The 113,377-nt window shown below is 72.1% G+C and carries 107 protein-coding genes and 1 riboswitch (2 of these 108 running past the window's edge); of the genes, 53 read left to right on the top strand and 54 right to left on the bottom strand.

The window, feature by feature from the left end; translation table 11 throughout:
- On the top strand, positions 1-230 hold the 3' portion of the coding sequence (locus NE234_RS12790; RefSeq protein ID WP_252779170.1) for a MerR family transcriptional regulator. It extends 148 nt beyond the left edge of the window; only the last 230 of its 378 coding nucleotides appear in the window; the start codon falls outside the window, past its left edge; its stop codon occupies positions 228-230.
- Here NE234_RS12790 and NE234_RS12785 read toward each other — a convergent pair whose 3' ends face one another.
- The 3 genes from NE234_RS12785 to NE234_RS12775 form a co-directional block, all read right to left on the bottom strand.
- Entirely contained in the window at positions 231-980 is a 750-nt protein-coding gene (locus tag NE234_RS12785) for an HAD family hydrolase (RefSeq protein ID WP_252779169.1), read from the bottom strand.
- A 20-nt stretch (positions 981-1,000) separates the two neighbouring features.
- The gene (locus NE234_RS12780; RefSeq protein WP_252779168.1) at positions 1,001-2,392 is read right to left on the bottom strand and encodes an RNA-guided endonuclease InsQ/TnpB family protein; all 1,392 of its coding nucleotides are present in this window, start codon (positions 2,390-2,392) and stop codon (positions 1,001-1,003) included.
- A gap of 255 nt (positions 2,393-2,647) precedes the next feature.
- The gene (locus NE234_RS12775; RefSeq protein WP_252779167.1) at positions 2,648-3,559 is read right to left on the bottom strand and encodes an SDR family oxidoreductase; all 912 of its coding nucleotides are present in this window, start codon (positions 3,557-3,559) and stop codon (positions 2,648-2,650) included.
- Between the two features lie 88 nt (positions 3,560-3,647).
- On the opposite strand from NE234_RS12775, the gene NE234_RS12770 reads away from it, so the two are divergent.
- On the top strand, positions 3,648-4,214 hold the full coding sequence (locus tag NE234_RS12770; protein WP_252779166.1) for a TetR family transcriptional regulator: 567 nt from the start codon (positions 3,648-3,650) through the stop codon (positions 4,212-4,214).
- 5 nt (positions 4,215-4,219) lie between these two features.
- On the opposite strand, the gene NE234_RS12765 is transcribed toward NE234_RS12770, so the two are convergent.
- A complete protein-coding gene (locus NE234_RS12765; RefSeq protein WP_252779165.1) occupies positions 4,220-4,882 on the bottom strand; it encodes a TetR/AcrR family transcriptional regulator in 663 nt (220 codons plus the stop codon).
- Positions 4,883-4,945: 63 nt separating this feature from the next.
- Between NE234_RS12765 and paaZ the strand changes: the two genes are divergently transcribed.
- The 6 genes from paaZ (at position 4,946) to paaE (ending at position 10,784) form a co-directional block, all read left to right on the top strand.
- Positions 4,946-6,997, top strand: a complete 2,052-nt coding sequence (gene paaZ / locus NE234_RS12760) for a phenylacetic acid degradation bifunctional protein PaaZ (RefSeq protein ID WP_252779164.1) — start codon at positions 4,946-4,948, stop codon at positions 6,995-6,997.
- Complete coding sequence (gene paaA, locus NE234_RS12755; RefSeq protein WP_252779163.1) at positions 6,994-7,932, top strand: 1,2-phenylacetyl-CoA epoxidase subunit PaaA; 939 nt, start codon at positions 6,994-6,996, stop codon at positions 7,930-7,932. Before paaZ ends, paaA begins: the two co-directional genes overlap by 4 nt.
- Positions 7,933-8,003: 71 nt before the next feature.
- Positions 8,004-8,324 (top strand): 1,2-phenylacetyl-CoA epoxidase subunit PaaB, encoded by a 321-nt coding sequence (gene paaB / locus NE234_RS12750; RefSeq protein WP_252779162.1) that lies wholly within the window; start codon positions 8,004-8,006, stop codon positions 8,322-8,324.
- Positions 8,325-8,331: 7 nt separating this feature from the next.
- Positions 8,332-9,198: a 1,2-phenylacetyl-CoA epoxidase subunit PaaC gene (paaC, locus tag NE234_RS12745; protein ID WP_252779161.1), complete on the top strand. Its 867-nt coding sequence runs from the start codon at positions 8,332-8,334 to the stop codon at positions 9,196-9,198.
- Positions 9,192-9,695 carry a 1,2-phenylacetyl-CoA epoxidase subunit PaaD gene (paaD, locus tag NE234_RS12740; RefSeq protein ID WP_308206880.1) on the top strand — a complete coding sequence of 168 codons (504 nt, stop codon included), beginning with the start codon at positions 9,192-9,194 and terminating at the stop codon, positions 9,693-9,695. The genes paaC and paaD overlap by 7 nt, the downstream gene beginning before the upstream one ends.
- Positions 9,696-10,784: a 1,2-phenylacetyl-CoA epoxidase subunit PaaE gene (gene paaE / locus NE234_RS12735; RefSeq protein ID WP_252779160.1), complete on the top strand. Its 1,089-nt coding sequence runs from the start codon at positions 9,696-9,698 to the stop codon at positions 10,782-10,784. It abuts the gene before it with no gap.
- 33 nt (positions 10,785-10,817) lie between these two features.
- On the opposite strand, the gene NE234_RS12730 is transcribed toward paaE, so the two are convergent.
- From NE234_RS12730 to NE234_RS12695, 8 genes are all read right to left on the bottom strand, one after another.
- On the bottom strand, positions 10,818-11,798 hold the full coding sequence (locus NE234_RS12730) for a cation diffusion facilitator family transporter (RefSeq protein ID WP_252779159.1): 981 nt from the start codon (positions 11,796-11,798) through the stop codon (positions 10,818-10,820).
- Positions 11,795-12,226, bottom strand: coding sequence for an ArsR/SmtB family transcription factor (locus tag NE234_RS12725; protein ID WP_252779158.1), 432 nt, complete (start codon positions 12,224-12,226; stop codon positions 11,795-11,797). Before NE234_RS12725 ends, NE234_RS12730 begins: the two co-directional genes overlap by 4 nt.
- A gap of 41 nt (positions 12,227-12,267) precedes the next feature.
- The gene (locus NE234_RS45290; protein WP_252779157.1) at positions 12,268-13,380 is read right to left on the bottom strand and encodes a PP2C family protein-serine/threonine phosphatase; all 1,113 of its coding nucleotides are present in this window, start codon (positions 13,378-13,380) and stop codon (positions 12,268-12,270) included.
- A gap of 46 nt (positions 13,381-13,426) precedes the next feature.
- Entirely contained in the window at positions 13,427-14,530 is a 1,104-nt protein-coding gene (locus tag NE234_RS12715) for a PP2C family protein-serine/threonine phosphatase (protein WP_252779156.1), read from the bottom strand.
- 54 nt (positions 14,531-14,584) lie between these two features.
- On the bottom strand, positions 14,585-15,871 hold the full coding sequence (locus NE234_RS12710) for an FAD-dependent oxidoreductase (protein ID WP_252779155.1): 1,287 nt from the start codon (positions 15,869-15,871) through the stop codon (positions 14,585-14,587).
- Positions 15,872-16,166: 295 nt separating this feature from the next.
- Entirely contained in the window at positions 16,167-17,162 is a 996-nt protein-coding gene (locus tag NE234_RS12705; protein WP_252779154.1) for an amidohydrolase family protein, read from the bottom strand.
- Positions 17,159-17,911, bottom strand: coding sequence for an SDR family NAD(P)-dependent oxidoreductase (locus NE234_RS12700; RefSeq protein ID WP_252779153.1), 753 nt, complete (start codon positions 17,909-17,911; stop codon positions 17,159-17,161). Before NE234_RS12700 ends, NE234_RS12705 begins: the two co-directional genes overlap by 4 nt.
- 64 nt (positions 17,912-17,975) lie before the next feature.
- Positions 17,976-18,293, bottom strand: a complete 318-nt coding sequence (locus NE234_RS12695; protein WP_252779152.1) for a hypothetical protein — start codon at positions 18,291-18,293, stop codon at positions 17,976-17,978.
- 170 nt (positions 18,294-18,463) lie between these two features.
- Between NE234_RS12695 and NE234_RS12690 the strand changes: the two genes are divergently transcribed.
- A complete protein-coding gene (locus NE234_RS12690; protein WP_252779151.1) occupies positions 18,464-18,604 on the top strand; it encodes a hypothetical protein in 141 nt (46 codons plus the stop codon).
- A 69-nt stretch (positions 18,605-18,673) separates the two neighbouring features.
- Here NE234_RS12690 and NE234_RS12685 read toward each other — a convergent pair whose 3' ends face one another.
- Both NE234_RS12685 and NE234_RS12680 read right to left on the bottom strand, forming a co-directional pair.
- Positions 18,674-19,441: an SDR family oxidoreductase gene (locus NE234_RS12685; RefSeq protein ID WP_252779150.1), complete on the bottom strand. Its 768-nt coding sequence runs from the start codon at positions 19,439-19,441 to the stop codon at positions 18,674-18,676.
- 222 nt (positions 19,442-19,663) lie between these two features.
- Positions 19,664-20,254, bottom strand: coding sequence for a TetR/AcrR family transcriptional regulator (locus NE234_RS12680; protein ID WP_252779149.1), 591 nt, complete (start codon positions 20,252-20,254; stop codon positions 19,664-19,666).
- Positions 20,255-20,349: 95 nt separating this feature from the next.
- Between NE234_RS12680 and NE234_RS12675 the strand changes: the two genes are divergently transcribed.
- From NE234_RS12675 to NE234_RS12660, 4 genes are all read left to right on the top strand, one after another.
- Positions 20,350-21,195, top strand: a complete 846-nt coding sequence (locus NE234_RS12675) for an SDR family NAD(P)-dependent oxidoreductase (RefSeq protein WP_252779148.1) — start codon at positions 20,350-20,352, stop codon at positions 21,193-21,195.
- Position 21,196: 1 nt separating this feature from the next.
- Entirely contained in the window at positions 21,197-21,970 is a 774-nt protein-coding gene (locus NE234_RS12670; protein WP_252779147.1) for an SDR family NAD(P)-dependent oxidoreductase, read from the top strand.
- A gap of 299 nt (positions 21,971-22,269) precedes the next feature.
- Positions 22,270-23,211 carry a LysR family transcriptional regulator gene (locus tag NE234_RS12665; RefSeq protein ID WP_252779146.1) on the top strand — a complete coding sequence of 314 codons (942 nt, stop codon included), beginning with the start codon at positions 22,270-22,272 and terminating at the stop codon, positions 23,209-23,211.
- Positions 23,212-23,418: 207 nt separating this feature from the next.
- On the top strand, positions 23,419-24,645 hold the full coding sequence (locus tag NE234_RS12660) for a serine hydrolase domain-containing protein (RefSeq protein ID WP_252779145.1): 1,227 nt from the start codon (positions 23,419-23,421) through the stop codon (positions 24,643-24,645).
- Between the two features lie 3 nt (positions 24,646-24,648).
- On the opposite strand, the gene NE234_RS12655 is transcribed toward NE234_RS12660, so the two are convergent.
- The 3 genes from NE234_RS12655 to NE234_RS12645 all read right to left on the bottom strand — a co-directional run bounded on the left by NE234_RS12655 (position 24,649) and on the right by NE234_RS12645 (position 30,330).
- A complete protein-coding gene (locus NE234_RS12655; protein ID WP_252779144.1) occupies positions 24,649-26,547 on the bottom strand; it encodes a DEAD/DEAH box helicase in 1,899 nt (632 codons plus the stop codon).
- Between the two features lie 175 nt (positions 26,548-26,722).
- A complete protein-coding gene (locus tag NE234_RS12650; protein ID WP_252779143.1) occupies positions 26,723-27,538 on the bottom strand; it encodes an SAM-dependent methyltransferase in 816 nt (271 codons plus the stop codon).
- A 77-nt stretch (positions 27,539-27,615) separates the two neighbouring features.
- Positions 27,616-30,330, bottom strand: a complete 2,715-nt coding sequence (locus NE234_RS12645; RefSeq protein WP_252779305.1) for a right-handed parallel beta-helix repeat-containing protein — start codon at positions 30,328-30,330, stop codon at positions 27,616-27,618.
- 137 nt (positions 30,331-30,467) lie between these two features.
- Between NE234_RS12645 and NE234_RS12640 the strand changes: the two genes are divergently transcribed.
- A complete protein-coding gene (locus tag NE234_RS12640) occupies positions 30,468-31,478 on the top strand; it encodes a TAXI family TRAP transporter solute-binding subunit (RefSeq protein ID WP_252779142.1) in 1,011 nt (336 codons plus the stop codon).
- Here the strand turns inward: NE234_RS12640 and NE234_RS12635 are convergent.
- The 8 genes from NE234_RS12635 to NE234_RS12600 all read right to left on the bottom strand — a co-directional run bounded on the left by NE234_RS12635 (position 31,468) and on the right by NE234_RS12600 (position 39,612).
- Positions 31,468-32,841, bottom strand: coding sequence for a sensor histidine kinase (locus tag NE234_RS12635; protein WP_252779141.1), 1,374 nt, complete (start codon positions 32,839-32,841; stop codon positions 31,468-31,470). The two genes, NE234_RS12640 and NE234_RS12635, sit on opposite strands and share 11 nt — an antisense overlap.
- A gap of 7 nt (positions 32,842-32,848) precedes the next feature.
- Positions 32,849-33,580: a response regulator transcription factor gene (locus tag NE234_RS12630; protein ID WP_252779140.1), complete on the bottom strand. Its 732-nt coding sequence runs from the start codon at positions 33,578-33,580 to the stop codon at positions 32,849-32,851.
- A gap of 126 nt (positions 33,581-33,706) precedes the next feature.
- The gene (locus NE234_RS12625; protein ID WP_252779139.1) at positions 33,707-35,338 is read right to left on the bottom strand and encodes an APC family permease; all 1,632 of its coding nucleotides are present in this window, start codon (positions 35,336-35,338) and stop codon (positions 33,707-33,709) included.
- Between the two features lie 207 nt (positions 35,339-35,545).
- Complete coding sequence (locus NE234_RS45045) at positions 35,546-36,742, bottom strand: cellulose-binding domain-containing protein (RefSeq protein WP_305886683.1); 1,197 nt, start codon at positions 36,740-36,742, stop codon at positions 35,546-35,548.
- A gap of 110 nt (positions 36,743-36,852) precedes the next feature.
- On the bottom strand, positions 36,853-37,293 hold the full coding sequence (locus tag NE234_RS12615) for a type II toxin-antitoxin system PemK/MazF family toxin (RefSeq protein WP_252779138.1): 441 nt from the start codon (positions 37,291-37,293) through the stop codon (positions 36,853-36,855).
- Positions 37,294-37,342: 49 nt separating this feature from the next.
- Complete coding sequence (locus NE234_RS12610; RefSeq protein ID WP_252779137.1) at positions 37,343-37,957, bottom strand: TetR/AcrR family transcriptional regulator C-terminal domain-containing protein; 615 nt, start codon at positions 37,955-37,957, stop codon at positions 37,343-37,345.
- Positions 37,958-38,011: 54 nt separating this feature from the next.
- Positions 38,012-38,656 (bottom strand): NAD(P)-dependent oxidoreductase, encoded by a 645-nt coding sequence (locus NE234_RS12605; protein ID WP_252779136.1) that lies wholly within the window; start codon positions 38,654-38,656, stop codon positions 38,012-38,014.
- The gene (locus NE234_RS12600) at positions 38,653-39,612 is read right to left on the bottom strand and encodes an EamA family transporter (RefSeq protein ID WP_252779135.1); all 960 of its coding nucleotides are present in this window, start codon (positions 39,610-39,612) and stop codon (positions 38,653-38,655) included. The genes NE234_RS12605 and NE234_RS12600 overlap by 4 nt, the downstream gene beginning before the upstream one ends.
- Before the next feature lie 107 nt (positions 39,613-39,719).
- On the opposite strand from NE234_RS12600, the gene NE234_RS12595 reads away from it, so the two are divergent.
- Positions 39,720-40,220: a MarR family winged helix-turn-helix transcriptional regulator gene (locus NE234_RS12595; protein WP_252779134.1), complete on the top strand. Its 501-nt coding sequence runs from the start codon at positions 39,720-39,722 to the stop codon at positions 40,218-40,220.
- 48 nt (positions 40,221-40,268) lie between these two features.
- Here the strand turns inward: NE234_RS12595 and NE234_RS12590 are convergent, their stop codons facing one another.
- A complete protein-coding gene (locus NE234_RS12590; protein ID WP_252779133.1) occupies positions 40,269-41,159 on the bottom strand; it encodes an MBL fold metallo-hydrolase in 891 nt (296 codons plus the stop codon).
- Here NE234_RS12590 and NE234_RS12585 point away from each other — a divergent pair.
- The gene (locus NE234_RS12585) at positions 41,158-41,349 is read left to right on the top strand and encodes a hypothetical protein (protein ID WP_252779132.1); all 192 of its coding nucleotides are present in this window, start codon (positions 41,158-41,160) and stop codon (positions 41,347-41,349) included. The genes NE234_RS12590 and NE234_RS12585 overlap by 2 nt on opposite strands.
- 162 nt (positions 41,350-41,511) lie before the next feature.
- Here the strand turns inward: NE234_RS12585 and NE234_RS12580 are convergent, their stop codons facing one another.
- Positions 41,512-43,917 carry an ABC transporter permease gene (locus tag NE234_RS12580; protein ID WP_252779131.1) on the bottom strand — a complete coding sequence of 802 codons (2,406 nt, stop codon included), beginning with the start codon at positions 43,915-43,917 and terminating at the stop codon, positions 41,512-41,514.
- 82 nt (positions 43,918-43,999) lie between these two features.
- The gene (locus NE234_RS12575) at positions 44,000-44,746 is read right to left on the bottom strand and encodes an ABC transporter ATP-binding protein (protein WP_256528677.1); all 747 of its coding nucleotides are present in this window, start codon (positions 44,744-44,746) and stop codon (positions 44,000-44,002) included.
- Positions 44,747-44,938: 192 nt separating this feature from the next.
- Here NE234_RS12575 and NE234_RS12570 point away from each other — a divergent pair, with 192 nt between their 5' ends.
- Together NE234_RS12570 and NE234_RS12565 are read left to right on the top strand one after the other, a co-directional pair.
- Positions 44,939-46,087 carry a sensor histidine kinase gene (locus tag NE234_RS12570; protein WP_252779129.1) on the top strand — a complete coding sequence of 383 codons (1,149 nt, stop codon included), beginning with the start codon at positions 44,939-44,941 and terminating at the stop codon, positions 46,085-46,087.
- Complete coding sequence (locus tag NE234_RS12565; protein WP_252779128.1) at positions 46,084-46,764, top strand: response regulator; 681 nt, start codon at positions 46,084-46,086, stop codon at positions 46,762-46,764. The genes NE234_RS12570 and NE234_RS12565 overlap by 4 nt, the downstream gene beginning before the upstream one ends.
- Before the next feature lie 288 nt (positions 46,765-47,052).
- Here the strand turns inward: NE234_RS12565 and NE234_RS12560 are convergent, their stop codons facing one another.
- From NE234_RS12560 to NE234_RS12550, 3 genes are all read right to left on the bottom strand, one after another.
- Complete coding sequence (locus tag NE234_RS12560) at positions 47,053-48,948, bottom strand: Vgb family protein (RefSeq protein ID WP_252779127.1); 1,896 nt, start codon at positions 48,946-48,948, stop codon at positions 47,053-47,055.
- Between the two features lie 168 nt (positions 48,949-49,116).
- Positions 49,117-49,710 (bottom strand): hypothetical protein, encoded by a 594-nt coding sequence (locus NE234_RS12555; RefSeq protein ID WP_252779126.1) that lies wholly within the window; start codon positions 49,708-49,710, stop codon positions 49,117-49,119.
- 122 nt (positions 49,711-49,832) lie between these two features.
- Positions 49,833-51,581 (bottom strand): Vgb family protein, encoded by a 1,749-nt coding sequence (locus tag NE234_RS12550; RefSeq protein ID WP_252779125.1) that lies wholly within the window; start codon positions 51,579-51,581, stop codon positions 49,833-49,835.
- Positions 51,582-51,812: 231 nt separating this feature from the next.
- Between NE234_RS12550 and NE234_RS12545 the strand changes: the two genes are divergently transcribed.
- Positions 51,813-52,733 (top strand): TetR/AcrR family transcriptional regulator, encoded by a 921-nt coding sequence (locus NE234_RS12545; protein ID WP_252779124.1) that lies wholly within the window; start codon positions 51,813-51,815, stop codon positions 52,731-52,733.
- On the opposite strand, the gene NE234_RS12540 is transcribed toward NE234_RS12545, so the two are convergent.
- Positions 52,658-53,473 (bottom strand): TetR/AcrR family transcriptional regulator, encoded by an 816-nt coding sequence (locus NE234_RS12540; RefSeq protein WP_252779123.1) that lies wholly within the window; start codon positions 53,471-53,473, stop codon positions 52,658-52,660. The two genes, NE234_RS12545 and NE234_RS12540, sit on opposite strands and share 76 nt — an antisense overlap.
- Before the next feature lie 429 nt (positions 53,474-53,902).
- Here NE234_RS12540 and NE234_RS12535 point away from each other — a divergent pair, with 429 nt between their 5' ends.
- The 4 genes from NE234_RS12535 (at position 53,903) to NE234_RS12520 (ending at position 59,157) form a co-directional block, all read left to right on the top strand.
- Positions 53,903-54,592 carry a glycoside hydrolase family 12 protein gene (locus tag NE234_RS12535; RefSeq protein ID WP_252779122.1) on the top strand — a complete coding sequence of 230 codons (690 nt, stop codon included), beginning with the start codon at positions 53,903-53,905 and terminating at the stop codon, positions 54,590-54,592.
- 96 nt (positions 54,593-54,688) lie between these two features.
- Positions 54,689-56,167: an MFS transporter gene (locus NE234_RS12530; RefSeq protein ID WP_252779121.1), complete on the top strand. Its 1,479-nt coding sequence runs from the start codon at positions 54,689-54,691 to the stop codon at positions 56,165-56,167.
- Positions 56,168-56,264: 97 nt separating this feature from the next.
- Entirely contained in the window at positions 56,265-56,522 is a 258-nt protein-coding gene (locus NE234_RS12525; RefSeq protein ID WP_252779120.1) for a hypothetical protein, read from the top strand.
- A gap of 88 nt (positions 56,523-56,610) precedes the next feature.
- Complete coding sequence (locus tag NE234_RS12520; RefSeq protein WP_252779119.1) at positions 56,611-59,157, top strand: ATP-dependent Clp protease ATP-binding subunit; 2,547 nt, start codon at positions 56,611-56,613, stop codon at positions 59,155-59,157.
- A gap of 76 nt (positions 59,158-59,233) precedes the next feature.
- Here NE234_RS12520 and NE234_RS12515 read toward each other — a convergent pair whose 3' ends face one another.
- Together NE234_RS12515 and NE234_RS12510 are read right to left on the bottom strand one after the other, a co-directional pair.
- Positions 59,234-60,514: an RNA polymerase sigma factor gene (locus NE234_RS12515; protein ID WP_406566985.1), complete on the bottom strand. Its 1,281-nt coding sequence runs from the start codon at positions 60,512-60,514 to the stop codon at positions 59,234-59,236.
- Positions 60,515-60,782: 268 nt separating this feature from the next.
- Positions 60,783-61,871, bottom strand: coding sequence for a transcriptional regulator (locus tag NE234_RS12510; protein ID WP_252779118.1), 1,089 nt, complete (start codon positions 61,869-61,871; stop codon positions 60,783-60,785).
- A gap of 143 nt (positions 61,872-62,014) precedes the next feature.
- Between NE234_RS12510 and NE234_RS12505 the strand changes: the two genes are divergently transcribed.
- From NE234_RS12505 to NE234_RS12490, 4 genes are all read left to right on the top strand, one after another.
- Positions 62,015-62,341 carry a hypothetical protein gene (locus tag NE234_RS12505; protein WP_252779117.1) on the top strand — a complete coding sequence of 109 codons (327 nt, stop codon included), beginning with the start codon at positions 62,015-62,017 and terminating at the stop codon, positions 62,339-62,341.
- A complete protein-coding gene (locus NE234_RS12500; RefSeq protein ID WP_252779116.1) occupies positions 62,338-62,631 on the top strand; it encodes a hypothetical protein in 294 nt (97 codons plus the stop codon). The genes NE234_RS12505 and NE234_RS12500 overlap by 4 nt, the downstream gene beginning before the upstream one ends.
- A 283-nt stretch (positions 62,632-62,914) precedes the next feature.
- Complete coding sequence (locus NE234_RS12495; protein ID WP_252779115.1) at positions 62,915-63,394, top strand: glycine-rich domain-containing protein; 480 nt, start codon at positions 62,915-62,917, stop codon at positions 63,392-63,394.
- 73 nt (positions 63,395-63,467) lie between these two features.
- A complete protein-coding gene (locus tag NE234_RS12490; RefSeq protein ID WP_252779114.1) occupies positions 63,468-64,355 on the top strand; it encodes an aminoglycoside phosphotransferase family protein in 888 nt (295 codons plus the stop codon).
- Positions 64,356-64,478: 123 nt separating this feature from the next.
- On the opposite strand, the gene NE234_RS12485 is transcribed toward NE234_RS12490, so the two are convergent.
- On the bottom strand, positions 64,479-64,817 hold the full coding sequence (locus NE234_RS12485; protein ID WP_252779113.1) for a YciI family protein: 339 nt from the start codon (positions 64,815-64,817) through the stop codon (positions 64,479-64,481).
- A 294-nt stretch (positions 64,818-65,111) separates the two neighbouring features.
- Here NE234_RS12485 and NE234_RS12480 point away from each other — a divergent pair, with 294 nt between their 5' ends.
- Positions 65,112-65,576 carry a DoxX family protein gene (locus NE234_RS12480; RefSeq protein WP_252779112.1) on the top strand — a complete coding sequence of 155 codons (465 nt, stop codon included), beginning with the start codon at positions 65,112-65,114 and terminating at the stop codon, positions 65,574-65,576.
- Positions 65,577-65,640: 64 nt separating this feature from the next.
- Here the strand turns inward: NE234_RS12480 and NE234_RS12475 are convergent, their stop codons facing one another.
- A complete protein-coding gene (locus NE234_RS12475; RefSeq protein WP_252779111.1) occupies positions 65,641-65,928 on the bottom strand; it encodes a WhiB family transcriptional regulator in 288 nt (95 codons plus the stop codon).
- A 220-nt stretch (positions 65,929-66,148) separates the two neighbouring features.
- Between NE234_RS12475 and NE234_RS12470 the strand changes: the two genes are divergently transcribed.
- A complete protein-coding gene (locus NE234_RS12470; RefSeq protein WP_252779110.1) occupies positions 66,149-67,156 on the top strand; it encodes a DUF5914 domain-containing protein in 1,008 nt (335 codons plus the stop codon).
- Positions 67,157-67,262: 106 nt separating this feature from the next.
- Here the strand turns inward: NE234_RS12470 and NE234_RS12465 are convergent, their stop codons facing one another.
- The 7 genes from NE234_RS12465 to NE234_RS12435 form a co-directional block, all read right to left on the bottom strand.
- Positions 67,263-68,783, bottom strand: coding sequence for an FAD-dependent oxidoreductase (locus NE234_RS12465; RefSeq protein ID WP_252779109.1), 1,521 nt, complete (start codon positions 68,781-68,783; stop codon positions 67,263-67,265).
- A gap of 13 nt (positions 68,784-68,796) precedes the next feature.
- On the bottom strand, positions 68,797-69,543 hold the full coding sequence (locus NE234_RS12460) for a class I SAM-dependent methyltransferase (protein ID WP_252779108.1): 747 nt from the start codon (positions 69,541-69,543) through the stop codon (positions 68,797-68,799).
- The gene (locus tag NE234_RS12455) at positions 69,540-69,863 is read right to left on the bottom strand and encodes a lycopene cyclase domain-containing protein (RefSeq protein WP_252779107.1); all 324 of its coding nucleotides are present in this window, start codon (positions 69,861-69,863) and stop codon (positions 69,540-69,542) included. Before NE234_RS12455 ends, NE234_RS12460 begins: the two co-directional genes overlap by 4 nt.
- Before the next feature lie 64 nt (positions 69,864-69,927).
- Positions 69,928-70,269, bottom strand: a complete 342-nt coding sequence (locus tag NE234_RS12450; RefSeq protein WP_252779106.1) for a lycopene cyclase domain-containing protein — start codon at positions 70,267-70,269, stop codon at positions 69,928-69,930.
- Position 70,270: 1 nt separating this feature from the next.
- Complete coding sequence (locus NE234_RS12445; protein WP_252779105.1) at positions 70,271-71,266, bottom strand: phytoene/squalene synthase family protein; 996 nt, start codon at positions 71,264-71,266, stop codon at positions 70,271-70,273.
- Positions 71,263-72,801: a phytoene desaturase family protein gene (crtI, locus tag NE234_RS12440; protein ID WP_252779104.1), complete on the bottom strand. Its 1,539-nt coding sequence runs from the start codon at positions 72,799-72,801 to the stop codon at positions 71,263-71,265. Before crtI ends, NE234_RS12445 begins: the two co-directional genes overlap by 4 nt.
- Before the next feature lie 164 nt (positions 72,802-72,965).
- Complete coding sequence (locus NE234_RS12435; protein ID WP_252779103.1) at positions 72,966-74,162, bottom strand: trans-sulfuration enzyme family protein; 1,197 nt, start codon at positions 74,160-74,162, stop codon at positions 72,966-72,968.
- Between the two features lie 111 nt (positions 74,163-74,273).
- Between NE234_RS12435 and NE234_RS12430 the strand changes: the two genes are divergently transcribed.
- The 6 genes from NE234_RS12430 to NE234_RS12405 all read left to right on the top strand — a co-directional run bounded on the left by NE234_RS12430 (position 74,274) and on the right by NE234_RS12405 (position 83,867).
- Positions 74,274-75,713: an extracellular solute-binding protein gene (locus tag NE234_RS12430; protein WP_252779102.1), complete on the top strand. Its 1,440-nt coding sequence runs from the start codon at positions 74,274-74,276 to the stop codon at positions 75,711-75,713.
- 133 nt (positions 75,714-75,846) lie between these two features.
- Entirely contained in the window at positions 75,847-77,193 is a 1,347-nt protein-coding gene (locus NE234_RS12425; RefSeq protein WP_252779101.1) for an extracellular solute-binding protein, read from the top strand.
- Between the two features lie 37 nt (positions 77,194-77,230).
- The gene (locus tag NE234_RS12420) at positions 77,231-78,151 is read left to right on the top strand and encodes a carbohydrate ABC transporter permease (protein WP_252779100.1); all 921 of its coding nucleotides are present in this window, start codon (positions 77,231-77,233) and stop codon (positions 78,149-78,151) included.
- 1 nt (position 78,152) lies between these two features.
- Entirely contained in the window at positions 78,153-78,995 is an 843-nt protein-coding gene (locus tag NE234_RS12415; RefSeq protein WP_252779099.1) for a carbohydrate ABC transporter permease, read from the top strand.
- Positions 78,996-79,012: 17 nt separating this feature from the next.
- Positions 79,013-83,275 (top strand): glycoside hydrolase family 38 N-terminal domain-containing protein, encoded by a 4,263-nt coding sequence (locus NE234_RS12410; RefSeq protein ID WP_252779098.1) that lies wholly within the window; start codon positions 79,013-79,015, stop codon positions 83,273-83,275.
- A 178-nt stretch (positions 83,276-83,453) separates the two neighbouring features.
- Positions 83,454-83,867, top strand: coding sequence for a hypothetical protein (locus tag NE234_RS12405; protein ID WP_252779097.1), 414 nt, complete (start codon positions 83,454-83,456; stop codon positions 83,865-83,867).
- A gap of 78 nt (positions 83,868-83,945) precedes the next feature.
- Here the strand turns inward: NE234_RS12405 and NE234_RS12400 are convergent, their stop codons facing one another.
- Entirely contained in the window at positions 83,946-84,743 is a 798-nt protein-coding gene (locus NE234_RS12400) for an SDR family NAD(P)-dependent oxidoreductase (RefSeq protein ID WP_252779096.1), read from the bottom strand.
- A complete protein-coding gene (locus NE234_RS12395; RefSeq protein WP_252779095.1) occupies positions 84,743-86,116 on the bottom strand; it encodes a cytochrome P450 in 1,374 nt (457 codons plus the stop codon). Before NE234_RS12395 ends, NE234_RS12400 begins: the two co-directional genes overlap by 1 nt.
- Before the next feature lie 198 nt (positions 86,117-86,314).
- On the opposite strand from NE234_RS12395, the gene NE234_RS12390 reads away from it, so the two are divergent.
- Together NE234_RS12390 and NE234_RS12385 are read left to right on the top strand one after the other, a co-directional pair.
- The gene (locus NE234_RS12390; protein WP_252779094.1) at positions 86,315-86,806 is read left to right on the top strand and encodes an SPW repeat protein; all 492 of its coding nucleotides are present in this window, start codon (positions 86,315-86,317) and stop codon (positions 86,804-86,806) included.
- Between the two features lie 49 nt (positions 86,807-86,855).
- A complete protein-coding gene (locus NE234_RS12385; protein WP_252779093.1) occupies positions 86,856-87,221 on the top strand; it encodes a hypothetical protein in 366 nt (121 codons plus the stop codon).
- 11 nt (positions 87,222-87,232) lie between these two features.
- On the opposite strand, the gene NE234_RS12380 is transcribed toward NE234_RS12385, so the two are convergent.
- From NE234_RS12380 to NE234_RS12365, 4 genes are all read right to left on the bottom strand, one after another.
- A complete protein-coding gene (locus NE234_RS12380; RefSeq protein WP_252779092.1) occupies positions 87,233-87,934 on the bottom strand; it encodes a class I SAM-dependent DNA methyltransferase in 702 nt (233 codons plus the stop codon).
- A 17-nt stretch (positions 87,935-87,951) separates the two neighbouring features.
- Positions 87,952-92,892: a DNA repair ATPase gene (locus NE234_RS12375; RefSeq protein ID WP_252779091.1), complete on the bottom strand. Its 4,941-nt coding sequence runs from the start codon at positions 92,890-92,892 to the stop codon at positions 87,952-87,954.
- A gap of 104 nt (positions 92,893-92,996) precedes the next feature.
- Positions 92,997-95,072 (bottom strand): flotillin family protein, encoded by a 2,076-nt coding sequence (locus tag NE234_RS12370; RefSeq protein ID WP_252779090.1) that lies wholly within the window; start codon positions 95,070-95,072, stop codon positions 92,997-92,999.
- Between the two features lie 24 nt (positions 95,073-95,096).
- Positions 95,097-95,675 (bottom strand): hypothetical protein, encoded by a 579-nt coding sequence (locus tag NE234_RS12365; RefSeq protein WP_252779089.1) that lies wholly within the window; start codon positions 95,673-95,675, stop codon positions 95,097-95,099.
- Positions 95,676-95,946: 271 nt separating this feature from the next.
- Here NE234_RS12365 and NE234_RS12360 point away from each other — a divergent pair, with 271 nt between their 5' ends.
- Positions 95,947-96,690, top strand: coding sequence for an MgtC/SapB family protein (locus NE234_RS12360; RefSeq protein ID WP_252779088.1), 744 nt, complete (start codon positions 95,947-95,949; stop codon positions 96,688-96,690).
- A 21-nt stretch (positions 96,691-96,711) separates the two neighbouring features.
- Here the strand turns inward: NE234_RS12360 and NE234_RS12355 are convergent, their stop codons facing one another.
- The gene (locus NE234_RS12355) at positions 96,712-96,921 is read right to left on the bottom strand and encodes a hypothetical protein (protein ID WP_252779087.1); all 210 of its coding nucleotides are present in this window, start codon (positions 96,919-96,921) and stop codon (positions 96,712-96,714) included.
- A gap of 105 nt (positions 96,922-97,026) precedes the next feature.
- Positions 97,027-97,201, top strand: a riboswitch (M-box (ykoK) riboswitch).
- A 309-nt stretch (positions 97,202-97,510) separates the two neighbouring features.
- Here NE234_RS12355 and NE234_RS12350 point away from each other — a divergent pair.
- From NE234_RS12350 to NE234_RS12325, 6 genes are all read left to right on the top strand, one after another.
- On the top strand, positions 97,511-98,860 hold the full coding sequence (locus NE234_RS12350; RefSeq protein ID WP_252779086.1) for a magnesium transporter MgtE N-terminal domain-containing protein: 1,350 nt from the start codon (positions 97,511-97,513) through the stop codon (positions 98,858-98,860).
- A 104-nt stretch (positions 98,861-98,964) separates the two neighbouring features.
- On the top strand, positions 98,965-100,185 hold the full coding sequence (locus NE234_RS12345; protein WP_252779085.1) for an NRAMP family divalent metal transporter: 1,221 nt from the start codon (positions 98,965-98,967) through the stop codon (positions 100,183-100,185).
- A 117-nt stretch (positions 100,186-100,302) separates the two neighbouring features.
- Entirely contained in the window at positions 100,303-100,752 is a 450-nt protein-coding gene (locus NE234_RS12340; RefSeq protein WP_252779084.1) for a PH domain-containing protein, read from the top strand.
- A 67-nt stretch (positions 100,753-100,819) separates the two neighbouring features.
- Positions 100,820-101,455, top strand: a complete 636-nt coding sequence (locus NE234_RS12335; RefSeq protein ID WP_252779083.1) for a TetR/AcrR family transcriptional regulator — start codon at positions 100,820-100,822, stop codon at positions 101,453-101,455.
- A 125-nt stretch (positions 101,456-101,580) separates the two neighbouring features.
- Positions 101,581-102,294: an alpha/beta hydrolase gene (locus tag NE234_RS12330; RefSeq protein ID WP_252779082.1), complete on the top strand. Its 714-nt coding sequence runs from the start codon at positions 101,581-101,583 to the stop codon at positions 102,292-102,294.
- 69 nt (positions 102,295-102,363) lie between these two features.
- On the top strand, positions 102,364-103,230 hold the full coding sequence (locus tag NE234_RS12325; RefSeq protein ID WP_252779081.1) for a class I SAM-dependent methyltransferase: 867 nt from the start codon (positions 102,364-102,366) through the stop codon (positions 103,228-103,230).
- Positions 103,231-103,318: 88 nt separating this feature from the next.
- Here the strand turns inward: NE234_RS12325 and NE234_RS12320 are convergent, their stop codons facing one another.
- Positions 103,319-104,905, bottom strand: coding sequence for a S53 family peptidase (locus tag NE234_RS12320; RefSeq protein ID WP_252779080.1), 1,587 nt, complete (start codon positions 104,903-104,905; stop codon positions 103,319-103,321).
- Between the two features lie 256 nt (positions 104,906-105,161).
- Here NE234_RS12320 and NE234_RS12315 point away from each other — a divergent pair, with 256 nt between their 5' ends.
- Positions 105,162-105,791 (top strand): nucleoside/nucleotide kinase family protein, encoded by a 630-nt coding sequence (locus tag NE234_RS12315; protein ID WP_252779079.1) that lies wholly within the window; start codon positions 105,162-105,164, stop codon positions 105,789-105,791.
- An 18-nt stretch (positions 105,792-105,809) separates the two neighbouring features.
- Here NE234_RS12315 and NE234_RS12310 read toward each other — a convergent pair whose 3' ends face one another.
- Positions 105,810-106,445 (bottom strand): TetR/AcrR family transcriptional regulator, encoded by a 636-nt coding sequence (locus tag NE234_RS12310; protein ID WP_252779078.1) that lies wholly within the window; start codon positions 106,443-106,445, stop codon positions 105,810-105,812.
- Positions 106,446-106,517: 72 nt separating this feature from the next.
- On the opposite strand from NE234_RS12310, the gene NE234_RS12305 reads away from it, so the two are divergent.
- The 3 genes from NE234_RS12305 to NE234_RS12295 all read left to right on the top strand — a co-directional run bounded on the left by NE234_RS12305 (position 106,518) and on the right by NE234_RS12295 (position 108,581).
- A complete protein-coding gene (locus tag NE234_RS12305; protein ID WP_252779077.1) occupies positions 106,518-107,489 on the top strand; it encodes an N-acyl homoserine lactonase family protein in 972 nt (323 codons plus the stop codon).
- A 220-nt stretch (positions 107,490-107,709) separates the two neighbouring features.
- Entirely contained in the window at positions 107,710-108,492 is a 783-nt protein-coding gene (locus NE234_RS12300; protein ID WP_252779076.1) for a helix-turn-helix domain-containing protein, read from the top strand.
- Positions 108,483-108,581: a DUF397 domain-containing protein gene (locus NE234_RS12295; RefSeq protein ID WP_252779075.1), complete on the top strand. Its 99-nt coding sequence runs from the start codon at positions 108,483-108,485 to the stop codon at positions 108,579-108,581. The genes NE234_RS12300 and NE234_RS12295 overlap by 10 nt, the downstream gene beginning before the upstream one ends.
- Here NE234_RS12295 and NE234_RS12290 read toward each other — a convergent pair.
- Positions 108,571-109,314, bottom strand: a complete 744-nt coding sequence (locus NE234_RS12290; protein ID WP_252779074.1) for an SDR family oxidoreductase — start codon at positions 109,312-109,314, stop codon at positions 108,571-108,573. The genes NE234_RS12295 and NE234_RS12290 overlap by 11 nt on opposite strands.
- Before the next feature lie 178 nt (positions 109,315-109,492).
- On the opposite strand from NE234_RS12290, the gene NE234_RS12285 reads away from it, so the two are divergent.
- Positions 109,493-110,392 carry a LysR family transcriptional regulator gene (locus tag NE234_RS12285; protein ID WP_252779073.1) on the top strand — a complete coding sequence of 300 codons (900 nt, stop codon included), beginning with the start codon at positions 109,493-109,495 and terminating at the stop codon, positions 110,390-110,392.
- 4 nt (positions 110,393-110,396) lie between these two features.
- On the opposite strand, the gene NE234_RS12280 is transcribed toward NE234_RS12285, so the two are convergent.
- Positions 110,397-110,906: a hypothetical protein gene (locus NE234_RS12280; RefSeq protein ID WP_252779072.1), complete on the bottom strand. Its 510-nt coding sequence runs from the start codon at positions 110,904-110,906 to the stop codon at positions 110,397-110,399.
- A gap of 145 nt (positions 110,907-111,051) precedes the next feature.
- On the opposite strand from NE234_RS12280, the gene NE234_RS12275 reads away from it, so the two are divergent.
- The 4 genes from NE234_RS12275 to NE234_RS12260 form a co-directional block, all read left to right on the top strand.
- Positions 111,052-112,185 carry a sensor histidine kinase gene (locus NE234_RS12275; RefSeq protein ID WP_252779071.1) on the top strand — a complete coding sequence of 378 codons (1,134 nt, stop codon included), beginning with the start codon at positions 111,052-111,054 and terminating at the stop codon, positions 112,183-112,185.
- Positions 112,182-112,835 (top strand): response regulator transcription factor, encoded by a 654-nt coding sequence (locus NE234_RS12270; protein ID WP_252779070.1) that lies wholly within the window; start codon positions 112,182-112,184, stop codon positions 112,833-112,835. Before NE234_RS12275 ends, NE234_RS12270 begins: the two co-directional genes overlap by 4 nt.
- Positions 112,836-112,910: 75 nt before the next feature.
- Complete coding sequence (locus NE234_RS12265) at positions 112,911-113,132, top strand: hypervirulence associated TUDOR domain-containing protein (RefSeq protein WP_252779069.1); 222 nt, start codon at positions 112,911-112,913, stop codon at positions 113,130-113,132.
- A gap of 4 nt (positions 113,133-113,136) precedes the next feature.
- A protein-coding gene (locus NE234_RS12260; protein WP_252779068.1) for a DUF3140 domain-containing protein crosses the window boundary here: on the top strand, positions 113,137-113,377 show its 5' portion. It continues 95 nt past the right edge of the window; the window shows 241 of its 336 coding nt (coding positions 1-241); it begins with the start codon at positions 113,137-113,139; its stop codon lies off the right edge, out of view.

Raw genomic sequence — 113,377 nt, 5'->3', positions numbered from 1 at the left:
AGCGCATGTACACCGCGGGCCTGTCCAGCCGCACCATCGCCGAGGTGCTGCCCTGCGTCGACGCGCCGAGCGAGGAGCACTCCGACGCCGCGCTGGAGCGGATGGCCCAGGAGCGTGACCGGCTGTCCGAGCACATCACCGAGCTCATCCGCGCGCGGGACGCGCTCGACAACCTGGTGGCCATCGCACGAGCGCACCGCGAAACGCTGCGCACGCCGGCGGCCCGCTGATCACTCCGGCACCGGCTGATCGATCAGCCCCGGCAACGCGCGCAGCGACGTGATCTCATGGCGGGGAGCCGGGTCCCCGGGCCGGCGCGCCGCACCGGCCCGATTGAGCCAGACACCGGCGCCCAACCGGGCGTTCCGGGCGCCGAGGACATCGGTGGCGAGGCTGTCGCCGACGTGCCACACCGACTCCGGCCCGACGCCCAACCGGCAAAGGGCCAGGTCGAAGATCGCCCGATCCGGCTTCGCGACGCCGACCTCGGCGGACACGACGATCTCGTCGAAGTGACGGTCGAGCCCCGTCGCCGTCAGCTTGTCCCGCTGGGCGTCGGCGGGGCCGTTGGTGACGACGGCCAGGGCGTCGACGCGCCCCCGGAGGGCGCCGAGGACCTCCAGGACGTCGTCGAACAGCCGGTAACCGCCCTTACGGTCGCGCACGTAGAGGTCGAGCGCGCGTTCGGCGATGCTCTCGCTCTCGCACCCGCACGCCGAGAGGGCGCGCCGCCAGAGTTCTCCCCAGATGGCGCGGGCCTCAGGGGATCCACTCGGCGAGCGCGCGATCGTCCCCTCGGTCCCTCCCAGGTGGCCGGCGTAGGCACCGGTGTACGCGTCGAACAGCCGATCGCCGTTGAGCTCCGCCGCATCGGCCGTCAGCGCCGCGCACACCCGGCGTACGGTCGCGTGCCACGCCGCCCGGTCGTAGTCGATGAGCGTCGCGTCGAGGTCGAAGAACACCGCCCGGATCGACCCCACCCGGGCATCCTAGTGCCGTGTCAATCAACGTTGGTCGTGGAATGACCGTGTTGGTTGATCCTCGCTTGGGGCGAGCGACTCCCCACCAGCGGTGGGGCGGGCCTCGGCCGGCCAGGGGACCCTTTGGCGGTGCCGTGATGGGGGCGTCGTCTCGGGTCACGCCGTGCCGGCCTGGCACCGGGCAGGTGCCGTCCGGCTCGACGGTGCGTGATCACCACCGGGAACGGGTTCTTCTTCGTGGTGGTGATGGGTCCGCCCATCGTGCGATGGGCGATGTTGGCGCCGCCGACCAGGTCGCGGTGCCCGCTGAAACCACAATGCATACAACGGAAGCGGCGGCCGGTCGGTTTGGGAACCCGCCGCCCGCACACCGGGCAGGTCGAAGACGACCCGCGCTCATCGACCAGCTCAAGACGGATCCCGGCTTGTTCGGCCTTGTCTTTCAGACAGCGGATCAAATAGCCGGGCCGCCAGTCCCGCACCCGCTGGTTGTGCCGCCGCCCCGCCTTCAACTCCAGCACACCGCGCGGATCACCGACCTGTAGCGTTCCGATCCGCCGCTGGGCCGCCCACTCGATGACCTGTTTGGCGGCCTCGTGCTGGGCCTGTTTGATCCGGCGCTTGTGCCTGGCCTCAAGCTTCCTTTGACGGGCACGGTACTTACGCCACCGCCGCGAACCCGCCTGCCCCGGTTTCGGCGCACGCCGGGCGACGGCACGCCGCCGGTACTTGGCGTCTTTCAGATGCAGGTGGGCCTCGGCGCGCAGCGCCCGCCCCGACACCAACAGGCCCTCCCCGCCGGGTCCGGCCACCGCGAACGGGTGGATCACTCCCAGGTCCACGCCCGCCACCCGCTCGGGATCGGGCTCGTGACCGGGCGGGTGAGTGGCGACGGGGACCTCGGCGGTCACCTCGACGAACAACCGCGAACCCTCGTTGAGCAACGTGACCGAGCGGACGCGTTCGGCCGGGTAGGGCAGGTCCCGGTCCAGCCGCACCCACAACGGCGGGCGGCCCCGGGCGACCGCCAGGCGCAGACGCCGGCCGTCGATGGCGAAACAGCCGTGGCGGAACCGCACCGGCATCAGACGCCGTTTACGGCGCGGGAACCCCGCCGAGGCGTCCCCGCCGGTGCGGCGTTTGGCGGCGGCGAACCACGCGTCGCTGTAGCGGCGCAGCACCCCTTCAGCACACGTGGAGTTCAGCTCACCGAACGCCCCGGGCCCGGCCTGATGCAGCTCCCGGCACAACTGCTGGAAATCGGTGATCGCAACCAGCCCACGCTGGCGCCGCCACCGGTTCATGTCCAGGACGCAGGCCCATACGTCCCCGGCCGCGACCAGCAACCTGAAACACCGCCGCCGCTGCGCCGGGGTGAGGCGCACGCCGACCCGGGCGGTGCGCACCACCACCCGGGGAGCATCCGGATCGACACGTCGAGGCACGAGGCGATTACAGCAGGTGCCTACGACAAAACCCGGACCACAGGGAACACCGAGGTACCAGGTCGCCGGACAATTCCGAACGATGACGACGCCACGAACCAGGTCATCTGACACGGCACTCACCGGGCGGTACGAACACGCCACCGAACGAATGCCTCCACACCGCCGCCACCAAGGCGAACCTTGCTTGATGCGGCACTAGGAGGGATTCGGGGACTCCGTTCAGTCCTGCTGGAAGTAGTGCCCCTGCTCCAGGTCCTCGAGGAGTCCCGGATGCGCCGGCTCCCACCCGAGCACCTTGCGCGTCACCTCGCTGGAGGTCGGGTTGTCCACTCCCACGGCGGGGCCGAGGAAGGCGAACCGCTCGGCGGCGTCCGACGCGGCGATGCTCGTCGTGGGAACGCCGACGCCGCGCCCGATGGCCGCCGCGATGTCGCGGAAGGGGATCCCCTCGTCCGCGACCGCGTGCAGCCGGCTTCCGGCCGGCGCGCTTTCCAGGGCGAGGCGGTACACCCGCGCCGCGTCGAGCGTGTGCACCGAGGGCCACCGGTTGGCCCCGTCCTCCACATATCCCGACACGCCGGACTGACGGGCGATGCCGATCAGGATGTGCACGAAGCCGTGCCGGTCGAGCGTGCTGTGCACGATCGGGGGCAGCCGGACGACGGAGGACCGTACGCCGTGCTCGGCGAGCCCGGTCACGAAGTTCTCCGCGTCGACCCGCGGACCGCTGTCGGCGAAATCGGCCTCGGTGCCCGGTCGCCCGGTGATGCCCGCCGAGATGAGCATGAGCGTTCCGGAGGTGGTGACGAGCGGCCTGCCCGTTCCTTCCAGCCCCGAGGCCAGCGCCTTGATGGCGGCGAGGTCGGCGGCGACCGCGGCGGCCATATCGCCGACCCCCATCAGGTCGTGCTTGAAAGCGAGGTGGATGACGCCGTCGGCCGTCGCGGCGGCCTCCCGCAGCCCGTCGAGATCGTCCAGGTCGCCGCGCCATACCTCGGCGCCGGCGGCCGTGAGCGCCTCGGCCGAGCCGTCCGAACGCGCCAGCCCAACGACCTGATGCCCCGCCTGCAGCAGCTCCGGCACGACCGCCGAGCCGATGTGCCCCGACGCTCCGGTCACGAATACACGCATGGTGAGCCCTCCTAGGGCGAGTGATGTCACCTGGTGCCATCACTATAGCAGGGTCATGACACCAGGTGACATCGGTTAGTCTTCTCCCATGGGGAGATGGCGGCCGGACGCGCGGGCGCGGCTGCAGGAGGCGGCCATGGCCCTCTACGGCGAGCGCGGGTACGACGAGACGACCGTCGCGGAGATCGCGGAACGCGCGGGGCTGACGAAACGCACGTTCTTCCGTTATTTCGCGGACAAGCGCGAGGTCCTGTTCTGGAACTCGGATCTCCTGGAGCAGCAGATGGTGGCCGCCATCGAGGCCGCTCCCGCGTCCGCCTCGCCTCTCGACGTGATCGGCGTGGCGCTGGACGCCGCCGCCGTCCGGTTCGAGGAGGTCCGCGAGTTCGCCGGCCTGCGGCACCGGATCGTCGCCTCGAGTTCCGAGCTTCAGGAACGCGAGTTGATCAAGACCAGGTCGATGGCCACCGCCATGACGCGGGCGCTCCGTAGCCGGGGGCTCGGCGACACCGCTGCCTCCCTTGCCGCCCTCATGTGCACGACCGTCATGCACGTCGCCTTCGAGCAGTGGATCGACGACCCGGACCGGACGCCGTTCCAGCAGTTCGCCAAGGACACCCTGGCACAGCTCCGGGAGCTCGCCACCACCGGCTGATCCCGTCAGCCGGGCGGGCGGGTGCGGAGGCCGTCGAAGGCGACCTTGGCGACGGCGTCCGCGAGGTCGGGGCCGCCGATGTGGCCCTGCGGGCGGTACCACTCGATGAGCGAGTTGACCATGCCGAACAGCAGGCGGGCGGTGGTGGCCGGGTCGACGTCGCTTCGCAGGTCGCCGTCGGCGACGGCGTCGGCGACGAGCCCGGCGACGATGCGGTCGAACTCCCGCCGCCGTTCGAGGGCGTCCCGCTCCACTTCGGTGTTGCCGCGCACCCGCAGCAGGAGCGTGACGAAGGGCAGCCGGTCGACCAGGACCGTCACACTGCCCCGTACGAGGTGCTCCAGGCGGTCGACCGCACGCCCGGGGACGGAGTCCAGCTCGTCGGCCAGCGCGAAGAGCCCGTCGAGGGCGCGGTCGACGGCCAGCCTCAGCAGCTCCTGCTTGCCCGGGACGTGGTGGTAGATCGCGGCCTTGGTGACGCCCAGCTCGCGGGCGAGGTCGTCCATGCTCGTGCCGTCGAAGCCGCGCTCATTGAACAGGCCCACCGCGACCCGCAGCAGGGACTCCCGGTCATGGCCGGGCCGGCCGCGCCTGGTCCGCCGCGCTCCGGACGGCGTGCCGGGCGGCGTGGCCGTACGGTCAGCCGGTCGTCCCCTTCCCTCCGCCATGGTTGCACGGTAGCATGAATTACCTACCATTCGGTCAGTTAATCGATCCTGGAGGCCGGCTCCATGACCGCACTGCACAGCTACGTCGGCGGCCGGTGGCAGGCGCCGACGGGCGAGGGCATCCCGCTGCACGACGCGGCGACCGGCGAGGAGATCGCCCGCGTCTCCACGGCGGGGATCGACATGGCCGCCGCCCTGGAGTACGGCCGCCGCGTCGGCGGTCCGGCGCTGCGCGAGCTCACCTTCCACCAGCGCGCCGCCCTGCTGAAGGCGCTGGCCTCGCACCTGCGCGAGCACCGCGAGGAGCTGTACGCGCTGTCGGCCCGGACCGGCGCCACGCTGAACGACTCGCGCTTCGACGTCGACGGCGGCATCGGCGTGCTGTTCGCGTACGCGAGCCGGGGCCGCCGCGAGCTGCCGAACGACACCGTCTACGTCGAGGGCCCGGTCGAGCCGCTCGGCAAGGGCGGCACCTTCGTCGGGCAGCACGTCTGCACCCCGCTGCGCGGCGTCGCCGTCCAGATCAACGCCTTCAACTTCCCGGTGTGGGGGCCGCTGGAGAAGCTCGCCCCCGCGTTCCTGGCCGGGATGCCCAGCCTGATCAAGCCGGCGGAGCAGACCGCGTACCTCACCGAGCGGCTGGTCCGACTGATCGTCGACTCCGGCCTGCTGCCGGAGGGCGCGGTGCAGCTCGTGTGCGGCCCGCCCGGCGACCTGCTCGACCACGTGACCGACCAGGACCTGGTCGCGTTCACCGGCTCGGCCGCGACCGCGCGCAAGCTCCGCGCGCACCCGGCGATCGTCCGCGAGGCGGTGCGGTTCACCGCCGAGGCCGACTCGCTGAACTGCTCGATCCTCGGGCCGGACGCCCGGCCCGGCACGCCCGAGTTCGACCTGTACGTCAAGCAGCTCGTCACCGAGATGACGGTCAAGGCCGGGCAGAAGTGCACCGCGATCCGGCGGGCCCTCGTCCCGGCCGAGCTGATGGACGACGTCGCGGCGGCGGTCCGCGAGAGGCTGGCCAAGGTCACCGTCGGCGACCCGTCGCGCGAGGACGTGCGGATGGGCGCCCTGGCGAGCCTCGACCAGCGCGAGGAGGTCCGCCGGGCGGTCAAGGCCCTGCGCGGCGCCGCGAAGCTGATCTTCGGCGACCCCGACCACGTCGAGGTGCTCGGCGCCGACGCCGACCGGGGCGCGTTCGTCTCCCCCATGCTGCTGCGCTGCGACGACCCGGACCGCGCCGAGCTGCACGAGGTGGAGGCGTTCGGGCCGGTGTCGACGCTCCTGCCGTACGACTCGGCGGAGCGGGCGATCGAGCTGGCCGCGCGCGGCCGGGGCAGCCTCGCCGGATCGGTGGTCACCGCCGACACCGGGTTCGCCCGGGAGATCGTGCTCGGCCTCGCTCCGTGGCACGGCCGGATCCTCGTCCTCGACCGGGACGACGCGAAGGAGTCGACCGGGCACGGCTCGCCGCTGCCCGGCCTCGTCCACGGCGGCCCCGGCCGCGCGGGCGGCGGCGAGGAGATGGGCGGTCTGCGGGGCGTGCTGCACCACATGCAGCGCACCGCCGTCCAGGCCGACCCTGCGACGCTGAGCGCGGTGACCGGCCGCTGGGTCGCCGGCGCGCCGCGGCGTACGCACGTGTCCGGCACCGGCGAGGGCGTGCACCCGTTCCGCAGGTCCCTGGCGGAGCTGCGGGTCGGCGACGCGGTGACCGCCGGGCCCCGCACGGTCACCCTGGAGGACATCGACCACTTCGCGGAGTTCACCGGCGACACGTTCTACGCGCACACCGACGAGGAGGCGGCGAAGGCGAACCCGCTGTTCGGCGGGATCGTCGCGCACGGCTACCTGGTGGTGTCGCTGGCCGCGGGGCTGTTCGTCTCCCCCGAGCCGGGGCCCGTCCTGGCCAACTACGGCCTGGAGAACCTCCGGTTCCTCACGCCGGTCAAACCGGGCGACGAGCTGACCGTGACGCTGACCGCCAAACAGATCACCCCACGGGCGAACGCCGACTACGGCGAGGTGCGCTGGGACGCCGACGTGACCAACCAGACCGGGGAGTCGGTGGCCAAGTACGACGTGCTGACCCTGGTCGCGAAGGAGGCCTCATGACCGTCGTGGCCGAGGAGAGCCTCGAACGGCACTTCGAGCACACGATCGAGCGGGATCAGCGGATCGAGCCGCGCGACTGGATGCCGGACGCGTACCGCGCCACGATGATCCGGCAGATCGCGCAGCACGCGCACTCGGAGATCATCGGCATGCAGCCCGAGGGCGACTGGATCACCCGGGCGCCCTCGCTGCGTCGCAAGGCGATCCTGCTCGCCAAGGTGCAGGACGAGGCGGGCCACGGCCTGTACCTCTACTCCGCCGCCGAGACCCTGGGCGTCGACCGGGCCGACCTGACGACCCGCCTGATCGAGCGGCGGCAGAAGTACTCCTCGATCTTCAACTACCCGACGCTGACGTACGCCGACGTCGGGGTGATCGGCTGGCTCGTCGACGGCGCCGCGATCTGCAACCAGGTGCCGTTGTGCCGTAGCTCGTACGGCCCGTACGCGCGCGCGATGATCCGCATCTGCAAGGAGGAGTCGTTCCACCAGCGGCAGGGTTATGAGCTGCTGATGACGATGATGCGCGGCACCGGCGCGCAGCGGGCCATGGTCCAGGACGCGGTGGACCGCTGGTGGTGGCCGAGCCTGATGATGTTCGGCCCGCCCGACGCGGACTCGCCGAACACCGCGCAGTCGATGGCCTGGAAGATCAAGCGGCACACCAACGACGAGCTGCGCCAGCGGTTCGTCGACATGACGGTGCCGCAGGCCGAGGCGCTGGGCGTCACGCTCCCCGACCCCGACCTGAGGTGGAACCCCGAGCGCGGCCACCACGACTTCGGCCCGATCGACTGGGACGAGTTCAAGCGGGTGCTGCGCGGCGACGGCCCCTGCAACGCCGAGCGCGTCGCCCGCCGCCGCCGCGCCCACGAGGAGGGCGCGTGGGTCCGCGAGGCCGCCGCCGCCCACGCCGCGAAGCGGAGGAGCGAATGAGCGAGCGCGCGTCGTCTGGACTGAGGAGCGCCGGGAGCGAAGCGACCAGAGCGACGAGGGAAGACGGCGCGTTGGGCGCTCGCTCACCGCGCTCGCGGAGCGAGCGCAATCCGGCGCAGAGCGATCTGTACGAGGTGTTCGTGCGCGGCAAGCGCGGGCTCAACCACGTCCACGTCGGCTCGCTGCACGCGCCGGACGACGAGATGGCGCTGCGCAACGCGCGGGACCTCTACACCCGCCGCAACGAGGGCGTGAGCATCTGGGTGGTGAAGGCGTCGCACATCGCGGCGTCCAGCCCGGACGAGAAGGACCCGTTCTTCGCGCCGTCGGCGGACAAGGTCTACCGGCACCCGACCTTCTACGACATCCCCGACGACGTCCCGCACATGTGAGGCCACGGTGTCCTTCGACAACGTCTACGAGGCCCTGAGCGGCGACGGCGACGCGCGGTGGGCGTTCGGCACCGGGTTCGCCGACCCCCTCGCCGGCGTCGACACCACCGTTCCGCCGGACGTCGACCCCGCCGACCTGGCCGCCTACTGCCTCATGCTCGGCGACGACACCCTGGTCATGTCGCACCGGCTGCAGGAGTGGTGCACGAACGCGCCGGACCTGGAGGAGGAGGTCGCGCTCGCCAACATCGGGCTCGACCTCCTCGGCCAGACCCGCATGCTGTACGCCCGCGCGGGCCACGCCGACGGCACCGGCCGCGGCGAGGACGCCTACGCCTATTTCCGCGACCCGGAGGAGTTCGCGAACGTACGGCTCGCCGAGACGCCGCGCGGCGACTTCGGCGACCTGATCGCCAAGCTGCTGGTGTTCGCGACCTGGCGGCTCGCGCTGCTGCAGCGCCTGATCCCCTCCCGCGACCCGGTCCTCGCCGCGATCGCCGCGAAGGGCGTCAAGGAGGTCGCCTACCACCGCGACCACGCCGCCCAGTGGGCCGTGCGCCTCGGTGACGGCACCGACGAGTCGCACCGGCGGATGCAGGCCGGGCTGGACCGGCTCTGGCCGCTGGTCGGCGAGCTGTTCACGCCGCACGAGGTCGAGGAGCGCCTGGCCCGCGCAGGCGTCGCGGCCGACCCCGCCGCCCTGCGCGCTGAATTCGACGCCGTACTCGACCAGGTGCTCACGGCGGCGACCCTGCGCCGGCCCGAAGCGCCGCCGGAGCCGGGCGGGCGGCGCGGCGCGCACACCGAGGCCCTCGCGCCACTGCTCGCCGAGCTGCAGAGCGTGGCCCGCGCGTTCCCTGAGGCGACGTGGTGACCACGGTGACGGACGCGCGGGCGGTGGCCGAGACGGTCACCGACCCGGAGCTGCCCATGCTCACGCTCGCCGACCTCGGCGTGCTGCGCGACGTGACCGAGGAGGACGGCCGGGTCGTCGTGACCATCACCCCGACCTACTCCGGCTGCCCCGCGATGGACGCCATGCGCGCCGACCTGATCGGCGCGCTGCGCGCGGCGGGCCACGAGCGGGTCGAGGTGCGCACGGTGCTGCACCCGCCGTGGAGCACCGACTGGATCAGCGCGGCGGGCCGCCGCAGGCTCGCCGAGGCCGGCATCGCGCCGCCCGGCGCCGCCCCGCGCCGCGCGGAGGGGCCGATCCCGCTCACCCTCGGCCCGACCGTGCGCACGGTCCGGTGCCCGCGCTGCGGGTCCGCCGACACCGAGGAGACCTCGGCGTTCAGCGCGACCGCGTGCCGGGCGCTGCGCCGGTGCCGTGCCTGTCTCGAACCGTTCGAGCACGTCAAGGAGATCTAGGTGACCGTCAGCACACCGGCGCCCGCGCGGGCGCGCGGAGGGTTCCACCGGCTGCGGGTCGCGTCGGTGGAGCGGCTGTGCGCCGACGCGGTGGCGGTGACGTTCGACGTCCCGCCGGAGCTCGGCGACGTGTACGCCTTCCGCGCGGGCCAGTCGCTGACACTGCGCCGCGAGGTCGGCGGCCGGGAGGAGCGGAGGTCGTACTCGATCTGCGCTCCCGAGGGCGCCGCGCCGCGCGTCGGCGTCCGCGAGGTCCCGGACGGGCTGTTCTCCTCCTGGCTCGTACGGCGGGTGCGCCCCGGTGACGAGATCGAGGTCGGCCCGCCGACCGGCGGGTTCACGCCCGGCGACGAGACGGCCGGGCACCACGTGTTCGTCGCCGCCGGATCCGGCATCACGCCGATCCTGTCGATCGCCGCCACGGTCCTGCGCGAGCCGGCGGCCACCGCGACCCTGCTGTACGCGAACCGGCGCGTGGACACCGTGATGTTCGCCGACGAGCTGGCCGACCTGAAGGACCGCCACCTCGACCGCCTGGAGCTCGTCCACGTCCTGTCGCGCGAGCCGCTGGAGACCGAGCTGTTCACCGGGCGGCTGGACGCCGCCAAGTTCACCGCGCTGCGCGCGCTGCTGCCCCCGCTCGCGGACGTCGCGCACTGGTGGCTGTGCGGCCCGTACGCGATGGTCGAGGACCTGCGGGCCGTGCTCGACCGGGAGGGCGTCCCGGCGGGCCGGGTCCACCGGGAGCTGTTCTTCGTCGACGACGTGCCGCCCGTGCCGGTCCGCCACGAGGACGCCGCGCCCGACGGCGCCACCAGCGAGGTGACGATCCTTTTGGACGGCCGCGCGACGACGGCCGCCGTGCCGCGCGACACCCCGCTGCTGGATGCGATGCAGCGGGTCCGGCCCGACCTGCCGTTCGCCTGCAAGGGCGGCGTCTGCGGCACCTGCCGGGCCAGGGTCACCGACGGCAAGGTCCACATGCGGCGCAACTTCGCCCTGGAGGAGTCGGAGGTCGACGCCGGATTCGTGCTCACCTGCCAGTCGACACCGCTGTCCGACCGTGTCGGCCTCGACTACGACGCCTAGGGCCTGTCCCCCAGCGGGGCTGTGGGACAGGCCCTAGGCGTCGGGCCGGTGGGCGGGGCCGTGGGAGTCGCCGCAGTGCTCCTCCGGCCGCCGGCCGATCGACAGCAGCGGGTCGGGGTTGTGGTCGACCTGCAACGTGGTGTGGGTGATCCCGTACTCGGCCAGGACCGCCTCCAGATCGGCGCGCACGGCGTGGCAGTCCTCCCCCGGGGCGACCAGGACGTGCGCGGAGGCCGCGGTCATCCCCGCCGTGATCTGCCAGATGTGCAGGTCGTGCACCTCGGTGACGTACGGGCGGGCGGCCAGGGCCCTGCCGACCTGCTCCGGGGAGACGCCCGCCGGCGCGGCCTCGAGGAAGATCCGCCCCGACTCGCGTACCAGCCCGAGCCCCGCCTTCACCATCAGGACGACCACGACCAGGGAGGCGATCGCGTCGGCGCGGGCGAACCCGGTCACCAGCATGACCAGTCCGGCGACGGCCGTGGCGATGAAGGCGTACGCGTCGGTGAGGATGTGCCGGAAGGCGCCCTCGACGTTGAGGCTGGTGCGGTCGGCGCGGGAGATCAGCCAGGTGGCGCCGACGTTGACGACGATGCCGACCAGCGCGGTGACGAGCACGAGGCCCCCGGTCACCTGCGGCGGGCTGATCAGCCGCCGGATCGCCTCATAGGTCAGCCAGGCCGACAGCAGCAGCAGAGAGAGCCCGTTGGCCTGGGCGGAGAGGATCTCGGCGCGCTTCAGACCGTACGTGTAACCGCCCCTCGGCGGCTTGGCGGCCAGCCGCATCGCCACCAGCGCCAGCGCGATGGACGCGGCGTCGGTCAGCATGTGCGCCGCGTCGGAGATCAGCGCCAGTGAGCCCGCCAGCACGCCGACGGCGACCTCGCCGACCATGAACGCGACGATCAGGCCGAGCGCCCCGCTCAGCAGGCGGGCGTCGGCGTCCTCGCCGATGCCGTGGGCGTGGCCCGCGTGGCCGCCGGCGGACCCGTCGTGGTCGTGCTCTTCGCTCATGTCACGTCTCCCTCGGTCTGGCGGCGCTCGGGGTGGGCGGCGGCCGGGGCGTGGCCGATGTGGGTGAGGGCGACGTCCAGCAGCATGCGCACGTGCGCGTCGGCGAGCCGGTAGTAGGCCATCCGCCCGGACCGGCGCGCCTGGACGACCCGGTGGGCGCGGAGCAACCGCAGATGGTGGGAGACGGCCGACTCGCTGGCGCCGGCGACCGCCGCCAGGTCGCAGACGCACATCTCGCCCTCCAGCAGGGCGACCAGGACCTTCAATCGGCCGGGGTCGGCGAGCAGCCCGAAGACGTCGGCGACCTCGGCGACGTCGTTCGCGGGCGGCATGGACGCGCACACGGTCGCGACGCGGCCGGGGTCAACGACGCGCACCGCGCAGGACTCGAGACCCACGACCACCTGGTCATCTGAACGATTGCTCATACGTCGCACCCTACGACGGGCGCGGAGCGTCGCCAACCCTCCTACCCCGGCACCCGCTTGACGGCGATCACCGCGACGTCGTCCTCCAGCCTCTCCGCCGCATAGGCGCACAGGTCCGCGTGCAGGCGCTCGACGAGCCGGGCGGGATCGTCCTCCTCCCACGCGAGCAGACGGTCCCGGAGGGGATAGAACACGTGGTCGGCGTCACGGGTCTCGATCACGCCGTCGGTGTACAGGAGCAGCAGGTCACCGGGCCGGAACGGGAACGAGTCGACGTGGGAGTCCGACTCGGCCAGCTCCCCCAGGCCGAGCGGCGGCGCGGTCCGCGTCGCCCGCAGCTCCCTGACCCGTCCGCGCGTCAGCAGCAGGGGCGGCGGATGCCCACGGTTCACGATGTGCACCTGGGGCTCTTCGTCGGGGATGTCCAGTACGGCGGCGGTGACGAAGTTCTCCCCCAGATCTCCTCCTCCCTCCTCCAGCGTGGTGAGCTCGACGGTGGCGGCGCCGTCGAGGAAGGCGAGCAGCTCGTGCAGCGCCGACCGCCGGTGGGCGGCCGCACAGAACGCCCCCATGACCAGGGCGGCGCTGTCGACGGCGGCCAGGCCCTTGCCCCGGACGTCCCCGATGATCAACCGTGTCCCCCGCGTTATCCGCGCCGCGCCGTACAGGTCACCGCCGATCCTGGCCTCCTCCTGGGCGGTCAGATACAGCGAGGCGATCCGCAACGGGCCGATCCGCTCGGGCAGGGGACGCATCAGCGCCCGCTGGGCCGTCTCGGCGACCGAGCGCACGATCGCGAGTTGCCGCTGATGCCGCCGGCGTACGGCGGAGAAGAACACGATCAAAGCCGACACCAGGAACAGAGAGATCACGTGCGACTCGTACTCCGGGAGTCCTCGCCAGCGGTCGTGCGCGGCCACGAGCACGTCGGCGCCGATCGCCGCCATCCCGATCAGCGCGACCTCCACCGGCCCGGCGAAGGATGCCGTGAGCGCCGGCCCCACGATCAGCAGCGGGCCCAGGTGGATCCGGGGCCCGGTGGCGATGTCCGCCACCACGATCAGCCCGATCAGCACCAGCGGCAGGAGAATCAGCGCACGGCCCCGCCACCACGCCCGCGGGCCGGCCGTACGGAGGCGTCGGATCCGTCGCACCATTCCTGCGTACCCGCTGCGGGCACGCGCCGACACCGGGACGTCGCTAGGCGGGCGTCCGCTTGATCGCGATGATCGCGACGTCATCGTTCAGCATCTCGTGGGTGTACGCGCACAGGTCGGCGTGCAGGCGCTCGACGAGCCGCCCGGGATCGTGCTCGTCCAGCATGCGCAGGCGCTCCTGGAGGGGGTAGAACGCGCCGTCGGCGGCGCGGGCCTCGATCACGCCGTCGGTGTAGAGGAACAGGACGTCACCGGGACCGAAGGGGAAGGTGTCGACCAGGGCGTCCTCCGGGGCGAGGTCGCCCAGGCCGAGCGGCGGCGCCGGCCGCGTCGCGATCAACTCCGTGACCTCTCCGTGCGCCAGGAGCAGAGGCGGCGGATGCCCGCGGTTCACCACGTGCACGCACGGCTTCTCGTCGGGGACGTCCAGCACGGCGGCGGTGACGAACCGCTCCCCCCAGCCCGGCCCACCGCCGTCCGCCGGGACGGGATCGACGGCGGCGGCGCCGTCCAGGAAGGCGAGCAGGTCGCGGAGCGCCGACCGCTGGTGGGCGGCGGCCCAGAAGGCCCCCACCACCAGAGCCGCGGTGTCGACGGCGGCCAGGCCCTTGCCCCGGACGTCCCCGATGATCAACCGCGTGCCCCGCGCGATGCGCGCCGCGCCGTACAGGTCACCGCCGATCCGCGCCTCCTGTTCGGCGGTCAGGTACAGCGAGGCGATCCGCAACGGGCCGACCCGCTCCGGAAGGGGACGCATCAGCACCCGCTGGGCCGTCTCGGCGACCGACCGCACGAGCGTCAGCTCCCGCCGGTGCCGCTGCCGCAGGGTGGAGACGAACATCATCACACCCAAGATCATGATCAGTGAGGAGAGCTGCATCTCATACTCCCCGACACCGCGCCACGTCTCCGAGACGCCGACGATCACGTAGGCCGTGACCGCCACCAGCCCGACGACGGCGACCTCGCCGGGGCCGGCGAAGCAGGCCGTCGTCGCCGTCGCCACGCTGAGCAGCGGGCCGAGATGGACCTGCGGCCCGTTGACGAGGTCGGCCGCTCCGATCACCACGACCAGGGCGAACGGCAGGAGCATCAGCGCGTGGCCCCGCCACCGGGACCGTGCCCGGCCCGAACGGTCAGCACTCAACCGTCGCACCATCCCTGCGTACCCGCTGGTCGGCGGTGAACCATCGCGGAACCGCTAATGCCGGACGCCTTCGACGACGGGCGTCCCGGTCCCGGCCCGCCGCTCAGGGGTGCGGACGTGCTCCGGCAACAGGCCGTAGATCATGATCCGGGCCATCGCCTGGGACAGCAGCCGTCTGCCCGCCGCGGTCTCGAGGACGGCGGGGAGGCGCGGCTCGGTGTCGCCGAGGGCCCGGTCGACGATCCGGCTCTGGACGACCCGCTGCACGGTCTGGGTGCCGATCGTGGGGACGGCCCGGCGGCGCTGGACGCGGCGCACCAGGCCGGGGTTGAGCGTACGTTCGAACCGCGCCGGGTCGGCCTGCGCGCGGTACAGCGGATCGGCCAGCAGGTTGGCGGCCGCGACGGCGTCCTGTACGGCGAGGTTGATGCCGACACCGCCGATCGGCGACATCGTGTGGGCGGCGTCCCCGATGGCGAGCAGACCCGGCCGGTCCCAGCGCGCGAGCCGGTCCAGGCCGACTTCGAGGAAGGCGACCTCGTCCCAGGCGTCGATCTCCCCGACCCGGTCGGCCAGGAACGGCACCAGCGCCGCCAGCCGGTCCCGCAGCGCCCGGAGCCCCTGGGCACGGACCCGCTCGTACGACCCCTTCGGGATCAGGAACGCGATCTGCCAGTAGTCCCCGCGGTCGATCGTCGCCGCCATCTGACCCCGGCCGATGTAGCCGCCGAGGCCGCTCCGGTCGCCGGGACGCCGGGAGATCCGCAGCCACAGGACGTCCATCGGCGCGCCGAGCTCGGTGGGGACCATGCAGGCCGCCTTCCGCAGGTCGGACCGGCGGCCGTCCGCCGCCACGGTGAGGACCGCCCGCAGTTCGCGCTCGCCCGAGGGGTCGCGGTAGCGGAGTCCGCGCACCGCGCCGCCCTGTTCGATCGGGCCGAGGACCTCGGCGTTCATCAGCAGGCGGAAGGCCGGGTACCGCCGCGCGTGCTCGACCAGCAGGGTCAGCAGGTCCCACTGCGGGATCATCGCGATGTGGCGGTACCGCCACCGGGTGAACCGCGTGAGGTCCGCGTCGATCAGCGGCCGCGTGTCCGTCCCGATCCGCAACGTCGTCAGCTTCCGGTGCGGGATACCCTCCAGCGCGCCGACCAGCCCGAGCTCGTCGAGCACCCGCAGCGTGGACGGATGGACCGTGTCGCCCCGGAAGTCGCGGAGGAAGTCCCCGTGTTTCTCCAGGACCGTCGTCCGCACCCCGGCACGGGCCAGGAGCAGGCCGAGCATGATCCCGGCGGGACCGCCGCCCGCGATGGCGCAGGTCGTCGTCTGAGCTTCCGGCATCTCAGGTCCCCTGCCTCGTCGGGACGATGACGTACGCGGACGCCGTCGTGGCCCATACCCGGACCCGGCACCCGTGAACCCGGACCGTCCCCCACCGGCCGGCATCCGCCCGCCTGCGGCATCGTCCGGGCACCGGCCATCGGCGCCGAGGGTTCACCTCGTTCTCACGACGAGAACCCTCGGCGTGATCACGCGAGGTCCTGCCGCGCGCGTCGCGTGCCCCGAGCTTGCGGGGCGTACCGAGAGGAGGACCGCGCCGGGACCGCCGGCGAGGCGGTCCCGGCGCGGACCCGGCCTAGGCGATGCCGAACACGCGCTCGGCCGTGCGGTGGGCGATCGCCGTCCGCTGCTCGCCGGTCAGCGGCCCGTCCCGCAGGAAGGCCACGGCGGCCGCCGGGTCCTCGTACGGGTAGTCGATCGCGAACATGATCCTGTCCGCGCCGACCGCGCGCAGGGCCAGCCCGAGCACGTCCGGATCGTCGATGCCGCTCGTGGTGATCACGAAGTTGCGCCGGAAGTACTCGCTCGGCGTGAGCGACAGGCGCGGCATCGGCGTGGCCGCCCCGGCCGTCCGCGTCGCGAACGCGTGCCGGTTGTCGATCCGCCGCAGCCAGTACGGGATGCCTTCGCCGAGGTGCCCGAGCACGACGGTCAGGCCGGGGTGGCGGTCGAGCGTGCCGCTGAGGATGAGCCGCATGGCGTGCAGCCCGGCCTCGGCCTGATAGCCCCAGATCGCTCCGGGCAGCCCGTAGTCACGGTAGGCGGCGAGCATGCTCGGCGCCCGTGGGTGCAGGTAGATCGGCGCCCGGTTCGCCTCGGCCGCCGCCAGGAGCGGCGCCAACTCCGGCTCGTCCAGGTACCGCCCACCGGTGTGCGAATTGATCATGATGCCGTTGAGTGCGAGCGGGCCCATGGCCCGCTCGATCTCGGCGGCTGCGGCGACCGGATCCTGCGGCGCCACGGTGGCCAGCCCGCCGAACCGCGTCGGACGCCGCCGTACGATCGCGGCCAGCGCGTCGTTGAACTCCCGGGCCAGGGGCACGGCGTCGGCCACCGGGTAGGGCTGGACCCCGGGCGGGTTGAGGCTGAGCACCGCCATGTCCTGTCCCAGCGCGTCCATCTCCCGCAGCCGGGCATCGAGATCGACGAGCCGGGCGCGGAACTCGGGAGGGGTCTCGATCGTGCGCATCAGGTCGATCTCGGTCTCGTCGCCCGGCACGACGTCCAGGCCGTGCGCGACGCGCAGGAACGCGTCGGTGGCCATGTGCTCCTCGACCGCGATGACCTTCATGCCCGCCGTCCGCCGTCGACCGACAGCGCGATCCCGGTGACGAAGGACGCGGCGTCCGAGCACAGCCAGACCGCCGCCGCCGCGGCCTCCTCGGAGGTGGCCAGTCGGCCGAGCGGCGTCATCGCCGCCTGCCGCGCGATCATGTCGGTGCCGGCCGCCACCTCCTCGAACCCGGGCGTGAGGGTCGGGCCGGGACAGACGGCGTTGACCCGGATGCCGTCCGGGGCGTAGTCGACCGCGGCGACCTTGGTGAGCCCGACGACGCCGTGCTTGGCGGCCACGTAGGCGGGGGCGGTCGGGATCGCGTACAGGCCGCCGTTGGAGGCGACGTTGACGATCGCGCCGCCGCCGCGCCGCCGCAGGGCGGGCAGCTCGTACCTCATGCAGAGGAACGTCCCGGCCAGGTTGACGTGGACGACGCGCTCGAACTCGTCCAGGGTCATCTCGTCGAGCCGCCGGTGGTGGGAGGCCAGGCCGGCGTTGTTCACGGCGAAGTCCAGGCCGCCGTACGCCGTGACCGTGCGCTCGACGGCCGCCTGGACGGAACGTTCGTCGGCGATGTCGACGGCGACGGCCAGCGCCTCGCCGCCGTCCTTCCTGATCATCTCGGTGGTCTCGGCCGCCGTGCTCTCGTCGATGTCGAGCACGGCGACCGTGGCGCCGTTCCTGGCGAACTCCAGCGCCGCCGCGCGGCCGATCCCACTGCCGGCGCCGGTGACCAGTCCCACCTTCCCGGACATCGCGCTCATGCGCCCTCCTTCGTCGGGGTGGTGGCCAGAGGCACCGTGTCGTTGATTCGCTCGCTCCGCTCGCTCATGCCAGCGGCTCGTGGTTCGCCCAGGCGACCTTGTACGGGTGCCGCGACTGCCAGCGGTCGATGACCTCATGCAGGCCGGGAGCGGTGAACCCCTTCGCCAGCGCGTCGAGGTCGGCCACGGTGACCTGCACGATCGCGGTGGCGATCAGTGCCGGAATCGACTCCTCTCCCGGGATGGGCAGGTGACGCCGCGTCACGACCGACTGGGCGAAACCGGCGTCGAGCATGACTCGTTCGATATCCGCGAGGTACTGATCGAGCTCGGCGTCGGGCAGGGGCTCATCGAAGGAAACGAGCATCGTGTGCTGAATCATGCTGTTGATTCTCGGGGGCCTGAGCCGCCCCTGTCCAAGACCGGCTCGATCATCGGCGATAACCCGGAGGAATGGGTTAACCGGAAACTCGCGAGCTCGAACACTTCCTCGCGGTCGCCCGACGAGCTGTGAGACGGGGAAGGGGCAGCGATGGCCAAGCTGGACCCGTCGTGGGTACCGGGGTACTCCTTCGTCCCCCAGGCCATGGGTACGGGGACACTCGGTCCGACGGCTGGACCCGGCGGAACGGCGTGGTCATGCTGATCGCCGACGACGACCCCGTACGCCTGGAGTTCGTACGCCGGCGGTGAACCGCCGCCGGCCATCGGCGCCGAGGGTCTTCGTCGTCCTCACGACGAAAACCCTCGGCGCAACGGTCCTCAGACCGCCGTGCTCAGCCAGTCCTCGAAACTCTCGGGGGCGAGGGTGGCGGCCGGGCCGGGTAGCAGTGCTCCGGCCTTCACCAGCTCACGGTCCGGGTCCGCCGGGTTCTCGACGCCTTCGACGCGCACCGGGTCGCCGCGCCGGGCGGCGAGACGGGTGGCCATGTCGACGAGCTCCTCCTCCCGGGGACCGGCGATCTCCCAGATCGGCGCCTCACCCGACGCGGCGGCCGACGGCTCGGCCTCGGTGGCCAGGTCGGCGAGAGCCTCCGCGACCGCCTCGGCGGCCACCGGCTGCACGCGCATCCGCGGCACGCGGCTCACCTCGCCCTGCCTGCCCCATTCGAGCGTCTGCCCGGCGAACTCGTGGAACTGCGCCGCGCGCAGGATCCGCACGGGGACCGGCCCCGACAGCACGGCCCGCTCCTGCGCCGCCTTGGCCGCGAAGTATCCCCCGGAGAACCGGTCGACTCCGAGGATGGACAGGACGACCAGGCGGCGCACGCCGGCCCGTTCCCCGGTCTCCTGCAGGTTCCGGGCCACAGTGGTGAAGAACTCCGTGGCCGCGGCCTGGTCGGTCGTTCCGGCGTTGGTCACGTCGATGACGCAGTCCGCACCCGCGACGGCGGCGGCCAGCCCGTCGCCGGTGACCACGTCCACCCCCGCCGAACGCGAGATCGCGACGACCTCGTGTCCCCTGGCCTCGAGCACGCCGACGAGGTGGCGGCCGACCATCCCGCTCGCCCCTGCTACCGCGATCCTCATGTCCGACTCCCTGTCCCATCGGCTCGATGTCATCCGTCGCCAGGGAGACGAGACAGGACATCGGGATGTGACGGGAGAGTACGCGGAAGATCTCCCGGCCGCCCCGTGCCCCAGACCGCCGGAGGCGGCGCCGCCCGATGCCGACCGCCGGGCCCCGCGCCGTGGCCTGCGGCAGAACCCCGGCACCTTCTCCGCTGGAGGCCGCCCCGGCGCACGGATCACTCAGGTCGGAGTGTGAAGGCCGTCGAGGATGACGGTGATGGCCCGCTGCGCCTGCTGAGGCCCGGCGGGCACATCCAGGACGCACCCTGTCGGGGTCGCGGCCTGGGCCAGGAACGGGATGTCCTGCCAGCCCACGTCGTCGCGCAGAACCCCGGCCCGGTGAGCACGTTCAGTGATGCGGTGCAGAAGGTCCAGGAGGCGACGGCGCTGTGCGGCGACGCGGGGGCCGCCCTGTTCGTCGAGGGACCCTGACAGACCGGCGTTCTCACGGGCGCGCAGCGCGAGACTGGTGAAGACGCCGGTGAAGCCCTCCCACGGGTCGGGGCACTCGAGGGCGCGTTCCGCTTCGTCGATCAACTCGTCGAGGATGTCGAGCAGTACGGCCGCCATGAGCTGATCCCGTTGAGGGAACCGTCGATAGACCGTGCCGACGCCCACGCCGGCCAGCCGTGCGATCTCGTGGTAGCTGACGCCGAGTCCGTGGACGGCGACAGCGCGCCGGGCCCCGGCCAGGACCAGTCCGGCGTTGCGTTGCGCGTCGGCACGCGGCGCTTTCACCGGTGTCTCACCGGTGGCTCCCTCGGATGGCATGCCGTCACCATACCCAGAAGTGGACAGCAGTCGTCCACTTCCGTACGCTGCCGTTAAGTGGACAGGATCTGTCCATTTAGCGAAAGGGTGTCGCCATGTCCTCACGTGTGTGGCTGGTCACGGGCGCGGCGGGTGGCCTCGGCCGCGCGGTCACCGAACGGGTCCTCGGCGCCGGGGAACGGCTGATCGCATTGACGCGCAGCCCGGAGCGCCTGGCCCTGCCGGCCGAAGGCCACCCCGGTCGGCTGCTCGCGGTCCGCGCCGACATCACCGATCCCGCCCAGGTCCGGCAGGCGGTCGAAGACACCGTCGGCGCCTTCGGCAGGCTCGACGTGGTCGTCAACAACGCCGGCTACGCCCTCCCCGGCCCGCTGGAGGAGCTCGACGAGAAGGACCTGCGCGCCCAGTTCGACATCAACGTCTTCGGCCCTGTCAACGTCCTGCGCGCGACCCTGCCCTACCTACGGGCCGCCCGCCGAGGACACGTCCTGCAGATCAGTTCCATCGCCGGGCAGAGCGCAGCGGCCGGAATGAGCGCCTACACCGGCAGCAAGCACGCCCTGGAAGGCATCTCCGTCTCCCTGGCCGCCGAACTGGCCCCTCTCGGTGTCCATCTCACCATCGTCGAACCCGGTGCGGCCCGGACCGACTTCCGCCGACGGTGGACCGACCGCGCTGCAGGGCGGGCCACCATCGCCGACTACGCCCCGGTCCATCAGGCACTCTCGGCGACCGGCGCCGACGCGGAAAGCCGGCGGGGCGACCCCGCCCGCATCGCCGACGCCCTGTACGCCGTGGCCGGAATGGACCGGCCGCCGCTACGTCTGCCATTGGGCAGCGACGCCGTGGCCGCCATCCGGCGCGCCCGCACCGCACAACTGGAAGATCTGGACAGGCACGAGGCACTGAGCCTGTCCTCCGACGAGCGTTTCGGAGGCTGACATGCCGGAGAACACGGACACCGCGATCGTCACCGGGGGCAGTGACGGCCTGGGCTACGCCATCGCCGGCGCCTTGGCGGCCCAGGGCGCCGACCTGATTCTGGTCGCACGCGACCCCGGCAGGCTGGAGGCGGCTCGCGAGTCCCTGCTACAACATGGCACCAGCGTGCACACCCTGGCCGCCGACCTGTCCGATCCCGGTGCCGTCACGGCGGTCGCCCAGGAGATCCTGACCCTGACCGACCGGGTGGGCACCCTCGTGAACAACGCCGGAACGGCGCACTTCGGATCCTTGAGCGACACCTCCGCCGAGGAGTTCGACGCCATGTGGCAGCTGAACGTCAAGGTGCCCTTCCTGCTCAGCCGGGCTCTCCTGGGCGCGCTGATCCTCGCTCGGGGCAACATCATCAACATCAGCAGTTACTGGGCGCACAAGATGGCGGCCGGCCGCTCCTCGGCGGCCTATTCCGCCACTCGCGGCGCGATCAACTCCATGACACGGGCCCTGGCCAACGAACTCGGCCCGTCCGGTGTGCGTGTCAACGCCATCGCCCCCGGCGCCGTACACACCCCCACTTACGAACACGCCTACCTGGGGCGGATGAGCCCTCAGCAACGCGAGGCGCATGACCAGCAGATCTCCATCGCCTATCCCCTGGGGCGGATCGGCCGGCCCCAGGACATCGCGGAGGCCGCGGCCTACCTCGCCTCCTCCCGGGCCCAGTGGACCACCGGTGTGATCCTCGCCGTCGACGGTGGACTGACCGTTCGCTGACTCCGCGTTCGCGACGAGGGCCGGGCCGGTCGGCCGCCGCCGGGTGAAGGCGGCGAGGGCCGGCCGGCCGGGCGGGGCGTCAGCGGGGGAAGTCGGTGCGAGCCCAGTCGGAGCCGTCGCGGCTGTCCGCGCCCGCGAGGGGGCCCAGAACGGCGAGGGCGATGAGCATCGCGAACACGATCAACATGGCGGGTTCTCCTCCGACATCAGTCTTCTTCTCTGTTGCTCCTTACATTTTCCGCCTCTCAACCATGAAGGTCCAGCGAGCTTTGCTGCATGGAATCTGTAAGCTCTCCTGAATGATCGACCTCGTCCGGTTGCGGGTGCTTCGCGAGCTTCAGCTGCGCGGTACGGTCGGCGCGGTCGCCGACGCGCTCGGCTACAGCCCCTCGGCGGTCTCCCAGCAGCTGGCCCAGCTGCAGAAGGACGTCGGAGTGCGGCTCACCGAACGGGTGGGGCGCCGCCTGCGGCTGACCGAGGCCGGCGAGACCCTGGCCCGCGCCGCCGACGGCCTGCTCGCCCAGGCCCGGCAGGCGGAGGAGGCCGCGCGGGCCGCGTGCGGGGTGGTGGCCGGGACCGTGCGGATCGTCGCCTTCCAGACCGCGCTGCTCAATCTGGTGGCGCCCGCGCTGGACGCCCTGTCGGCGCGCTACCCGGACCTCGTCGTCGAGGTCCTCGACGACGAGTTCGAGCGCGCCCTGCAGGCACTCGTACTGCAGGAGGTCGACCTGGTGATCAGCAACCAGTACGACGCCGTCCGGCGCCCGCGCACCGCCGGGCTGACCGACGAGCTGCTGCTCACCGAGCCGACCCGGCTGATCCTGCCCGCCGGGCACCGCCTGGCCGCCACGGAGGCGCCGGTACGGGTGGCCGACCTGGCGGGCGAGGTATGGGCGTCCGGGCATCCGGGGACCGCGCACGCGGAGCTGACCGAGCGGCTCTGCGTGGAGCACGGCGGTTTCCGGCCCGAGGTCCGGTACCGCTCCAACGACCTGCTCGTCATCCTCGCCCTCGCCGCCCACGGCCAGGCGATCGTGCTGCTCCCCGAACTCGTCCGGTTCACCGACCAGTCCGGCATCGCGATCCGCGACCTGGCCGACGCCGACGTACGGCGCCGCGTGCTCGTCTGGACGCGGCGCGACGGTGACGTACGGCCGTCGGTGCGCGCCGTCCTCGACGCCCTGCACTCCGCCGCCGACGGGCTGGCCTCCGTACGTCCGGGCGTCACGCGCGGAGAGTGATCCGCCCGCGAGGCCGCATCTGGCGGGCCCCGTCCCGTACGGGAGATCGGTGCCGGTGCTCTCATGACCCCCGCGCCCAGGGACGTGTGGCCTGGTCGGAGGGCTCGTCCTGCCACTCGCTCCAGGAGAGCGGTGTACCTGGCGTCACCCCGGAGACGGAAGCCCGCGCCATGGGCGTCGCACTCGCCCGTCGGTTCAATCGAGTCCATGAAGCCTTCACGGACGAGAAGATCACTGGCACTCGCCGGGGCCGTTCTGGCCGCCTCCGTCATCGGCGGCGCCGCGACGGCCTCGGCCGCTCCCCCGGTCACGGGAACGCTGCCGCCGCTGGACCCGGCGGCGCTGCGCGCGGCCATCGCCGGGCTGCCGAACGCGACGGTGACGGGCGCGATGGTGAAGATCACCGGGCCCGCCGGCCACTGGAGCGGCACCTCCGGCGTCGGGAACGTACGGACCGGGACGCCCGTTCCGGCGGACGGCCGGTTCCGGGCCGGCAGCATCTCCAAGGTGTTCACCGCGGCGGTCGTCCTGCAGCTCGCCGCCGAGCACAAGGTCGACCTCGACCGGTCCGTCCAGTCCTACCTGCCGGGCCTCCTGCCCGCGTCCTACCCCGAGGTCACCGTACGGCAGATCCTCGACCACACCAGCGGGCTGCCGCACGGCGGCAGCCTCGGCGAGCCGGAGGGCGACCCGAACCAGTGGTTCGTGGACCACCGGTTCGACAGCTGGACGCCCCAGGAGATCGTCGCCGACACGATGAAGTACCCGATGGACTTCCCGCCCGGCACCCGCCAGCGCTACAACGGGATCAACTACTTCGTCGCCGGACTGCTCATCGAGAAGGTGACCGGACGGTCCTACGCCGACGAGGTGCAGCGGCGGATCCTCCGGCCGCTGCACCTGAACGCCACGTACGTCCTCGACCGGCGCGACCCGCGCCTTCCCGGCCCCCACTCCCACGGCTACGTCGCGGTGACCACGAACGGCACGACCGTGCTGCACGACGTGTCCGAGCAGAGCCCCTACCCGTGGGCCGAAGGCGGGATCATCTCCAGCGCGGACGACCTCACCCGTTTCATCCGCGCCCTCTTCCAGGGCCGCGTGGTGCCCCGGTCCGTGCTCGGCGCGATGTTCACCGTGCCGAACGTGGAGTACGCCGACAAGGCCAACTGCAACATCGGGCCGGACGCCGGCCGCGCCTGTTACAGCGCGGGCCTGACGCGGACGACCCTGCCGAACGGCCTGACCGGCTGGGGCAAGACGGGCTCCCGCCCCGGCTACACCAGCGGGATGTTCGCCACCCGCGACCTCCGCCGCGTCCTCGTCTACTCGCTCAACCCCACGGGCAACAAGGACGGCTCGGAGCAGCCCTACGTCATGAAGATCGCCGCTGCCGCCTTCGACCCGTCACTCGACGCTCCCACCTCGGGCTGACCCTCAGCGGGGGCGGCGGGGGGCGGCGTCGCGTTCGCGGCGGACGGTGGGCTTGCGGCCCTTGATCGTGGTCCTGCGGAGGGCCTTGATGACGTCGTCCGCCGCGCCCTCGGGGATCTCGACGAGGGAGAACCGGTCGGCGATCTCGATGGTGCCGATGTCGCGCCCGGCCAGGCGGGACTCGCCGGCGATCGCGCCGACCAGGTCCTGCGGCCGGATGCCGGCGCTGCGGCCCGCTCCGACGAACAGCCGGGTCATGCCCTGCGCGGGACCGCGGCCGCGACGGTCACGGCGGCCGCCGTCCCGGCGTTCGCGGCCGTCACGGCCGTCGCGGCCTGGCTTGTAGGCGACCTCCGGGATCTCCTCCTCGTCGACCGTCGCCCCGCTGGAGTCGTACGCGAGCTTCACCGCGGCCAGCGCCACCTCCATGACGTCGAACTCCTCGGCGAGCGGCTCGACGATGGCGAGGAAGTGCTCCAGGTCGTCCTCGAGGAGGCTCTCGCGCAGCGCCGCGCGGGTCAGGTCGAACCGACGGGCCCGCAGGTCGGCGACGGTGGGGACCTTCTGCACGGTGATCCGCTGCTTCGTCTGGCGTTCGATCGCCTTGAGCATCCGGTGCTCGCGCGGCTCGGCGAGGGTGATCGCGACGCCCTCGCGGCCCGCGCGGCCGACCCGGCCGATGCGGTGCACGTACGACTCGGGCGCCGAGGGGACGTTGTAGTTCACGACGTGGGTGAGCTGCTCGATGTCGAGCCCGCGCGCGGCCACGTCGGTGGCGATGAGCAGCTCGGCGGTGCCGTTGCGCAGCCGGCTCATGACCCGGTCCCGCTGTTCCTGGCTCATCCCGCCGTGCAGCGCCTCGGCGCGGTAGCCGGAGCCGTTCAGGCTCTCGGTGAGCTGATCGACCTCCTCGCGCGTACGGCAGAAGACGATCGCGGCGGCGGGCGACTCGACGTCGAGGAGCCGGCCGAGGGCCGCGGGCTTGTGCGCGCGGGCCACGACGTACGCGTCCTGGCGCACCTTCGGCGCCTCGCCCGGCGCCGGCGCCTCCCGGCCCATCTGGATCCGGACCGGCTCGCGCAGGTAGCGCCCGGTGATGCCCTCGATGCGCGGCGGCAGCGTCGCCGAGAACAGCACGGTCTGACGGTCCTCCGGGGTCTCCTGGAGGATCGCCTCGATGTCCTCGGCGAAGCCCATGTCGAGCATCTCGTCGGCCTCGTCGAGCACGACGGCGCGGACGGTCTCCAGCTTGAGGGTGCCGCGGCCGATGTGGTCGAGGGCCCGGCCCGGCGTGGCCACCACGACGTCGACCCCGCGCTCGATCGACTTGATCTGCCATCCGATCGGCTGGCCGCCGTAGATCGGCAGCGCCCGCACGCCCATGCCCCGGCCGTACCGGTGGAACGCCTGGGAGACCTGGACGGCCAGCTCACGGGTCGGCACGAGGACGAGGGCCATCGGCCCGGCGCCCCGGCCGTCCTCGGGCATCCGCTGCAGGATCGGCAGCGCGAACGCCGCGGTCTTGCCGGTCCCCGTCGCGGCCTGGCCGACGAGGTCGCGGCCCTCCACCAGCGGCGGGATCGCCTCGCGCTGGATGGGGGTGGGCTCCTCGTAGCCCAGGCCGGACAGCGCGTTCAGCAGCTCCGGCCGCAACGGCAGGTCCGCGAAGGTCACGGCGCCGCCGTCGTCGGTCACACCGTCACCGGCCGTACCACCGTCGGTCACACCGTCACCGGTCGTACCACCGTCGGTCACACCGTCGGCGGCCGTGCCGCGGTCGGTCACACCGTCGCCCGTCGCGCCGCCGTCGGTCACGCCGTCGCCCGTCGCGCCGCCGTCGGTCACGCCGTCGCCCGTCGCGCCGCCGTCGGTCACGCCGTCGGACTCGTTGGGGGTCATCATCGACTGGTCCTTCCCAAAGCTCACCTCTACGCCTACACCGTCCCGGTCGGCGCCGTTCGACCGCACCCCGGGTTGGAGCGTTCCTGTAAGGACCGGGCCGATGGGACGAGCACGCAGGCGGGCACGGCCGGGCGGGGGTGAACGCTCGAGGTGGGCGGGTGCCGGGGCACGCCGGTCAGGGCTTTCGCCCCACGCCCGCGACCGACCAGATCATCTCGGGGTCGACGGCGGGTACGCCGGAGTCCGGACGCCAGGCCGGCACCTTGACGATACCGGGCTCGACGAGGTCGAGCCCCGCGAAGCAGGGTTCGACCTCGGCCAGGCTGCGGACGTTGCGCCGCCGACTGCCCCTGACGATCTGCTCGTCCTGGTAGAGCTCGGCGAGCTTCTCGGTGACCTGGGGCCGGGGGTCGGAGATGGCGTGGCTGATCGCCAGGTAACTGCCGGAGGCGATCCCCCGGCGGAACCCCTCGACGATGCGCACCGCGACGTCGTCCTCCGGGATGATGCTGAGCACGCCGACGAGCAGGATCCCGACCGGCTGCCGCAGGTCGATCAGCTCCGTCAGCCGCGGATGGGCGAGCAGCGCGTCGGGGTCGCGCATGTCGGCGCGGATGACCGCGGTCCCGGGCGAGCCGGCGAGCAGCGCCTGGGCGTGGTTGACGACGAGCGCGTCCTGGTCGGCGTACACGACCCGCGCCTCGGGGGCCGTGGCGTGCGCGACCTCGTGCACGCTGCCCCGGGTCGGCAGCCCGCAGCCGACGTCGACGAACTGCCGGATTCCGGCGGCCACCATGAAGCGCACCGCGCGGACGAGGAAGTTACGGGACTCCCGCGCCATGATCGGAAGCTCGGGCGCCAGAGCGAGGGCGCGTTCGGCGGCCGCCCGGTCGGCGGCGAAGTTGTCCTTTCCGCCGAGGATGTAGTCGATCATCCGGGCCTCGTTGGGCATGGTCGGGTCGAAGCCGGACGACCTCGAACCAGACTCCACCTTCGCCCCCTCACGGACCACCACAGGTCGAATGATCCCAGAAACCGACGCCTACCGCAGAACTACGTGACAACGCCTCAAAGCGGAGCATCCGGAAGATCTTCCGGCCGTACGATCGTCAGGTCGTCCTTCGTCGGCGCGCGGAGCTCCGCGACCCGCTGCGCCTGGTGCTCGGTCATCCGCTGGAACACCTGCCGGGCCGCGCGGCCGTTGCCGAAGCGCGCCCCGCGCGGGTAGCGCTCGAAGAACTCCAGCAGCCGGGCCAGGGTGTCCTCGGGCAGGTGGTAGTCGTGCTGCCGGGCCTGGTACTGCACGATGCGGACGAGCTCCTCGGACGAGTAGTCCTCGAAGGTCAGCGTACGGGTGAACCGCGACGCGAGACCGGGGTTGGAGTCGATGAACCGCTCCATGTCGCCGGGATAGCCCGCCGCGATGACCACCACCTCGTCGCGGTGGTCCTCCATCAGCTTGACCAGCGTGGCGATGGCCTCCTGCCCGAAGTCGTTGCTCTGCCCGTACGGCGCGAGGGCGTACGCCTCGTCGACGAACAGCACGCCGCCCAGCGCCCGCTTGAAGACCGCCTGCGTCTTCGGCGCGGTGTGGCCGACGTACTCCCCGACCAGGTCGCCGCGGTCGGTCTCGACCAGGTGCCCGCTGGACAGCAGCCCGAGGGCGGCGAGGATGCGCCCGTACAGCCGGGCGACGGTCGTCTTGCCGGTGCCGGGGTTGCCGGCGAAGACCAGGTGCCGCGACAGCGGCGGCGGCGACAGGCCGACCTCCTCGCGGCGCTTGACCATCTGCATCAGCTTGGCCAGCGAGGCGACCTCCTGCTTCACGCGGCTCAGGCCGACCAGCCGGTCGAGCTCGGCGAGCAGGTCCGCCAGGTCCTCCCTGCCGTCGCCCTCCGTGAGGGCGCCGCGGGCGGTGGCGTGCGCGGCTCCGGGGCGCGGGACGGCGCGCTGGCTGCGCTCGGCGGACGGGATCGCGCTCGTGGCGACATTGCCGGTCCGACAGTCCTGGAACACCGGCTCGGCGCCGTCCGCGACCGTGAGGTCCTCGCGGGTGTCGTGCACGAGGCAGCGGCGCACGGTGGGCGTGGCGTGCGCGCCGACGTACAGGGCGGGAAAGCCCGTCTCGGAGATGTCGCAGTCCTCGAGCACCCCGGCGGCCCCCTCGTTGAGGTACACGCCGTTCTTCCCGGACCGGGCGATCGTCACCGACCGGACGCGCGGCCGGGCACCCGTCCAGATCACCAGCGCGCTGCCCTCGGTGTCGCAGATCTCGGCGTCCTCGATCCACGCCTCGCTGCCCTCGTCGAGGAAGACCCCCGCCGACCCGGTCCCCGAGACCTTGCCGCCGCGGATCAGCACGCCGGTGTCGGGCCCGACCTCGATCCCGGTACGGGCCACGTCGGAGAACTCACAGTCGTCCAGGAGGGGCCGGTGCCGGGTGGTGATCTGGGCGCCCATCTCCACGTCGCTGATCCGGCACTCGCGCAGCACCGCGTCGGCGCCCTCGATCGACACCCCGGCGAGCCGCGCGCGTTCGATCCGGGTCCGCTCGGCGAACAGGTCGGCGCGCTCGTCGACCCGTACGCCGTGCTCGGGGGTCTCGCGGACGTGGCAGTCCTGCAGCGTGGCGCGGGCGCCACCGCCGAGGTGGACGGCCGTGAACGCCGTCCTCGCGATCTCGCACTCCCGCAGGGACACGACCGCGTCGCCCTTGCAGTGCACACCGTTGGCCCCGGACCGGGCGAACACCGACCGGCGTGCGCGCACCGCGCCCGCCCCGGTGACGACCAGCGCCGTCCCGGTGACGTCGACGGCGCGCACGTCCTCCAGGTCCAGCCGGCACGACCCCGTCGCGACGATCGCCACCGCGTCGGTCTCCCGGACCTGGCAGTCCTTCAGCCGGGCGGCGGCCTCCCCGCGTACGAGGACGCCCTCCGCCTTGGTGCGGACGATCTCGCAGCCCTCGAGCCGTACCCGGCGGTCCTCCAGCCCGGCCGAGGCGCCCTCGGCCTCGTCGCGGTGGGCCGCGGCCGGCGCCGGCTCCGCCGCCCCCGCGGAGTCCTCCAGGCGCACGCCCTGTGCTCCGGAGTCGTGCAGCTCGCATCCGCGCAGGGAGGCGTACGCGGCGCCGCCGATGACCAGCGCGGCGTTCCCCGACCTGCGGATCTTGCAGTCGGTGAAGATCCCGTGGGCGGCGCCGCCGAGCTGCAGGCCGGGGCCGCGCGTCCGGTCGACGACGGTGCGGACGCACTCCACCTGGGCGGTGCTGTCGAGCCGTACGCCCGCCCCGGCCACGGACCGCACGGTGCAGTCCGCGATGATCCCCTTGCTCGTGCCCGTCACGCGCACGCCCTGGCCGGCGTCGCGCAGGTCGCAGCCGCGCAGCGTGAAGGTCGCGTCGGTGAAGGTGATGCCGCCCCCGTTGATCTCACAGCGTTCGAGGACCGGCGCGCCGTCGCGGCCGAGCACGGCCACGTCCGCGGAGCCCGCCGCCTCCAGTGTCAGGTCGCGCACGGTCGCCGAGCAGTCGTGCAGGCTGAGCGCGGGCCCGTGCGGTGAGACGACGCGCACCGTGCCCGCCCCCTTCGCGGCGACGATCGTGACGTTCCGGTCGATGATCAGCGCCTCGTTGTAGACGCCGGGCTGGACGGAGACCACCGCGCCGTCGGCCGCGGCGCGCACGGCGGCGCCGATCGTACGGTGCCCGCCCCAGGCTCCGGGCGCGACGCGCTGCCAGCCCGCCTTGACACGGAACTCCTCACGATCCGTGTTCCCTGGCATACCCACGCGATCAAGCTTGCCAGGCTCACCTGCCACATGCGAGTGTCGCCGTCCCGCGTCCGGCTCCGGGACGGCGTGGCGCGGATCACGATCGGGCAACCGTCACCACGCGGCTCCGCCGAGTGAGATCATGCCTCATGTCCTACCGTGCGCGATGGTCCGGCTACCCCGGCCGGCCGGGCATGCCGGACCGGAGGACCGCCCTGCTGGCGGGCCTGGGTGCGGCCGCCACCGCGATCGGCGGCTGCGGCCTGACCGGCGCGGGAGGCCGCTACCGGAAGGGACCCCTGCCGATCGCGACCGGGGTGACGGACGGGGTCTACTACCGGTACGGCCGGCGGCTCGCCCGCCTCCTCGACGACCGCCTCCCGGGCGTGCGCGCCTCGGCGGACGTCACGACCGGCTCCCTGGACAATCTCCAGTGGCTGCGGTGGGGCGGCGACCGGCTCGCGTTCCTGGCGGCCGACGCCGCCGGCGCGGCGGCGTCCGAGCACGGCACGGCGACGCCCGATCCCGACGCGCCGATCCGGGCGCTGGCCCGCCTGTACGACGACTACCTCCACCTGGTGGTCCTGGAGTCGTCGAGCTTCCACACGATCGACGACCTGCGCGGCCGGCACGTCTCGGTCGGCGCGAAGGGGTCGGGCGTCGAGCTCGTCGCCCGGCGGGTGCTGACCGCCGCCGGGCTGACCGGGCACCTGACGCCGGTGCGGATGGGCCTGGACTACGCGCCCGCGGGGCTGCGGTCGGGCCTGATCGACGCGTTCTTCTGGTCCGGGGGCCTGCCGACCGCCGGGATCGCCGACCTGGCCGAGCGGATCCCCATCCGCCTCATCCCGCTGGGCGGGCTGGCGCCGCAGATCCGCAGCCAGTACGGGCCGTACTACCGCGCGGCGACGATCCCGAGCGGCACCTACGTGAACGTCGACGAGACCCAGACCCTGGCCCTGGCCAACTTCCTGGCCGTCCCGGCCTCGTTCGACGACGGGCTCGCCTACCGCGTGACCGAGATCCTCATCCGGGACCGGGACGCCCTCGCCGCGGCGGTGCCCTCGGCGGAGCTGCTGGACGTGCGCAGCGCGATCCAGACCGACCCGGTCCCCCTGCACCCGGGGGCGCTGCGGTACTACCGCTCGATCAGGCGGTGACGGCGGGGACGGCCATGGTCACGCACAGGCCCGCGCCGTCGGCGGCGGCGATCTCCAGCCGGCCGCCGCTCGCCTCCAGGAGCGTACGGGCGACCGACAGGCCCAGCCCGGAACCGTCGACGTTCTGGTGACCCGGGCTGCGCCAGAACCGGTCACCGATGCGGGCGAGCTCCTCCGGCGGCAGGCCGGAGCCCTCGTCGGTGACGCGGATCTCGACGTCGTCGCCGACCGCGGCCAGTTCGACGGTGACGGCCGATCCCTCCGGGGAGAACTTCAGCGCGTTGTCGATCACCGCGTCGAACGCGCTGCCCAGACCGGTGGGGTCGGCGGCGCCGAGCACCGGTCCCGTCCACCGGCGGCGCACCTCGATGGCCCGCCGGTCCGCGACGACCTGCCAGGCGGTGACGCGCTCGTCGACGAGGACGGCCAGGTCGATGGTCTCCACCGTGGCGCCGTGCTCCTCGGCGAGGGCGAGTTCGAGGAGGTCGTCCAGGACCCGCGTGAGGCGCTCGGCCTCGTGTCGCAGATCCTGGATCTCCTCCTCCGACCCGGGGGGCAGGGACAGCGCCAGGCCCTCCAGCCGCAGCATGACGGCGGACAGCGGATTGCGCAGCTGGTGCGACGCGTCGGCCACGAACGCGCGCTGGCGTTCCATCGTGGCCTCCACCTTCTGCACCATCTCGTTGAACGACGCGGTGAGGCGGCGCAGCTCCGGGGGGCCGGTCGCGGCCGGGACGCGCACGTCGAGCCGCCCCGTCGCGATCGTGTGGGTCACCGCGTCGAGCGCGCGGACCGGGCGCAGGATCCAGGTGGCGACCAGGTGGGCCAGCGCGAGGAAGAGCAGCACCGCGACGGCCTCCGCGGCGGCGAGCAGCGCCCAGTCCCGCGCGACGGCGGCCCGCATCCGGCCCGTCGGCGAGACCGTGACGACCGCGCCCACGACGTCGCCGTTCCGCGTCACCGGCGCGGCCACGACGAGCGGGCCGTCCTCCCACGGCCAGATGGTGCCGGTGTCGGCGCTGTGCCTGCCGGCGAACGCCTGGCGCAGCCCGGCCCGGACGGCGTCCGCGTCGTTGCCCGGATAGCCGGGCGTGTCGAGCAGGATCGAGCGCTGGCGGTCGACGACCGCCGCGGAGGTCCCGTAGACGTCGTGGTAGCGGGTGAGCTCCTCGCCGATCTCCGACGGCGACGTGCCGAGGGGTTCGCCGGCCACGATGGAGGCGAACCGCGACGTGTCGTCCAGCCGGTCCTGGAACAGCGCGTCCTGGTGCTGCCGGACGATGCTGGTGGCCAGCGGGACGCCGAGCGCGAGCAGGCTGCAGATGACCAGGGTGTTGAGGACGAGGATCAGGCGGGCGCGCACGGTCGGATCACGAATGCGGGGGCGCGGATCGCGGATGCGGGGGCGCGGGCTGCGGGCCGCCGTCCGCGGTGACGCAGTAGCCCACGCCGCGCACGGTCTGGATGGCGCCGGGCACCTTCAGCTTGGCGCGCAGCGAGGCGATGTGGACCTCCAGCGTCCGCTGGTTGCCCTGCCAGTTCGTGTGCCAGACCTCGCTGATCAACTGGTCGCGGGGGCAGACGACGCCGGGCCGCCGGGCGAGGACCGCCAGCAGGTCGAACTCCTTGCGGGTCAGGCTCGCCGGAACCCCGTCGACGCTGACCACCCGGCGCAGCCGGTCCAGGTGGATCCGCCCGGCGATCAGCTCGGCCGCGGCCGGTTCGGCGGGACGGGCGCCGTCGTGCCGCGCCGAGCGGCGGCTGACGACGTGGATGCGCGCGATCAGCTCCCCGACGTCGTACGGCTTCACGACGTAGTCGTCGGCGCCGAGGTGGAGGCCGTGGATCCGGGAGCGCACGTCCGACCGCGCGGTCACCATGATGATCGGGACGTCGCGGACCGCGCGGATGCGGCCGCACAGCTCGAACCCGTCGCTGTCGGGCAGGCCGAGGTCGAGCAGGATGACGTCCGGCTCGTTGACGAGGCGTTCGAGCGCCTCGGCGGCGGTGCAGGCCGGGTCGACCTCGAAGCCGTGCCGGCGGAGCACCGAGCACAGCGCCGCGGCGACGCGGACGTCATCCTCGACGACGAGTAGCCGCACCGTCGCTCCTTCCGTCAGGCGACCAACGCGATCTTTCGCCTCAATCGCACACCGTACCGGGCCGATCACACGAATGGGACCGGGCCCTCCCCGGCGCCGGAGGGGGAGGGCCCGGAGTACTCGGGGTCAGCCGACGGAGGCCAGGTCGGTCTCGCCGACCGCGGACTCCCCCGCGACCTCGCGGGACGGCCCGGCCCAGCCGCTGCGGACGCCCCAGGCGTAGAAGCCCAGTGACGTGACCGCGACGACCGCCATGTCCACGCCGTACGGGATGACGTCGTGGCCGCCGAACTTGGCGCTGCCGAGCGCGGACAGCAGCGCCATCCACGCGAGGTAGGCGACGAGCCAGATCCCGGCCCGCAGGTGCGGGCCCCACGCGGCGATCCCCTGCCGCCAGCCGTAGTAGGCGTAGATCGGCAGGCCGAGCGCCATGATCCCGATGACCTCGCCGGTCAGCGGCCACTTCGACCAGAACAGCAGCAGGGAGGCGAACATGAACCCGGCCGGTGCGACGACCTTCAGCGCGGGCGCGCGGGCGGGCCTCGGCAGGTCCGGGCAGGTGCGCCGCAGGACCATGGCGGAGACCGGCCCGGTCACGTACGAGATCACGGTGGCGACCGAGATGACCTCGGCGAGCGAGCCCCAGCCCCGGAAGGTGAACAGGAAGACGAAGGAGACCGCGAGGTTGAACCACATGGCCGGCTGCGGGATGCCGTACTTCGGGTGGACGTAACCCAGGATCTTCGGGAAGTAGCCGTTCTCCTTCATGCCCTGGATCATCCGCGCCGTGGACGCGGTGTAGGTCATGCCCGTGCCGGACGGGGAGACGAACGCGTCGGCGTACAGCGTCACGGCCAGCCAGTTGAGGTTCCAGGCCATCGCGAGGTCGGCGAACGGCGAGTTGAAGTCGATGCCGGACCAGCCGTGCCCGAGGAGGTGGCCGGGCACGGCGCCGATGAACGCCGTCTGCAGCCCGACGTACACGAGTGCCGCGACGACCAGCGCGCCGATCAGCGCGATCGGCACCGAGCGGCCGGGGTTGCGCGCCTCACCGGCCAGGTTGATCGGGCTCTGGAAGCCGTTGTAGGCGAAGACCACGCCGGAGGTCGCGATCGCGCTGAGCACCGCCGCCCAGCCGTACGGGGCGAAGCCGCCGTGGTGGACGAAGTTGCCGCCGTGGAAGCCGGAGGCGATCAGGCCGATGACCGTCAGCGCCGGGACGGTGAACTTCACGATCATGATGAAGTTGTTCGCCAGCGCGTACAGCCGGACGGTCCAGTAGTTGAGCAGGAAGTACACGACGACGAGGACGGCGGCGAGCGCCAGTCCCATCGGGTGGAGTTCCTTCCCGTCGTACAGTCCCTTGGCCCAGTGCCACTTCCACGAGCTCATGTACTGGATCGAGGCCTCGGCCTCGATGGGGATGACCGAGACGATCGCGATCCAGTTCGACCAGCCGCCCATGTAGCCGACGAGCGAGCCGTGGGAGTACTGGGCGTAGCGGACCATGCCGCCGGACTTGGGGAAGGTCGATCCCAGCTCCATGTACGACAGGCCGATGAGGATCATGATGCCCGCACCGATGATCCACGCGAAGAGGGCCGCCGGTCCGGCGACCTTCGCGGCCTTCCACGAGCCGAACAGCCAGCCCGAGCCGATGATCGAGCTGAGCCCGACCATCAACAGTGAGAAGGTCCCCAGTCGCCGCCGGTAGTCACCGGTCGACGCGGACCCGGACACGGATGACGCGGTCGCCATTGATCACTCCATCTCGTCGCGCGCTCGAAGCGGGGGGATGTCTCGCGCGATGCGGACGAGGATTCCCCCGCGCGGGGGCGCGACCCGAGACGTTTGAGCGAGATCTGAGGTTCCACGGCGACGGCGGCGCTCGGCCTGGGTCCGTCGACGGGCTCGGCCTGGGTCCGTCGAAGGGCTCGGCCTGGGTCCGTCGACGGGCTCGGCCGGTCAGCAGCCGATGCGCGACGAACCGACGGCCACGTCGTCGAACCAGAGGGTGTCCCGCGCGCCGCCGTAGCTCTCCCAGCCGAGGCGCAGGTCGACGGGGCGCGGGCGCCAGTTCGCCCGGCTCAGCCACTGGCGGTCGACGTCCGGCGTCGGGGTGCCGTCCAGGTGCAGGCCGGCGACCTCGGTTCCGTCCAGCCAGGTGCTCATGGTGCCGTTCGTCCCGTTGAGGGCGAACTCCACGCAGGACCACCGGTTCACGGGCAGCGGCACGCTCATCGCGACGCCCGTCGGGCTCTGCTCGGGCAGGGTCGCGTCGTCGGACTCGCGGTTCCACTGCAGCGCCTGGTTCTGGCCGCCGAGCCGCAGGTGCTTGTTCCCGTCCGCCGCGTCGGTCAGCGTCGTGAAGGCCACGTGACCGGCGGGCAGCGCCTGCGTGTGCCGGACGTAGTAGCGCACATAGATCACCGAGCCGGCCGCCGCCACGCCGGTCGTATTGACCGCGAACGCGTGGTCGCAGTACGTCGCGCCGCCGTCCACGCGGAGCGAGGTCGTGCCGCCGTGCGCCTGCGTGTGGTCGATCGCGACCGTTCCCGAGCCCTGGCAGTCGGGGTAGGACGGCTGCCAGGCCCCGGACGGCGTCGATCCGGTCTGGTTCTCGAAGCCGTCGCAGAAGGCCGCCTGCGCGCACGACGTCGGGGGCGTGGGAGTCGGCGTCGGGGTGGGGGTCGGCGTGGGAGTGGGAGTGCCGTCCCCCTCGCAGCTCGCGCCGTTCAGCGCGAAGTCGGCCGGGGCGGCGTTCTGGCCGCTGAACGTCCCCTGGAACCCGAAGCTCGTCGAGGCTCCGGTCGCCAGCGCGCCGTTGTACCCGCTGTCCCGGGCGGTGACGGCCTGCCCGGACTGGGTGACCTGGGCGTTCCACGCGGAGGTGACCTTCTGATCACCGGCGAACGTCCAGGTCAGCGTCCAGCTCGTGACCGGGGCCGCGTTGTTCGTGACGCTGACCTGGGCGGTGAAGCCACCGGTCCACTGGTCAAGGGTGTACGTCACCGCGCAGGGCGGCGCGGCCGACGCCGTCCCGGCGGAGGGCAGCACGAGCGAGACCACCAGGAGGATCGCTCCCACCACCGCCGAGGCGGCCCCGTACGGCCAGGTGGCGGGCCGGCGGAACACGGGTCGGGTCTTCGCTGGGCCGGGCATGGCTGCTCCTCACCGGGACGGCGCGTACGCGCCGAAGCGCGTACGCACCAGAGTGCGAGGACCTCAACCGCCCGGCAAGGATCTTCCACGTTCCTTTCACGCCGGACGGGTCAGCGCGTGGCCTTCCACCCGTGCACGCGCATGAGGGCGGCGGCGATGCGGGCGAACCGCTCGGGTTCGAGGATCGCGCCCTCCCGGCGGATGTCGTCCTCGTCGAGCGCGAACACGCGGTCCAGCCGCACGTACGACTCGCGGCCGTCCCGGTCCCAGGTTCCCGAGCCGAGTTCGAGCCAGTCGGGGTCGTCACCGTGGTCGCGGCTGGACAGCATCATCGCGAGCAGGCGGCGGCCGTGCCGGCCGACGACCAGCAGCGGCCGGTCCTTCCCTCGGGACGGGTCCTCCTCGTAGGGCACCCACGCCCACACGATCTCGCCGGGGTCCGCGAGGCCGTCGAGGTCCGGGGAGTACTCGAGGGTCGCCGCCCTCTCGGGGGTATAGATCTCGCGTACCGCGCCGTGCGCGGGCCGCGGGTCTTCGCCATGATCGAACATCCGGGCAGCTTATCCGCCCACCCGGCCGGGACTGCTCCGTCGTCTCCGGCTATCCGGTCGGCTCCGGCGGGGCCTCGCCGGAGCCGGCGGGGTCGGGGCGGTGACCGAGCCGAAGCCCACCGACCATCTGGGCGACGAACGCCTCGTCCTCGGGCCCGTCGCCGAGCAGCATCTTCATGAACGCGTGGTTGAAGCAGGCGCCGATCAGCAGCCGCGCGGCAGCCACGCAGTCCACGTCGGCCGCGATCCGCCCGAGTCCGCGCTCCCCCTCCAGGTAGTTCGCGACCTCGGCGTACGCCGCCTGGGGCCCCAGGCCGTGGCTCTGGAACACCTGCCGGAGCCGCACGATCTGGTCGGAACTGGCGAGGATCGACACCTTCGCCGCCAGGATCTCCCGGTAGAACCCGATCGTCGCCTGCCCGGCGGCGAAGAGGTTCTCGGCGACCTCGCCCCGGCCCACCCGCGCGCCCAGGTCCTTCATGACGCGCGCGAAGACGGGGAGGCGGTCCTGCAGGAGGGCGAGGTAGAGCGTCACCGCGGACGGGTCGGACCCGGGCGGGGCGGGCCGCAGGATGTCGGCGGCAGCCCCGAGCACCTGATGTCGTACGGCGTCGCCGTGTCCGCTCGCCGAGGGGGACCACGCCGATCGATCATCGGTTCCCATGACGCATAAGGATCTTGTGGGAAACCGGCCCCGTCAACGAAAACGCTCCAGAGATCAGTACCCGACGGTGAAACGTGTCCGGTGGTGGCGGGGATTCTCGGCCTCGTCGAGCAGTGCCACGGCGAGGTCCTCCATGGAGATCCGGGACTCCCCTCCGGCGTCGACGAGCAGTTCGTCGGCGCCCAGCCGGTACGCGCCGGTGCGCTCGCCCGGCTCCAGCAGCGCCGGCGGGCTCAGGTAGGCCCAGTCGACGCCGGTCGCGGCCCGGCAGGCCGCGAGCTGATCGGCGCAGGCCAGCGCGATGGGCCGCCACTCGGCGGGGAACCCCGGCTCCTCGACCACGGTGAGTCCTCCGGTGCCGGGCACGGTGAGGGTCGCGGCGCCGCCGACGACGAGCAGCCGGACGCCCGTCCCGGCGAGGCCCGCCAGCAGCGCCTTCGCGGCCGTGACGAGTTCGGGCTCGCCGCCGGGCGCGGGACGGGTCGCGGTGATCACGACGTCCTGGCCGGCGGCGAGGCGGGCCACGTCCTCGGCGCTCCGGGCGTCCGCCGTACGGACGCGGGCGCCCGCGGGCGGGTCGGCGAACCGGGCCGGGTCGCGTACGACGGCGGTGACCTCGTGGTCGCGGGACAGCGCCTCGGCGACGACGCGGCGCCCGACGGCCCCCGCCGCTCCGAGCACGGTGATGCGCATGGTCATGAACTCCTTCTCGCGGTGACGGCGGGTGGTGTGGATGGCGCCGGCGGTGCGGGTACGGCCTCGCGGCGCCGTCCGCCGGACCACTGGCCGGCGAGCGTGCCGCCGAAGGCCAGCGTCATGCCGAGCAGTTGCAGGGGCGTCAGGGCCTGGCCGAGCGCGGCCCAGCCGATGACCGCCGCGGACAGCGGGCTGAGCAGCGGAAGGAAGGCCACCGAGGTCGCGGGAAGACGGGACAGGCCGCGGAACCACACCCAGTACGCGGCGGCCGTGCCGACCGCCCCGAGGTAGAGGTAGCCGCCGACGGCACGCCCGTCGAGGGCGGGCGGCGGTCCCTCGACGAGGAGGGTCACCGGCACCAGCAGCAGCCCGCCGACGGTGAGCTGCCAGGCGGTGAGGCCCAGCGGGCCGACGCCCTCGGGGCGGCCCCAGCGCTTGGTGAGCACCGTGCCCGCGGCCATCGACGCCGCCCCGGCGAGCCCTGCCAGCACGCCGAGGACGTCCATCCGGGCGTCGGCGCGCAGGACGACGAGTCCGACCCCGGCGAGGCCGGTGAGGGCGGCCAGCAGCTTGCGGGCGGTGGGCCGCTCGGCCAGCAGCAGGGCCGCGAACGCCAGGGCGAACAGCGGGCCGACCGCGCCGAGCACCGCGGCGACGCCTCCGGGCAGCCGGTAGGCGGCCAGGAACAGCAGCGGGAAGAACGCCCCGATGTTGAGCACGCCGAGGACGGCCGCCCGCCACCACCAGGCCCCGCGCGGCAGCACGCGGGTGGCGGCGAGGAGGGCGAGGCCGGCCGGCAGCGCCCGCGTCATCGCGGTGAACATGGGCCGGCCGGGCGGCAGGAACTCGGTGGTCACGGCGTAGGTCGATCCCCACGTCAGGGGGGTGAGCGCGGTGAGGGCCAGATCGCGGACGCTCGACGGGGAGGAGGCGTCCCGCCGGGCCGTGAGAACGGCCATGTCGATCCCTCCAGATTGATAATCTCAACATTGAGATAACAGCACGCAAGGATGCTCAACGTCAAGTAGATGAACGTTGAGATTGTTTGCGTTGAGAGGAGTGCCCGGTGAGCGACGCGGTGGATCAGATCCTCGGCCAGTGGGCCCGTGAACGGCCCGACCTCGACGCGTGGCCGATGGGGATCATCGGCCGGATCAACCGGCTGTCAAGGCTCGTGGACCGGGAGCTGAAGGACTTCTTCGCCGGGCACGGGCTGGAGCACTGGGAGTTCGACGTGCTCGCCACCCTGCGCCGGTCGGGCCCGCCGTACGCGCTGACGGCGGGCGCGCTCAACCGCGCCGCGATGGTGACCTCCGGGGCGATCACCAACCGGATCGACCGGCTCGCGGCCAAGGGCCTCGTGGAGCGGGTTCCCGACGAGCAGGACCGCCGGTCCGTACGGGTCCGCCTGACCGAGCGGGGCCGGGCCCTGGTCGACGAGGTCGTCGGGCTCCACGTCGCGAACGAGGCCCGGCTGCTCGCCTCGCTGAGTCCGGACCGGAGGAGGGAGCTGGCCGATCTCCTGCGCGACCTGCTCGGCTCCTTCGGCGACACGTCGATCGAATGATCCGCCCACGGACGACGAGGGCGGCCCTGGCGGATCCGAGGGCGCCGGTCAGTCGACGGGGACCCAGGTGAACCGGCCGTCGGGGCGGCGTTCGGCGCGCCCGAAGACGACGTCGGCGAAGTGGCCGCCGTAGCCGATCGTGCCGGGGCGGCTCAGCTCTTCGACGAGGCGGCGGCGGTGCTCGGCGGACTCGGCGGGGTCGTGGTCGATCCCGCAGGACCACTCCGGGTGCGTCACCTGGACCGGCGCGTGCAGGGCGTCGCCGAACGCGATGAGCCGCCGGTCGCCGCCGGTGATGGTGTAAGTGGTGTGGCCGATGGTGTGTCCCGCCGCGAACGACGCCCGCACTCCGGGGAAGATCTCCTCGCCGTCCTCGGCCGGGTGGACGCGGGACGCGAAGGCGGCCAGGCGTTCCTCGGTCGCCCCGCCCTCGGCCGCCAGATCGCGCCGCTCCCACTCGGGCGCCGCGACGAAGTGGGTGGCGTGCGCGAACGGCGGTGCGCCGGTGCCGGGCGCGGCGCTCCAGGCCCAGCCCAGGTGGTCGGTGTGCAGGTGGGTGATGGCGACGGCCTCGATCCGGTGCGGCTCACGGCCCAGCCGGCGCAGGCCGTCCAGCAGCGCGCCGCCGTACACCCTCCCCAGGAACGGGTTGGCGGGGTCGTCGGGGTAGGACTCGGGCCCGAACCCGGTGTCGATGAGCAACGCCCGGTCTCCTCGCTCGACCAGCAGCCCGCCGATGCCCGCGACGAGGAGGCCGTCGTCGTCGAGGTGGTCGGGGTAGGCCGCCCAGTCGGCGGCGGTGGCGGCCGGCAGCCAGCCGTACGGCTTGAGCCGGACCACCCCGTCCGGGACGTAACTGATCGTGACGTCGCCCAGGGTGAGCGATCGAATCTGCGGCGCGCTGCTCAGCCGCGCGCGATCGAAGGCGGTCGTGGCCATGGTCCTGCCTCGTCCTCGGGAAGCGCCACCGGTCGGCGGCACGAAGCACAACGTAATCCTGACCCCCGAGGGCGCCGAACTCCGCGAACGCCTGCTCGCCCTGCTCTCCGAGGACTCTCCGCTGGCCCCTCTGTCCGCCGAGGAGCAGGACGCCCTGCAGCGCCTCATCGCCCGCGCCCTCATCCGCTGACCGCCATGCTGGGCGCCTCTCACGCCTTTGTATTGAGGGAAGAACGCCGGAATGCCGACCTCCCGAGGGTATCGACGGGGGGAGGTCGGCATTGGCGGTCTTGCCGCGCCGTGCAGTGCCCAGCACCGCTTTTGCTGCGGCGACCGGCGGCCCTGCTGGGTCCTACTCGGTCCGCAGCGCGGTGGCGGTCCGGGTCCGGGCCGCCCAGCCGGCCGGCAGCAGTGCCCCGAGCAGGGCGATCACGATCCCGCCGGCCAGCAGGGGGATGAGCAGCCCGGCGGTGTAGACGTGGGACACGCTCGGCGGCAGGTGCCGGCCGATCGCGTTCCCCATCGGGTTCAGCGTCGCCTTCTCCACCGCGACCCCGAGCGGCACCCCGATCAGCCCGGCGATCAGGCCGGTGAGTGTCACCGAGGTCAGAACCATCGCGATGGTCTGCTTGGGTGTCATCCCGAGGGCCTTGAAGATCCCCAGGTCATGAACCCGCTCCCTGGTGTCCTGCACCACGGTGGTCAGCACTCCGAGCGCGGCGACCGCGATCAGCATCAGCGTGAGCGTGGCCACCAGGGCGCCCATGGTGATCACCACGAGGTTGTTCCCGCCCGAGCTCGGCTGGACCGAGGCGTTCAGCGGGGTCAGCGCGGCGGCGGCCGAGGTGGACCAGTCCGATCCCTTGACGTTCGAGGCCAGCTCGACGTTGAACTGGTCGATGCGCGGAGTCAGACCGGCGGCGCTGAAAGTATCCGCGTCCGTCATGACCGTGTAGTCGCCCAAATTGGTGTCGAACTCGATGCCGACGACCTTCAGTGACGTTCGCTTGTTCCGCTGCATCACGGTGACGTTGTCACCGACGTGGATCCCCACTGTCGTGGCCAGCTTGTCGCCGACGACGGCCTCGCCGGGCGCCGAGTACCAGCGGCCCGACAGCAGCTCCAGGTTCGTCCAGGAGAAGTCGCCGCTGACCGTGAACACCTTCGTCGGTTCGCCGCCGGTCGGCGCGCCGACCATGGTCGCGCCGCTGTCGCCCCAGCCGAACGCGGCCTTCGTGCCCGGGGTCCTGGCGAGCGCGGCGGCCACCTTGGGGGCGTCCAGGTACTGGTGGCGCGGGTCGTTGGGGCCGTAGAGACCCCAGGGCTTGCCTACGTCGGCTGTGGGTATCACGTACGCCGACGCGTGGTTGAAGCCTGAGGTGGTGGCTTGCAGGTACTTGCTGAACCCGGCCTCCAGCCCCACCGCGAAGGTGAGGCTCACCGCGCCGAGCAGCACCGCCGCACCGACCAGTACGGCCCGGGCCGGCTTAGCGAAGGGCTGTGCCAGTCCCAGCGACATGGCCCGGGGCAGCGGCAGCCGCGAGGCCAGACGTTGCGCCGTCCGACCGCGCCCGGCCTTGGGAGCGCGGCCGACCAGCAGGGCCTGGACCGCCGGCATGCGGCCGGCCCGCAGTGCCGGGATCGAAGCCGTGACGCCGACGACCAGCAGGGTGCCCAGCGCCACCACGGCGCTGACCCACAACGGAATCGTGGCACTGGCCGCGCCGAACTGCTTGGTGGCCTCGTCCAGGATCGGCACGGCCAGGAGGTTGCCGAAGACCGTGCCGAGCACCACACCGAGTGTCGCCGGGATCACGGCCTGCGCGGTGTAGGCGCGGACCACCTGCGAGGGGGTGAAGCCCAACGACTTCAGAATCCCGATGCGCCGGATTCCCGCGGCCACGGCCCCGCTGACCACGATCGAGATGATCAGTACCGACAGGATCAGCCCGAAGATCCCGAAGGCGACCAGGAACGGCACGTAAGCCTTGGCGTTGCCGGTCACCTGCCATTCCGCGGTCAGGTACGACTGTCCGGCCTCGACCGTGCCGGGTGGCGCGGCGGCGGCCACCGCCCGCTTGTCGGTGGCGATGTCGGCGTTGGTCCCGGCCTTGGCGAACCGGTAAAGCATCTGTTTGTCGGGTTTGGCCCCTGCGGCGGTGAGCCGCGCGAAGCCGTCGGCGGTGGCGAAGGCGGTCGCGCTGTTGGTCACCGAGTCGGCGAAGCCGACGACCTTGAACGACGGCTTGCCCGGCAGGGAGGAGAACACCACCGAATCGCCGAAGCAGTCGATGGCATAGCGCTGCCACGGCAGGGCGATCTCGCCTGGGCCGGTCGGCCAGCGCCCCCGGGTCAGCGCCAACCGGTCCATCCCAGAGGTGCTGCCCAGGTCGGGCCGGGTGGTGACGGTGATCGGACCGTTGTCGTGACCGGCCCAAGCCTTCTTGGGGCAGTCGGTTCCGATGGTCGTGTCCAGGGCGGCGGCGATCGGGTACGGTCCGGCCGCCTCGGTGACGCCGGTGGCGTGGGCGGTGGCGGCGGCCTGCGCGGCCGTGACCTTCGAGCCGTCGAACTGGACCGCCAGGTGCGCCCCGTTCCGAGCACTGAAAGCGTGCTCGAACGGGGCCTGCACGACGGTCAGCAGGCCGAGGGAGAGTACTGATGACGTCACCGCGGCGAACGTCGTCAGGGCCATGACGAGGGACTGGACCCGACGCCGGCCCACGCCGGAGCGTACGACCTTGCCAAGGGCACTCACCGGCTCACCGCCGGCAGCAGGCGGGCCATGGCGTGGAATCCGACCTCGAAGAGGCGCCGGGGCAGCGGCGGCTTGCGCAGCTTCATTCGACCGCTCCCGCCGGACGGGTCAGCGACGAGTAGGCGGCCAGGCCGGCGCCCCTGCCGCTGTTGACGACGTCCCGCTCGACCGCTCCGTCCACCAACTCGATCGTGCGACGCGCGGTGCTCGCGGCCAGCTGCACGTCGTGGGTCACCAGCAGGATGGTCTGACCCTCGCTGTTCAGGTCCAGTAGCAGTTGGCGCACGTCGGCGGCCGAGCTCGAGTCGAGCGCGCCGGTGGGCTCGTCGGCCAGCAGCAGCGCCGGCTTGTTCATCAGGGCCCTGGCCACCGCCACCCGCTGCCGCTGCCCGCCGGACAGCCGCTGCGGGTAGGCGTTGGCATGCCGGTCGATGCCCAGCGAGCCGAGCAGCTCGATGGCCCGGCGCTTCGCTTCGCCCTTGCCCATCCCGGCCAACTGCGCCGGGACCATGACGTTGTCCAAGACGGTCAGGTCGTCGAGAAGGTTGAAGAACTGGAAGATCATGCCGATGGACGCCCGGCGGTACTTCGCCGAGCCGGCCTCACCGAGCTGGTCGACGCGCGTGCCGTTGACCGTCACGGTGCCGCTGGAGGGCTTGTCCAGACCGGCGATCAGGTTGAGCAGGGTGGACTTGCCGCTGCCGGAATGGCCGAGGATCGCCACGCATTCACCGGACGCCACGGACAAGGTCACACCGGCTAGCGCGGGTGGGCCGTCGTCGTATTTCTTTGTCGTATCGACAAGATCGATCAAGGGTGCATTCGTCATGGCCCTGAACCTAGGAACGGAACGCTGTCCGTCGCGTCGGCCGGGGGATGTCACCGTCCCCAGGCCATCGGCCCGGCGGTGTACACCGCGTACATCCCCGGGGTGACGCGCGGAGTCGACGCCGCTGAATACGATCCCCGTGTGGAAGGGCTTCTCCAGCGTCTCTCGACATCGAGACCCGTGATCTGGCTGATGTCATCACAGGCCGTGGTGCCGGCCACCACCTGCCTCTACGCGCTGGCGCTCTACAAGTCGATGGTTGCGCACTACGACGACCAGTACCAGTTCTCCAACCTCGGGGTCTTCCAGACGATGGGGCTGTGCGTCGTGCTCGCCCTTCCGGTTCTGCTGGTACGCCGTCTGCCGACGGTGGTCTTCGCGACGATCCTGGGCGAATCGGTCCTCGGCGACATCCTCGGCGCACGGCCCTCGATCGTGTTCTTCCTGATCATCGCCTTGGGCGGGTACCTCGCCGTCCGGCGCCCGAAGGCCGCCGCCGTCGGCTCCGTCGCGGCCGTCGCCGCCGCGTTCGTCAACGACATGCACGTCCCCGGGCAGTCCGTCGGTGACGCGGTCCAGTGGGCCGGGCAGTACCCGTTGTGGGTCACGGTCGCGTGGGTCTTCGGAAGGGTGAACCGCAAACGCCGTGAATACCTCGAAGCCCTGCGCGAGCAGACCGCGGCCCGCGCCATCGTGACCGAGCGGCTGCGGATCGCCCGCGAACTGCACGACAGCGTCGCGCACAGCATCGGGATCATCACTGTGCTGTCGGGAGCGGCGGCGCGGGTCGTGGACACCAAGCCCGAGCAGACGCGGCAGGCGCTGACCGGCATCGAGACCACCAGCCGCCAGACGCTGCTCGAGCTGCAGCGCATGCTCGGGGCGCTACGCCGCGCCGAGCCGGACGACGCCATGCCGCCGGCCGCTCCGCTGGCGCCGGCCGGCAGCCTGGCCGACGTCCCGCAGCTCGCCGAACGCACGGCCGACGCCGGGGTGCGGGTCCACGTGACCTGGCGGGGCGAGCAGCGTCCGCTGCCGCCGGAGATCGAACTGTCGGCGTTCCGGATCATCCAGGAGTCGGTGACGAACGTGGTGCGGCATTCCGGGGCGCGGACGTGCCGGGTCGCGGTCGGTTACGAGCCGACCGGAGTGACGATCGAGGTGGTGGACGACGGGGACGACGGTCTCGGCGGGCCGGGCCGTCCGAGGCACTCGGTGGCCGGCGGGAGCGGCTTCGGCCTGCTCGGCATGCACGAGCGAGTGACGTTGCTGTCCGGCCAGTTCAGCGCCGGCCGGCGTCCGGAGGGCGGATTCCGGGTGACGGCGAGCCTCCCGGCATGAGCGTACGGGTGCTGCTGGCCGATGACCAACCTTTGATGCTGGTCGGGCTCGCGATCCTGATCGGCGACACCGACGACCTGGAGGTGGTCGGCGAGGCCCACGACGGCCGCGAGGCGGTGCGCCTGGTGCGCGAGCTGCGGCCGGACGTCGTGGTGATGGACATCCGGATGCCGGGCATGGACGGGATCGAGGCGACCCGGCAGGCGACCGCCGAGCCGGACCCGCCCAAGGTGCTGGTGCTGACGACCTTCGACGACGACGAGTACGTCTACGGCGCACTGCGCGCCGGGGCCAGCGGATTCCTGCTCAAGAGCATGGCCCTTGACGCGATCCTGGACGCGATCCGCGTCGTGGCCGCCGGCGACGCGTTGATCGCACCGAGCGTGACCCGACGGCTGATCGCGGACTTCGCCGGAACGCCCGTCCCCGCGGCCCCCGACCACGCCGAGCCCGCCGCGGACTCAAGTCCCATCGCGGGGATCACCGACCGGGAGCGCGAGGTGCTGGCACTGGTCGGACAGGGACTGTCGAACACTGAGATAGCCGAGCGGCTGGTGATCAGCGCGGCGACGGCGAAGACCCATGTCGCGCGTCTGTTCGCCAAGCTCGAGGCTCGGGACCGTGTCCACCTGGCGATCATCGCCTTCGAGACCGGACTCGCCCCACGTAGACAGTAGGGCAGGATCAGAAGAACGGTCGGGACCACGAGTCCGCCGCGTTCCGGATGCGCCGGCACACCCCCTGGTCGCAGCGGGATTCGAGTCGAGGTCGTTCAGGTACGACACGCTCGGCCACCAGCAACTCGTCCCGCTCGGCCCGCACCTCGGCCAACCGCTTCACCAAATGCTCCGCAGAAGACGTTCAGCTCGGCATGACGACGGCGATCCGTTCCCCGCATCCGACATAGATGGTGAGTCTTCGATGGGGCGCCGGCCTGTCGGCCGGCGCCCCATCCGGAGAATCCGTCAGTGCCGGGCCTTCAGCTTGACGGTGACCTTCTTCGGGGCCTTGACGCGCTTCGCGGCGCTCTTCTTGGCCTTCGGCTGCGGGCGCAGGCCCGCGACGAGCCTCGACAGGGTCGACGGCGACGCCGTGGACCGTACGGCCGGGGTGTCCGCCGGGTTGATGCCGACGCCCAGGCTCATGACGCCGGTCAGGTTCATGGAGTTATTGGCCGAGCCGGCCGGCAGGCCCATCATCTGGTTGATCACGCCGTCGAGGATCGAGCCGGGACCGCAGCCCTTGGCGGCCGGCACCGCGATCTTGTTGTTGATCTGGACCGGGTACGGCGTCCAGCCGAGCGCCGGGTCACCGGCCCCACCCGGGACAAGGATCGTCGGGGTCAGGCTCGCGGTGATCGGGCCGATGACGCAGGACGTGCCGAGCAGCTGGTTGTTGAGGTGGACGTTCAGCTTCGCGGTCGCCTCGATGCCGCCCGGGCCGAGCTGGACGGTGATCGGCGCCGCCAGCGACTGCGTGATCGTGAGCTTGTTGACCGGCAGCAGCGCCGCCGGGGTCTTGCCCAGGATCGGGCCGACCAGCGGGAGCTGACCGATCAGGCCGCCGGGCACGTCGACGGGCTGCGACACGAGCTGGTCCCCCATCACCGGCGGGTTGAGGACGCTGCCCGGCCCGAGGGAGGAGATGTAGCCGGTGACGCGGATCGCGTTCGGCGGCAGGGTCAGGGCGAAGCTGCCGATCTTCACGCTGCCGCCGGAGGTGATCTGCGTCTGGCAGGCGTGGTTCTGCGGGCACTGCGCCTGGAACTTGGCGGCGACCTGGGGCATGCTGCCGTGCGCGAGCGCCGGGACGGCGGGGTGTGGCGCTCCGGTCGGCGGCGCGGCCGGGTCGAGACTGCCGACGGCGCCCCTGCCCGCCTCGGTGAACCAGAGCCTCTTGCCCGGACCGGACGCGATCCGCATCGGCGCGGACAGCGTGGCGGGCAGCGGGTACTCGGTCACGGTGCCGGAGCCGGGGTCGACGCTGCCGATGTTGCTGGCGGCGGCCTCGGTGAACCAGATCTGCTTGTCCGGGCCCACGGTGATGCCGATGGGCGCGGAGTCGGCGGTGTTCACCGGATACTCGTCGATGCCGCCGCTCGCCGGGTCGAGCCGGCCGATCATCCCGACGCCGGGTTCGGTGAACCACAGGGCGCCGTCCGGACCGGTGACGATCCCGCCGAGGGCCGGTGAGCCGCTGCCCGCGGACGGCGGGTTGTAGGAGGTGACCGCGCCGGTCGCCGGGTCGAGCCGGCCGATGGACCCGTCGGTGCCCGTGTACCAGACCGCGCCGTCCGGGCCGGCCGCGAGGCCGTACACGCTCGCGCCGGCGGTGGCGTACACGGTGACGGTGCCCGAGGAGGTGATCCGGCCGATCGCGGGCGACGCGCCTCCACCGAACCACATCGCGCCGCCGGGACCGGCGATGATGTCGGTCAGTCGCCCGCCCGCGAAGTTGACGTCGCCGGTCGTGGGGACCTCGAAGAGGGTGGTCTTCCCCGTCGCCGGGTCGACGTAGCCGACGCGCGGGACGTCGACGGAGGAGTCGGTGAACCACAGGCGGCCGCCCGGTCCGGCGGCCATCCCGTCGGCCGCGCCGTGGGTCTTGGCCGAGTTGGCGGGCAGGGCGTACTCCTTGACCTTGCCGGCCGAGTCCACCCTCCCCAGCCCGCCGGCGTTCTCGGCGAACCAGACGCTGCCGCTCGGGCCCGCGACCAGGCCCGCGGGGGCGACGTCGGGCACGGGCAGCCCGACCTCGGTCACGCCGGCGGCGGCACCGGCGGGCGAGGCCGGGCTGAGAGCGACCGCGCCGAGCAGGGCCGCCGACGCGACCATCCCCGCGCGCACACCACGATGGCGCATGCCATCGCCTCCTATGATCTTCATAGTGGGTCACTAGAAACCCACGGGTGTTTCACGTCAAGCCGATCGGTGCCGCCCGTCCGGTTCCGGTCACCGGCGCGGTACGGGGAGGCGCAGGGGCCGCCCGGAGGCGGCCCCTGCTCGTGCTTCGTCCCTCGGTCGCGTACGTCAGGTGATCGTGACCGTCGGGCTCGTGGTGTAGACGCCGGTCGCGGTGCCGGTCGGGCTGATCGTGCCGCAGGCCGCGTTGCCGGAGAACGGCACGCTCGCGCTGGTGAACGTGGCCTTGCCCGTCGAGTTGCTGTAGCTCGCCGTGATCGGCGCCGCGGCGGTCGGGGCGCCCGTCACCACGCAGCCGGGCAGCGTGGTCGTCGACACCGTCACGCCCGCCTTCGGGATCGTGATCTTGACCGACGTCGGGCTGGCGATGGCCAGCAGCGTCCAGCTGCCGTTCGTGTGATTCGCCGTGATCGTGGCCGTACCGCCGAAGTTGTCCGTGCAGCCGCTGAAGGTCGGGTCCGGGCTGATGTTGACCGGGCCGTAACCCGACGACGGGGTCGTGAACTTGATCGTCGAGCTGGTGCAGGTCACCGAGAAGGACAGGCCGGACAGGGTGCCGGCGAACTTCACGCTGGTGCTGGTGGCGGTGATCGCGGTGTTGGCCGGGCTGACGCCCGCCGCGTAGGCGATGCCGCCCATCATGGCGACCAGGGCGCCGGCCCCGGTGACGGTCGCGGCGAGCTTCGCCGTTCTGGAGATCATGTGCGTACCTCTCCTGAGGAGGCCGGGACCGACCTCGCCGGTCCCGGGTTCTGCGGGTGGTGGCGGGTTGTCGGGACAGTGGAACGGTGCGGTGCGAGGGGGTGACGCCCTCCTCTCTCCGGTCAGGAATGCGCCCCCGCGCCGACGCTGAGAATCGCGGGAAGGTCGAGGCTGTTGCCCGAGGCCGACGGCAGGCCCATGGTCGAGTTGATGACCCCGTCGAGAATTCCGCCGATGCCGCAGCCGTGTGCCTTGGGCACGGACAGGGTGTTGTCCTTGATCTCGACGTTCAGGGGCTGCCAGCCGAGCTGAGGGTCGTGCACCGAACCGCCGGACCGGTCCGCCGGGGCCAGGCTCGCGGTGATCGGCCCGATGACGCAGCCGCCGCCGAGCAACTGGTTGTTGAGCTGGATGTTCAGGGTGGCGGTGGCCTGCAGGCCACTGGGGCCGAACCCGACGGTCACCGGCCCGGCCAGCGACTGCGTGATCGTGAGCTTGTTGAACGGCAGCATCGCCGCCGGGGTCATGCCGAGGATCGGGCCGATGAGCGGCAGGGTGCCGATGATGCCCCCCGGCACCTCGACCGGGACGGACTCCAGTTCGGATCCGGTCAGCGGCGGCTGGAGGGTGGCCGTGCCGGTGCCCAGCGAGGTGACGTAGCCGGTGACGCGCAGCGCGCCGGGCGGCATCGTCTGGCTGAAGCCGCCGATCTTCACACTGCCGCCCGTCGTGATCTGGGTCTGGCAGATGATCGCCGTGGTGGGACAGCGACCCTGGAAGGACCCGGCGATCCGGGGACTCGAGCCGTCGGCGATCGGCGGGGCGGCGGCGTGCGGCGAGCCGGAGGGCGGCGCGGCGGGGTTCAGCCGGCCGATGGCGCCCGTGCCCGCCTCGGTGAACGACAGCACGGCCCCGGGCCCCTTGACGATCCGCATCGGGGCGGACAGGGCGTTCGGCAGCGGGTACTCGGAGATCTTCTTGGTCGCGGGGACGATCCTGCCGACGTTGCCGGCCGCGGCCTCGGTGAACCACACGTTGCCGTCCGGGCCGGCGGTGATGCCCTCCGGAGCGGAGTTCGCGGTCGGCACGGCGTACTCGGTGATGGCGCCGGTCGAGGGGACGATGCGGCCGATCTTGCCGACGCCGGGCTCGGTGAACCAGACCGCGCCGTCCGGGCCGGCCGCGATGCCGCCGGCCGCCGGGTTGCCCGAACCCGACGAATCGGGCGAGTAGGTCGTGACGTTCCCCGTGGCCGGGTCCAGCCGCCCGATCGACCCGCCATTCGTGTCGGTGAACCACAGCGCCTTGTCGGGGCCGGTCGTGATCGCGTACGGCGACAGGCCGACGGTGGCGTACGCGGTGACCGCGCCCGAGGAGGTGATCCGGCCGACCGCGCCGGCCGGGCCGCCGGCGAACCACATGGCGCCGTCCGGGCCGGCGGTGACGTCGGTGAGCTGACCGCCCGCGAAGCTCACGTCCCCGGTGGTCGGCACCTCGTACGCGGTCACCGCGCCGGTCGTGGGGTCGACCTTCCCCACGCGCGGCACGGCCGTGGACGCGTCGGTGAACCAGACCGTCCCGTCCGTCGCGGTCGCGGCGCCCTCCGGGACGGCCACCTCGTGCTGGGAGTTCGCCGGGACGGCGTACTCCTTAACGACGCCGAGGGCGTCGACCCGGCCGAGACCCTGCGCGTGCTCGGTGAACCACACGCTGCCGCCCGGTCCGGTCGTCAGGCCCAGCGGCGTACTGTCGGGGATGCTCGCCGAGAACTCGGTGACCGCGCCCGAGGCGGCCTGCGCGGGAACGCACGGGAGGGCCACTGCGAGGGCGGCCAGCAGGAGCGTTCCCGCTCTGGATCCACGATGGCGCATGCCACCGCCTCCTTGGGATTCATCCCCCGAGGACGATGTTCGGCTCGAAACTTGTCGGTAACAAACGAGCTTCCTGCAAATAGAAACCGTACGGTGTCTCATGTCAACCGCGGCCGGGGCAACGGCCGGATCCGGCCGTCGCCGAACCCGATCGGGCGCCCGGCGGCATTTACGCGCCCTTCGGCGAGCGGTAGACAGCCGGATGACGGTGCCACCGACGGGAGGTCACCCATGCGCGACGGAACCTCGGGCCTCGGGCACCCACGCGAGCCGCACCCGGACGACGCGGCGGGGCGGCGGGCCCGGTCGGCGGACGCGGAGGCCGCCGCGGCACGGCGGGCCGGCTTAACGGACGCCGGGGACACCGCGGCCGGACGCGCGCCGTCGGCGGAGCCGGCCGAGCCCGCAGAGTCCGCGCAGACGGCCGAGTCCACGCAGACCGCAACGTCGGTCTGGGCGGCAACACCGGCGGAGACCGCAACGTCGGCACAGACGGGAGAGTCGGCGCAGACGGCGCAGACGGCGCAGACGACGGAGAGCGACGACGCGGCCGCGCGGCGGGCCCGGTTGATGGACGCGCTCGTCACCGTGGTGGCCGAGCGCGGGTATCCGCGGACGACGGTCGAGGAGGTGGCGGCCAGGGCCGGGCTGCCCGCCGACGCCTTCCACGCCTGCTTCGGCGGCATCGAGGAGTGCTTCCTGGCCGCGTACGAGCGCGGGACCCGCCTCCTGCTGGCCCGGACGGAGGCCGCCTACCGGGCGGAGTCGTCGTGGCCCGCGGCGGTCCGCGCCGGGCTGCGGGCGGCCCTCGAACTCGCCGCCGCCGAACCCGCCTTCGCGCGGATGTGCGTGATCGACGCGAGCATGGCGGGCGCCCGGGCGCACCGGGCGCGGGTGGCGTTCCTGGCGAGGTTCCGCTCGTTCCTCGGCGGACCGGGCATCCCGCGGATCCCGGACGAGATCAGGAACGCCATCATCGGCGGGGTCTACACGATGGTCTACAACCACGTGGAGTGCGACCGGACCGCGGAGCTCCCCGAGCTGGCGGACCCGCTCACCGACTTCCTGCTGGCCTTCTACCGGGAGGGCGGGTCGCCCGCGTCCAACTCAGCCGCCGCCTCCTCGCGGCCGAGGGGCAGCAGCGCGAAGTAGACCAGGGACGGCAGCATCGCCGGCAGGCGGTCGCCCTCCCCCGCCTCCACCGCCCCGTAGACCGCTCCGTAGATCCCGCCGATGATCGCGTCGATGACGACCGTGGGCAGGGACGGAAGGTCGTACGCCGGGTCGGTGAAGAACTTCCGGAACCGCGCGAGGTGCTCGATCCGCGCCTTGCGCAGCCGGGGGCCGGCCGCGTTGACCTCCACGAGGGCGGCGCGGGCGAACAGGGGCTCGGCGGCGAGGATCTCCAGCATGACCCGCAGCCCGGCCCGGATGCCCTCCGGCCAGGAGTGCGCGCCGTGGTACGCGTGCGCCATGCGGTCGAGGAGGATGCCGGTGCCCCGCTGGTACGCCGCGAGGAAGCAGTCGTCCATCTCGGTGAAGTGGACGTAGAACGTCTTCTTGGTCACCCCGGCGGCCTCGGTGATCTTGCTGATCGTCGTGCGCGTGTAGCCGTGTTCGGCGACCACCTGGACGAAGCCGTCGATGAGCCGGTCCCGCTGGATGTCGGCGACGGTCTCCGGCGGCAGCCCGTGCCGCCCCGGTTTGATGGCCCGGCCGGGCTCCCGGGCGGAGCGGGATCCGGGGATGGCCGGCTCCGCGCCGGGCACCGCCGGGAGGGCCGGAGCCGTGCCGGTCGCCGGAGCCTGACCCGTCGCCGGAGCCGTGCCGGTCGCCGCCGAAGGGGCCGGAGCTGGACCGGTCGCCGCCGGCCGTTCGGACTGCCTCGCCATGGAATCCGCGCGTTCCTCCGTAGAACCGGGGAAGCCGGTCGTCACCTACCGTCCGGCTCACATTACTCGGGGGTCTCGACGGCGAAAGGCTACCTTCCGGGCCGAAGGAACGCACGAGGCATCGGTCCGCCCTGCTCGCGCGACGCGGTTTCGCGCCATTGTCACGTGAGCCGCATCCCATCGCGCGGCCGGAACGCCCCTGGCACGGTCGGGACGTCACCCACAGCCTGTCCGGCGCCGCATTCACCCGCTCGGGAAGGAGCTCGCCCGCCGGAGCGCCGAAACAATCCGATGACACGCTGGTAAAGCGCCCGTTGCACCGCCGCAATTCGGCTTCTATCGTGTGGGACACCGCGCGGTTTCCTCTTCCCCGTTCCGTCGAATGAACGTCGAAGCGCTTCGACTCTTATTCGACAGAGAGGTCATCGAATGAAAGCGGCACGATTCTCGGTGCCCGCGTTGGTCCTCACGCTGGTGTGCGCATTGTGGTCCGGCACGGCCCGGGCCGCGACCTGGTCGTCCTCCGACCAGTGGGCCACCTGGTCCAACGGCGGGTACACGCTGTACAACGACGTCTGGGGCAGCGGCGCCGGCCCGCAGACCATCTGGGCCAACTCCTACAGCAACTGGGGCGTCTGGGCGAACCACCCGAACACCGGCGGCGTGAAGTCCTACCCCAACGTCACGAGGTACGTCGGCAGGTCGCTGAGCTCGTTGAACTCGCTGAACAGCAGCTTCAACGTCACGGTCCCGGGCTCCGGGGCGTACGAGTCGGCGTACGACATCTGGTCGAGCGACAACGCGTACGAGATCATGTTGTGGATGAACAAGACGGGGGCCGTGGGACCGCTCGGCTCCTACCAGACGAGCGTGTCCGTCGGCGGGCACAACTGGAGCGTCTACAAGGGCAGTAACGGCTCCAACCAGGTGTTCTCGTTCGTACGGTCGGGCAATACCTCCTCCGGCAGCGTCGACATCCGCGCCGTGCTCAATTGGATCAAGAGCGCCGGATGGTTCGGCGACGTCACCGTCGGGAACGTGCAGTTCGGGTTCGAGATAACGTCCTCCAGCGGCGGCCTGAATTTCGCGACCAACAGTTACTCGGTCTCATTCGGCTGACGAAAGACGGACGGGTGAGGGCCGGTTCCGCGCTCGGCCCTCACCCGGCGACCGCCTGAGTGGTTTGGACCGATCTGTCCGGAGCACAGCAGCCTCATGCGGACGGAACCCCACCCCGACCACCCCGATTCCACCGTGCGACACCGCTGGCAGGCGCTGGCGGTGTGCCTCGTCGCGGCTTTCATGACCCTCCTCGACGTCAGCATCGTCAACGTCGCGCTGCCCTCCATCCGCGAGGGGCTGCACGCGTCACCGGACGGGCTGCAGTGGATCCTCAGCGGCTACGCCCTGACATTCGGCCTCGTCCTGGTCCCCGCCGGGCGGCTCGGCGACGCGCGCAGCCGCCGGGCGGTCTTCATGGCCGGCCTGGTCCTCTTCACGCTGACCAGCGCCGCCGCCGGCCTCGCGCAGAACATCGCCTGGCTCGTCGGCGCCCGGCTCGTCCAGGGCATCGCGGGCGGCATGCTGAATCCGCAGATCGCGGGGCTGATCCAGGTGATGTTCCGCGGGCCGGAGCGGGGACGGGCGTTCGGGAGCCTCGGCGCCACGATCGGCATCGCCACCGCCGCGGGCCCGATCCTCGGCGGTGCGATCATCGCGCTCGCCGGGCCGATGGAGGGCTGGCGGTGGGTCTTCTACGTCAACGTCCCGGTCGGCCTGATCGCGCTGCCGCTGGCCTGGCGGCTGCTGCCGGCGCCGAGCCGGACGCGGCGTGCGCAGAGCCTGGACCCGGTCGGCGTCGTGCTCCTGGGAGCCGGAGTGGTCGCCCTGCTCCTCCCGTTCGTCCAGGAGCAGCAGTGGCACGGCGAGCTCAAATGGCTGCTGGTGCCCGCCGCCGTCGTCCTGCTGGCGTCCTTCCTGTGGTGGGAGCGGCGGCACGACGAGCCGATGATCGACCTCGGTCTGTTCCGGCTCCGCTCGTACGCGCTGGGCTCGACGATCGCGCTGCTGTACTTCGCGGGCTTCACCGCCATCTTCTTCATCTTCACGCTGTACCTGCAGAACGGCCTGCACTACAGCGCGCTGAAGGCCGGCCTGGCGATCACGCCGTTCGCGGTGGGGTCGGGGGCCGCGGCCGCCGTCGGCGGCCGGGTCGTCTCGCGGTTCGGCCGGCCGCTCGTGGCGGCCGGCCTCGTACTCGTCGGGCTCGGGCTCGGGGGCGTGCTCCTCGCCGTGCACTTCGAGTCCGGCCGGCAGGTCGCCCTGGCCACCGCCCTCCCCTACCTCGTGGCGGGGATCGGCAGCGGCCTGGTGATCGCCCCGAACCAGACGATCACCCTGTCCGAGGTGCCGCCGGAGGGCGGCGGCAGCGCCGCGGGCGTCCTGCAGACCGGGCAGCGGATCGGCACCGCCGTCGGCATCGCGGCGGTCGGCTCCGTCTTCTTCGCCGCGGTGCGCGGTACGCACGGCGGCTGGGCCACGGCCTTCCAGCACGCGCTGTACGTCGTCCTGGCGTTCGTGGTCGCCGCGCTGCTCGCCGCCTTCGCCGACCTGCTGACGGGCCGCCGTACGGTCCACCATCCCGGCCGGCACGCGCGTCACCACGCGGACCGCCACCCGGTCGCGGGCGGTTAGCGGGGATGGTCCCGGGTAGGGCAGCGCGCATGGCGGAGATCTACCTCCGCGTGAACGGAAGAAAGCACGCCGTGAGCAGGGAAACCATGGAGTCGCCATGACCGAACGTGATCTGCCGGACCGGGGCCAGCCGGCGAACCCGGAGGAGGTCGTCCACCCCGATCCCCTGCCGGACGAGACGCCGGGCATCGAGGAGCCCGAGGCCGACTTCATCGAGCAGCGCCTCGACACCGGCCGCGAGGAGGGCGCCTCGGAGCGCCCACCCGTCGAGGAGCTCCCCGCCGACGCCAACGAGGCCGACGTGATCGAACAGCACATCACCGCCGGGGACGAACTGGACGAGGACTACTCCTGACCCGCACGTTTCGGATTCCCGACTCGGGTAGGGGTCGCGCGAGCAGGCGAAACGCGCACGCCGGGGTACGCCGGGTGAGGAGGTCGACATGCCTGAAGAACGGAACGAGCGCGAGGAGTCGGACCAGTTCGAGGAGTTCCTGGCCCGGTTCTTCGGGACGGGCGCGCCCCGGCGGCCCACCAACCGCGTCAACATCGCGCGCTTCATGACCGAGGGCGCCCGCGAACTCGTCCGCGACGCCGCCGTCAAGGCGGCCGAGTGGGGCGGTCCCGACCTGGACACCGACCACCTGCTGTGGGCGGCGACCCGCCAGGACGTGACCCGGCACCTGCTGGACCGCGCCGGCACCGATCCGGAGACGCTCGCCCGGCAGGCCGAGCGGCACGTACGGCGCGGCCCGGCCCGCGAGGACATCTCCGCGCGGCTGACCCCCTCCGCCAAGCGCGCGCTGCTGGACGCGCACCAGATCTCCCGCGCCCTGGACGCCTCCTACATCGGCCCGGAGCACATCCTGTTCGCGCTCGCGGCCAATCCCGAGTCGGCGGCCGGCCGTCTGCTCCTGGCCGCGCGGATCACACCGGAGGCCCTGCGGTCGGCGATCGGCAGCGTGCCCGGCGGCTCCACCGCCCACCCGCCGTCCGACACGCCCACTCTCGACCAGTACGGACGCGACCTGAGCGCGATGGCCGGCGAGGGCAAGGTCGATCCCGTCGTCGGCCGCGACGAGGAGATCGAGCAGACCATCGAGGTGCTGTCCCGGCGCACGAAGAACAACCCGGTCCTGATCGGTGACCCGGGTGTGGGCAAGACCGCGATCGTCGAGGGCATCGCCGAGCGGATCGTCGAGGGCGAGGTGCCGGAGATCCTGCGCGGCAAGCGCCTGATGCAGCTGGACCTGGCCGGGCTGGTCGCCGGAACCCGCTTCCGCGGCGACTTCGAGGAGCGGCTGAAGAAGGTCGTCGAGGAGATCAGCACGCACGCCGACGAGCTGCTCGTGTTCATCGACGAGATCCACACCATGGTGACGGCCGGAGGCGCCGAGGGCGGCATGAGCGCCGGGAACATGCTCAAACCCGCCCTGGCGCGCGGCGAACTGCACGTCATCGGCGCGACGACCGTGGACGAGTACCGCAAGAACATCGAGAAGGACGCCGCGCTCGAACGCCGCTTCCAGCCGATCCTCGTGCCGGAGCCGAGCCCCGAGGACTCCGTCGAGATCCTCTGCGGGCTGCGGGACCGCTACGAGGCGCACCACCAGGTGCGCTTCACCGACGAGGCGCTGGTCGCGGCGGTCGACCTGTCGAGCCGGTACCTCACCGACCGGTTCCTGCCGGACAAGGCGATCGACCTGATCGACCAGGCCGGCGCCCGCGTCCGGCTGCGCACCACGACGCCCGGCCGCAACGTACGGCGCCTGGAGGAGGAGCTGGACCACCGCCGGCGGGAGAAGGACCAGGCCGTCGCGGACGAGAAGTACGAGAAGGCCGCCGCCCTCCGCGACCAGATCGTCGAGCTGGAGGAGCGCGTCGCCGCCACGTCCGGCGAGGACGACGAGACCGCGACGGTGCCGGAGGTCACCGCCGAGGACATCGCCGAGGTCGTCTCGCGGATCACCGGGATCCCCGTCGCCCAGCTGACCGTCGAGGAGCGCGAACGCCTGCTCCGGCTCGAGGAGCACCTGCACGAGCGGGTCGTCGGGCAGGACGAGGCGGTGGCCGCGGTCGCCGAGGCGGTCCGCCGCTCCCGCGCGGGGCTCGGCGACCCGGACCGGCCCATCGGCAGCTTCCTGTTCCTCGGGCCGACCGGCGTCGGCAAGACCGAACTGGCCCGCGCGCTGGCCGAGGCCCTGTTCGGCAGCCAGGACCGGATGGTGCGGTTCGACATGAGCGAGTTCCAGGAGCGGCACACGGTCAGCCGGCTCACCGGCGCGCCGCCCGGCTACGTCGGTTACGAGGAGGCCGGTCAGCTCACCGAGGCCGTACGCCGCCGCCCGTACTCCGTCGTGCTCCTGGACGAGATCGAGAAGGCGCACCCGGACCTCTTCAACGTCCTGCTGCAGCTGCTCGACGACGGGCGCCTCACCGACGCCCAGGGCCGTACGGTCGACTTCCGCAACACGGTCGTCATCATGACCAGCAACCTCGGCTCCGACGTCATCGGCACCGGCGGGCTCGCGACCGGCTTCTCCGACGCGGGCGGTGGGGAGGACGCGTCGCTGCGCGAACGCGTCATGCGGCGGCTGCGCGAGGCGTTCCGCCCGGAGTTCCTGAACCGCGTCGACGAGATCATCGTCTTCCGCCGGCTCGACGCCGAGCAGCTGCGCCAGATCACGGACCTGCTGCTGGACGAGACCCGGCGCCGCCTGCGCGCGCAGAACCTGTCGATCGAGTTCACCAAGGAGGCGGTGGACTGGCTCGCGCGCCGGGGCCACCAGCCGGAGTTCGGCGCCCGGCCCCTGCGGCGGACGATCCAGCGCGAGGTCGACAACCGCCTGTCGAGCATGCTGCTGGGCGGCCGACTGGGCCCGGGCGACGACGTCCGGGTGACCGTCCACGACGACCGGCTCGAGTTCGCGGTGACGAACCCGAACGGCGACCACGCCACCATCGCAGCCCCGGCCCACCGGCAGGCCTGAGCCGCCGCCACGAGAAGCGGGCGGGCGGCCGTACCGCCGAGCCGGCGCCGGGCGGCCAGGCGATCGGCCCGGCCGGTCAGCCCGCCGTCGTGGCGGTCGCGTCGCAGGCCGCGGCCCGGTCCAGGAGGAGCGTGCGCTCCCGGTCGTTCCGGGTCAGCGACGCGGCGCGCTCGAACTCGGCGCGGGCCTCCGCGTTCCTTCCCAGCCGCGCCAGGAGGTCACCGCGCACGCTCGGCAGCAGGTGGTAGTCCTTCAGGGCCGGCTCGCCGGCGAGCCCGTCGACGATCCGCAGTCCCTGCTCCGGGCCGTACGCCATGGCGACCGCGACCGCGCGGTTCAGCTCGACGACGGGGGACGGCGTGACCGTCCCGAGCGCCTCGTAGAGGGTGGCGATCCGCGCCCAGTCCGTGTCCTCCGCGGTCGGCGCCTGGGCGTGGCAGGCGGCGATCGCGGCCTGCAGCATGTACGGGCCGATTCCGCCGCCGACCTCCTCGGCCCGCAGCAGCGCCGCGAACCCGCGGCGGATCAACAGGTGATCCCAGCGGGCGCGGTCCTGGTCGAGGAGCTGGATCGGCTCCCCGGACGGGCCCACGCGCGCGCGGAGGCGGGACGCCTGGATCTCCATCAGCGCGACCAGGCCGTGGACCTCCGGCTCCCCAGGCGTCAGCTCGGCGAGGACCCGGCCGAGCCGCAGGGCCTCCTGGCACAGCGCGGGCCGCGTCCAGTCGTCCCCGGCCGTCGCGGAGTACCCCTCGTTGAACACCAGGTAGAGGACTTCCAGGACGGAGGACAGGCGGGCGGCCCGTTCCGCCTCCGGAGGCACCTCGAACGGGACCTTCTTCTTGGCGAGGGTCCGTTTCGCCCGGACGATCCGCTGGGCGACGGTCGCCTCGGGAACGAGGAACGCGCGCGCGATCTCATCGGTCGTCAGCCCGCCCAGCAGCCGGAGGGTGAGCGCGACCCGCGCCTCCGTGGACAGCACCGGGTGGCATGAGATGAACATGAGGCGCAGCAGGTCGTCGCCCAGGTCCTCCCCCAGCGCGGCCTCCAGCTCCGCGTCGGTGGGGTCCTGGCGCGTCTCCAGGTCGCGGCCGATCTCCTGCTGCTTCTGCTCGAACCGCTTCTCCCGGCGGATCCGGTCGATCGCCCGGTGCTTGGCGGTGGCCATGAGCCAGGCGCCCGGGTTGTCCGGGACGCCGTCCTGCGGCCACTGTTCGAGGGCGGCGACGAGCGCGTCCTGCGCGAGCTCCTCGGCGACGCCGACGTCCCGCATCATCCGGGTGAGGCCGGCGATGATCCGCGCCGACTCCAGCCTCCAGATCGCGTCGATCGTCCGGTGCACATCGGGTGTCGTCACGGCCCGATCAGAGCACCGGTGTCACGCCGCGCGCAACCCGTCCGCGCCGCGGCTCGCCTCGGCTCGGCTCGGCGCTGCACGATTCGCGGACGCGGCCACCCTGCCGGTGCCGCAGGACCTGCGGGCGACCCCGTGCGGCGATGGGCGACCCAGGCGACACGCGCGGCCGGCCCGGATCGCCCCTCCGTAACTTCCCCCTGCCTTCGCTCTGGCCGGGGGTGAAGACCTCGCGGCGCGGGCGCCTCTCAGCGTGAGCCGAAGCGCTCAATCACGCCCGCTCTTCGGCTTCAGCGAGCGCATCGCGGTATTCCCGACTCCACTCGGCGTCCTGCTGATCCGCTGGGAGGGAGGCCAGGCCGGTCGCAAGATGCTCCGCTGCGTCCGGGAACTCACCGAGGGCCAGCAGCGCCAGACCAATGTTGACGTGCTGGAAGTCGGGCGTCAGCCAGTACGCCGTTCCCGGCGGCGAATGTCGGTTGGCCTGGTCCTCCAGTGCGGTCGCCTCGACGAGAAGACACCGAGCGGCCGCCTTCTCACCGAGTAGGGCATACCCCTGAGCCGCTTGGACAGCATCGCCCAGCCGTTGGGCCGGGTGCGCGCCGGGCGTGTGGTAAGCGGCAAGGAAGTGGCGGACGATCCCCCAGGGCCGGCCCTGCTGGCGGGCAAGGTAGCCCTTGAAGTTCGCGGCCTGCGCGGCAAGTGTGCCGTCTTCGATGTCGTCGGCCATCTCTTCGGCTTCGGTCAGCGTGTGGGCCGCTGCTGTGTCGTTGCGTAGCTCGGCGTGCAGCCATCCGCTGAACTGGACCCATTCGGCGGCGACAGGAGCAAGCGAGTCGCGAACCTCGCCGCGGGTTTCGCGCAGCAACTGCGTGACGGTACGGGTCTGGGTGAGCGTAGCCGGCAGGATCACGGAAGGGCCGAGCGTGTCATCGAGGCGGCGCTGCATGGCCAGGATGGTCGCGAGGGAATCGACGACGGTTAGATCGACCCGTACCGGACACTGGACGGCGAGCGCAAGACGTTCCTCATCGTCGGGGGTAAACGCACCATCCAGATCAACGCCGGGACTTCGCCAGATGGATGCTTCGGAGGTATCCGCCGTATGGTCACCAAAAAGGGCCTCTTCGGTCATCTCGAATACCGCAGCGTAAAGCATCCGGTAACGAGCTCGGGGCGGATGCTCGCCGGCTTCATGGCCGCGGATCGTCCGGCAAAGGTCTTTTAGTTTCGGCATCGAGCGGCGGTCGCGTTCGCTCGCGGCGTCGCGGAATGCCTCGGCAAGTGCGGCGATGGTCATAGTGCGCTTCAGGCGTTCGGAGCGCAGGCGCGCGCCGATGATTTTCGGGTCGGCTGACATGTTGGGTGCACCTCGGCCGAAATAGGGATTCTGGATGCGAGACGATTTTCTATCCCTCTCTGTCCCCCAGTATCACGCTGACAGCACCAAATCCGCAGGACTTCACTGGGAGTAACGCATTCGACACAGCACTGGGAGGTCCGGTGCACGCACGCACCACCCCTCCGCCGGCTGACATCGTCAGGACGGCGGCTGTACAACTCGCCCCCCTCGTCCGCCCGGGACTGAACGTCACAATCAGCTCGGACGGAATCGTCGAAATCAGAAACCCCCGCGACTCGCGGATGCAACAGTCCCTCGTCCTCCGCGAACACCAAAACGCTCTGTGGTGGCACTGGGTCTGGCCGGGGCCGACCCGCGACGACCCCCCGGAGTACGAGCCGATGGTCGGCGCAGACGACGTCGACGAGGCGGCCCGCCGCATCACGAACGTCCTCCACGTGGCCGAAGCAACCGAGGCCGGGCAATGATCCGGCGAGTCCTCGCGGCGCTCGCCTGGCTGTTCGACCGGCCCGCGCCACACCGTCCCGCGGTCGACGACACAGTGTTCGACATCCCGGCCTGCCCCGGCGACCCGAGCCCGCAGCAGCTCGTCGAGCTGCAGGGCCTGTGCTTGCAGTGGTTGGTGATGTGGTGCTGGTACCGGCGCGAGTACATGGCCATCGCCCGGTTCGACACCGCGACGCCGATCCTGTTCGACGCGCACCCACAGCGGCTGGTGTACGCATGCCGCACGGCCGAACTGGCGGTGGTGGTGTGAGCTACGACCAGAAGCTGACCGAGTTCCGGCAGATCCTCGCCGTGGTGGTCCCTGTCGGTTGCATCTGCCGCGCGCAGGAACTCGCCGAAGCGCGGGGAGAGCGTTCCCCGTGCGGCCCCGGCCGCCGAATCCGTTTGAGGCGACGGGCTCGGCGGTCACCAGAACGCCGCGGTCCCGAGCTTCATCGCGGGACGCCGGGGCCGCGGCCCAGGGCTCTCCGGTCGACCGGCCGGAGGAAACCGGGTACAGCAACGCTGTACCCCCGAGGCTCTAGGAGGAGCCGATGACCTTAACACTCGACGACAGGGCGGCCACCGCCATCCCGCCCCGGGAGCTCGTCTCCTCGGAACTGTTCGACCGGCTCGTCTCGCGCATCGTCACCGACGAGCAGATCGACCAGCCGACCGCCGAGCGCATCATGGCCCAGGCGCTCGGGTTCCTGAAGGCCTGCGCCCTCAACCCGGGCGCCGGCCTGTCGCCCTCCCCGAGGGTCGACATCGGCTGGCACACCTTCGTCCTCCACACGAAGGACTACGCCGAGTTCTGCCAGCGGGTCGCGGGACGGTTCATCCACCACGTCCCGACCGACGACCACAAGTGCGACAGCGCCTGCACGGGTGAAGTCCCGCCCGCCGAGGCCGGTCCGATCGCCAAGACGCTCGCCACGATGCGCGCCGCCGGCATCCCGATCGACGAGGAGCTGTGGCAGGTGCACTCGGCCGCCTGCTCACAGTGCCACGCCGGCTGCACCGACAGCCCGTGACATCCACTCCTCAGGCGACCCCAGGTCATATGCTCGGCGACCTGGGGTCGCCCCCTATCCAACGAGGAACGTTATGAGACACGAGTGGGACGCCCTGCCGGACGACGTCCGCAGCGCCGTCGAGCAGCAGTGCGGCGGGCAGGTCATCAAGGCCGAAATGCCCGAGCTGGGATGCAGCTCGGAGTTCTCCGCCACCCTCCACCTGGACGGCGGCAGGATCTTCTGCAAGGGCATCCGCGCAGACCATCCCGCCGCGTGGATGCACGGCAACGAGGCGGCCGTGAACCCCCTGCTGCCCGTCGGCCTGGCCCCGCGGCTGCTGTGGCAGCTGGCGGTCGACGGGTGGCTGATGCTCGGCTTCGAGCACGCGGCCGGACGGCACCCGGACCTGACCCCCTCCTCACCCGACCTGGCCGCCATCGCAGAGGCCATCACGGCGCTACGGCAGCTCACCCCATCCGCCGCGCCGAACCGCAGCCTCGCCGCGCGCTGGGCCCGCCTGCCGGTGTGGCGGCAGTACGCCCAGGACCCTCCGGCCGACCTGGATCCGTGGGAGGCCGAGCACCTGCCACGGCTCGTCGAACTGGAGGCGACGGCGCCCGAGCTTGTCGACGGAGACGCGCTGCTGCACACCGACCTGCAACCGGGGAACCTCCTCATCGAGGACGGCGCGGTCATGGTCATCGACTGGGCATGGGCATCACGGGGCGCGGCTTGGGTCGACCCGGCCTTCATGGTGATCCGCCTCATGGCGGCCGGCCACTCGCCCCAGAGCGCCGAGGTGTGGGCGTCGCAGATTCCGGCGTGGCGGGAGGCTCCGGCGGCCGCGGTGACGGCGTTCGCGGCCACGGTGCTGGGCCTATGGGGGCACAAGACGCGGTCGGCGGCGGCCCGCCCGCACTCGGCGAAGCTGACGGCCGTCGCCCGGAACTGGGCCCGCCACCGCCTTGAGGCGGCCTGACCACGAACACGCGAGACGCCCCGTCCCACCCCTCCAAGCGAGGTGGCCGGGGCCGGTCTCGATAGGGCGAAGGCCCCGGTGACGCGAGGTCAACGGGGCCACGTCGACGGGTTCGTCGAAGGACTACTGGCCGGGGCCGAAGACCTCGCGGATCTCGCCCTCGCCGTCGCCGACGATCTGCCAGAACCGCTTCGACAGCTCGATGGCCTCCTCCTTCGAGCGCACCTCGATCAGCGCGAAGCCGACGACCGCCTCCTTCGCCTCGGTGAAGGGCCCGTCGGTCACCGTGATCTTCCCGCCCTCGGACTTGATGTAGGTGCCCGCGGGGTTCAGGCCACCGGTCGCCAGCAGTACGCCCGCCCGGGTCATCTCGTCGATGAACTTGCCCATCTCGACCATGAGCTTCTCGTCCGGCGGGCCGCCCGCGGACTGACTGTCCTTGGTCATCATGAGGAACCGCATCGTCGTGTCTCCTTCGTCTCGAGGCGAGGGTCTTTCCCGGGCGGGCCGGATGAGCCGGTCGGCCCTTCTTGCCTCCGCCCACGCGTCGAACGGGGACCGGCCCGATCGACACGTCGGGCCGAGATTCTTCTACGGACCGCCCCGCGTCGTCTCGGGCGACCGCCGGGCGGCGCGCTGAGCAGGGGCGAAAGAAATCTCAGAAAAAATCCGGACGAGGTGTCGATCCGGCGGGTCGCCGTTCGACGTGTGAGCAGAGGCCGGGAAACGCCGCGGTCCGACTGAGAGGAAGACGCCATGGTCGCCACCCAGACCACCACCGCCCGCACGGCCACCGCCCGTACGGCCACCGCCCGTACGACCGGCGCTTCGCGCCCGGCCGACAGGCGCGCCGTGAACGTCGCCCTGTGGACGATCCAGATCCTGCTGGCGGCCTTCCTGCTGATCGCCTCGGCCGCGCCGAAGTTCGCGGGCCAGCGGGACGCGGTGGAGACGTTCGCCAAGATCGGCTGGGGTCAGTGGTTCCGGTACGTCACCGGTGCGGTCGAGGCCGCCGGCGGGATCGGCCTGCTGATCCCCCGGCTCGCCGCCTGGGCGGGGCTCGGTCTGATCGGCCTGATGATCGGCGCGATCATCACGCAGGTCTTCGTGCTGGTGCCCGCCTTCGCGGTGCTCCCGGCGGTGTTCGGCGTGCTGTTCGCGGTGATCGCCCGGGTGCGCATGCCGCAGGCCGTCTCCCCGGCCGTCCTGTTCAGGCGCTGAGATCACCGGCCCCGCGATTCCCGACGGCCGCCGGCCCCTCTGGGCGCCGGCGGCCGTCGGCTCGTCAGCGGGCCGGTCGGCCGTGCCCCTGCCGGGCGGCTTCGAACGACCGGCGGGCGCCGGACCGCATGACCCGCCGTTCGTCCTCGTCGATTCCGCCCCAGACGCCGTGTCCCTGCCCGGTCTCCAGCGCGTAACGCAGGCAGTCCTGGCGCACCGGGCACCGTCCGCAGACGGCCCGCGCCTCGGAGACCTGGACCGGAGTCAGCCTCCCGCTCCCGATCGGGAAGAAGAGCTCCGGATCCACCTTCTGGCATTCAGCGCGGTTCATCCACGAGACGTCGAAGAGCATGAGGAAAATCCCAACGGTGTGCTTGGGGCGTATCGGTACTTGGGGATGTAGCGGCGGTCGCGGCCGCCGCCTGACTGAGACCGCCCTACTGCCCGCCCGATTCGGGGTCATGCGTGTGATCACGAAGAGTAAGGCATCTGTAGCTGGAAGGTAAGTATCGGTTGCCGCCGCTCCGGCATGGGGAGGTACGGCCGAGGACGACTCGGCCGGAGGAGGACGAGTGGCGGACCGCGATGACCAGGGACGACGACCCGAACGGTGGCCGGTGCGGCGGCGTCCGCGGACGCGCTGGGCCGAGCAGGAACCGACCGTCGGCCAGGCCGACGCGGCGGTGATCGGCGCGGCGTTGAAGCGGGCGCGGGCGCGGCCGTCAGGGAACTGGTTCGCCGTCGCCCCGAGCGGTGACGTACGGGCGGACCGGCCGCTGGGACTCCGGGTCCTCGGCAGGGAGCTGGTCGCCTGGCGCGACCGGGCCGGAGCGGTGGTGGCCGGGCCCGGTGCCTGTCCGCACCTGGGCGCGCCGCTGGCGCGCGGCCGGATCGTCTGCGGCGACCTGGTCTGCCGGTGGCACGGACTGCGGCTGACCTCGGACGGCGGGACGGGCTGGCGGCCGCTGCCCTGCCATGACGACGGCGTCCTGACCTGGATCCGGCTCGACCAGGCCGGTGAGGAGCCATCGCCCCGGCCGGTGCTGCCCGGCCGGCCGCGGCCGGCGCGCAGCCTGCACGCGGTGATCCGGGCGGTGGGCGTGTGCGAGCCGGAGGACGTGGTCGCCAACCGGCTCGACCCGTGGCACGGCGCCTGGTTCCACCCGTACTCCTTCACTCGCCTGCGCGTGACGCGCGTCCCGCTCGACGGCGCCGGGGACACCGACGACCGGTTCCTGGTCGAGGTCACCTACCGCCTCGGCCCCCGGCTGGGCGTGCCGGTGCTGGCCGAGTTCACCTGCCCCGAGCCCCGGACGGTCGTGATGCGCATCGTCGAGGGCGAGGGCGCCGGCAGCGTGGTCGAGACGCACGCCACCCCGCTCGGGCCCGGCCGGGACGGCCGCCCGCGCACCGCGGTGATCGAGGCGACGATCGCCACCTCGGAGCGTCCCGGGTTCGCGGTCGCGCGGGCGGCGGCCCCGGTCGTACGGCCGCTGATGCGGCGTGCGGCGACCCGCCTGTGGCGCGACGACCTCGCCTACGCCGAACGCCGCTACGCCCTGCGCGCCGGAACCCTCTGACCGCGCACGGAACCTCGACGGACCGGGTCCGGTGCTCCCGTCGCCCGACCGGCCGGGTCCGGTGCCCGACCGGCGACCATGACGACGACGTGGCGACGATGCACGGTCAGTGGGCCGGCGCCAGGTCGGCGAGGCGGCGCAGCACGGCCAGGCGCCCGCGCAGCGGGACGGTGGTCAGCGGATGTCCCGCCAGGCCCCAGCGGGTCAGCAGCCGGTTGGCGGCGTGCCAGCCGGTGGTGGCCGCGCGTTCCATCAGCGCGACGGGCAGGTCGACGCGGACGCCGTCGCCGGCCAGGACCAGCCCCGCCACCGGCCCGTCCACGGTCGGCCGCCGCGTGAACGTGCCGGGCGCGAACAGCGGGCAGTCCCGCCGCCACTCGGTCAGGTCGCCGACGATCGAGGCCTCTCCGGTCTCCGGATAGACCTCGTGCAGGCGGCGCAGGAGACGCGCGGAGGCCGGGCCCCGCGCCCCCGTCACCGCGTACGCGTGCAGTTCGACGACCGACCCGCCGGTGGAGCGGGCCCAGGACGCGGCCTCCTCGTCGTAGCGGTTCAGCACGCTGACGTTGTCCAGCGGCGGGAGGCCGCCCGTGGCCAGGAACGCCGGGCGGTCCGCCGCGACGGGCCGGTCCAGCCACAGGCGGCGCACCAGGTACGGCGGCGCGGTCTCCTGGGCGGCGACGCGACGCCGCCACTCCGGGTCGCCGAGCCCGGGGGACGCGGCGACGAGGTCGCGCAGGCCCGGGACGTCCAGGGCCAGCACGACCGCGTCGGCGGGGCGGCCGCCGTACGAGGTCTGCACGGTGAACCCGCCCGGCCGGGGCCGGACGGCGTCGACCGCGGTGCCGGTGCGCACGTCCGCGCCCAGGTCCGCCAGGTGACGGCCGGCCGCCGCCCACAGGTCCCCCAGCGGACGGCGCGGCACGTCGAACAGCAGGCCCTCGGCCGAGCCGAGGAAGTACAGGTGGAACATGACCGCCAGTTCGGCGGCGGACAGCCGGTCCGGCGGCGCGAAGAAGCTGCGCGAGAACACGTCGAACGCCAGGTGCCGGGCGGCGGCCGGGAAGCGCAGCCGGGTCAGGAACTCGGCGGCGTCCAGGTGGTCGAGCCGCCGGTAGGTGCCGGGAACGGTGACGTTCATGAGCGGGAGGGCCGCGCGGGCGTTCAGGCGCAGCAGGTCCCGCGCCGTGAAGGTGGGGCTGCGCAGGGCGAAGGCGAGGGCGTTCCACGGCGGGACGGCGGGCAGGCCGCGGAACGTGTCGGTGCGCCCCGCCGCGTCGATGAGGGGGTAGTCCGGCAGCGCCCTCAGCCGGTCGAGGTCCGGATCGGTCCGGCGCAGCAGGGCGCGGAGGTTGTAGTACTGCCGGAAGAACGCGTGGAAGCCCCGGCTCATCCCCACCCGGTCGCCGCCGGGCAGCGTCGCGGTCCAGCCGCCCGCCCGCCCGCCGAGATGGTCCTCGCGCTCGTACAGTTCGACGGCGACGCCGCGTTCGGCGAGTGCGGTCGCGGCGGTGAGACCGGCGATCCCGCCGCCGACGACGACGGCGCGGGGCCGCTCGGCGAGCGCGTCGGCGTGCGGGCGCCCGGGCGGCGGCGGGTGACGCACCCGCCTGCGATCCCGGCTCATGTGCTCGTCGATCTCACACGCTCCGCTCTCTCGCGCCGTTCGCTCCCGGGGCCTCCGCGCGGAAGGTGTGGACGATGCCGCGCTGCCAGCCGCCGGCCGTTCGGGTCCGGACGCCGGTGAAGCCCGCGCGGCGGAGCCGGCCGGCGAGCGCCTCCGGGGAGTCGAAGTCCAGCGCGCTGCGCCACAGGTAGCGGTACAGGCCGGCGTCCCCCGTCAGCAGCCGCCCCGCCGGGATGATCACACCCCAGCAGACGGCGTGCCACACGAGCCGCGCGACCGGCCCGTCGCGCAGCGCGTAGTCGTGGACGACGAGGACGCCGCCGGGGCGCAGCAGCGACCGCAGCGCCGCCGGCGCCGCGTCGCGGGCGGGGAGGTTGCGGAGGAGGTAGGCGGCGAAGACGCCGTCGAACGGCCCGCCGAGGTCTTCGGCGGACAGGTCCTGGACGAGGCCCTCGACGAACCGCACGGTGGCGGGCCACGGTTTGGCGCGGGCCCGGGCGAGCATCCCCGCCGACGCGTCGACGCCGACGATCTGGGCGCGTGGGGCCGTGGCGACCAGCGCGGCGGTGGAGGCCCCGGTGCCGCAGCCCGCGTCGAGCAGCCGCGCCCCCGCGCCACCCGCGGGCAGCGCGAACGCCCGGGCGGCGCGACGCAGGTCCGCGTGGTAGCCGGGGTTCGCGCCGACGAGCCGGTCGTACGCCGCCGCGTGCCGGTCGAACGCGGCGGGGACCTCGTCCCGGAGCAGCCGCCCGCCGCTCATCGATCCGCCGTCGCATCCGGCCGCTGCCGCTCCCAGGCGAGGAGAGTGGCGGTGACCAGCGCGAACCCGAACAGGAAGTCCTCGACGGGGATGTCGAACGGGAAGCGCAGCCCGGTGATCCCGCGCGGGTCGTACACGACGACGGGCGACGGCAGCCGTGTCAGCCGGCCGTCGACGACGACCTGGAAGCCGAAGACGATCAGCATGGTCAGCCAGTACGCCGGGCGGCGGAACAGCCCGGTGCGCAGCCACCAGCGTTCGAGGGCGACGACGGCGGCCACCGACAGCAGGGCCGGGACCGTGTACCCCACCCCGGTCATGAGACCTCCTTCGTCGGCCTCATGACCAAGGTGCTGTGCCTCTTGACTCCCTCGCTTCGCTCGGTCATCGACGCCGCTCCGTTCGCGCCCGGACCGGCGCCCGCAGGAGCATGCGCCGTACGGTCTCCAGGGTCAGCACCGAGCAGACGGGCACTACGAGGAAGAACAGGGCCTCCTCCAGCGGCACCGACAGCGGCAATCGGACGCCGACCAGGTAGCGCCGGTCGTACCACCAGACGCCGGCCGCGATCGCGACCGCGTCCCAGGCGAGGAAGACGGCCGCCACGGGCAGCACGGCGCGTGCCAGCCGGGCCGGGCGCCGGTACACCCGGCTGCCGGACAGCTCCAGGGGCAGCGTGACCGCCAGGCAGCCGACCAGGAGAAGCAGATAGCGCAGATGATCCACCTCACCGCCTCCGGGCGGGAGGCGTGTGCACCGCCCGCGTCCACAGGGTGCGGCCGAACGCCGACCCGGCCAGGGCCAGCCGCCGGCCGGTTCCGACGCTGACCCGGCCGGCGAAGACGTTGTGACCGCGGTCCTCGATCCGGTCGAGGATCCGGGAGTACAGCGCGTACGCGGTGGCGATGCAGGGCCGCGACGCCGGGTCCAGCAGGGCGATCCCCGGCCGGGCCAGCCGGTAGATCGCCCGGGTGCGGCCGATCTGGTCCGCCAGCGCCCGCCGCACCCGCGGGTCGACGCGGCCGGTCCGCCGGCACCAGGCGAGCAGGTCACGGTCGACGCCGTAGGCCGCGAGTTCGTCGGCGGGCAGGTACACCCGGCCCCGGTCGAGGTCCTCCCCGACGTCGCGCAGGAAGTTGGTCAGCTGGAACGCCCGCCCGAGGGCCGTGGCGTGCGGCACGGCCTCCGCCGGATCGCCGACCGTGCCGAGCACGGGCAGCATCTGCAGGCCGATGACCTCGGCCGATCCGTACATGTAGTCGCGCAGGGCCGCACGGGTCGGGTAGCCGGTGACGGCGAGGTCCATCCGCATCGAGCGCAGGAACGCGGTGAACAGCGCGCCGGCGATGCCGTACCGGCCCGCGGTGTCCACGACGGCGGCCAGGACCGGGTGGTCGCTGCGGCCGGTCCGCAGGCCCGCGGTGAGGGCGGCGGCGACGTCGTCGAGCAGCGCGGCGACCCGGTCGGGTCCGTGCCCCGGAGCGGGCTCGTCGACCAGGTCGTCGGTGTGCCGGGCGAAGCCGTACAGGGCGTGGACCGCCGGTCGCCGGGACGGCGGGAGCAGCCGCGTCGCCAGGAAGTACGTCCGGCCGTGCCGGGCGTTGAGCGCCCGGCACCGGCGGTACGAGGCCCGCAGGAGCGGATCGGTGATCCCGGCGGCGTCCAGTTCGCGGCGCGCCAGCGCCGCCTCCCGCGCCTCCCGGTGTTCGGCCCGCCCCGTCATCGCGCGCCGTTCGCGGGGACGAGCCGGCCTCCCGGGTCCGCGACGAGTCCGCGCCGCCCCCGTGGAACGCCGGTGATGCGATCGGCCGCGAGCCGTCCGGACATCAGGGCCGACGGGATGCCCACGCCGGGCACGGTGCCGCAGCCGGCCAGCACGGCGTTCTCCGCCGAGCGTGGGACGTTGCCGGGCCGGAACGGCCCGGTCTGCCGGAACGTGTGCGACAGGCTGAAGGGCGTGCCCGCGACCAGGCCCAGCCGGTCCCAGTCGGCCGGGGTGACCAGGTGGAGCGTCTCCACGGTGCTCGGCGCGAAGCCGAGCCGGCCCGCCACGACGTCGAGCATCCGGCGCGCGTACGCGGGACCGGAACTGTCCCAGTCGGCGGGCCGGGCGGTGAGGTTCGGAACGGGGGCGAGGAGCGACAGGAGCTGCCGCCCGGGCGGGGCGAGGGAGCGGTCGGTCGCGGTCGGCCGGGTCAGCAGGAGCGAGGGATCGCGCATCAGCCGGCCGGAGAGCACCAGGTCGTCGAATACACCGTCCCACGCCTGCCCGAACAGGAGATTGTGGTGCAGGGTCCCCGTCCACACGCTGGGCGCGGACAGGTGCAGGACGACCGCCGAGGGCGCCGACCGCAACGCCCAGACGCGGCGCGGGGAGCAGCCCAGCAGGCGGTACGCCACCGCGAGCTCACAGCTGATCACGACCGCGTCGCATTCGATCCGGTCCCCTTCCTCGGTGCGGACCGCGACGACGCGGCGGCCCCGGCGCTCCAGGGACGCGACGGTCGTGGCGTAGCGGAAGGTGACGCCGGCGTCCGCGGCCGCGCCCGCCAGGGCGTCCGGCAGCGCGCGCATCCCGCCGTACGGGAAGTAGACCCCGCCGATCGTGTCCATGTAGGCGATCACGGCGTAGAGCGCGAGCGCGTTGCGGGGCGCGACACCGGCGTACAGCGCCTGGAAGGTGAAGACGCGCTGCAGCCGCTCGTCGTGGACGAACCGGCGGACCGCGCGCTCCCAGGGGCCGAACCCGCCCAGGAGCGTCAACTGCGCCAGCTTCGGCCCCAGCAACCCGAGCGGCGAGTCGACATTGGCGCCGATGAACCGCTCGAACTCCACCTCGTACAGCCGGAGCAGCCAGCGCCGGAGCCGCCGGTAGCCGGCCGCCTCCTTCGGCCCCGCGAAGACGCGGATCTCCTCGGCCATCGCCTCCGCGTCGGGGCGGACGTCGAGGACGCTCCCGTCGACGAAGTGGGCCCGATAGGCGGGGTCCAGCCGGATCATCCGCAGTCGGTCCTCCATCGACGCGCCGACCGCCGCGAAGGTGTCCTCGACGACGCCGGGCATGGTCAGCACCGTCGGGCCGGTGTCCAGGAGGTGGCCCGCGACGTCGCGGCGGCCGGCCCGGCCGCCGGGCACCGCGTGACGTTCGACGACGGTCACCTCACGGCCGCGTCCCGCCAGGTGCAGCGCGGCGGACAGACCTGCGAGCCCGGCACCGATCACTACGATCCGGTCGGTGCTCCCCGCGACGGTGCGCATGCCCCTCGGGTACCCGCGCAGCCGCCTCCCAAGCACCTCCAGCCTCCCATCACCGCAGGTCAGGCCGGTAATGCGGGGATTGACGCGGAAAGTCCCCGCGCACCGCGCCGCCCGGATCCCGGCCGGCGAGGGCCGGCCTCAGCCGCCCCCGACGAGAGCCGGCCTCAGCCGGTCTTGGCGAGGGCCTGTTCGAGGTCCGCCCACAGGTCGTCGGGGTGCTCGACGCCGACGGCGACCCGGATCGTGCCGGCGCCGAAGCCGGCCGCCCGCAGCTGCTCGTCGCCGAGCATCCGGTGGGAGGTGCTCGCCGGGTGCAGGACGTAGGTCTTCACCCCGCCGAACGACGGCGTGAGGGCCGCCAGGCGTACCGCTCCGGCGAAGGCCGCGCCGGCCTCGCGTCCCCCGGTCAGGTCGAAGGCCAGCACGCCGCCCTGGCCGTCGGGCATCAGCCGGACCGCGACCTCGTGGTCCGGGTGGTCCGGCAGGCCCGGGTAGCGGACGGACGCCACCGCGGGATGGCCCGCCAGCCGGGTCGCCAGGTCGAGGGCGTTGTCGCAGTGCCGCCGCATCCGCAGGGCCAGGGTCTGCATTCCCCGTACGGTGAGCCAGGACGCGAACGGGTCGGCGGAGGCGCCGAGCTCGGCCGCGTAGTGCCAGACCTTGCGGTGCAGTTCCTCGGTGGCGAACACCGCGACGCCGCCGAGCACGTCCGAGTGGCCGCCGAGGTACTTGGTGGCCGAGTGGACCACGACGTCCGCGCCGTAGGAGATCGGGCGGCACAGGATCGGGCTCGCGAAGGTGTTGTCGACCACGCTGAGCACCCCGGCCTCCTTCGCCACGGCGATCAGCGCGGGCAGGTCGACGACCTGGGTGGTCGGGTTGGCGATCGTCTCCAGGTAGAGCACGCGGGTGTTCGGGCGCAGCGCGGCGCGGACCTCCTCGGGGTCGGTGCCGGAGACGTACGTCACCTCGACGCCCCATCGCCCGGCGAGGTCGTCGAGCATCCCGATCGTGGCGCCGTAGAGGCAGCCCTGGGCGACGACGTGATCGCCGGAGCTCAGCACCGCGAGCAGCACCGCATTGATGGCGCCCATCCCGGAGGCCGCGGCGAGCCCCGCGACCCCGCCCTCGAGGTCGGCCACCGCCTCCTCCAGCACCCGGACGGTCGGGTTGCCGAGCCGGCTGTAGAAGAACGCGCCGTCGGGACCTCCGAACGCCTCGGCCATCACGTCGGCGTCGTCGAAGGCGAACAGGTGCCCCTGGTAGATCGGCACCCCGACCGGGCGGCTGCCGGTCACCTCGACGACGGGCGGGTGGACGGTCCGGGTCTCGGCGTGCGGTTTGTCCTGCGGTGAGGTCATGCGTCCCATCTTCGGCCCCGAACCGCCCGATGGCCAAAACGTCGCTCCGCAGGTTATTTGTCGTCTGTGGACGACAAATATGCTGGGCCTGTTTCCCGACCGAGGACGTCCATGGACATCGCGCAGCAGCCTCTGCCCGCCTACTACCGCCTGAAGCGGCGCCTTCTCGCCGACATCGAGAGCGGTCACTACGGCACGGACGGCAGGCTGCCCACCGAGCACGCCCTGTGCGCGGAGTACGGCCTGAGCCGTACACCGGTGGCGCGGGCGCTGTCGGAGCTGGCGGCCGAGGGGGTCGTCGTGCGGCACCGGCGCCGTGGCACGTTCGTGAACCCGGAGTGGATGCGCGCGCTGCGCGCGGCCCCGGAGGTGTCGGTGATGACCTGCGACCAGGCGTGGGAGGACCAGCTGCGGGAGGCGGCCGGCAACGACCTGCGGCTGTCGATCACGTCGGCGCCGCTGAGCGAGTTGCGGACGATGTTCCGCCGGGCGATCGCCGAGGGACGGGGCCCGGACCTGGCGCTGGTCGACTCCGTCTGGGTGGCGGAGTTCGCCGAGTCCCACATGCTCACGCCGATCGGCGAGCTGGACCCCGAGTGGGTCGCGGCCGAGCACGACGCCGACTTCCTGCCGCCGTTCGCCGACGCGTACCGCCTGGCCGGCGACGGCATCGTGGCCGTCCAGGCCCAGGCGGACGTCACCGGCCTGTGGTACCGCCGGAAGGCCCTGGACGCCGTGGGCGCCGCCCCGCCCGGCACCTGGCGTGAGCTGCGCGCCCTGGGCCGTGCGCTCGCGGGCGGCCTCCCCCGCGACCGGCACGCCCTGGTGATGCCCGGCGGCCCGGCCGCGACGGAGACGGCGACGTACGCGCTGGTCGGCCTGCTGGCCGCGAACGGCGCGACGATCTTCACCGCCGACGCGGTGACGCTCGACTCCCCCGCCGCCGTGGAGACGCTGCGGTTCCTGCGCCGGCTCGTCGACGACGGGGTCCTGCCGGCCGAGGTGGTGACCTACGACCGGCACCGGGCGGCCCGGCTGCTGGCGGCCGGGCGCGCGGACCTGTTCGTCGGCGCGAGCTACCACGCCGAGCTGATCGCCGCCGAGACCGGCACCGCGCTGCCCGAGGTGGGCGAGCGGTTCGGGTTCGTCCCGCTGCCCGCGGGCCCGCACGGGCCGCCGGCGATCCTGTGCGGCGGGATGGTCTACTGCATCCCCCGCCAGGCCCGGAACCCTCAGCTGGCGATGCGGCTGCTGCGCGCGGCGACGGCTCCGAAGCGCCTGGCGGACCTGTGCGCGGAGACCGGCCAGCTCCCGCCACGCCGCAGCGTGCTCGACGCCATGGCGCCGGTCTCGCCGTTCCACGCCCAGACGGCGGCGCTGCTGGAGCAGGCGGTCGTACGGCCGTCGGCGCCGGTGTACGCCCTGGTCTCCGCGCAGCTCCAGACGCTGCTGGAAGGCGTGCTGACCCGGCGGTGGAGCCCGGCGGCGGGCGTCGCCCTGGCCGCCGACCGGATCAGCGCGATCACCGGCCTCCCCGTCGTCCGCGCCTGACCGCCGATCCACACGCGCCCGACCGGCCGACGTAACGCGTTCGTAACCCATTCGCCCGCCCCTCTTGACGTGGAACGCTCCAGCTTTCACATTTGCCACAGCACAGTGGCAAATCCCTCTGGAGGGAGCGCACATGCGGCGGAAGTCAGCCCTCGTGATGACGGCGGTCATGGTCGCGGCGACGGCGAGCGCCTGCGGCGGCGGGTCCTCGGACAGCAAAACGATCAAGGTCGCGTACCAGAAGTTCGGCAACTTCATCGGCGCCGACGAGCTGTTCAAGAAGATCAAGCCCGTCTTCGAACAGCAGAATCCCGGCCTCAAGCTCAAGCTCATCCCGATCGAGGCGGATGAGAACTCCTACTACACCAAGCTCAACCTCATGCGGCGGTCCCCCAAGACCGCCCCGGACGTCGCCTACGAGGACACCTTCTTCGTGAACTCCGACGCCGAGGCGCGCTTCCTGAGGCCGCTCGACGACGACCTGAAGTCCTGGCCGGACTGGTCGCAGTTCGTCGACGCCGCCAAGGCCGCGGGCCGGGCGGCGGACGGCCACACGTACGGCATCCCCATGGGCACCGACACCCGCGGCCTCTGGTACAACAAGCAGATCTTCGCCAAGGCCGGGCTCCCGGCGAACTGGCAGCCGAAGACCTGGAACGACATCCTCGCCGCCGCCCGGCAGATCAAGGCCAGGGTCCCCGGCGTGATCCCGCTCAACGTCTACGCGGGCAAGGGCGTCGGCGAGGCGTCCTCCATGCAGGGCTTCGAGATGCTGCTGTACGGCACCGGCGACAGGCTGTACGACGACCAGACCAAGAAGTGGGTCGTGCCGAGCAGGGGCATGGGCGCCGCCTTCGACTTCCTCAAGACGGTCTTCTCCTCCGGGCTCGGCCCCACGCAGCAGCAGGCGCTCGACCCGCACTGGAGCGACAACGTCGGCGGGCAGGAGCTGCCGAAGGGCAAGCTCGCCATCGCCCTCGACGGCTCGTGGCTGCCGCAGGCGTGGATCCCCGGCGGAGCGAACGCCTGGCCGCAGTGGTCCAGCGTCCTCGGCACCGCGGCCATGCCCACCCAGAACGGCCAGGCGCCCGGCAAGGTGTCGTTGTCCGGCGGCTGGCTGCTGTCGGTCGGCGCCCGCACCAAGAACCCCTCGGCCGCCTGGAAGCTCGTGCAGCTCGCCATGAACAAGGAGAACTCCCTCTTCTTCTACATCAAGGCGACGCAGGTGTCGGTGCGCAATGACGTCGCCGCGGACCCGAAGTACCTCGAGGGCAACCCGACCCAGCGGTTCTGGACCGACCTGGTGTCCGTCACGCAGTACCGGCCCGCGTACAGCGTCTACCCGCAGATCTCCAACCAGCTGCAGGCCGCCAGCGAGGCCGTCGTGACCGGCCAGTCCTCGCCCCAGTCCGCGATGAACGACTTCGCCGGCCAGGTCAAGCAGATCGCCGGGCCGGACAAGGTGGAGGCGAAGTCCTGATGCGCCGTACGCGCTCCCGCACCGAGGGGACGCCCTGATGGTCGCCGTGGACCTGCCCGAGCGCGCCGTCACCCGCCGCCCGCCCGCCCGGCGCGGGCGGCGGGCCGCCGGGCGGGTGCTGCCGCTGGTGCCCGCCTTCGGCCTGCTCGCGCTGTTCTTCGTCGGGCCGATCCTGTGGTGCGTCTACGCGTCGTTCACCGACATCGCGCTGACCGGCGCCGGCGCCAGCAGCCCGCACCTGGTCGGGCTGCGCAACTACCGGGAGATGTTCGCCGATCCGGCGTTCGCCAAGTCCCTGTGGCTCACGGTCGTCTTCGTCCTCGGCTCGGCCGTCATCGGGCAGAACATCGGCGGCCTCGCACTCGCCCTGCTCATGAACGGCCGGCACCGGATCGTCCGCGCCGTGGTGGGCGGCATCGTGGTGGGCGCGTGGGTGCTGCCGGAGCTGGTCGCGGGGTTCATGTGGTACGCGTTCCTGTCCGACCACGGCACGTTCAACGCCATCCTGCGCGCGGTCGGCCTGCACGGGGGGAGCTGGCTGTTCAGCGATCCCCTGGCGGCGGTGACGATCGCGAACGTGTGGCGCGGCACGGCGTTCTCGATGCTCGTCTACTCGGCCGCGCTGTCGAACGTGCCGGACGAGCTGATCGAGGCCGCCGCGGTGGACGGCGCGTCCGGCTGGGCGCGGCTGCGGCACATCACACTGCCGCTGATCCGGCGGTCCATGCTGACCAACCTGATGACGATCACGCTGCAGACGCTCGCGGTGTTCACGCTGATCTTCGTCATGACGGGCGGCGGACCCGGGACCAAGAGCCAGACCTTGCCGATCTTCATGTACCAGCAGGCCTTCAAGTTCTACCACCTGGGCTACGGCGCCGCGCTGGCGATCGTGCTGCTGGCCGTGGGCGCCGTGTTCTCGCTGGTGTACCTGCGGGCCATGCGGAAGGAGGTGTGAGGTGGCGCTCGCCTCTCCCACCGCACCCCGGCGGCGTACGGCCGCGGTCGCCGCCTACGTCGTGCTGGCCATCGTGGCGCTGGCGTTCCTCGCGCCGTTCGGCTGGCTGTTCCTGGCCTCGATCTCCACCACTCCGACGACGGACACGTCCATCCCCGACGCGCCGACGCTGCGCAACTTCGTCGACGTCCTCACCGGGGACAACCTGCACTCGCTGGCCAACAGCCTCGTGCTGTCGCTGGGCTCGGCCGTGCTCACCCTGCTGCTCGCCGCGCCGGCCGCGTACCCGCTGTCGCGCTACGGCCGCAGGTTCGGCCGGCCGATCCTGCTGGGCCTGCTGTTCGCGACCGGGCTGCCGGTCACGGCGATCATGGTCCCGGTGTACGGGCTGTTCGTCCAGCTCGACCTGCTCGACTCGATTCCCGCCACCGTCCTGTTCCTCACCGCCACCGGTTTGCCGATGGCGATCTGGATGATGAAGAACTTCATGGACGAGGTGCCGATCTCCCTGGAGGAGGCGGCCTGGGTGGACGGGGCGAACGGCCTGCGGGCCCTGGTGCGGATCGTGTTGCCGCTCATGGTCCCGGGCACGACCGTGGTGTTCACGTTCACCTTCACGCTGACCTGGGGGAACTTCTTCGTCCCGTTCATCCTGCTGATCGATCCGGGCAAGCAGCCCGCCTCGGTCGCCATCTACCAGTACTTCGGTCTCAACGGCATGGCCTCGTACGGCCTGCTGGCCGCGTTCTCGATCCTGTACTCACTGCCCGTCGTCCTGCTCTACACCGTCGCCCAGCGCACCCTGGGCAACGCGTTCGCGATGCAGGGCGCCGTCAAGGGCTGAGCCGGAGGAAAGCCTTCATGCGCATCGCCGCCATCGAGCCGACCGACCTGTTCGCCGGCTCGACGTCGCATCCCCGCCAGATCGTCCGTGTGACGCTGACCGGGGCCGACTCCCCCCTGACCGAGATCCGGGTCTCGCTCACCGGCCCGGCCGTGAGCACCCCCGAGCCCACCGTCGTCACCCGCCTGGACCCCGGCGAGACCGTGGTCGCCGAGGTCGGCGTACGCCTCGCCGAGCCCGTCACCGAGGGCGCCGTCCGCCGCGTCACCGCCGTCGCCGAGACCTCGGGCCCGGACCGCGCGACGCTCGACGGCGAGATCGTCGCCGCCGTCACCGGCTGGACCATGTGGATGGTCTCCCACTTCCACTACGACCCGGTCTGGTGGAACACCCAGGCCGGGTTCACCGAGACCTGGTACGACCTGCCCGCCGCCGAGGAACGCCGGCCGACGTTCGTCAGGACCGCGCTGGACCTGGTCCGCGCCCACCTGGACGCGGCCCGGCGCGACGAGGACTACAAGTTCGTGCTGGCCGAGGTCGACTACCTCAAGCCGTACTGGGACGTGTACCCGGAGGACCGCGCGGACCTGCGGAGGTTCCTGGCCGAGGACCGGATCGAGATCGTCGGCGGCAACTACAACGAGCCGAACACCAACCTCACCCACCCCGAATCCACCATCCGCAACGCCGTGTACGGCATCGGTCACCAGCGCGACGTCGTCGGCGGCGACCCGCGCTCGGCGTGGATGCTCGACGTGTTCGGGCACGACCCGGCCTATCCGGGGCTGATGGCCGACGCCGGGCTCACCTCCACCGCCTGGGCGCGCGGCCCGTTCCACATGTGGGGCCCGAACCGCCACGTCGGCGACAACGAGCGCATGCAGTTCCCCGCCGAGTTCGAGTGGATCTCCCCGAGCGGCCGGGGCCTGCTGACCGCGTACATGGCCAACCACTACAGCGCCGGCTGGGTCATGGAGGAGCAGGCCCGCACGCTGGAGGAGGCCACGGACCTGGCGTACACGCAGTTCGGCGAGCTGCGCCCGGTCGCGGCCACCCGCAACGTCCTGCTGCCGGTCGGCGGCGACCACGTGATCCCCTCCCGGTGGAGCACCGAGGTGCACCGGGACTGGAACAAGCGTTACGTCTGGCCGCGCTTCGTCGTCGGACTGCCCAAGGAGTTCTTCGCCGCCGTCCGCGCGGAGCTCGGCGAACGCCGCGCCGTGCCGGTGCCGCAGACCCGCGACATGAACCCGGTCTACACCGGCAAGGACGTCTCCTACATCGACACCAAGCAGGCGCAGCGGGCCGCCGAGGTCGCGGTCCTCGACGCCGAACGCCTCGCCACGCTCGCCGCGCTCACCGGCGCGACCTACCCGGCCGAGGCCGTGGACAAGGCCTGGCGGCTGCTCGCGTACGGCGCCCACCACGACGCGATCACCGGCAGCGAGTCCGACCAGGTGTACGTCGACCTGCTCGGCGGCTGGCGCGAAGCGTACGAACTGGGCGACACCGTCCGCGCCGCCGCCCTCGACCACCTCGCCGCGCGGGCCGACACGACGGGCCCGGGCCGCCCGGTGATCGTGGCGAACACCCTGTCCTGGGCCCGCGACGGCATCACGACCGTGCGGCTGACCTTCGACGAGCCGCGCCCCGGGCTGCGCCTCGTCGACGACGCGGGCGAGCCGGTCCCCTGTCTCGCCGAGGGCGTACGGACCGCGGAGGGCGGCGGCGTCGAGGAGGTCACGCTGACCTTCCTCGCCCGCGCGGTGCCCTCGCTCGGCTACCGGATCTACCACGTCGTCGACGCCGGCGACCTGCCCGCGGGCTGGGCGCCGGCCGAGGGCGCCGAGGCGCGGAACGCCGCGTTCGCGGTGACCGCCGACCCGGAACGGGGCGGCGCCCTGACCTCGATCCGCGATCTGCGGACGGGCGACGAGCTGATCCGGCCGGGCGGGCTGGGCGGCGAGCTCTACCTTCAGGAGGAGCACCCGACCCACCCGACCTGGGGCGAGGGCCCCTGGCACCTGCTGCCGGCGGGTCCCGGCCACGGCACCGGCGCGCGTCCCGCGTCCGTACGGGTCGAGGAGTGCCCGATCGGCCGCCGGATCGTCACCGAGACGACCCTGGACGGGTTGACGATCACCGGTGAGGTCCTGCTGTGGGACGGCGTCGACCGGGTCGACTTCCGCACCCACGTCGGCGGCTCGATCGGCCGGGACCACCTGCTGCGCGTGGGCTTCGACCTGGACGTCCCCGGCGGCCGCCCCGTCGCCGAGGTGGGCTTCGCCGCGATCGGCCGGCCGTTCGGCTTCCCGGACGCCGACACCGCCGAGAGCCTGTGGACGCTGGACAACCCGGCGCACACCTGGACCGCGCTCAGCGCGACCGTGCGGATCGCGCTGACCGGCGACGACGGTTCCCGGGAGGAGCACGCGGTCGGCGTCGCCGAGGTGATCGGCACCGACGAGGGCGCGCCCGCGCGTACGGTCCTGGCCGCGCTGGCCGCGCAGGGCGTGACCGCGACGTTCGGCCGCCCGGACGGCCCACGGTACGGCGCGCTCGACGTCGACTCGAACCTCCCCGACGCGCGGATCGTCCTCGGTGGCCCGGACGAGAACGCCTTCGCCGCCGAGGTCCTCTCCGCCGCGGACCCGGCGTACGCGGCGGCACTGGCCGAGCACGGCCGGGTGTTCGTGCCCGCCGCCCGCCCCCTCGCCGAGGTGTGGGTCCCGGACACCGACGTGCGCGGGGCACGCGACCTGCCCGTGCTGATCGTCGCCGGCGACGTCGCGGACCTGTGCGACGACCTCGGCGACGCGACCATCGACGTACGGCGCCCCGCCGGAACGGCCGGGAGCGACGCGCCGTACGCCGGCCGGTCGGTCGCGCTGCTGAACGCCGGCCTGCCCGGCACGGTCACCACGCCGGACGGCCGGGTGTACCTCAACCTGATGCGCGCCTGCAGCACCTGGCCGAGCGGCGTGTGGATCGACGGCCCGCTGCGCACGGCCCCCGACGGGTCCAGCCTGTCCTGGCAGCACTGGAACCACACCTTCGCCTACTCCCTGACCGCGGGAGCGGGCGACTGGCGGGCCGCCGGGTTCGTCCGCGCCGGGCAGGAGTACAACCACGCCGTCCTGACCCGGCCCGCCACCGCCCATCCCGGCGCGCCCGCTCCCCGCGACGGCCTGGTGACGGTCGAGCCGGACAACGTCCTGCTGTCCGCGCTCAAACCGGCCGGCAACCCCCTCGCCGCCGCCCGCCCGGACCACGCCGGCCCCGCCGACGGCGTCACGGTCCGCGTCTACGAGTCGGCCGGCCGCCCGGTCACGGCCCGGATCGGCCTCTTCACCGGCATCACGGACGCCCACCGCACCGACCTGCTGGAGTCCGGCGAAGAGACAGCGCCGGTGAGCGGCGCGGCGCCGGTGGACAGGGCGACGCCCTTGGATGCGACGGGGCCCGTGGGCGGGGTGGCCGAGATTCCGCTGGGCGCCGCCGACGTCGCCACGGCCCGCCTGCGCCCGGCGTCCGGCGCCGGCGGGCCGGCGCCGCTGGGCCCGGACACCGAACCGGTCCAGCCGGTGTTCGGCCGCTACTGGCTGCACAACAAGGGCCCCGCCCCCTTGGGCAACCTCCCCACGGCCGTGCACCTGTCCCCTCAGCGGATCGCCCTCACCGGTCCCGAGCGGATCCGCCTCACCGTGGCCGCCTCGGGCCGGGAGGCGACGGGACACGTCGAACTCGACGTGCCGGAGGGGCTCACCGTCACCGGCCCGGCACCGGACTACCGGCTCGCGCCCGGCGAGTTCGCCGAGTACGAGCTGACCGTCGACGCGCCGGGAGCCGCCGCGGGCACCTACTTCGTGGCCGCCCGCATCCACGACGACCTGGGCCAGATCATCGAGGACGTCGTCACGGTCCAGGTGGGCGCCGCTCCAGCCGGGGACCCGCTGCACGTGGAGCTTTCGTCCCCGCCCCGGCTCCGGCCGGGCGACGACGGCGAGATCACCGTGCGGCTGCGCAGCTCCGCCGCCGCTCCGATCCGCGGCGAGGCCCAGCTGATCAGCCCGTACGGCACGTGGGGCCCGGCGTCCGACGTCCTGATCACTCCGTGGACGGCGGGCTTCGAGGTCGCGCCGGGCGCCGAGACGGTGGTCCCGTTCCGCCTCCACGCGGCCCGGACGGCGAGACCGGGAGCCTGGTGGGCATTGGTCCGCGTGACGTACTTCGGCCGCCTCACCTACACGGAAACGGTCGCGGTGGAGGTCACCGGCTGATCTGCGCCGAGGGTTCTCGTGGTCCTCACCACGAGAACCCTCGGCGCTCACGCGCGACGCGGCCGCCTCCCGCAGCCGTCGTCCGGGACGGCCGGATCCGGCCGGGTGCAAACCAGGGCGAGGGCGCCGGCGTCACACCAGCGACCCGCAATCACCACCCCGCCCTTGAGGAACGCCCTTGCTCAGCAGCCGCACCATCGCCCGCCTGGCCGTCATCGGCGGGATCGCCGCCGGCTCGGCCCTGCCCCTCGCCATGACCGCCGACGCGAGCACCAAGGTCACCCGGCACGTCACGGTCCGGATCTCCACCCAGGACCAGACGATCAAGCACGGCAAGTGCTACCTGACCGACAGCCCGAACCTGCGGATCCTGGTCAAGGCGAACGGCCGCCTGGTCCGGTCGGTGTCCATGCACGTCACCCCGGCCCGCGGCAACTGGTGTCCGAAGTCCTTCTCCTACACCGCGCCGAAGAAGGCGACGATCAAGCTCTACCAGCGCACGTCCGGCGGCGGCTGGACGTTCACCTCGCGTCTCTACCGGTGCGGCACTCACCCGCGCCAGACCCTCTTCGCCTGCTACCTCGACCGCTGACCTCCGAACGCGCCGCCATGGCGGGCGACTCCGCCCGGAACAGCCCGCCGTGGTGGCCGGTCCGGAAACCGCCGGTCGTCAGTCGGCGGAGCCGGGTTCGGTGAGTTTGCGCTGCATCTTGGCCTTCACGGGCTCGGACATGACCCGGGAGGCGGTGGTCTGGACCTTGTTGCGCAGGGAGCCTCCGACCACCTCGGCCTTGCCGGCCATGAGCGCCTCGAAGCCCTGGCGGGCCACATCCGCCGGGTCGTCCTTGTTCTCCATCGCGCCGAGCCTGGTGTCCTCCATCTCCGCTCGCTCGAAGAACTCCGTGTCGGTCGGGCCCGGCATGAGCGTCGTTACGGTCACGCCGGTGTCGCCGAGTTCCTCACGGATGGCTCCCCCGAAGGAGCGCAGGAACGCCTTCGACGCCGCGTACGTCGCCTGGAACGGGCCGGGTCCGACCGCGGCGATCGACGAGGTGAGCAGGATGCGGCCCGCTCCCCGTTCCAGCATGGCGGGCAGCACCCGCCGGGTCAGGTGGACGGCGGAGGTGACGTTGAGGTTCACCAGGCGGAGTTCGTCGGCCAGGTCGTTCTCGGCGAACGGCCCGGAGACGCCGACGCCCGCGTTGACGGCCAGGGCTTCGGGCGTACGGCCGGTGGCGCGGATCGCGTCGTACAGCTCCTCCACGCCGTCGTAGGTGGCGAGGTCCACGCGGACGGCGGTCACGGCGGCGCCGGTGCCTTCGAGCTCGCGCGCCGCCGCGTCGAGCTCGGCGTCCTCGGCGGCGATGAGCACGTCAAAGCCATTGCGGGCGAACCGGTCGGCGAGTTCGCGGCCGATGCCGCTGGACGCGCCGGTCACGACCGCCAGCGGCCGAGTCGGTTCGGTCATCATGAGATCCTTTCCGCGCTGCGGCGACGGACGTCGAAACGCAGATCGAAGGGGTTGAGCGTGCGCGGCAGCGGCCGGTCGGGCGTGAGCGGCCGCCGGGACGCCAGGCGATGGTCGTGGTCGTCGAGCAGGACGGCCAGGAAGGTGCCCGCGACCAGCTCGACGAGGTTGCGTCCCGGGCACTCGACCGGCCCGCCGCTGAACGGGACGACCGACCAGTTCTCCTTCGCCGTGCCGTCGAGCCAGATCTCCGGGACGAAGCGGTCGGCGAAGGGCAGGGTCTCCTCGTCGCGCTGGACGAACGCGGTGAGGATGGCCAGCGCGGTTCCCGCGGGCAGCGTCGTGCCGCCCCAGTCGGTCTCGGTCGTGGTGTCGCGCAGGATGGCCAGGGTCGTGGGCCACAGCCGTACGGACTCCTCGACGCAGGCGCGCAGGTAGGGCAGGTCCTGCGGCCGGGACAGGTCCCGGCCGTCGAGCTCGGCGCGGGCCCGCGCCGCCTGCTCGGGATGGCCCGCCAGCACGGCCAGGGCCCGGAAGACCGCCATGCCGGCGGCTTCGAAGGCGAACAGCCACTGGGGGACCTGGTCGGCGGGTTCCGTGCGGGGCGTCGTGGGCGTGCCGCCGACGAGCGCGGCGAGGCTGCCGGGTTCCTCCCGCCGCAGGTGCTCGCGCAGCCGGTGCTGGAAGCGCTCGCGTACGGTCCGGCGGCCGGGGTGGAAGGAGGACCAGTTGGCGTCCATGCGCAGGCGGGTCAGCAGGTCGGTGAGCTCGGAGTCGTCGCGGGCCGCGTCGCCCAGGACGATCCGGCGCACCAGCCGCCACCAGGTCCGCCGGAACGCGTCCCACGTGAGGGCCCCGTCGGCGTCGGCGGCGGCCAGCAGGTCTCCGGCCTCCTCATGGATCTTTCTCGTGATCGCGTCGGCCATGCGGTGCACGGGGCGGGCCGTGTCCAGGACCGCCTCGTTGAACCGGCGGCGGTCGGCGCGGTCCGCCCCGGTGGAGATCAGGACGCCGTGCGGCTGGAAGCGTGCCAGCGCCGCGCGCTTCTCCCGGTTCGCGGCGGCGAACGGCTCCGGGGACCCGGTGAGGATCCGGCGGACGTCGCCGGCCGAGAGGACCAGGGCGATCAAGCGTCCGGGGATCCGCAGCAGCAGGGGCCCGGGGCCGTACCGGGCGCGCATCCGCCGCAGCAACCGGGCGGCCCTGCGGTCGGCGTCGAGCGCGTCGGCCATCGCCACGATCCTCGGCCGCCGGGCGAGCACTCCGCGCGCGATGGTCGGCGCCAGCACGACGGCCCCGATCCGCAGGGTGTCGAGTACGGACGCGCGGCGTGGTGGGGCCTGCGCACGCGGCGGGCTCTGCGTCGTCGTCATGCGTCCTCCTTCACTCCTCGCCCCGACGCCATGTCCCGCTGACGCGGCGATAAACCCCAGGTGCCGCGCACAATGCGATCAACACCCGAAGATCACCCGATTTGACGAAACCGTTGCGTTCGGCCGGAGTTGCCGTTGTTACAGCGGGCAAATCGCGAATTAGGACTTGATTAGCCCCGAAAGAAAAGGTGGTGTCACATGTCCACGCGTCCCATGGCCGGCATGGAGGAACATCCCGACATAGCCGCACTCCGCGCGCGTTACGACCGTGTGGCCGAGACGACGTCCGCCCACACGCTCGACGGCCTGACCTTCCTGAGCGGCCTGTACCTGGCCATCTCACCGTGGGTCGTCGGCTTCCACGCGCGTACGACGTCGCTCACCATCAACGACCTCATCACCGGCATCGCGATCTCGCTGCTGGCGCTCGCGTTCGCGTCGGCGTACGGGCGCACGCACGGCCTCGCCTGGCTCGTGCCGCTGCTCGGCATCTGGACGATCATCGCGCCGTGGGTGGTCCGCGGGGCCCGCCCCTCGACGGGGAACATCGTCAGCAACGTGGTCACCGGCGCCCTGATCACTCTGTTCGGGCTGGGCGCGGTCGGGATCGGGATGATGACCAAGAAGCAGCGGGGAGAGATGCAGGGAGGCATGCCCGGCAGGCCGACCTCGCGTCGCGGAATGATCTGAGCGAGCCCGTCCGTCCCGTACGGGACCACGGGGGAAGAGAGGCCCGACGATGCCTGAGTCAGGCCACCCGATCAAAGGCGAGCACAAGTACGAACAGCATGTGACCTCGCCCGAGCAACACGAGGAACGCCCCGGGAAGAGCCTGGTGACCACCGACCACGAGGTGATCCGCCACTGGGCCGAGGAACGGGGCGCCCATCCGGCGACGCCGCCCGGGAGCGAGTACGAGGGCAGGCCGGGGCGCCTGCTGCTCGACTTCCCCGGCTACGGAGGACAGGACCTGGAGAGCATCTCCTGGGACGACTGGTTCGCGACGTTCGACGAGCGCGGGCTGAACTTCATCTACCAGGAGCACCGGGCGGACGGCTCACCGAGCAACTTCTTCCGGCTGGAGAACCCCGACGACGACTCCTGACCCGCCGCCGGTCAGGGCTCTTTTCGCCAGACCAGGACCGCGGAGATCGGGTGGTTACGGTAGCGCTCCCACTTCGGCTTCACGGCGAGCCAGCGATCGTCGATGACGCCCTCGCGCATCTCGACGAGACGCCAGCCGGACGCGACGCCGGCCATGACGTGGTCGCTCAGCAGGTGGACGTGCGTCGAGATGGCGATCGGCTCGCCCGACCTGCTCGTGAAGTGGGTCGGCATCCCGAACGCCATGATGAAGTGCGGGTGGAAGGCCACGATCACGCACAGCGCGCCCGGCTCCGCCAGCCGCCACGCCTCGGCGTAGAACGGCTCCAGGTCGGCCAGGTGCTCGTCGATGAGCGACGCGATGACCAGGTCGTACGTGCCGCCGTCGAGCCCGGTGGCCGTCACGTCGGCCTCGAACAGCCGGTCGTGGCCGCCCTTCGACCGCGCGACCGCGAGCATCTCCGGGGTGAGGTCCACCCCGTCGATGGCGGTCACGCCGTGCCGCCGCAGCCAGGCGGCCGTCCGGCCGGTGCCGCAGCCCAGATCCACGGCGCGCCGCACGGATCCCCAGGCGGGCTCGGTGAGCCGGTCGAGCAGCGCGAGGTCCATGACGTCCTCGACCGTCTCCTCGTACGTGCTCACCCACTGCCCGTAGCCGGTCCGTACGTCCACCATCCGGTAACCGCGGGTGTCGAAGTCGGCGAACCGCACCATGGGGCCAGTATTCATGATCATCGAGCCGGTCCGTCAATCGCCCGGGTGATGGCGGACTCCACGGCGGCGACGCGGTCGGCGAGGAGACCCAGTGCGCCCACGGCGCGGGTCATCGGGTCGTCCTCGGCGCCGCCGAGGGCCTGCGCGCGCCGGTAGGCGGCCTTGACCGCCGCCCAGCGCTCGGCCCGCTCGGCGGTGAGCGTGCCGCGCAGTTCGGCCAGCTTGAGCAGGTTCTCCTCGGCGCCGGAGGCCAGGGTCTGGGCCTCGCCGAGGTAGTGGTCATCGATGACGGCCTCCAGCTCGGCCTCGTTCATCACGGGCACGATCCGCTCGGCGAGCCGGTTCATGTTCCGGTACGAGCCCTGAAGCCGGAACGGCGGCTCGGTGCGGGAGGCGTCCGCCTGGGCGGCCGAGGCGATGTAGGCGCGGTTGGCGGCCAGCACGACCTCCCGCACCCGCAGCATCCGGCGCAGCACCGCGGTGATCTGCTCGACCTCCGGGCCGGAGTACGGGTGCGCGAGCCGGTCCGGGGACACGGTCGTGTCGCCCTGCGCGAGCCGTACGAACAGCTCGACGTCGGCCCGGTCGCGGGTGGACAGCGGCGCGAGCACGGGGTTGGAGGTGAGGGCGTTCTCCAGGTAGCTGAGCGCGAACAGGTCCTCCCGGCCGGACAGCACGTCGCCGAGGTTCCACACGTCGGCGCGGTTGGCCAGCATGTCGGGGATGCGGAACCGCTGCCCGGACTCGGTGTAGGGGTTGCCGGCCATGCAGACCGCGAACCGCTTGCCGCGCAGGTCGTACGTGCGGGTCCGGCCGTCCCAGACGCCCTCGATGCGGCGCTGCGCGTCGCACAGCGAGATGAACTTCTGCAGCAGCTCCGGCGAGGTGTGCTGGATGTCGTCGAGGTACAGCAGCACGTTGTTGCCCATCTCCAGGGCGAAGTTGATCTTCTCGACCTCCTGGCGGGAGGTCGCGTCGGGCGCGTCCGCCGGGTCGAGGGAGGTGACCGACGGACCGAGCGCCGGGCCGTTGACCTTGACGAACATCAGGCCGAGGCGGCCCGCGACGTACTCCATCAGCGTCGTCTTGCCGTAGCCCGGCGGGGAGATGAGCAGCAGCAGGCCCATCTGGTCGGTGCGCTTGGCGTCGCCGGCGGCGCCGAGCTGCTTGGCGAGGTCGTCGCCGATGAGCGGCAGGTACACCTCGTCCAGCAGCCGGTTGCGGACGAAGGAACTGAGCACCCGCGGCCGGTACTCCTCCAGCCGCAGCCGCTCGCGTTCGGCGGCGACCAGCTCGCCGCGCAGGCGCTGGTACGCGCGGTAGGCGGGCACGCGTTCGGCGCGGAACCGCCGGGTCCGGGCGACGCTCTCGTCCAGCCGCAGCTCCAGGCGGCGGCCGCTGATCCGGGGGTGCGCCCCGAGCAGCCCCTCGACGGTCGCGGTCAGCGGGGCGGCCGTGTCGTAACGGCCGAGCGGGCCGCACAGCTCGATCGCGACCGCCTCGGCGAGGTCGTCGGCCGGGCCGCCGGTGGTCGCGAGGTACGAGCCGAGCCACGCCTCGATGAGCTGGTGCCGGGCGGCCAGGTCGTCCTCCGCCAGGGCCGCCAGGTCGTCGCGGTACCCCGGTGAGCCGCCGAGCGCGGTACGGAAGCCGTCGAGCAGCGACCGCGCCCCGGCCCCGGTGACGAAGCCCGCGGGCTCGGCGGCGAGCTCCTCGAACAGGTACTCCCCGATCAGCTCTCCCGTGTCCTCGGGCGGCAGAATCCGGGTGGCCGCGCCGGGCCCGTGCAGGCCGTTGCCAGTGAGGAAGGCGAGCGCGGCGGCGGTCAGCTCGGCGCGCAGCGCCCCCGCCGCCGGGGACTCGCCGAACGCCGCGCGGGCGCGGGCCAGCGACGCGGCCCGGGTCGTCCACGACCGGCGCGACGCCACGCCCGCGCCGTGCGCCCAGAACAGCTGGGCGGCGGCGCGGGCGGCCGGCGGGTAGCGCAGCAGGCCGGCCTCGGCGCGCAGCCGCAGCAGCGCCTCCAGGATCAGCGCGGCGTCGTGGTCGTGCACGCCGCGCTCGTACCCCTCGTCGTAGCGGGCCTCGGCGGCGGTACGGACGAGGGCGGGCAGCCCGCCGTCCTCGGCCGCGCGGCGCAGGACGTCGGCGGGCGTCCCGGCGATGATCTCAGCCGCGAGGTACTCGGCGCGGTAGACCTCGGGCGTCTCGGAGACGAGCGTCTGCTCCCAGTACGGCCGGGTCGCCGCGAACGCCGGGTCGCGGACCGGCGACCGGTAGTCCGTCCCGGTGACGGCGTAGGCCATGCCGCCCTCGTGCGGGACGAGGGTCAGGTCGATCGGCTGGGTGTTGACCGCGAACCGGTGCGCGCCGAGCCGGATGCTCTCGCCGCCGTCCTCGTACAGGTCCTCGCGGTCGCGCAGCGCCCGGCCCGCCTCCTGGCGGGCGGTCTTGAGCAGGCCGTCGAGCTCCTCGGCGCGTACGGCGTCCCCGGCGGCGCGCAGCTGCCCGACGACGGAGCGGACCTTGTCCACCATCGGGTCGGCGGCGAAGTAGGCGTTGATCTCGTCGAGCGAGCCGAGCGCGGCGGCCCGGCGGCGTACGCCGGTCAGGATGCGGGTCGCGGACTCGGCCAGCCGGTCGGCGCGGCGGGCGCGTTCGTCGAGGAGCGTCTGCTTGCGCGCGGAGAACGCCTCGTAGACCTCCTCGCGCTTGGCGGTCAGCTCGGCGACGAAGTCGTCGAACTCTGCGAACCGCGACTCGAGGGTCTCCAGCTGGAGCATGACGCGGCCGAGCTGGTCGTCGCAGGCGTCGGGCGTGTCGGCCATCGCGAGCGCGCCGGTGACGGCCTGCCCGAGCAGCGCGAACTCGGCCGCGTACGCCGCGCGGCCCTCGGCGTCCAGGAGCTCGCGGCGGCGGGCGTCGAGGGTCGCCTGTGCCCGGTTGATCCCGGCCAGCACCTCCCCGACCCGTTCCAGGATCGAGGTGCGCACGGTCGCGTCGCCGATGTCGAGGGTGCCGACGACGTCGGTGACGACCTCCAGACCCTCGTACTGCCCGGCGAGCCGCTCGCGGATCGGGACGGCCTCGGCCGTGGTGGTGATCTCCTCGATCACGCCGAGCAGCCGGTCGATCTCCTCGTGGTAGGCGGTGAACGCCTCGGACTCGCGCAGGAACTCGACGGCGCGCCGCCCGGTCGAGGCCAGTTCCCCGCTCAGCCGCTCGGCCAGCTCGTCGATCTTCGCCAGGTCGGCGTACCGCATGTCGCGGAGCGTGACGAGGCGGCCCTGCGCCCGGCGCAGCCCGGTCAGCCGGGCCACCCAGCCGTCGGCGCTGTCGGGTGAGTCGCCGCGGGTGAGCCGGATCAGCGTGGTGATCTTCTCGTCGGTCTCGGCGAGCGCGGCGGCGGCCTGGGCGGTGAGCCGCTGGACGGTCTCGAACTCCTCCAGGACCTGCCCGGCCGTCGCCCGTACGTCGGCGAGCGGGACGCGCAGATCGCCGAGCTCCGGATCGGCGAGCCAGTGGTACGTGTCGAAGGCGCGCTCGCACCCGGCGATCAGCGCCTCGAACACCCCGGCCGACGGGGTCGTCTCCTCGACCATGCGGGCCACCGACAGGCAGTCGGAGATGCCCCGGACCAGGTCGGCGTTGCCGACCCGCTCCAGCGGCCCGGTCCCGGCGGGCTGCGCCGCCGCGTACACGTCCGACAGGTACGGCGTCTGCCACACCTGCATCGCGTGCACGCGCGTCGGCTCGCCGGAGTCGGCGCGGAAGACGACGAGCGTGCCGTCGTCGAACAGCGAGTAGCCGTGGCAGGAGATCGGGGTGGCGACCTCCTTGCGGATCACGTTGTACGGCAGCAGGAGGTACCGGCCGGCCTCGCGGGCATGGAAGACGTACAGGACGTCCTCACCGTTGGTCGAGCGGATCATCCGCTCGTACTCCAGCCCGTCGACGTCCGTGTCGAACGTCTTGGCCGCGCCGGTCACCAGGTAGTAGCCGCCGGGGAAGATGACGCCGTGGTCCTCCGGCAGCCGCCGGCAGGCCTGCCCGATGCCGTCGAGACGCACGACCGTCTTCGTACGGGTGTTGAAGACGAGGTGGCGCCGGGCCTCCTCCTTGTACGGGCGGATCCGCAGGAGGATCAGCGCGCCGACGCGGGCGTACTCGACCTCGGCGTCGGCCAGGCTCTGCAGCGGCTCGTCGACCGGCTCGCGGTAGATGCCCTCGCCGGTCTCGGTGTTGTTCTCGATCTTGACGGTGAGGTCGCCGCCGACCGTCTCGACGAAGACCTCGTCCTCGATCGAGATGTGCGGGTGACGGCCGAGGACGTGGTCGTCCCGGGTCGTCTCCACCCACGCGAAGTCGTACGGCGGCGGGAAGACGTGGTCCTGCTCCCCCAGGTTGTCCTCGTACACCGCGGTGCCGTCGGTGCCGACCGTCCAGCGCAGCACCCGGTTGTCGTGCTCGGCGGCCAGGCCGGTCTGGAAGACCGCCAGCAGCTTCGCGTCGACGCGCCGCAGCTGCAGCAGCCGGGTGTCGCGGTAGTAGCGGTACAGCTCGCCGAAGTCGCGCTCGAAGCGCGGCTCGCGCAGCAGCCCCTCCGGACCCTCGGTGGCCTCGAACCGGAACGCGTCGCCGTCCCGGACGAACCGGTACAGGGCGAACACGTCGCCGACGGCCGTCTCCGGCCGCAGCCCGATGAACACGTTGAAGCCGAACAGCATCAGCCCGCCGACCGCGGCGATGTCGCGCGGCACGCAGTTGTGCTCCGTACGGATCCGCTCGGTGCCGACCAGCCGCAGCTCCGTGCCGCCGAACACCTCCAGCCGCCGGGCGTTCAGCGCCTCGGCCCGCCGGACCAGCTCCTTGGCCTGCTCGCCGAGCCGGGCGCGGAGCACCTCGTAGGTGCCCGCGTCCAGGCTCGGCCCGGCAGGCGTCTCCCCGCCCTCGGTCACGTGGTTCCCAGGTTCCTACTGCTCGATTTCGATGGTCGCGCTCGCCTTCTCACTCGCTTCGCGGGCGGCTCGTACCTCACCGCCCACTCCGCTCGCTCGGCGGCTCACTGCTCGATCACGGCCATGTTGGAGATCGCGGCGTCGGCGACGCCGAGGCGCTCGGCGTGGTCGAGCAGCTCGCGGGCCTTGGCGCCCTCGGCGCCGCCGGCCTTGATCCGCTGCATGAGCAGCGCCGACAGGGTGAGGTTCTTGAGGTCGTCGGTCTTGATCGAGCCGACGAGCCGGGCGAGGTCGTCGGGCAGGCTGCGCGAGCCGTTCAGCCACGGGCCGGCGAGCCCCTGGGCCACCTCGGAGTGCTCGACGAACCCGTCGACGCTCTTGCCGACGCTGATCGCGCCGACGATCTTGTCGAAGAAGGCGCCGTCTCCGCCGACGATGTCGATGTCGGCCTTCTCCAGGCCGGCGGCGAGGACCGTCGCCTGGGCCTCGGCGACCTCGCGCTGCACGTCGAGACCGGCGAGCCGGATCTCCTTCTCGGCCTGCAGCCGCAGGCGGTACTCCTCGTGCCCGCGGGTGGCGTCGTCCATCGCGGCCATCCCGGCGGCCTTGTCGGTGAGGCCCTCCGCCTCGGCCTTGAGCTTCTCGCGGATCCCGTCCGCGTCGGCGAGGGCCTGCTCGCGGTTGGCGACGGCCGCCGCGCGGCCGGCCTTCTCGATCGCCTCGGCCTCGGCCAGGGCCTTCTCCCGGTTGACGGCGGCCTCGGCGCGGCCGACCTTCTCGATCGCCTCCGCGTCGCGCTCGCGGACCTGGACCTCGGCCAGGCCTTCCGCGGCGGCTTCGGCCTGGATGCCCTCGGCGAGCCGGATCTTGGCCTGAGCGTCGAGCTCGGAGGTCTTCTGCCGCGCCTCGGCCAGCAGCAGTTCCTCGCGGGCCTTGAACTTGGCGGCCTCCTCGGCGGCCTCGGCGGCCTTGATGCCCTTGACCAGGTTCTCCTGCGCCTCGGCCTCGGCCTGGATGATCACGGCCTGGCGGGTGCGCTCGGCCTCCTCGACGACCCGGAGCTTCTTGATGCCCTCTTCCTGCTCGGCGACGGTCTTCTCGACCGCGATCCGCTCGCGGACGACCTCGGCGATCTCCCGCTTCTCCGCCTCGACCTCCTTGTCCTTGGCGATGCGGGACAGCTCGGTCTCCCGTTCGCGGGCGATCACCTCGAGCATGCGGTCCTTCTCGATCCGCTCGTTCTCGACGGCGATGACGCGTTCCCTGTTCTTCTCCGCGACGGCGACCTCGCGGTTGCGGTTCTCCTGCTGGACGCCCAGTTGCTCGTCGGTGCGCAGGTGCGCCATCTGCGAGGTCAGCCGCTCCTCGGCCTGGACCTTGGCGATCTCGGCCTCCTCGCGGGCCCGTACGGTCTCGATCTCCCGCTTCTTCTTGACCTCCGCCTCGGCCTGGCGGCGTTCGAGCTCGAGGATGGCCTCCCGCGCGTCGACGTTCTGGCGGGTGATCTCCTTCTCCTCGTTGCGCTGGTACTCGTTCGTGCGCACGTGCTCCAGGGCGGTCAGCTCGGTGATCTTCCGGATGCCCTGGGCGTCGAGGATGTTGGTGGGGTTGAGGCTCTCCAGCGGCGTCTGCTCGAGGTGGTCGATGGCCGCGTCCTCGAGGTGGTAGCCGTTCAGGTCGGTGCCGATGAGCGCCACGATCTGGTCGCGGAACTCGTGCCGGTGCGTGTACAGGTCCACGAAGTCCAGCTGCTTGCCGACCGTCTTCAGCGCCTCGGAGAACTTCGCGTTGAAGAGCGTCTGCAGCGTCTCCTCGTGGCTGGCCCGCTGGGTGCCGATCGCCTGCGCGACCTGGATGACGTCCTCGACGGTCTTGTTGACCCGGACGAAGAAAGTGATCTTGATGTCGGCGCGGATGTTGTCACGGCAGATCAGGCCGTCCCGGCCGCTGCGCTCGATCTCGATGGTCTTCACCGAGATGTCCATCACCTCGGCCTTGTGCAGCACGGGCAGCACGATCGCCCCGGTGAACGTGACGTCCACCTTCTTGATCTTGGAGATGATGAGGACGCGGCCCTGCTCGACCTTGCGGAACAGCCGGCTGAACAGGTACCAGGTGCCCAGAGCGACGATCAAGATCGCGGCGACGAGCACGGCGATCGCGATGCCGATGGAGTCCATCAGTGGTCCTTCTCGCGGGGGAATTCAGTTGATTCGACGGTGCGGATCGAGCTCGGCGTCATACGGCATCACCCAGAAGAACTCGCCGTCGGCGTCGTAGTCGAAGATCAATGCGGTACTGCCTGCTTTGAGGATCTCCTCGCCCGGCTGGTTCCCGTGCTGGCGAACCTGAATTACGGCGGCCGAGCCATCGGCGGCGCGCACCTCCGCCTGGCCGAACGTCAGGTCGACCCGGCTGGTGCGGATGACGCACATCCGGCCCACGAAGTCGCGCCGCGAGGGCAGCACCTCTTCGGGGAGCATGTAGCGCAGCGGCCGCATCAGCAGCCTGGTGACCAGGAAGGACGCGACGAGCGCGGCGGCCAGCACGCCGATCGCCGGTCCGGTCCCGGTGTGGTGGTCGCGGCGCAGCAGCACGGTCCCGGCCACGCCGGCGAACCACGCGAGCACCGCGAACAGCGACAGCGCCACCGCCGTGACGATGGTCGCGGCCGCGTCGAGCAGCCCGATGACGACCAGCAGCCAATAGGCGAGGACGACGGCCAGGAGGGCGCCGAAAACGACGGCCGGAAAGGCGAGCGCCGCGTGGGTGAATTCGGTCACCGGCGCCTCCCCGCGGGCATGGCCCTATCGACGTTGCCGACCAGGCTTCCCGGCGCACCATAAGCGGTCGAATACCGCTTATGCGGCGAAATACGTTCGCCGCGCAAAGCACCGTACCGCATCTCCCTCCGGTGGATGCGTGGCATAGGACACACAAGCCCTCCCCGTTACCCGTCCGGGCGGTCGGTCGGCGGGTCGGTCGCAGGAATGGCCGGGTGGCTGATGGAGTATTCGCCGACGGGCCGACCTGGGGGATCGGGGGTGGCGTGTGGTGCACGCCTTGTCGGGGGCGGAGTTCGGTGTGCGCCTGGCGGTGGGGCTGGGGTGTGGAGCCCTGATCGGCGCGGAACGGCAGTGGCGGGCCCGGATGGCCGGGTTGCGCACCAACGCGCTGGTCGCCGTTGGATCCACCCTGTTCGTGCTGTACTCGGTCGCCGTCGGTGATGCCGGCAGCCCGACCCGGGTCGCTTCCTATGTCGTGTCCGGTATCGGCTTCCTCGGTGGTGGGGTGATCCTGCGGGACGGATTCAACGTCCGTGGCCTGAACACGGCGGCGACGTTGTGGTGCTCGGCCGCCGTGGGGGTGCTGGCCGCCGCCGGGTGCCCCGGGTTCGCCGCGATCGCCACCGTCACGATCCTGGCCGTGCACACTCTGGGGCGGCCGCTCGGCCGATTGATCGACCATGACGTCCCGGGCGAGGAGGAGGACCTGCGCCCCTATCAGCTGCACGTGACCTGCAGCGCCACCGCCGAGATCCACATCCGGGCATTGCTGGTCCAGCACACCACCGGCGACCAGGTCATCCTGTGCGGCCTGCACACCCGGCGCCTCGAAGCGGCACCCGGCCAGACCCCCGCGGACGAGGCCGCGACGGTGCAACTGTCGGCCGACGTACGCGCCCCCGGAGACGCGCCGGCCCGGCTCGAACAACTCATCGCCCGGCTGTCCCTGGAGCCGGGCATCCAGGGGGTGCACTGGCACACCGTCGACGATCCGGCGGCCGGGCTGGCGTAAGGGCACCGGACGAAACCACCGTCAGCGGCGTCGCCGGTTGGTGCGGATGGCCGCGATGACGGCCGCGATGATCACGGTGGCCAGGATGCCGAGGCCGATGGTGGCGGCCTGGTGACTGTAGTGCGGGAAGTGAGCGACCACGGCCCGGGCGACGGAGCGCGCGGTGACGGCCGGCGTGGCGAGCCGGACCTCGACGGCCGCCGCCGCGATCGCCGCCGTCGGGAGGGCCATGACCTCATCGTCACGCCGCCTCCGTATAGGCAGGGTTATCGCTGGGCTAACGATGTATGGGGCAGGTTGTCGCACTTGCGGGTGGCGACTTACGCTTTGGGCAAGCAGGCACCTCGTTAGGTGAGGCGTCTGTCCGGATACAGGCCGCTGACCCCACGACGTCGAGAGACGCCCAGGGTCAGGACACCTCTCCCCGGCTTAAGGGGACAGGCCAAGTGGCTTCCCTCGATGGGAGGGATACGCCGGGCAGTGCCAAAGCTCTTACGAGACGCGGAGGGGTGCGGAGCGTGGCCCGACGGGCGGCACCCTGTCATGGACGCGGCGGCGTGTGGACGCACGCTGCCTGGACCGGGCGGAGGTGAGGACATGTCCGGCAGTAGTCCGGGGCGAGATCAGCCCCTTCACGGCGTGTCCCGCATTCGTTCCGGTGCGCGGTAGCGCTTCCCGATCGGGCATGGCCGCCAGGCGGGAAGCGGCTGACGCGCGCCCTTGATGGTCCCGGAACGGGACCATGGGGGGAGTCGTTCGTCATGGTCGAACAGGAACCGGCCCTCGCCGGTCGCCGGCCCGTCGGATCCGAGGGCCGGTGATGGGGCGCCAGGGTCTCCTCGCGGCGGTGCCACGGGCGGTACGGCAGCGCTACGGGCAGCGCAACGGCCGCCTGACCCGGACGCGTTCGGTGCGCCAGGCGCTGATCCCGCTGGCCGGGCTGGTGGGCCGGCCGGTGGTCAACCAGGCCGGCCAGCAGATCGGCCGGCTGGTCGATCTGGTCGCCCGCTGGAACGGCCGCGAGACGTATCCGGCGGTGACGGGCCTGGTCGTCCAGGTCGGCCGGCGCCGCTCGTGGGTGCCGTACGAGGTCGTGGATCGAGTGGAGCCGCAGGCCGTCACGTTGCGCAGCGCACGTCTCGACCTGCGGGAGTTCGAGGAACGCCCCGGTGAGGTCGCCTTGGCGACCCACGTACTGGACCACCAGCTCGTCGACATCGAGGGCGTACGGGTGGTGCGCCCGTCCGACCTGTACCTGACACCGGTCGAGGGCCGGTTGCGGCTGGTGGGCATGGACACCGGGCTCGGCGCTCTGGCACGCCGCCTGGGCCCCGCCCGCTGGCGCAGGCGTGCCGTCCCGGAGCAGGTGATCGACTGGTCGGACGTGCAGGCGTTCGGCAGACCGGCGGGCCGGGGCGGAGCCCGGCTGGCGGCCCCCCGCGCGGAACTCCGCCGCCTGCACCCCGCCGAACTGGCCGACCTCCTGGAGGACCTGGGCCGCCCCGAGCGCCGTGAACTGCTCGACCTGGTCGGCCCCGACCACGCCGCCGACGCCCTGGAGGAGATGCGCCCCGACCAGCTGGAAGAACTGCTGACCGAGGCCGATCCCGGCCAGGCCGCCGGGTTGGTGGCCCGGATGGAGCCCGACGAGGCCGCGGACGCCCTCCGCGACCTGGACGCCGAGCGGCGCTCGCTCCTGCTCGCCCGGCTCCCCGAGCAGACCAGGTCGGCGGTGCGCGACCTGCTCGCCCGGCAGGAGGACTGCGCGGGCGGGTTGATGACCACGACGATGATCCGGGTGCGGCCCGAGCAGACCGTCGCACAGGTCCGTGACCTGCTGGCGGCCGAAGGCGTGCACATCGCCGACATCGACGCCGTCGCGGTGGTCGACGAGAACGGCCGCCTGCTGGACGACGTCATCCTCGGCGAGCTGCTGCTCGCCGATCCGGGGACCACGCTGGGAGAGCTGGTCGGCCCGCCCTGGCCGATCACCCTCCGGCCCGAGGCGGGCCCGGCCGAGGTCGCGACCCGGCTCGCCGAGTCACGCCGCCTGTCGGTGCTGGTCGTCGACGAGGAGGAACGCCCCCTCGGGCGGATCCTGGCCGATGACGTGGTCGACATGCTGCTGCCCGAACGGGGCCGCTTCCACTTCCCCCGGGTGCTGTCATGACCGCCCGGCACACCGCACCCTCCGCAAGCGGCCCCGGCCTCCACACGCCCGCCGGCCGGGCCGCCCCGACCGGGGGGAACCGGCCCCGCAGGAGCCCGCGGCGGATGCTGATCACCGCGCTGGCGTTCGCCGGGCCCGGGCTGATCGCCGCGAACGCCGGCAACGACGCCGGCGGGATCGCCACCTACGCCTCGGCCGGCGCGCAGTTCGGCTACCGCACCCTGTTCGTCATGCTGCTGGTCACGGTCGGCCTCGTGGTCGTGCAGGAGATGTGCGCCCGGCTCGGCGCCTACACCGGCGAAGGGCTGGGCTCGCTGATCCGCGAGCAGTTCTCCATCCGGGTCACCGCGTTCGCGCTCGTGGCGTTCCTGGCCGCCAACGTCGGCCTGGTCGTCTCCGAGTTCGCCGGCATCGCCGCCGCCTTGGACCTGGTCGGCGTCGGCCGGTACGTCTCAATCCCGATCGCCGCCGTGGTGATCTGGGCCCTGGTGGTCTTCGGCTCCTACCGCTACGCCGAACGACTGTTCCTGATCCTGTCGCTGGCGTTCTTGTCCTACCCGATCGCCGCCGCCCTGGCCCATCCCGAGCTCGGGAAGGCCGCGAGCCAGACGATCTGGCCGCACCTGCTCGGCACCAAGGCCTTCCTGCTGCTGACGGTCGCCCTGATCGGCACCACCATCACCCCGTACATGCAGTTCTATGTCGCCGGAGCCGTCGCCGACAAAGGGATCGGCCCCGCCGACTACCGGGCCGAACGCATCGACACCGTCGGTGGCGCGATCTTCGCCGACCTGATCAGCATGTTCATCATCATCGCGACCGCCGCCGCCATCCACACCCGCGCCCCACTGGACACCGCCGCCCAGGCCGCACACGCGCTGGCGCCGGTCGCCGGCCGCTTCGCCGAGCAGCTGTTCGCCCTCGGCCTGCTCGGCGCCTCCGCGCTGGCCGCCGCCGTCGTCCCGCTGTCGACCGCCTACGCCATCAGCGAGGCCGCCGGGGTCGAACGCAGCGTCGGCCGCCGATTCCGCGAAGCGCCCCTGTTCCTCGGCCTGTTCACCGCCCAGATCTTCATCGGCGCCGCCATCGCCCTCATCCCCGGGAACCTCATCCGCCTGCTGATCAACGCCCAGCTCCTGAACGGCATCATCACCCCGATCCTGCTCACCTACGTCCTGGTCCTCGCGGGCCGCAAGCGGCTGCTCGGAGACGCCGCCAACGGACCCGTCTACCACCTCATCGCCACGATCTGCGTCGCCGTGGTGGCGATCATGGCGGCGACCGCGCTGATCATCACCGTGCTCGGCTGGTTCGGCATCGCATGACCCGGGAGAGCGCCTCGGCCTGAAGGCGCGTGACATAGGACACAGAGGGTCTTCTCCGTCGCCGCGATTACTGGCTGGCTGTACAGTCAACATCCTTCCCCACGAGAGGAGCCGCGCATGGCCGCGCGTGACTGGGCCGTCAAGAAGGCCGCGTCGAAGATCCTTGGCCCCGATGAGAGGCTCGCCGCCAGCTGCATGGCGAACCTGCCGGGCACCCTGAAACGCGAGGGCTACTACGCCGCGCTGCAGAACGTCGTCGGCATCCGCTTCGTCGACGTCGCCGCCGACGGCGGGCTGCCCCCGAAGATGAACATCGCGGTGACCGACCGGAGACTCCTGCTGTTCGAGCAGTCGATGCTCGGCCGGGCGAAGGACCTGGTCGCGGAGGTCCCCCTGCAGCAGATCGCCGGCGCCCGGGTCACCGAGTCCGGCCGGGCGCAGATCTCGGTCAAGGTCCACAACTTCGTGATCACCTTCGCCGGCGGCACGGACCTCGCGCTCGAGTCGGCCGACAAGGGCGGCGTCACGAACCTGGTCGGCGCGATCAACGGACGGGTACGGCACTGACCGGCGCACCGGGAGGCGGCAGGCGGCGGGACAATGGTGTGTCCGTCATCGATGCCCGGGGGTCCGCTTGTCGCCACGTTCGGCCCGCGCCAACCAGGAGCTGCGCGAGCAGTCCCGTCGCCGGATCCTGGAGGCGGCCCTGACGTTGTTCGCCGAGCGCGGGTACGAAGGCGCCACGATCTCCCAGATCGCCGAGCGCGCGGGCGTCGCCCGGGGCCTTGTGTCGTACTACTTCCCGGCGAAGGAGGAGCTGCTCCACGAGCTGCTCGGCCAGGCGCTCGACGGGCTCCTCGCGGGCACCGACCCGGCCGACGGGGAGGTCACCGCGGACCAGCGGCTCGCCGGTGTGATCGACCGCACCCTGACGATGGCGCGGGAGACGCTCGGAGTGCAGCGGCTCGTGCTCTGCCTGATGCTCCAGCCCGCGAGCCGCGAGATCTTCGTCAAGGTGGAGTCGGCGAAGGCGGATGTCATCGAGCGGTTCGAGGACCGCCTCCGGCAGATCTTCGCCGACCGCGGCGCCGAGGACCCGGCCCTCGAAGAGGTGATGTTCCGCAGCGTCCTGGAGGGCGTGATCTTCAAGATGGCGGTCTATCCGGGGACCTACCCGCTGGCGGCGGTCCGCCACCGGCTCTTCACGATGTACGGGCTGCCGGCCGGCGACCCGCCGACCGAGCCGGTCGGACGCCTTCGCGCGCACTGAAGCCCCCGGACATCGGGCCGTTCGCGAGGTCGGTCCGATGTGCGCCGCGAGACCCCGATGAGTTCCGCGCGGCCGGGCGGTCAGCACAGGATGTCCCATCCGTCCCGACGAGAGGACTCCCCGACATGGCGACCTTCGTCCTGATCCCCGGCGCGGGGTGCGACTCGTGGTACTGGCAGCCGCTCATGGCCGAGTTGCGCGGGCGCGGCCACGACGCCGTGAACGTGGAGCTGCCCGCCGAGGACGACGCGGCCGGGCTCGCCGACTACGCCGACGCCGTGGTCGAGCAGATCGGCGACCGCACCGGCCTGATCGTGGTGGCGCACTCGTTCGGCGGCTTCACCGCGCCACTCGTCTGCGAGCGCGTGCCGGTCGATCTCCTGGTGATGCTCACGGCGATGGTCCCCTCCCCCGGCGAGGCCCCCGGCGACTGGTGGACCGCCACCGGGCACGCCCAGGCGATGCGCGAGGCGGCCGGACACCACGGGCCCCCGGAGGAGGACCACGGCTTCGACCCGGTCTACTACCACGACGTTCCGGCGCATCTGGTCGCCGAGATGCGCGAGCATCCGCGCGGCCAGTCGGAGACGCCGGGGAAAGAGCCATGGCCACTGCCCGCGTGGCCGCGCGTGCCGACGGAATTCCTGCTCTGCCGGGGCGACCGTCTGTTCCCCGCCGCATTCATGCGCCGGGTCGTGAAAGAGCGCCTCGGCATCGTCCCCGACGAGATCGACGGCGGCCACATGGTCATGCTCAGCCGCCCCGGCGAGCTGGCGGACCGCCTGGTCGACTACCTGCGACACGACCGGCCGGCGACCGGAAATGGTAGCGAGATGTAATTCCGGAAGCCTTTTATTAATTGCCGATTTGTGGTATGCTAGGGAAAAGCACATATATGGTTCCGTCTCGTGGATAATGACGGAAAGCCCAGCCAGACCGCACTCATGGCCGCGGCGGCACGCGCGGCCCATCTCATCGTCGACGACGAGCCGCGGATCTTCGCCGACACCCTCGCGTACACACTTCTCGGAGACGAGGCCGAGAACCTCGTCCGCTACCACCGTCTCCACGGCGACCACCCCATCCTCGCCGAGGCGAGATCGATGGCGACGGTACGGAGCCGGTACACCGAGGACCGCCTCGCCGAGGCCGAGGCCCGCGGCGTTACGCAGTACGTCATCCTGGGCGCCGGCCTCGACACGTTCGCGTACCGCTCCGGCACGGGCGGCCTTCGCGTCTTCGAGGTCGACCACCCCGGCACCCAGGAGTGGAAGCGCGAGCGGCTGGAGGAGTCGGACCTCGCCCTTCCCGGCACGGTGACGTTCGTCCCCGTCGACTTCGAGACCGCGGTCCTGTCCGAGGCGCTCGCCGAGGCGGGATTCGACCCGTCCCGGCCCGCCTTCGTCAGCTGGCTCGGCGTGACGATGTACCTGACCCGGGAGGCCATCGCCGGCACGCTGGCCGAGATCGGCCGCTTCGCCCCGGGTACGGAGATCGTGACCGACTCCATGCTCCCCGCCGGACTGCGGGACGCCGAGGGCCAGGCGTACGCCGAGGCGGTCTCCTCGGTGGCCGCCGAGCGCGGGGAGCCGTGGCTGAGCCTCTTCGCCCCCGAGGACCTGTCCGCGCTGCTGGAAGAGCACGGCTTCGGCCTCGTCGGGCACGCACGCCCGTCCGACGCGATCGACGCCGGGCTGTGGAAGCGGACCGACTCCATCCGCCCTTCGGGCCTGAGCCTCCTGACCCACGCGACCGTCCTCGTACGGGCGCGCTGATCTTTCATGGAATGAGCCCTCGTCGGCGGCGGACCGCCGACGAGGGCTCGGCCGCCCGGACTCTCCGGGCGAGGAGTCGATCCCGCGACTACGGCATGGCCGTCAGGGCGGGCACGAGCGCGGTCCCCTTCGGGACGCCCCATCCGGTCGTCAGGTCATAGCCGGTCGTCGTCGGGTAACCGGCGGTCGGGACACCCCACATCTGGTTGTCCACGATGTCGCCCGCCGACTTGGACACCGTGCCGTCGACCCCGACGTCACTGCCGTCGAAGCCCTTGGGAGCGTCGCCGTAGTGCTGGGGGACGATGTCGGTGTAGGCGGTCGAGCCGAGCCCCGAGTAGAGGATCGGGTCGAGGAACCCGATCGGCTGCTTGCCCGCCGAACCACGAGCGGCGTTCACCAGTGCCACCAGGGCCGCGGTCTGCGGGCTCGCCGCCGAGGTGCCGCCGTAGATGGTCCAGCAGCCAGTGGAGTTGCCGCAGTTGTAGTCCGGGTACGCGGAGATGTACACCTCCACGCCGCCGTTGACCGCGGCGTTCCACGAGGTGTCGGGGACGAGCCGGTGGTCGCCGTAGCCGGTGGCGACGTTCTTCTGCCAGTCCGGCCGCGCGTAGACGCTGCTGGCGCCGCCGCCGGTGCCGATCGGCCCGAACGACTCGTTCCACGCCGCCTCGGAATTCCCGCCGTCGGTCCACTTCCAGTAGTCCGGGTTGCGGGCCCCGGTGGAGGTACGCGGCGCGTTGTCGGACGGGTCCCAGGTCCAGCCGTACTGCAACTGGGTGCCGCCGACCGACACGACGTACGGGGAACTGGCCGGCCAGCCGACGGTCGGCTGCGGGTAGGTCGCGCCCTCGTGCTGCTGCTTCGCCGCGCCCGAGGTGCCGTCGTCACCGGACGACGCGAAGAAGTTGTCGTGCTTGGCCAGGCCCTTCTTGAAGACCTCGTCGAACTTGGCGGTCTGCGTGGCCGCCGCGCCCCCGAAGGTCTCCTCGGTGACCCCGAACGACATGGAGAACACCGTGCCGGCCGGTTCCGCGTCGACCTCGTCGGAGATCGCCTTGAACAGGTTCGGGAAGCCCTGCACGCCCAACGTCTCCGCCGGCGGAACCGCCACCAGGACGATGTGCGCCTCGGGAGCCACCGCGTACGCCCACTCGATGTCGAGCGTCGCCTCCCCGGACCAGCCGGCCGCGCCGGAACTGCCGGACAGACCCTGTCCGTTCGCATCTTTGTACTGCGGGTCGCCCTGGGGGAACTTCTGGGTGAAGTCCGGGTTCGGCAGGTCGGGGAAGAACGCGTCGTGGAAGCGCTGCAGGTCGGCCGCGGCGGTCGGGCTGCCGTACGCGTCGACGAGGACGATCGTCTGACCCTGCCCGCGGTTGGGCACCGTCTTCCCGCCGACGGAGATCGACGGGATACCGCTGACGCCGTACGCCGAACGGATCTGCTGCGGGGTGTAGCAGTGGTAGTACGAGACGTTTCCGCCGTCGGGCAGCGTGCACGCCGTGGAGGCCTGCTTGGTCGTGGTGACCAGGTCAGGAGTCATGGGCACGTGCACCGCCTGCGGCACCATGCCGCCGCCGGCCTGTGCCGCGACGTCGACCGCCGGTGCGAATGCGGACGCCACCAGCGCCCCCGCACCGGCAACCGCCGCGGCTACGGAACGTATGCGCACGAATTCACCTCATCAATCTTGCTTGCCGGTGGGTCGCCGGAACCTCACCGCTGCGGCAAGCAGCGGTAATTGTGCTGGTATACGCCCTAATGCGCCAGAAGTTACGAGTGCTAATGAAATTCCGATTTGGTAACGTTTTCCGTGGTGAATGGGTGACATTACGTGACTTAACGGCGTTGAACTGGGCGTTCTCCGAGCGAAACGCGGCACGGCGTCCGCCGAGCAGGCGTTCGATCGCCCCTGGGAGGATGGTCAGGTGCGTGCCCGGCCCATCTCACCGTCCCTCCTGGTCGAAGAACTCGCCGACCGGATCGCGACCCTCCCCGAAGCGTCGTGGGCGCGGGTCGCGATCGACGGTGCGCCACCTGCCCGGCCGGGAGACCTCGCGGACGCACTGGTGGACCCCCTCCGGCTGCGCGGCCGCGACGTCCTGCGCGTCTCGGCCGGCGACTTCCTCCGACCGGCCTCGCTCCGTTTTGAGTACGGCCGGGAGGACCCGGACGCCTTCTACACGGACTGGCTCGACGAGGGCGGCCTGGTCCGCGAGGTGCTCGGCCCGCTCGACCCCGGCGGCTCCGGCCGGGTGCTGCCCACCCTCTGGGACAGCGCCGTCGACCGGGCCACCCGCGCCTCGTACGTGACGCTGGCGCCGGGCGGCGTGCTCCTGCTCGACGGCGCGCTCCTCCTCGGCCGGGGCCTGCCGCTGGACCACGCGGTCCACCTGTCGATGTCCCGAGCGGCACTGGCCCGCCGCACCGGACCGGACGAGAAATGGACCCTGCCCGCGTACGAGCGGTACGAGGACGAGACCCGGCCGGCGCTGATCGCCGACGTCGTCGTCCGCGTCGACGACCCGAGACACCCGGCCCTCATAGAACAGCCCTGACCCGAGGGCCGGCGGCCATCACGCCGAGGTGAGGCCGGCGACGATGACCGTGGTCAGCCGGGTCAGATAGGCGTCGTCGACCGGTCCCCCGATCAGCAGCAGGCGCCCCAGCAGCGGCGAGATCAGCAGGTCGAGGCCGAGTTCGCGGTCGATGTCGGCGGGCAGTTCGCCGCGTTCGATCCCCCGGCTCAGCACGGTGGCGGCAGCGGCGCGGCGTGGTCCGGCCACCGTCTCGCGGAGCGCGGCACCGAGTTCGGGACTGCGCGTGGTCTCGGCCGCCATGTCCAGCGCGATCCGCTTGATCCGCGGATCAGCGACCTGCGCGACGATCACATCGAGGAAGCCGCGCACATCGCCGGCCAAAGACCCGGAATCCGGCACCTCCGGTACGTTCCGGCGCACCGCCGTATCGAGCAGGTCGAGCAGCATGGCCTGCTTGGACGGCCAGCGGCGGTACACGGCGGCCTTGCCGACACCGGCCCGCCGGGCCACCGCGTCGACGGACATGCGCGCGTATCCGGTCTCGGCCAGCTCGTCGAACAGCGCGGTGGTGATCGCACTGGTGACGGACTCCTGGAGGACGGCGGCGCCGGCCGGCTCGCGCTTGCGTGGCATGCCGCACAGTATAGACAGGACGGAACGGTTGCGTTCCATCGATCGCCGTGTCTACTCTTCGTCATGGAACGACGGAACGGCCCCGTTCCGGCGTAGGCGAAGGAGCCCGTCATGAACATTCACCCGCTGCGCATCGGCCGCACCAAGGTCCCGTTCGGCCAGTTCTACGGTGGCCTGGAGGGGTTCTCCCTCGGCGAGTTCGCCGCCGACAAGGATCACTTCATCTGGGTGCCGATCCATGCCTACCTGCTTGAGCACCCGACCGTCGGCCCGGTTCTGGTGGACACCGGGATCAGCCCGGCACAGGCCGCGCACGCCGACTACTACCGCGGTTCGATCATGGAGCACGTGATGGACGCGGACGAGTACGACCTGCCGGACGAGGAGACCATGCCGGCCCGACTCGCGCGGCTCGGCTACCGCCCGGAGGACATCCGCGCCGTGTTCATCACGCATTTCCACGAGGACCACGTCGGCGCGCTCAACCTGTTCGCGCACGCTCCGGTGTACCTGGGCGCGGCCGAGTACGCGGCGCGCGACGACAAGGTGCTCGGCCTCGTGCCGCTGGCCTACCCGCCGTCGATCGCGGCGATCACCGACTGGCGCTCGCTCGAGTTCACCGGCCCGGCCATCGGCGGCTTCACCGGTTCGGCGGACGTGTTCGGCGACGGCAGTGTCATCGCGCTGCCCACCCCGGGGCACAGCCCCGGCAGCACCAGCGTGCTGGTCGACCACCGGTTCCTCCTGACCGGCGACGCGATGTACACCATCCGGCATCTCGCGGTCGACCAGGTGCGCGCCATCCAGCTCGGCGGCGAGACCCGCTATGTCGACTCGATCCGCCGCGTCCAGTGGCTGCGCCGGGAACTCCCGGAACTGCTCATCCTGACCTCGCACGACCACACCGAATACGGCGAGCGGTTGATCGCCGGCCTGGCCACCGGCGACCTGTCCGACGCGGACCTCGCCTGGGCCAAGTCCTACGAACGGGCCACCTTCGACGAACTCGCCAACATCAACCCGGCCCGGTTGCCCCGCTTCGTCTCCGCGGCGGACGGCGGCCCGGTCGGACGCGCTGAGTGATCAACGCCGTGCAGGGGCGCCGACGCGGGATCGGAGATGATGCTCAACCCGGATGACGAGTTAATGGGGGACATATGAAATACCACGAGTAACGATCCTTCGCGCCGCACGGGTTGTCGTTGATGACCCCCCGAAACAGCACTTCATTCTGCTTATCCTGCCTGCACTGACCAGCGAGAACGTCAGGCCAACGGCACGCAGAGCATCCCAGAAGGGCAGAATGATGCGCACATCCCCCAGCCCCACGCTCATCACCCTCGGCCGTCTGGTGCGGCGTTACCGAGACGCGGGAAGCATCCTCCAGGCCGACCTCGCCAAAAGGCTCGGATATTCGGATGGATGGCTGAGCAACGTCGAAACCGGACAGCTACGTCCTCGGCGCGAACAGGTCGCCGCCATCGAGCAGGCACTGGAGGTTCCGCCCGGCGTGCTCTTGGAGGTCTTCAACATGCTGGAGGGAGAGAGCCTGCCGGGCTGGATGCGCGACTGGCTCGCCGAAGAGCGCCGCTCGTCGGCGCTCCGGGCGTTCGAGCTGGCCGTCGTCCCCGGCCTGCTGCAAACGCCCGACTACGCCCGTACGGTCCTCGACGGCGACGAGGCCGCCGTCACCGCCCGCCTCGACCGCCAGGCCATTCTCAAAAGCGAAAACCCACCTACACTCAGGTGTGTACTGGACGAAACGGTCCTCACTCGCGGCTTCGGCGATGCGGCGGTGATGCGTGATCAACTAGAGCACCTGGTCAATTCCGTGTCCCCTCGGCTCGCAGTCCAGATCGTCCCCTCCGGCGTACGCTATGAAGGCCTTGCGGGCGCATTCACGATCGCCACCGTCAACGGCAGCGACGTTGCCTACATCGACACCGCCGTTCGCGGTCTGGTCACGAGCAACCCGGAAGACATCGCATGCCTGATCGACGTCTGGGAGTCGATCCGGACATTCACCCTGTCCCAGCGCGAATCGATCGAGCTCATCAAGAAGGTGGCGGAGGAACGATGGACTTGAACAACGTCGAGTGGCGCAAGTCGCGGCGCAGTAGCACCAACGGCGGGAACTGCGTCGAGGTCTGCGTCGTGGACGACGCTAGACGCTGAGGCCGGCTCCACCGCCGACGGTGATGTTCTCGCCGGTCACGTAACCGGCCGCGTCGGAGGCGAGGAAGGCCACGACCGCGGCGACCTCTTCGCCGGCGCCGAGCCTGCCCAGGGGGACCCGCGCGGCCGTGGCCTTGAGGGTCTCCTCCAGCGCTTCGGGCGGGAGTCCGTGCTTGGCCCAGATCGGGGTCTCGATCGGGCCGGGGCTGACGGCGTTGACCCGGATTCGCCGGGGTGCCAGCTCGACGGCGAGGGACGGGACGAGGGCCAGGAGGGCTCCCCTGGTGGCGGCGGTGACGGACCCGCCGGCGATGCCCCGCGTCACGCCGATCCCGACGGTGAAGATGATGGAACCCCCGTCGTTGAGCAGCGGGAGGGCCTTCTGCAGGGTGAAGAACTGGCCCTTGAAGTTGACGTCGACCATGTCGTCGAACGTGGCCTCGTCGAACGCCCCGATCGGCAGGCCCCGTACGATCCCGGCGTTGAGGAACAGCACGTCGAGCGTGCCGAAGCGCTCCCGGACCTGGTCCACGACGTGATCGGTGTCGGCGAGCGACCGGGCGTCGGCGCGCAGCACGACGATCCCGTCGGGGAGTGACTTCTCGGCTGCGGCGATGGTGTCGGGGTTCTGCCCGGTGACCACCACCTGATAGCCGCGCGAATGCAGCAGTTCGGCGGTGGCCCTGCCGATTCCGCTGGTTCCGCCGGTGATCAGAGCTGTAGGTGCGGACATGGTGCACTCCATTCCGGGACAAGGATTGAGGAGCGGCCCGATACGGCACCGTGCCGGTGCGCGGCCGCGGACTCCACCTTCGGGCCACGGAGTACACCGGGTCCAATGAATGTTCCGCATCCGGCAATACGCTTCGCGTAACACCCGACGTCACGGCATACGGGCCTAAGCTCCCCGTATGACCGACTCGCCACCGCCTCCGATGAATCTCGACCTGCGGCTGGTGCAGTGCTTCACGGTTCTGGCCGAGCACCGGCACTTCGGTCGCGCCGCCGCCGTCCTCCACACCACCCAGCCGTCGCTCAGCCGGCAGATCAGCCGTCTCGAACAGCAGCTGGGCGTCCGCCTGCTGGATCGCACCCCGCGAGGCAGCGAACTGACCGAGGCCGGGGAGACCTTCCTCCCCCTCGCGAAGACGCTCCTGCGCTCCGCCGCCCAGGTGGTGACGCGCACCCGGGCCGCCGCCCGGCCGGACCGGATCACCATCGGCTACACGACGAACCTCATCGTCACTCCGGCTGTACGCGAACTGCGTCACCGGCACCCGGACGCCGACGTGCGGACCGCGCACGTGAACTGGAACGAACCCCGCGAGGCGCTCCTCGATCACCGCGTGGACGCGGTCGTGACGCGGCTGCCGTTCGCCACCGACCGGCTGCGCGTCACGGTCCTCTACGACGAACCCCGCGTCCTCGTCGTGCCCCTCGACCACCGCCTGGCGGGCAAGGAGTCCGTGACCCTCGACGACATCGCCGACGAACCTCTGCCACGGGTGTCCGACCCGGACTGGAACGCCTTCTGGCGCATCGATCCCCGGCCCGGCGGAGCCCCGGCCCCCGACGGTCCTCTCATCGAGGCCGTCGAGGACAAGGCCGAACTCGTCGCCGACGGGCAGGCCGTCGCGATCATCCCGGACGGAGAGCACGTCCGCCGGCTGCGGCCCGACCTCACCACGATCCCCCTGGAGGGCGTCGAGCCCAGCCAGGTCGTGCTGGCCACCCGCGCCGACGACCGCGGCCGCCTCGTGGCGGCGTTCCGCAAGATCGCCGAAGCCCACCTCAGCGGCACCGGCCGGTGAGCCGTCAGGCGGCGGACGGGACCGAGCGGGCCGACGGCATGCGGCTGCGGAGCAGGATGCCCACCCGGGTGATGATCACGAGGGTCAGCGTGAAGAACAGGATCGAGTCCGCGAAGGCGGCCACGCTGATGTGGTGGTCGATCAGGAACCGCCCCAGGTCGCGGGCGAACCAGTGCTGGCATCCGTAGATGAGCAACTGACGCAGAACCGTGATCGCGGTCCAGACGGCCACGTACGCCCAGCCGGCGTCGTACCAGCCCTGACCCGACTCGTCGACGCTCACCCTCAGCAACGCGCACGCCAGCGCTCCCAGCACGATCCCGCCCCCGATGGAGGCGGCCTCCAGTGCCAGGCCGCCACCGGCCGTGTCGAACTTCGGCAGGAAGAACGGCACGATCACCGCGGTGAGCAGCAACGGCCTCAGGACGGCGAACATGGTGATCCGGTTATGACCCCAGTCCTTGATCAGCACAGCGGCGAAGATCACCAGGTTGACGATTGTGATGGCGGACAACGGACACTCCCACTCTGCCGGTCATGGAGGCCCACCGTAGGAAGGGACCCGGGTGGAGGTCGTCCGTCTCGCGGGTGGAGATCCGGGTGGAAGAGCGGGTCGGCCGGGCACGATAATCGGCTCGCCGCTGGCGGAAGGGGGCCGGATGTCGATCCGCGTGGGCGGGCAGTGGCCCGCGCGTGCCGCGATGCTGGCCGGGCTCGCGTTCATGCTCTGGGGCGAGACCACGCACAAGGGGGCCGCCGGACTGCACGGGGCGCATCTCCGCATCTCCGTCGCCCTGGCCGTGTCGTCCGCCGCCTGGCTCGGCTGGGCGGTGCTCGGGCCGCGCGGGCATTCGCCCGCGCTGCGCGCGATGATCGCCGCCACGGGACTGGCCGGAAGCGTGCTCCTCGTCCTGCACCCACAGCCCGCGGTGTACTGGTTCACGTTCTGGGCCTGCGTCGACGCCGCCACCATGTTCCCCCGCCGTGAGGGCGTCGCGCTGGCCGGTGGTTGCTGCGGGGTGCTCGTGACCGGGTACGCGCTGGGGTGCGGTGACGCGCTGGCGACGTTCGCCGCCGTGACCTTCGTCGCCTACCTCGTGGGCCGCAATCGCCGGCTCCACGTCGACCGGGCCGAGCAGGCGCGCCTCCTGGCCGCGCAGACCCGGCAAGCCGGGGAGGAACGGGCGCGCGCCGCCGTCCTCGCCGAACGCGGCCGCATCGCGCGGGAGCTGCACGACGTCCTCGGTCACTCGCTCAGCGCCCTGGCGCTCCGGTTGGAAGCCGCCGACGCGGTCCTGGAGCTCACCGGTGACCATGAGGAGGCCCGGCGGCACGTCGGCCGCGCCCGGGCACTGGCCCGGTCCGGTCAGGAGGAGGCGATCGCCGCCGTCCGGACGCTGCGGGAGGGCGAGGTCGACCTCCCCGAGATGATCAATGGCCTCGTCGAGACGTTCCGCCAGGACACGGGCGCATCGGTTCGGTGCGTCCTCTCGGGGACCGCGCGCCCGCTGCCGGCGGAACCCGCCCTCGCGGTCTACCGCGCCGTACAGGAGGCCCTCACCAACGCCGGCAAGCACGCTCCCGGCGCCGACGTCGAGGTCCGCGTCGACTACGTACGCGACGAGTTGACCGTCGAGGTGACCAACGGCCCGGGGCTGGTTCCGGCCGCCGCAGCGCCGGGCGGCGGCTACGGCCTCACCGCCATGCGCGAGCGGGTACGGCTGGCGGGCGGCACGGTGACCAGCGGGTCGACCGAGGCGGGATGGCGGGTACGCGCCCGGATCGGCCTGTGAGCGACCCCGTCATCCGCGTCGTCGTCGCCGACGACCAGGCCGCCGTACGGGAGGGGCTGGTCGCCCTCCTCGGCCTGCTGCCGGATATCGAGGTGGTCGCCGAGGCCGAGGACGGCCGCGCGGCGATCGCGGCGGTCGCCGCGCATCGGCCGGACGTCGTGCTCATGGACCTGCGGATGCCCGGGCTCGGTGGAGAAGGCGCCACGGAGCGGATCGTCGCGGATCATCCGGAGGTCGCCGTCGTCATCCTCACGTCGTACGCCGACGACGAGTCGGTCCTGGCCGCGCTCGCCGCCGGCGCCCGCGGGTTCCTGACGAAGAACGCGGGACGCCAGGAGATCCGGCAGGCCGTCACCGCCGCGGCCGCGGGCCTGGCCTCGGTGGATCCGGCCGTGCAGGCACGGCTGGTCGCCGCCGCGCGACTCGGCCGGGTGCCCGACCGTACGCGGATTCCGGACGGCCTCACCGCCCGGGAGGCGGAGGTGCTCACGCTGATCGCCGCGGGGCTGGCCAACGGAGAGATCGCCGCTCGGCTGTACGTCGAGATGGCGACGGTGAAGTCGCATATCAACCGGGCGTTCGCCAAGGCGGGCATCACGAGCCGGAGCCAGGTCGCCGCCTACGCCGCTCGCCATGGCCTGACCCGCTGATTCTTACCTTTTGCCCGGTGCATACGCGTTGACCTGCGGGTATGGGGAGGCGGGCGGACGGAGCAGGAGAACGTCATGGCGAAAGAGAAGAAGAAGCTGCACAAGGGCGACCACGTCTCCTGGCGCAGTCACGGCGGTGAGGCCCGCGGCGAGGTCGAAGAGGAGATCACCGAACGGACCGAGGCCGCCGGCCGTACGGTCGCCGCGTCGCCGGACGAACCGCAGTACCAGGTCCGCAGCGAGAAGTCCGGCGGCAGGGCCGTGCACAAGCCCGACGCGCTGGAGAAGGAGGACTGACCCCGTGGCGGGCGAGGACGACGAGGAGATCCGGAGCCTGTTCGACGAACTGGTCAACCTCAAGCCCGCCGAGCTGGAACGCTGGCTCGGCAGTGAGGAGTCGAAGGCGGCCGGGCAGCATTCGGGCGGCGGTGAGTCCACCGGCCACGAGTCGGGCCGCCGGATCGTCGCACTGCTGCGTACGAAGAAGGGCGACCTGTCCGAGGACGACTACGCGCACATGCGCAAGGTCGTCGGCTACATCC

The sequence above is a fragment of the Actinoallomurus rhizosphaericola genome, assembly GCF_024055675.1.
In the GTDB taxonomy this organism is placed as follows: domain Bacteria; phylum Actinomycetota; class Actinomycetes; order Streptosporangiales; family Streptosporangiaceae; genus Actinoallomurus; species Actinoallomurus soli.
The sequence above is the reverse complement of the archived record's forward strand: the minus strand, read 5'-3'. Positions and strand labels throughout refer to the sequence as shown.

Bases quoted from the DNA above. Each gene is read 5' to 3' on its own strand.
- NE234_RS12675 (WP_252779148.1), top strand. From the start codon at position 20,350: ATGTCCTCACGTGTGTGGCTGGTCACGGGCGCGGCGGGTGGCCTCGGC.
- NE234_RS12370 (WP_252779090.1), bottom strand. From the start codon at position 95,072: ATGGACTCCATCGGCATCGCGATCGCCGTGCTCGTCGCCGCGATCTTG.
- NE234_RS12395 (WP_252779095.1), bottom strand. From the start codon at position 86,116: ATGACGACGACGCAGAGCCCGCCGCGTGCGCAGGCCCCACCACGCCGC.
- NE234_RS12575 (WP_256528677.1), bottom strand. From the start codon at position 44,746: ATGACGAATGCACCCTTGATCGATCTTGTCGATACGACAAAGAAATAC.
- NE234_RS12475 (WP_252779111.1), bottom strand. From the start codon at position 65,928: ATGCTCTTCGACGTCTCGTGGATGAACCGCGCTGAATGCCAGAAGGTG.
- NE234_RS12615 (WP_252779138.1), bottom strand. From the start codon at position 37,293: ATGTTCGATCATGGCGAAGACCCGCGGCCCGCGCACGGCGCGGTACGC.
- NE234_RS12710 (WP_252779155.1), bottom strand. From the start codon at position 15,871: ATGCCGGAAGCTCAGACGACGACCTGCGCCATCGCGGGCGGCGGTCCC.
- NE234_RS12350 (WP_252779086.1), top strand. From the start codon at position 97,511: ATGGGGCGCCAGGGTCTCCTCGCGGCGGTGCCACGGGCGGTACGGCAG.
- NE234_RS12555 (WP_252779126.1), bottom strand. From the start codon at position 49,710: ATGATCTCCAGAACGGCGAAGCTCGCCGCGACCGTCACCGGGGCCGGC.
- NE234_RS12460 (WP_252779108.1), bottom strand. From the start codon at position 69,543: ATGAGCGGCGGGCGGCTGCTCCGGGACGAGGTCCCCGCCGCGTTCGAC.
- NE234_RS12305 (WP_252779077.1), top strand. From the start codon at position 106,518: ATGAACATTCACCCGCTGCGCATCGGCCGCACCAAGGTCCCGTTCGGC.
- NE234_RS12725 (WP_252779158.1), bottom strand. From the start codon at position 12,226: ATGAGCAATCGTTCAGATGACCAGGTGGTCGTGGGTCTCGAGTCCTGC.
- NE234_RS12600 (WP_252779135.1), bottom strand. From the start codon at position 39,612: ATGGCCGTTCTCACGGCCCGGCGGGACGCCTCCTCCCCGTCGAGCGTC.
- NE234_RS12520 (WP_252779119.1), top strand. From the start codon at position 56,611: ATGCCTGAAGAACGGAACGAGCGCGAGGAGTCGGACCAGTTCGAGGAG.
- crtI (WP_252779104.1), bottom strand. From the start codon at position 72,801: ATGCGCACCGTCGCGGGGAGCACCGACCGGATCGTAGTGATCGGTGCC.
- NE234_RS12705 (WP_252779154.1), bottom strand. From the start codon at position 17,162: ATGAAGGTCATCGCGGTCGAGGAGCACATGGCCACCGACGCGTTCCTG.
- NE234_RS12385 (WP_252779093.1), top strand. From the start codon at position 86,856: ATGCCTGAGTCAGGCCACCCGATCAAAGGCGAGCACAAGTACGAACAG.
- NE234_RS12700 (WP_252779153.1), bottom strand. From the start codon at position 17,911: ATGAGCGCGATGTCCGGGAAGGTGGGACTGGTCACCGGCGCCGGCAGT.
- NE234_RS12275 (WP_252779071.1), top strand. From the start codon at position 111,052: ATGTCGATCCGCGTGGGCGGGCAGTGGCCCGCGCGTGCCGCGATGCTG.
- NE234_RS12665 (WP_252779146.1), top strand. From the start codon at position 22,270: ATGATCGACCTCGTCCGGTTGCGGGTGCTTCGCGAGCTTCAGCTGCGC.
- NE234_RS12570 (WP_252779129.1), top strand. From the start codon at position 44,939: ATGTCATCACAGGCCGTGGTGCCGGCCACCACCTGCCTCTACGCGCTG.
- NE234_RS12380 (WP_252779092.1), bottom strand. From the start codon at position 87,934: ATGGTGCGGTTCGCCGACTTCGACACCCGCGGTTACCGGATGGTGGAC.
- NE234_RS12300 (WP_252779076.1), top strand. From the start codon at position 107,710: ATGATGCGCACATCCCCCAGCCCCACGCTCATCACCCTCGGCCGTCTG.
- NE234_RS12285 (WP_252779073.1), top strand. From the start codon at position 109,493: ATGACCGACTCGCCACCGCCTCCGATGAATCTCGACCTGCGGCTGGTG.
- NE234_RS12530 (WP_252779121.1), top strand. From the start codon at position 54,689: ATGCGGACGGAACCCCACCCCGACCACCCCGATTCCACCGTGCGACAC.
- NE234_RS12765 (WP_252779165.1), bottom strand. From the start codon at position 4,882: ATGGCGGAGGGAAGGGGACGACCGGCTGACCGTACGGCCACGCCGCCC.
- NE234_RS12455 (WP_252779107.1), bottom strand. From the start codon at position 69,863: ATGACCGGGGTGGGGTACACGGTCCCGGCCCTGCTGTCGGTGGCCGCC.
- NE234_RS12680 (WP_252779149.1), bottom strand. From the start codon at position 20,254: ATGCCATCCGAGGGAGCCACCGGTGAGACACCGGTGAAAGCGCCGCGT.
- NE234_RS12775 (WP_252779167.1), bottom strand. From the start codon at position 3,559: ATGCGTGTATTCGTGACCGGAGCGTCGGGGCACATCGGCTCGGCGGTC.
- NE234_RS12390 (WP_252779094.1), top strand. From the start codon at position 86,315: ATGTCCACGCGTCCCATGGCCGGCATGGAGGAACATCCCGACATAGCC.
- NE234_RS12590 (WP_252779133.1), bottom strand. From the start codon at position 41,159: ATGGCCACGACCGCCTTCGATCGCGCGCGGCTGAGCAGCGCGCCGCAG.
- NE234_RS12345 (WP_252779085.1), top strand. From the start codon at position 98,965: ATGCTGATCACCGCGCTGGCGTTCGCCGGGCCCGGGCTGATCGCCGCG.
- NE234_RS12770 (WP_252779166.1), top strand. From the start codon at position 3,648: ATGGGGAGATGGCGGCCGGACGCGCGGGCGCGGCTGCAGGAGGCGGCC.
- NE234_RS12495 (WP_252779115.1), top strand. From the start codon at position 62,915: ATGACCTTAACACTCGACGACAGGGCGGCCACCGCCATCCCGCCCCGG.
- NE234_RS45045 (WP_305886683.1), bottom strand. From the start codon at position 36,742: ATGCCCGGCCCAGCGAAGACCCGACCCGTGTTCCGCCGGCCCGCCACC.
- NE234_RS12265 (WP_252779069.1), top strand. From the start codon at position 112,911: ATGGCGAAAGAGAAGAAGAAGCTGCACAAGGGCGACCACGTCTCCTGG.
- NE234_RS12430 (WP_252779102.1), top strand. From the start codon at position 74,274: ATGGACATCGCGCAGCAGCCTCTGCCCGCCTACTACCGCCTGAAGCGG.
- NE234_RS12420 (WP_252779100.1), top strand. From the start codon at position 77,231: ATGGTCGCCGTGGACCTGCCCGAGCGCGCCGTCACCCGCCGCCCGCCC.
- NE234_RS12730 (WP_252779159.1), bottom strand. From the start codon at position 11,798: ATGAGCGAAGAGCACGACCACGACGGGTCCGCCGGCGGCCACGCGGGC.
- NE234_RS12685 (WP_252779150.1), bottom strand. From the start codon at position 19,441: ATGAGGATCGCGGTAGCAGGGGCGAGCGGGATGGTCGGCCGCCACCTC.
- NE234_RS12330 (WP_252779082.1), top strand. From the start codon at position 101,581: ATGGCGACCTTCGTCCTGATCCCCGGCGCGGGGTGCGACTCGTGGTAC.
- NE234_RS12550 (WP_252779125.1), bottom strand. From the start codon at position 51,581: ATGCGCCATCGTGGATCCAGAGCGGGAACGCTCCTGCTGGCCGCCCTC.
- NE234_RS12670 (WP_252779147.1), top strand. From the start codon at position 21,197: ATGCCGGAGAACACGGACACCGCGATCGTCACCGGGGGCAGTGACGGC.
- paaZ (WP_252779164.1), top strand. From the start codon at position 4,946: ATGACCGCACTGCACAGCTACGTCGGCGGCCGGTGGCAGGCGCCGACG.
- NE234_RS12490 (WP_252779114.1), top strand. From the start codon at position 63,468: ATGAGACACGAGTGGGACGCCCTGCCGGACGACGTCCGCAGCGCCGTC.
- NE234_RS12480 (WP_252779112.1), top strand. From the start codon at position 65,112: ATGGTCGCCACCCAGACCACCACCGCCCGCACGGCCACCGCCCGTACG.
- NE234_RS12485 (WP_252779113.1), bottom strand. From the start codon at position 64,817: ATGCGGTTCCTCATGATGACCAAGGACAGTCAGTCCGCGGGCGGCCCG.
- NE234_RS12640 (WP_252779142.1), top strand. From the start codon at position 30,468: ATGTCCTACCGTGCGCGATGGTCCGGCTACCCCGGCCGGCCGGGCATG.
- NE234_RS12545 (WP_252779124.1), top strand. From the start codon at position 51,813: ATGCGCGACGGAACCTCGGGCCTCGGGCACCCACGCGAGCCGCACCCG.
- NE234_RS12465 (WP_252779109.1), bottom strand. From the start codon at position 68,783: ATGAGCCGGGATCGCAGGCGGGTGCGTCACCCGCCGCCGCCCGGGCGC.
- NE234_RS12410 (WP_252779098.1), top strand. From the start codon at position 79,013: ATGCGCATCGCCGCCATCGAGCCGACCGACCTGTTCGCCGGCTCGACG.
- NE234_RS12565 (WP_252779128.1), top strand. From the start codon at position 46,084: ATGAGCGTACGGGTGCTGCTGGCCGATGACCAACCTTTGATGCTGGTC.
- NE234_RS12560 (WP_252779127.1), bottom strand. From the start codon at position 48,948: ATGCGCCATCGTGGTGTGCGCGCGGGGATGGTCGCGTCGGCGGCCCTG.
- NE234_RS12435 (WP_252779103.1), bottom strand. From the start codon at position 74,162: ATGACCTCACCGCAGGACAAACCGCACGCCGAGACCCGGACCGTCCAC.
- NE234_RS12510 (WP_252779118.1), bottom strand. From the start codon at position 61,871: ATGTCAGCCGACCCGAAAATCATCGGCGCGCGCCTGCGCTCCGAACGC.
- NE234_RS12340 (WP_252779084.1), top strand. From the start codon at position 100,303: ATGGCCGCGCGTGACTGGGCCGTCAAGAAGGCCGCGTCGAAGATCCTT.
- paaA (WP_252779163.1), top strand. From the start codon at position 6,994: ATGACCGTCGTGGCCGAGGAGAGCCTCGAACGGCACTTCGAGCACACG.
- NE234_RS12500 (WP_252779116.1), top strand. From the start codon at position 62,338: ATGATCCGGCGAGTCCTCGCGGCGCTCGCCTGGCTGTTCGACCGGCCC.
- NE234_RS12625 (WP_252779139.1), bottom strand. From the start codon at position 35,338: ATGGCGACCGCGTCATCCGTGTCCGGGTCCGCGTCGACCGGTGACTAC.
- NE234_RS12645 (WP_252779305.1), bottom strand. From the start codon at position 30,330: ATGCCAGGGAACACGGATCGTGAGGAGTTCCGTGTCAAGGCGGGCTGG.
- NE234_RS12605 (WP_252779136.1), bottom strand. From the start codon at position 38,656: ATGACCATGCGCATCACCGTGCTCGGAGCGGCGGGGGCCGTCGGGCGC.
- NE234_RS12295 (WP_252779075.1), top strand. From the start codon at position 108,483: ATGGACTTGAACAACGTCGAGTGGCGCAAGTCGCGGCGCAGTAGCACC.
- NE234_RS12310 (WP_252779078.1), bottom strand. From the start codon at position 106,445: ATGGAACGCAACCGTTCCGTCCTGTCTATACTGTGCGGCATGCCACGC.
- NE234_RS12540 (WP_252779123.1), bottom strand. From the start codon at position 53,473: ATGGCGAGGCAGTCCGAACGGCCGGCGGCGACCGGTCCAGCTCCGGCC.
- NE234_RS12660 (WP_252779145.1), top strand. From the start codon at position 23,419: ATGAAGCCTTCACGGACGAGAAGATCACTGGCACTCGCCGGGGCCGTT.
- NE234_RS12525 (WP_252779120.1), top strand. From the start codon at position 56,265: ATGACCGAACGTGATCTGCCGGACCGGGGCCAGCCGGCGAACCCGGAG.
- NE234_RS12610 (WP_252779137.1), bottom strand. From the start codon at position 37,957: ATGGGAACCGATGATCGATCGGCGTGGTCCCCCTCGGCGAGCGGACAC.
- NE234_RS12535 (WP_252779122.1), top strand. From the start codon at position 53,903: ATGAAAGCGGCACGATTCTCGGTGCCCGCGTTGGTCCTCACGCTGGTG.
- NE234_RS12400 (WP_252779096.1), bottom strand. From the start codon at position 84,743: ATGACCGAACCGACTCGGCCGCTGGCGGTCGTGACCGGCGCGTCCAGC.
- NE234_RS12655 (WP_252779144.1), bottom strand. From the start codon at position 26,547: ATGATGACCCCCAACGAGTCCGACGGCGTGACCGACGGCGGCGCGACG.
- NE234_RS12695 (WP_252779152.1), bottom strand. From the start codon at position 18,293: ATGATTCAGCACACGATGCTCGTTTCCTTCGATGAGCCCCTGCCCGAC.
- NE234_RS12445 (WP_252779105.1), bottom strand. From the start codon at position 71,266: ATGACGGGGCGGGCCGAACACCGGGAGGCGCGGGAGGCGGCGCTGGCG.
- NE234_RS12585 (WP_252779132.1), top strand. From the start codon at position 41,158: ATGGTCCTGCCTCGTCCTCGGGAAGCGCCACCGGTCGGCGGCACGAAG.
- NE234_RS12290 (WP_252779074.1), bottom strand. From the start codon at position 109,314: ATGTCCGCACCTACAGCTCTGATCACCGGCGGAACCAGCGGAATCGGC.
- NE234_RS12355 (WP_252779087.1), bottom strand. From the start codon at position 96,921: ATGGCCCTCCCGACGGCGGCGATCGCGGCGGCGGCCGTCGAGGTCCGG.
- NE234_RS12425 (WP_252779101.1), top strand. From the start codon at position 75,847: ATGCGGCGGAAGTCAGCCCTCGTGATGACGGCGGTCATGGTCGCGGCG.